We start from the raw sequence: 111,217 nt of genomic DNA, 5'->3' as shown, positions 1-111,217 counted from the left end.
CACGCCGATTTTCGCGCTGGCGAATTGGCTGATGCACCACTGTGCGCAATTGGGCGCCCAGACACCTAGACGGTCGCCAGCGTTCAGGCCCAGCGCCAGCAAGGCCCTGGCATGCAAATCAACCGCGTCGGCCAGTTGCCGCCAGGTGTAGCGCAGCGACTGATGGCGAACCACCAACGCTTCGCCATCGGGATAGCGGGATGCGGTCTCGTCGAAAGCCTGGCCGATGGTCTGCGCCAGCAGGGCCTCGGCCTGGGAGCCACGGGTGTAGCTGAGCTGCGAATGTGAACCGGGTTGATCCATGACGCCCCCTCTTGTCTTTATTAGTGGGTGAAGCGATGTCCCTTGCTGCACAAGCCCTCTTACTCTCGCTCAAGTTGACGTTAACGTAAAGGGTGATTGACAGTCGCCCATCCCAGGCTTACGTTAACGTAAAGGTGAGAGCACTCCCCCGCTCTCCGCACCCTATAAAAAAGCCAAAGGTGTCCCATGAGCTACCCTTCCCTGAATTTTGCCCTCGGCGAAACCATCGACATGCTGCGCGACCAAGTGCAGGCCTTCGTCAGGGCCGAGCTGGCACCGCGAGCGGCGCAGATCGATATCGATAACCTGTTTCCCGCCGACATGTGGCGCAAGTTCGGCGACATGGGTCTGTTGGGCATCACCGTGCCGGAAGCCTACGGTGGCGCCGGCCTGGGTTACCTGGCTCATGTCGTGGCGATGGAAGAGATCAGCCGCGGCTCGGCCTCGGTCGCCCTCTCCTACGGCGCCCACTCCAACCTCTGTGTGAACCAGATCAACCGTAACGGCAATCACGAACAGAAAACCCGCTACCTGCCCAAACTGATCAGCGGCGAACACGTCGGCGCCCTGGCCATGAGCGAACCCAATGCCGGCTCCGACGTGGTGTCCATGAAACTGCGGGCCGACAAACGTGGCGACCGCTATGTGCTCAACGGCAGCAAGACCTGGATCACCAACGGTCCCGATGCCAACACATACGTGATCTACGCCAAGACCGACCTGGAAAAGGGTGCCCACGGCATCACCGCGTTCATCGTCGAGCGCGACTGGAAAGGCTTCAGCCGCAGCAACAAGTTCGACAAGCTCGGCATGCGCGGCTCCAACACGTGCGAGCTTTTTTTCGATGACGTCGAAGTGCCGGAAGAAAACATTCTCGGTGCGCTCAACGGCGGGGTGAAGGTCCTGATGAGCGGCCTCGACTATGAACGCGTGGTGTTGTCCGGCGGCCCCACCGGGATCATGCAGGCGTGCATGGACCTGGTCGTCCCCTACATCCACGACCGCAAGCAGTTCGGCCAGAGCATCGGCGAATTCCAGTTGATCCAGGGCAAGGTGGCCGACATGTACACCCAGCTCAACGCCAGCCGTGCCTACCTCTATGCGGTGGCCCAGGCCTGCGAGCGCGGCGAAACCACTCGCAAGGACGCTGCCGGAGTCATCCTCTATACCGCCGAACGCGCCACGCAAATGGCCCTTGAGGCCATCCAGATCCTGGGCGGCAACGGCTATATCAATGAATTCCCCGCCGGACGCCTGTTGCGTGACGCCAAGCTGTACGAGATCGGCGCCGGCACCAGTGAGATTCGTAGGATGCTGATCGGTCGCGAACTGTTCAACGAAACGAAATGAAATTTCACAAGCTGCAAGCGACAAGCCTTGAGCTGCAAGCGTTCGTGCTCTGGCTTGAAGCTTGAAGCTTGAAGCTGCTACGGAGTAGCCATGATCCTGCATACCCAGCTCAATCCGCGCTCGCCGGAATTCATTGCCAATCGCGACGCCATGCTCGGGCAAGTCGAGGCCCTGCGCGCCGTGCTCGCTCAGGTCCAGCAAGGCGGCGGCGCCAAGGCCCAGGAACGCCATACGTCACGGGGTAAACTGCTGCCTCGCGAACGCATCAATCGGTTGCTGGACCCCGGTTCACCGTTCCTGGAGATCAGCCCGCTCGCCGCCCATGGGGTGTACGGGGAAGATGTGCCCGCCGCCGGTGTGATCGCCGGAATCGGTCGGGTGGAAGGCGTCGAATGCATGATTGTCGCCAACGACGCGACCGTCAAAGGCGGCTCTTATTACCCATTGACAGTCAAGAAACACCTGCGGGCGCAGGCCATCGCCCAGCAGAACCGCCTGCCCTGCATCTACCTGGTGGACTCCGGCGGCGCCAACCTGCCGCGTCAGGACGAAGTGTTTCCGGATCGCGAACATTTCGGACGGATTTTCTTCAACCAGGCCAACATGAGCGCCCAGGGTATCCCGCAGATCGCGGTGGTAATGGGCTCCTGCACCGCCGGGGGAGCCTACGTGCCGGCGATGGCTGACGAGGCGATCATGGTCCGCGAACAGGCGACCATCTTCCTGGCCGGCCCACCGTTGGTAAAAGCCGCCACGGGCGAAGTGGTCAGCGCCGAAGACCTGGGCGGTGCCGACGTGCACTGCAAGGTCTCCGGCGTGGCCGACCATTATGCCGATAACGATGAACACGCCCTGGCACTGGCTCGCCGCAGCGTCGCCAACCTGAACTGGCGCAAGCTGGGCGACATGCACACACACACGTCGATCGCCCCGCTGTATGCCAGCGACGAACTGTACGGGGTGGTGCCGGCCGATGCCAAACAGCCTTTCGATGTCCGGGAAGTCATCGCGCGCCTGGTGGACGGCTCGGTGTTCGACGAGTTCAAGGCGTTGTTCGGTACCACCCTGGTGTGCGGCTTTGCCCATCTGCACGGCTATCCGGTGGCGATCCTGGCCAATAACGGCATCCTGTTTGCCGAGGCCGCGCAAAAAGGCGCCCACTTCATCGAGCTGGCCTGCCAGCGCGGCATTCCCTTGCTGTTCCTGCAGAACATCACCGGCTTCATGGTCGGACAAAAGTACGAAGCCGGCGGCATTGCCAAGCACGGCGCGAAACTGGTCACCGCGGTGGCTTGCGCCCGGGTGCCGAAATTCACCGTGATCATCGGCGGCAGCTTCGGCGCCGGTAACTATGGCATGTGCGGGCGTGCCTACGATCCCCGATTCCTGTGGATGTGGCCGAATGCGCGGATCGGCGTGATGGGGGCCGAGCAGGCAGCCGGTGTGCTGGTGCAGGTCAAGCGGGAGCAGGCCGAGCGCAGCGGCCATCCGTTCAGCGCCGCCCAGGAAGCCGAAATCAAGCAACCGATCCTCGACCAGTACGAAGAACAGGGTCACCCCTATTATTCCAGTGCGCGGCTGTGGGACGACGGTGTCATCGACCCGGCCCAGACCCGCGACGTGCTGGGCCTGGCCTTGTCCGCATCATTGAATGCGCCCATCGAACCGAGCCGCTTCGGCGTGTTCCGGATGTAACCGGGAAAATGTCCATGGATAACTTCAACACCCTCGAACTGCTCACCGACTCGCGCGGCGTCGCCACCTTGTGGCTGAGCCGCGAGTCGAAGAACAACGCATTCAACGCCGAAATGATCCGCGAGCTGATCCTGGCCCTCGACCAGGTCGGCAGCGACCCGGGCCTGCGCTTTTTGCTGATCCGTGGCCGAGGCAAGCACTTCAGCGCCGGCGCCGACCTGGCCTGGATGCAACAGTCGGCCGAGCTCGACTACCACACCAACCTCGACGATGCCCGGGAGCTGTCGGAGTTGATGTACAACCTTGCCAAGTTGAAGATTCCTACGCTGGCGGTCGTCCAGGGCGCGGCGTTCGGCGGTGCCCTGGGCTTGATCAGCGCCTGCGACATGGCCATCGGGGCCGATGACGCGCAGTTCTGCCTGTCGGAAGTGCGCATCGGCCTGGCACCGGCCGTGATCAGCCCGTTCGTGGTGCAAGCCATTGGCGAACGAGCCGCGCGACGCTACGCCCTCACGGCAGAACGCTTCGGCGGACAACGTGCGAAAGAGATAGGCTTGCTATCGGAAAGCTACCCATCCGAGACCCTGGACGAGCAGGTGGACCGCTGGATCGACAACCTGTTGCTCAACAGCCCGGCAGCCATGCGCGCCAGCAAGGAGCTGCTGCGCGAAGTCGGCAACGGGGCCCTCACCCCGGCCTTGCGGCGCTATACCGAAAATGCAATCGCCCGTATCCGCGTCAGCCCCGAAGGCCAGGAAGGTCTGCGGGCCTTTCTGCAAAAGCGCGCGCCAAACTGGCAAGCCGAGCCGAACCCGACCGCCTCGAAACGTAAGGAGCCGCGTCAATGAGCGTCCCAGTCCTCACTACGCTGCTGGTGGCCAATCGCGGGGAAATCGCCTGCCGCGTGATGCGCACCGCCAAGGCCATGGGGCTGACCACCGTGGCCGTCCACAGCGCAACCGATCGCGACGCTCGCCACAGCCGTGAAGCCGACATCCGTGTCGACCTGGGAGGCAGCAAGGCCGCCGACAGCTATCTGCAGATCGACAAATTGATTGCCGCGGCCCAGGCCAGCGGCGCCCAGGCTATTCATCCGGGCTACGGCTTCCTTTCCGAGAACGCAGGGTTCGCCCGGGCCGTGGAAAACGCCGGGCTGATGTTCCTCGGCCCGCCCGCCTCGGCCATCGATGCCATGGGCAGTAAATCCGCGGCCAAGGCCCTGATGGAAACCGCCGGCGTGCCGTTGGTCCCCGGCTACCATGGCGAAGCCCAGGACCTGGAAACCTTTCGCGTGGCCGCCGAACGCATCGGCTACCCGGTGCTGCTCAAGGCCACCGCCGGCGGTGGCGGCAAAGGCATGAAAGTCGTCGAGGACGTCAGCCAACTGGCCGAAGCCCTGGCATCGGCGCAGCGGGAAGCGCAATCGTCCTTCGGCGACTCGCGGATGCTGGTGGAGAAATACCTGCTCAAGCCTCGTCATGTGGAAATCCAGGTATTCGCCGACCGGCATGGTAACTGCCTGTACCTCAATGAACGGGATTGCTCGATCCAGCGCCGACACCAGAAGGTGGTGGAAGAAGCTCCCGCTCCCGGCCTGACCCCGCAACTGCGGCGGGCCATGGGCGAAGCCGCCGTGCGTGCGGCCCAGGCGATCGGCTATGTCGGCGCGGGCACCGTGGAGTTCCTGCTGGATTCGCGGGGCGAGTTTTTCTTCATGGAGATGAACACCCGCCTGCAGGTCGAGCACCCGGTCACCGAAGCGATCACTGGACTGGATCTGGTGGCCTGGCAGATTCGCGTCGCTCAGGGCGAGGCGCTTCCGATCACCCAGGAGCAGGTTCCGTTGCGGGGCCACGCGATCGAAGTACGGCTGTACGCCGAGGATCCGGCCAACGATTTCCTGCCGGCCACCGGGCGCCTGGCCCTTTATCGCGAGTCGAAGGCAGCACCGGGGCGCCGCGTCGACAGTGGCGTAGAGGAAGGCGACGAAATTTCGCCATTCTACGATCCGATGTTGGGCAAGCTGATCGCCTGGGGCGAAGACCGGGAACAGGCGCGGTTGCGGCTCTTGAGCATGCTCGACGAGTTTGCCATCGGTGGCCTGAAGACCAATATCGGTTTCCTGCGGCGCATCCTGGCTCATCCCGCCTTCGCCGCAGCGGAGCTGGATACCGGATTTATCCCACGTTATCAGGCGCAGTTACTGCCGGAACCCGGCGAACTGGATGACGGCTTCTGGCTCGCCGCAGCCCAGGGACTGGCCTTGAGCCTGGTGCCGCGCAGACGATCCGATGACAGCGGCTCGCCCTGGTCCGAGACCACCGGCCTGCGCCTGGGATTGCCAAGGGAAACGACCCTGCATCTGAGCTGCGAAGGCCAGGATCGAGCGATGACGCTGGACGTCCAGGCTGGATCCGTCGAGCTTCGTGGCGAACAACTGATCATCGAGCACGACGGTATGCGCCGCAGTCACCGAGCCATACGCCAAGGTGACAGCCTGTATCTGCAATGGAAAGGCGACCTGCATCGAGTGGACCTGTACGACCCTCTGGCCGCCGCGGAGGCTAGCCACAGCCACCAGGGCGGCCTGACCGCCCCCATGAACGGCAGCATCGTCCGAGTGCTGGTCAGCCCTGGCCAGGCCGTGGAAGCAGGCACGCAACTGGTGGTGCTGGAAGCCATGAAGATGGAACACAGCATTCGTGCGCCAAAGGCCGGTGTGATCAAGGCGTTGTTTTGCCAGGAAGGCGAAATGGTCAGCGAGGGCAACGCGCTGGTGGCGTTCGAGGAATAGGCATCGGCCCATCCAGGGCCGATCCGGTTCAGAATCTGATGGTGGCCTGCACGACCACACCGATGACGCGGCATTGCTCGGTGTACAGGCTTTTCGGGTAGGTTGGGTTGAGGGGGACCAGGTAACGCTGGCCACTCTCTTCGATCAGCTTGCGGAAGGTCGCATCGCTGCAGCCGGGTAACTGGGCGACCACCAGCTTGCCCGGCACCGCTTCGATGGCCGGGTCCACCAGGATCGACATGCCTTCGGGGATGCTCAGTCCGGTCGGCGCGGTCATCGCATCGCCCACCACCACCAGCCAGAATGCGTCCCCTTGGGCGTGGTAATCCGTCAGCTCATAGCGCGCCTGGCCGTAGTCGCCAGGCTCCCCGTCGCGAACTTCGCCCATCTGGTGCCAGTCACTCACCGGGTAGCGGAAGTACGGGTTGTACTTCTGCGCCAGGGCCATGCCTTCCGCGGTCGAGGTGTCCGGTTCGCGGATCACCATCGCCACTTCGAGGAACTCCATGCCCAATTCCTGCAGGACCCGGTTCATGTCTTCGACACTGGGCTGCCGACGCTTGGTCAGCCAATGGCCGACGCCGCCCTGAGACATTCCCAAACGTTCTGCGAGCACCACTTGCGTGACGCGCAGCTCCTTCATCTTGGCCTTGACCAACTCTATCCATTTATCCATGAGCGGCACGATACGTGGATGGCTCCGACCGTCAAAACACATATTGTAGTATTTAAATTGTCGTCACAATTACGATCGGTACTATTCTGGATCGAGGATTCCATTCCCCCAAGGAGAACCTCGATACCATGGACATACCCAGCAAAGACGAACCCGGCCGTCCCCTCGACAGCGCTTTCCCCTCGCTACAGGATTGCCCAGCCGCCCAACGGGCGTTGGACTATTACTTGAAACCAGGTGTTACGCAGACCCAGGAGCATCGCTTCTTCGACGTTAATCGCAATGTCAGCGCGGAGGAAGCCCTGGTACACGCCAGCGACCTGCTGCGCTGTGCAGCGGCCACCGCCCACGAGTCTGCCAACCGGCTGGAAGGATCGAGCCGTGACCTGGCCTTTTCGGTGGTGCATATGATTGATCTGGTCAAGGTAATGCTCGACCGGTCACTGGATGGTTACCCCAGCCGTCAGGCGTCCTGACCGGGATGGCGCCACGAGCGCGGCGACAGGAAAATTTTTTCCAATGAACGCAATAAAATCATTTGACTTGCAAATGATAATGATTATTATTGCATCAGCTGGTCGCGAGATCAGTCGATAGACCAGAAGACCTTGGTCGGACTTCTGGAATATCTCCTCATCAGGCTAATCACGGTTTTTGACCCGGCTTTTTGCCGGGTCTTTTTTTTGCCGATTTTCGGCTTATGGCTTCAGGCTAATGAAGTCTTTTCGGGTGTCGCTGATTCGATGCCGGCGATGATAGCAAATGAATATTGGTTGACAAGCGTCACCCGCCACAGCGGTAAGAACTATCGACAGGCAGCACTTGAGAATCAATTGCAGACTCTCTAAGCTGCTTTTGCGTCCAGGGAGGACGCCCCCTCCTCGCGTGCTGTAAATCGTCCCGATTTTTCCTTTCTTGTGTAAAGTAACGGCCATAAAAATCCTTTCGGGAATCGTGACCGTGGCTAAATCCTCTTTTGATATCACTGCCAATTTCGACAGCGGCAATATCGAGGTCGTGGACATCAGCAACCCGCTGCAGTCGTTGCTGAAAATCAGGCCCGACACCCGCAGCGCTCATTTCCAATGGTTCCACTTCAAGGCCAGCGGTCTGCACGTCGGCCAGGAGTATTCCTTTCGCCTGCTCAACGCCAGTCAATCGTCCTACAACAACGCATGGACGGGTTACCAGGCCGTCGCCTCCTACGATCACGTCAACTGGTTCCGCATCCCGACCCAGTTTGAAGGCGACGCCCTGCGCTTCCACCTGGAAGCCGAGCAATCCCACGCCTGGTTCGCCTATTTCGAGCCCTACAGCCGAGGCCGGCACGACTGGCTGATCGAGCAGGCGCAACACAAGGCCGGAACCGAACTACTGGCTGTCGGCAAGAGCATCGAAGGCCGTGATATCCAGCTGCTGCGCAAGGGCAGCGGGGCCGAAGGCCGTCGCAAGATCTGGATGATCGCCCAGCAGCACCCTGGCGAGCACATGGCCGAATGGTTCATGGAAGGCGTGATCGAACGCCTCCAGGACAAGGACGATGCACAACTGAACCGGCTGTTGGCCAAGGCTGATCTCTACCTGGTCCCGAACATGAACCCGGACGGTGCGTTCCACGGCCATCTGCGGACCAACGCCATGGGCCAGGACCTCAACCGCGCCTGGCAGAACGCCAGCCCGGAAATCAGTCCCGAGGTGTTTTTCGTACAGCAGCAGATGGAAAAATACGGTGTCGATCTGTTTCTCGATGCCCATGGCGATGAGGCCATTCCCCATGTCTTCACCGCCGGCTGCGAAGGTAATCCGGGCTACACGCCACGTATTGCAAGACTCGAAGAGCATTTCCGCAGCCACCTCAAGCACCAGACCAAGGACTTCCAGACCACCCACGGCTATACCCGCGACGAGCCCGGCCAGGCCAACATGACCTTGGCCTGCAATGCGGTGGGGCAGAAATACGACTGCCTTTCCCTGACCCTGGAGATGCCCTTCAAGGACCACGACGACCATCCGAACCCGCACACGGGCTGGTCCGGCAGGCGTTCGATGCAGCTGGGCAAGGATGTCCTGAGCACCATTGCGGACATGGTCGACGAGCTGCGCTGAGGGGCCGCTCCAGCACCTTCGCAATCCACAGGCGCCGTCGAAACCGACGGCGCCCCGGGAAACGGCCTCAGCGCCGGCCGGATCCGCGCAACATGCTGTCCAACACCTCATCCCGACGGACCCAACCGTGAAACAATGCCGCCGCCAGGTGCACCAACACGGTCAGGAACAGCAGGTACGCCAAGTAGCCATGGGCCTTGCGTAACAGCGCAAAGGTCTGCGCATCCGCCGGCAGGATGGACGGCAAGCGCAGCGAGTCGCTGAGCATCACCGGATCCCCCGCCGCCGAGATCATGCCCCAGCCCAGCAACGGCAAGCCCAGCATCAGCGCATACAGCAGCCCATGCGAAGCTCTGGCCGCCAGTGCCTGCCAGCCCGGCAGGTCGGCCGGAAGCGGCGGCTGCCGGGTAGTAAAGCGCACCACCAGGCGCAGGATCACCAGCAGCAGGATCGCGATGCCCAGCGGCTTGTGCAATTGCAAAAGCCACTCATGACGCTCGGACACCGAAGCCACCATGCCCGCGCCAATGAACAGCATGGCAATGACCATCAAGGCCATCAGCCAGTGAAGCAGCCGGGCCAGTGGTGCGAAGTGACGGGGAGCGTTCATGGGCGGTTCTCCTGGGTGGCGGGCAGTTGGCTCACTTCACTGGTGCGTCGCAGGTAGGAACTGGCGTATGCGGCGGACCGCGCCGCCAGCAACGGGTCTTCGGAACCTTCGATGCCACTGGGCAGGATCAGCGGGTCATAGTTGATGTCGCGGCACTCACCGTTGTCTTGCGCCTGGGTGCGCTCCAGCACCAGCGTGCCGGCATTGAGCACCTTGCGGTCCGCGGGCCAGGCCTTGCTGGCGTCGTTGATCGGATCGCCCGGATTGGCCAGGGTGATCTGCAGTTGCCAGCGCAGGGGGCCGTTGGCAAGACGCTTGCTCAGGTCCTGTTCCAGGAAGTCGGCGCCCTGGGGCGGCGTGGCGTCGGCGGCATCCTGGCTCATCGGCACCACGCCCCAGCGCACCGCCTGGCGTTGCCCTGCCGTGTTGACCAGGTAGAACGCATTGATGCCGTTATAGGTTTCGGTGGCGTAGCTGGCCGACGGTCTCGCGGTCTTGATCCATTGCAGGAACGGCACCGCTTCCGGATGCGCGGCGAAAAACGCCGGCACCGCCGCCGGATTGGGTTTTCCCGTAGCCGGATCGGGCGATTGGGCCTGTTGGAACTGGTAGAACGCCTCGGGCGTGCCCACCGGGAATACCGGCATGCTGTTCATGCCGGTGCGCCATTGCTGGCCGTCGGCCTGGGTGAAACGCAACGCCAGGCTGCGGATCGGCACACTGCCGTCCGGTGCGTACGGGTTGCCGCTGGGCAAGGCGAAACGTCCGACGACCGGCGTGCGCGGCTGCGCGAACACCTGGGCACGGGAATAGGCTCGCGCCTCGCCGCTGCTTTCGAAATAGCCCGCGACACAAACCCCTTTGGAGTGGTTGCGACGAAAGCCGGGATGCATACCGTTGTTCTTTTCCAGCACATTGACCAGCGCCTTGGGCGTCAGGCGCTGTGGATCGAGAGCGCCATTGACATAGGCAAACGCACCAGCCAGTGCGGCCACGATAACGGCGATGCCACTCAGGCGCAGTGTCAGGCTGGCGGCACTCAACGGCGGCCGGCTCGATGAGCGGGGGGAGGAAGGGTCAACCATGACGAAGCTCCAGGGCCCAGGGCCATTTGCAGAAGGACCTGTCAGACGAAGACCCGAAAGGTTTATTCCCACGCCTCGTATTTATTTTTCCGGCGCTGGAATAATCTGGTTCACGGGGCGTCTTGCCTGTCTCGGCGCACTGGCTGCCCAACTGAAGCCACACTCCATGAATGAACTCGATGAACAGTTGCGCGTGCTCATCCCCCGGCTACGGCGCTTTGCCGTGTCGCTGACGCGCAACCCCAGCAATGCCGACGACCTGGTGCAGATGTGCCTGGAACGGGCGCTGGCCAAGTGGAACGACAAGCGTGCCGAAGGCGATTTGCGGGCCTGGCTGTTTGCGATCCTGTATCGGCAGTTTGTCGATGCCCATCGCCGGTCCCGGCGCTATGCGCGCATGCTGGAGTTCTTTACCGGACGCGACGACGCCCAGCCTTCGGCCGAGCGCAGCGTGATCGCCCAGTCGTCTCTGCAGGCGTTCGACCAACTCACCACCGAACAACGGGCGCTGCTGCTATGGGTGTCGGTCGAAGGCTTGAGCTACCAGCAAGTCGCCGACATCCTCGGCGTACCAACCGGCACCGTGATGTCACGCCTGTCCCGCGCCCGCCAGGCCCTGCGCCAACTCAGCGATGGCGAAATCACCCGCCCCACCCTGCGGATACTCAAATGATCAGCATGCCCCCCACCGACAACGACCTGCACGCCTATGTCGATCGACAACTGAGCGAGGCCGACCAGCGCCTGATGGAAACGTACCTGGCCCACCACCCCGACGTTGCCACGCGGGTCCGAGCCTGGCAAAGGGACGCGCAACACCTGCGCACGGCCCTGGGCGTTGCCCTGGGACAACCGCCCAATCCGGACCTTGACCCGGCGATGATCCGACAGCGTCTCAAGCAGCGCTCCCGCCGCTACCTGGCCAGCGCAGCGGCCTTGCTGCTGGCTCTGGGCATGGGCGGGGTCACTGGCTGGCAGGCCCGGGAAATGACGCTGCTCAGCACGGCAGCCCCCATGGCCGACGCCATGCAGGCATACCGGTTATTTGCCCAGCAGGGCATTCTTCCGGCCGACTACCAGGCCGGCGACGAGCGTGGCATGCAAGGCTGGCTCGACCGCTACTTCACCCAAGCCAATCCCTTGCCCGACCTGTCCGGCGCCGGCTTCAAGCCAGTCAGCGGGCGCTTGCTCAGCACCGAGCAAGGCGCGGCGGCCATGGTGGTCTATCAAGACCCGAGCGGCCAGAAGATCAGCTTCTACGTACGGCCACCAGGCCCGAGAAACTTCCTGCTGCCCCGCGGCAGTCGTCGCGACGGCGAGCTGCAGGCCGAGTACTGGTCCGGGCCAGGCTACAACTATGCGATGGTCATCCCCAGCGATCTGTCGGCGGCGCAGAAGCTCAGGCAGACCCTGGACTTCTGACGCCTCGACCGGCTCCGAAAGCGTCCACAAAAGGGGATCGTCCAGGATTGCCTACCCTTGCCCGAACACCTGTGAAGGCCTGCGCAACAAAGGGTCGAACGGATTGATCCGCGGACCGATCAAGGCCGCCTCGCGCTTGAGCATTTCCACCACCGTCGGCAGGCGGTCCGGTCCCAGCCGGTCGCTGATCGTCGCCACGCTCAAGGCCGCCACGGCCCGGCCGTCACGATCGAGGATCGGCACGGCCACCCCCGCCATCCCTTGCAATACGCCGGTGTTACGTCCGGCATACCCCAGGGTGCGCACGTTCTCTACCTCCGAGCGCAGGAAGACTTCGTCGTACAGGTGAAAATCCTTCAGCCGCGGCAGGTTATAGCGAATGACCGTGTCGCGTTCTTCGGCCGGCAGGAACGCCAGGATCGCCAGGCTGCCCTGCCCCACCCCAAGCGCCACCCGCCCGCCGATATCACCGGTGAAGGTGCGGATCGGAAACGGCCCTTCACTGCGGTCCAGGCAGATCGCATCGAAACCGCAGCGCGCCAGCAGGAACAACGAGTCCCCCAGTGAGGCCGACAGCCGCAACATCGCCGGCCGCGCCAGCTCGCGCAGGTTGCCGGTGTTGCCGGCGCGGGCGGCCAGGGCGAAGAAGTCCAGGCTCAGGCGGTAACGCTTGCTGCGTGCGTCCTGCTCGACCATGCCCTCGTCCATCAGGCTGCGCAGCAGGCGATGGGTCGTGGGCTGGGACAGACCAACGCGCTGGGCCAGTTGCGTGACCCGCTCGCCACCGTCAGCGGTATCGCCCAGGCTGCGTAACACGGCAAACAGCCTGGAAACCATGCCGACCCCGGCCTCGCCCTTCTCATCATTCCGCTCAGTGGAATTTTTCATTCATATTCTCTGCATTTAATTTATTCACCGAATGAAACTGAAAATAGTCATCGTCTCAGTGAAATAGTCCATTGAGCCCATCCTATTCTTCGGCCTACTCTGCGTCCATAAGGGGCGATTCGAACAACAGCGGCAGCCGACCCAGGTCGAGCGCCAACGCACCCCGCGACACCCTTTCGTATCTGCCCATACAAAAAAGCGCGCTGGTTGGCGACGCATAACAAACCCAGGTGGAACGCAGTCATGGCTTTCGTGCAACTTGAAGACTTGAGTAAACGTTACGGCGACATCGACGCCGTGGTCGCCACCAACCTCTCGGTGGAAAAAGGCGAGTTCGTCTCGCTGCTGGGGCCGTCCGGCTGCGGCAAGACCACCACGCTGCAGATGATCGCCGGCTTCGTCGAGGTCAGCAGCGGCCGCATCCTGCTGGACGGTCGCGACATCACCCACGCCAAGCCGGCAAGCCGGGGCCTGGGGGTGGTGTTCCAGAGTTATGCGCTGTTCCCCCACATGACCGTCCGGGACAATGTCGCCTTCGGCCTGCGCATGCGCAAAATCCCCAACGCCGAGCTGCAGCCACGGGTGGATCGGGTGCTCAAACTGGTGCGCCTGGACCGGCATGCCGAGCGCTACCCGCGCGAACTCTCGGGCGGCCAGCGCCAACGCGTGGCATTGGCCCGGGCGCTGGTGATCGAGCCGCCGGTGCTGTTGCTCGACGAGCCGCTGTCCAACCTCGACGCCAACCTGCGCGAAGAAATGCAATTCGAGATTCGCCGCATCCAGCGGGAGGTCGGCATCACTACCTTGATGGTGACCCACGACCAATCCGAAGCGCTGTCCATCAGCGACCGGGTCGTGGTGATGCAGGCCGGGCGCATCACTCAGATCGACGCGCCGTATACCCTCTACGAACACCCACGCACCACCTTCATTTCCGGCTTCGTCGGCAAGGCCAACCTGTTGCCCGGCGCACGGGACAGCGCCGGTGTCATCCAGGCCTGCCCTCTTGGCAACGGGGACCTGACCCTGAGCCTGCGCCCGGAAAAGATCGACCTGTGCCCGGCAGGTACGGGGCGCCTGCAAGGCACCATCGTCAATCGCTTCTTCCTGGGCAGCCAGTGGCTCTACGGTGTCTCGACCAGCCTGGGCGAGTTGTGCGTGGTGCGCCGCAACGATGGCGGCGCTCCCATCACCGAAGGCACGGTCGTCGGCCTTGACTGGGACCCGGCATTGCTGCGCGTGCTGAGTGTGGACGAGGTGCGGGCATGAAGCGCCTGGACGCCATACGCCGGGGCCGCCAGGGTTACCTGATGTCCGCACCGGCCCTGGCCCTGTACCTGGGCTTGCTGGTCATTCCCCTGGGCCTGACGCTGGTGCTGTCGTTCAATGTCTTCGACTATGGCTCGGGCATCGACAGCAACGCCTACACCTTCGAGCACTACGTCAGCCTGCTGGGCGATCCGTACTTCTACGAGATCTTTCTGCGCACTTTCTGGATCAGCGCCCTGACCACGCTGTTGTGCGTGGCGATCGGCGTGCCCGAGGCGTACATCCTCAGCCGCATGGGCGCCCCATGGCGTTCGATTTTCCTGATCCTGATTCTCACGCCGCTGCTGATTTCGGTGGTGGTGCGCGCCTTCGGCTGGAGCCTGCTGTTGGGCGCCGATGGCCTGGTCAACCAGACATTGCTGGCCCTCGGCGGCTCGCCGATGAAGCTGCTCTACACACCGTTCGCCGTGGTCATCGCCCTGGTCCACGTGATGTTGCCGTTCATGGTCATTCCGGTCTGGACCTCGTTGCAGAAGCTCGATCCGGCGGCGGAACAGGCCGCGCTGTCCCTGGGCGCCAGCCAGTTCACGGTGATACGCAAGGTGGTGCTGCCGCAGATCATGCCCGGCGTGCTTTCCGGCACCCTGATCGTGTTCGGCCTGGCCGCCAGCTCCTTCGCCATCCCCGGCCTGTTGGGCGGACGTCGCCTGAAGATGGTCGCCACGCTGATCTACGACCAGTACCTGTCGGAGCTCAACTGGCCCATGGGCGCCGCCATCGCCATCGCGCTGCTGTTGCTCAACCTGCTGATCATGCTGTCGTGGAATCGCATGATCGAAGGCCGCTACAAGAAGTCATTGGGGTAATTCGTCATGTCCAGGAACGGTCCTTTCGCCCTGTTGTTTCATAGCCTGGTGGTGGTGTTCATGCTGGCGCCGCTGGTGGTGGTCTGCCTGGTTGCCTTCACTCCGGAGAACACCCTGAGCCTGCCGACCACGGAGTTTTCCCTGCGTTGGTTCCGCGCGGTGTTCGAGCGTGCGGATTTCGTCGATGCGTTCTACAACAGCCTGGTGCTGGCGTTCTGCGCAGCCTCGCTGGCGACGTTGATCGCGGTGCCGGCGGCCCTGGCGATAACCCGCCTCGAGTTTCCCGGCCGGGATTTCTTCAACGGTCTGTTCCTGTCGCCCATCATCATCCCCCATCTGGTACTGGGCGTGGCGCTGTTGCGGCTGTTCGCGCTGATGGGCGTGAACGGCAACTTCACCTGGCTGATCTTCGCCCACGTGCTGGTCATCACGCCCTATGTGCTGCGTCTGGTCCTGGCCTCGGCCATCGGCCTGGATCGCAGCGCCGAACAGGCGGCGCAATCGCTGGGAGCCGGGCGGTTCACGCTGTTTCGGCAGATCACCCTGCCGATGATCCTGCCCGGGGTGGCCGGAGGTTGGTTGCTGGCGTTCATCAACAGTTTCGACGAGGTCACGCTGTCGATCTTCGTCACCTCGCCGGCGACACAGACTTTGCCGGTGCGCATGTACGTCTACGCCACCGAGTCCATCGACCCAATGATGGCGGCGGTGTCGGCGCTGGTCATTGCGCTTACCGCGCTGACCATGATTCTGCTCGACCGGGTGTATGGCCTGGACCGGGTCCTGGTAGGCAAACAATGAGGGCGCCATGGCTCTGCTGAAACGACTGGCCGAAGGCGACCGCCCGGCCCTGGACTTTACCCTGGACGGCATGCCGGCGACCGGCCTGCTGGGAGACACCCTGCTGACTGCGGTGCTGACCTGCAGCGACCACTTGCGCGGCAGCGATTTCAGCGCCCAGCCCCGGGCCGGTTTCTGCCTGATGGGCGCATGCCAGGATTGCTGGGTGCGCCTGGGTGACGGCCGCCGCGTGCGGGCCTGCTCCACACTGCTGGAAGCCGGACAGCAGATCACTCGCGAGCCGGGGCGCCAGGTATGAATCCATGTACGTGGCATGGCACTGCCAACTCCCCGAGGTGGTCATGAAACCCATCGCCATCGTCGGCGCCGGCCCGGCCGGGATCCGTGCCGCCCAGACCCTGGTCGCCCATGGCGTCTTTCCGGTCCTGCTGGACGAGGCCGCCCGTGGTGGCGGACAGATCTATCGGCGCCAACCGGCCAATTTCAAACGCTCGCCCGCCGCGCTGTATGGCTTCGAGGCAAACAAGGCCAACGCTCTCCACCAGACCCTCGACGAGCTGCGCGAGCAACTCGACTACCGCCCCGACACCCTGGTGTGGAACGCCGAGGCCGGCCTGCTGGACACCCTGCATGAAGGCCGCGCCGCCCGTCTCGAGTACGCCAGTGTGATCGTCGCGACAGGCGCCACCGACCGGATCCTGCCCGTGCCAGGCTGGACCTTGCCAGGGGTCTACAGCCTGGGCGCGGCCCAGATCGCGTTGAAGTTCCAGGGCTGCGCCATTGGCGAGCGGGTGGTGTTCGCCGGCAGCGGCCCCTTGCTCTATCTGGTGGCTTATCAATACGCCAAGGCCGGTGCCAACGTGGTCGCGGTGCTCGACAGCTCGCCCTTCAGTAGCCAGGCTCGGGCCCTGCCCGGCTTGTTGAAGCAGCCCCTCACCCTCGCCAAGGGCCTCTATTACCGCGGCTGGCTGGCCGCCCACGGCATCGCCGTGCACCAGGGCGCGAGCCTGACGCATATCGAGGGCGAACGACGGGTTCGCTCAGTGCGATGGCGCGACACCCAAGGCGAGCAGTCCATCGCTTGCGATGCGCTGGCTTTCGCCCACGGCTTGCGCAGCGAAACCCAACTGGCCGACCTGCTGGGCTGCCAGTTCACCTGGCAACCCCTCAACCGCGCCTGGCTGCCCCAACGAGACCACGCCGGTCGCAGCAGCGTGCCCGGTGTCTACCTGGCCGGTGACGGCGCCGGCATCATGGGTGCCGATGCCGCGGAAATGGCCGGCGAGCGGGCGGCCCTGGCCGCACTGGAAGATCTCGGTTACCGGGTCGATCCGCAGCGATGCGCTCAGCTGGAACAGACCCTGGAACGCATCGGCCATTTCCGACAAGGCCTGGAACGTGCCTTCGCTTTCCCCGAGAACTGGGCCAAGGATGCTGCCGACGAGCTGATGATATGCCGCTGCGAAGAAGTCAGCGCCGGCGACATCCGCAGCGTGGTGGCTGAAGGTCACTGGGAGATCAACCGGGTCAAGGCCCATTGCCGGGTCGGCATGGGCCGTTGCCAGGGCCGCATGTGCGGTGCCGCCGCGGCGGAAATCATCGCCAGCGCAAGCGCCCGCCCCGTCTGTGGGATCGGTCGCCTGCGGGCGCAGGCACCGATCAAGCCGTTGCCCTTTGGCCTGGAGGTCGAGCCGTGATCGACGTAGACGTGATCATCATCGGCGGCGGTATCGTCGGCGCCTCGGCGGCCTTGTTCCTGAGCAAGGCCGGACGCCGGGTGGCGTTGCTGGAGCGCGATTTCTGCGGCGCTCACTCCAGCGGCGTGAATTATGGCGGCGTGCGGCGCCAGGGGCGGCCACTGTCGCAACTGCCGTTGTCGCAACGGGCCCACGAAATCTGGAGCCAGTTGCCGCAGCTGATCGGCATCGACGGTGAATACCAGCGCAGCGGCCACTTGAAACTGGCCCGCAGCGCCGACGACCTGCGGGCACTGCACGATTATGCCAGCGCCAGCCAGGGCTTCGGCCTCGATCTGCAACTGCTCGATCGCGATGAGCTGCATGCCCGTTTCCCTTGGGTCGGTGCCGTCGCGGTCGGGGCCTCCTTCTGCCCGGAGGATGGTCACGCCAATCCACGGCTGGTGTCCCCCGCCTTCGCCCAGGCCGCTCGCCGGCATGGCGCCCAGGTCCATGAACAATGCGCCGTCGACAGCGTGGAGCACGATGGCCAGCGCTTTACCGTGCGTACCCGGGTGGGCCCGCGGCTCCAGGCTCCCTGGCTGTTGAACTGTGCTGGCGCCTGGGCCAGCCATTTCGCCGCGCAGTTCGGCGAAGCCGTGCCCATGCATGCCGGGCACCCGGCGATGCTGGTCACCGAACCACTGCCCCTGGTGATGGATGCCAGCACTGGGGTGGAAGGCGGCGGGATCTATGCGCGCCAGGTCGCTCGGGGCAATTGCGTGCTGGGCGGCGGCCAGGGTTTCGCCCTGGACGAGGCCCGCGCCCGACCCGGGCAGAACGCGGTGCTCGAAATCCTGCGCCAGGCGGTCGAACTCTACCCGTTCCTGGAGGGTGCCCAGGCCATCCGTACCTGGAGCGGCACCGAAGGTTACCTGCCCGATCGCCAACCGGTGATCGGCCCCAGCAGCACCCAACCCGGCCTGTTGCACGCGTTCGGCTTTGCCGGCGCGGGCTTCCAGATCGGCCCCGCGGTGGGCCAGGCGCTCACCGAAATCATCTGTTGCGGCGCCTCGAACACGTCGCTGGATGCGTTTTCCATCACCCGGTTCCACTCCATCTCCGTTGCTTGATAGAGGAAGGTCGCGCCAATGAATAACGTCAAACGCACTGCACTTCTGGGTATTTCCTGCTTGAGCGCCTTGCTCGGTATCGGCCAGGCACACGCCGAGCCGACGCTCTACCTGGGCATGAACGGCGGAACCATGGAGCGGCTCTACGCCGACAAGGTCCTGCCGGCGTTCGAGAAGGCCAACAACGTCAAGGTCGTGATCGTGCCCGGCACGTCCGCCGACATCCTGGCGAAGGTACAAGCCAGCAAGGACAATCCACAGATGCATGTCATGTTCCTGGATGACGGCATCATGTACCGCGCCATCGCCATGGGCCTGTGCGACAAACTCGAGGACAACCCAACCCTGGCGCAGATTCCGGCCAAGGGGCGCATCAAGGACCAGGCCGTGGCAGTGAGTCTCGGTGTCACGGGACTTGCCTACAACACGCGGTTGTTCAAGGAAAAAGGCTGGGACGCTCCTACATCCTGGATGGACATGGCCGACCCGCGCTTCAAGGACAAGCTGGTGTTCCAGTCGGTGGCCTCATCGACCTTCGGCCTGCACGGCTTCCTGATGTTCAACCGCATCCAGGGCGGCAATGAAACCGACGTGGAACCGGGCTTCAAGGCCTGGCCGGACACTGTCGGGCGCAACGTGCTGGAATACATCCCCAGCTCGGCGAAGATTTCCGAAATGCTGCAAACCGACGAAGCGGCGCTGTTCCCACTGACGCCTACCCAGGTGACTGCCCTCAAGCTCAAGGGCATGCCGGTCGAATACGCACAACCGAAGGAAGGCGCGGTAGTGCTCAACGTGGCCGAATGCGCCATCGCCCGCAACACCCAGCCTGAACTGGCGCAGAAACTCGCCGCCTTCCTGTTGACGCCCGAAGCCCAGGCCATCGCCCTGGAAGAAGGCGACCAGATCCCGTCCAACCCCAACACCCCGACCACCGACAAGACTCGCGGCCAGGTGGAGGCGATGAAGCAATACCTGGAAACCGCCATTGCCGTGGATTGGGACCAGGTCAACGAACAGCGTCCGGCCTGGAATGCGCGGTGGAACCGCAGCATCGAACGCTAGGGCTTGCCTGAAAAGACGCCAGGCGACGACCGTCACCCAGGCGCTTTTTTTGTACAACGCGAGGGGTAAACCGTGGCGCAGCAAGCGCTGTCCTGAAGCCTGGCATAAGGTGTGTCAGACTGTTCGGGTTGTGGCGTTGGGTTGCCTTGCAGCCCCTCGCCACAAGGTTCTGTGTCAGGCCCGATGGCTGCAGACTCCTTTCCTGATCGACAGCGAATTTTCCATGGACACCCTCGCCCAACTCCGCGCCGGCCAACTGTCGGGGACCACCCGATTGAAACTGGCGTGTGGCCTGACGAAATTCCCCCGGGAAATCTTCGAGCTGGCCGACTCCCTAGAAATTCTCGACCTCAGCGGCAATCAGCTCGATACATTGCCCGACGACTTGCATCGGCTGAGCCGATTGCGCGTGCTGTTCTGCTCGGACAACCGCTTCACTGAACTGCCCGAATGCCTGGGCCGCTGCGCCGCCCTGACCATGGTCGGTTTCAAGGCCAACCGCATCGAACGTGTCACGGGGGCAGCCCTGCCGCCGCTGTTGCGCTGGCTGATCCTGACCGACAACCGCATCAGTCGATTGCCGGATGAACTGGGGCGACGCCCCCATCTGCAGAAACTGATGCTGGCCGGCAACCGATTGCAGCAGCTACCGCAAAGCCTGGGGCAATGCCAGCGACTCGAACTGCTGCGCGTCGCCGCCAACCGCCTGGTGGAGTTGCCGCAATGGCTGTCGACATTGCCCAGCCTCAGCTGGCTGGCCTACGCCGGCAATCCGTTGGAGACCCAGGCCAATGCCGCCCCGTTGAACGCCACGCCCGCCATCGACTGGTCGCAACTGGCTCTGCGACAGCGGCTGGGGGAAGGCGCCTCGGGTGTGATCCACCGGGCCCGATGGCAACCGCCGGGCCAGGCGGCCAGGGAGGTTGCGGTGAAACTCTATAAAGGCGAAATGACCAGCGATGGCTCGCCATTGCACGAAATGCACGCCTGCATCACCGCCGGCAGGCATCCGAACCTGATCGAGGTACTGGGTCAGGTGGCCGGTCATCCCCAGGGGCAGGCCGGGCTGGTGATGGCCCTGGTGGAGCCCAGCTATCGCAACCTGGCCGGACTGCCCAGCCTGTCCTCCTGCACTCGCGATGTATATGCCGATGAACTGCGCTTGAGTCTGCCCGTAGCGTTGCGCATCGCCCACGGCATCGCCTCGGTGGGGGCGCATCTCCATTGCCAAGGGCTCACCCATGGTGATCTGTACGGACACAACATTCTATTCAATGACCAAGGCGACTGCCTGTTGGGAGATTTCGGCGCAGCGTCGTTCCACGGCACCCCGGACAGCGCACAGACCCGGGCATTGCAACGTATCGAAGTGCGGGCCTTTGGGATTCTGCTGGGGGAACTGCTGGAGCGGGTCGAACCCGGCGTCGTGGAGCTTGGAACACTGGAAGAATTGAAGGCGCGCTGTTGTCAGCCGCAGGTACTGGCTCGGCCGGGGTTTGATGAGATTGAGGGTTTGCTTAGCGAACTCAAGCGAATTGATCACTCCCATACCCACTGAGCTCACCCATCCTGGTGGCGAGGAGATTTATCCCCGTCGGGGCGCGAAGCGGCCCCGATGCAAACGACCTGACGCACTGCGATGTCGGGTTTTAGGGCTGCTTCGCAGCCCAACGGGGATAAATCCCCTCGCCACGGGGAGCCTGTGTTTCACAACACAGAGGCTGACCTTCGTCTCAGCCGGCCAGACCGACGAACATGTCCTGCACGTCGTCATGGTTGTCGAGGCCCTCCAGGAAGGCTTCGACTTCGGCCATCTGCTCGTCGGTCAGGCCGCTGACCGGGTTCTTGGGCTGGTAGCCCAGCTTGGCGGACAGCACGGTGAAGCCTTGCTCCGGCAACGCCTTCTGTACGGCGTCAAGGTCGGTCGGATCGGTGATGAACAGGGTCGCGCCCTCTTCGCCCGGCTCGAAATCCTGGGCACCGGCCTCGATGGCGGCCATTTCCGGATCGGCGTCCGGGGTGTCCGGCGTGGCCTCGATCATGCCTACATGGTTGAAATCCCATGCCACCGAACCTGAAGCGCCCAGTTGGCCTTTGCGGAAGGCGACGCGGATCTCGGCAACGGTGCGGTTGATGTTGTCGGTCACGCACTCGACGATCAGCGGCACCTGATGCGGCGCGAACCCTTCGTAGGTGACGCGGTGGTATTGCACGGTTTCGCCGAGCTGTCCGGAGCCCTTCTTGATGGCTCGCTCCAGGGTCTCGCGGGGCATGGAGGCCTTCTTGGCCTGTTCGACCACCAGTCGCAGGTGGGCATTGGTGGCGACATCGGCGCCGTTTCGCGCGGCAATACTGATTTCCTTCACGAGTTTGCCGAAGATCTTGCCCTTGGCGTTGGCAGCCGCTTCTTTGTGTTTAACCTTCCACTGTGCGCCCATTACTCACTCTCTTGTCTGACGCGCCGAGACATCTGCCGGCCGGCGCTGTGGCGCAAGTTTATACGGCCTAAACCGGCTGATCGACCAAAAAATGCAGCCGGGGAATCGACATTTCCGCAACGTAGCGTAGGGAATTTCTGAAACTGCGCTTCGCCCCCTCCGTTTTGCCCAAGGGTTTCGTACCCTCGTTGCCTCCTCTTCTCCAAGTAAGCACCGCAATGCGCAACGACACGGAAAGCCCCTTCAGCCTGACGCTCACGCAAAGCGACTTGCGCCTGCAAGTGCTGCGGTTCAGTGGTCGGGAAGCCCTCAACCGGCCGTATCGCTTCGACCTCGAACTGATCGGCCTGGCCCCGCCGATCAGCCCCGACACGCTACTGGGGCAACCGGCCTTCCTGCGCCTGGACGGCTCGTCCGGGGTGCATGGGATCGTGCACGATGTCGGCCTCAGCGCCCCTGCCGCGCACCGTATCGGCTATCGCCTGACGCTGGTTCCTTGTCTCCAGAACCTGGAACAAGGTCCGCAACGACGGGTTTTCCATCGCCTCAGCGTCGTGCAGATCCTGCAGCGCTTGCTGGAAGACCACGCATTGCCCGCCCATGGTTACCGCTTCGAGCTGCCCCATGGGCAGTATCCGTGCCGCCCCTTTTGTATCCAGTACGAGGAAAGCGACCTGGCACTGCTGCAACGGCTGTGCGAGGAAGAAGGCATCCACTACCACTTCGAACACACGCCCTACGGTCACGTCGCAGTATTTGCGGAAGATCCAAAAAGCTTTCCTACGCGATCTGTCGAATTATCCCTGCGTGCCGATGCTGGCGGCCAACAGACCATCGAGCACCTGTACCAGCATCACCGTTCCACACCGTCTGCCCCGACCTACCGTTTCAGCGACCGGGCGACGCCCCACGCCGCCACCGATGCGGCCAATCATGCCTTCGACGCTGTCGATCGCGAGGCGCTGCGGGGCAATCCAGCGCTGGCTCACGCCCACCAGGCCGGGCGCCGGAGCCTGGAGCGGCTGCGCTGCCGGCAGCGGGAGATCCACGGCCATAGCGCCCAACCCGCGCTGCGCAGCGGTCATGTCGTGCAAATCGACGGACACCCGGTCTCCACCTTTAACGATCAATGGCTGATCACCGAAATCGAACATCGCGGACGGCAATCCTCGATTCTCGAGGCGAACCCGTCGGCCGCACCGTCGGTCCGGGACTACCGAAACCGCTTCTCGGCCATCCCCTGGTCTACGGTGTACAGGCCGGCACTCGATCACCCCAGGCCCTGCATTCCCGGTTATCACATTGCGTATGTGCTTGGTCCTTCCGGCCAGCCGGCCCCGTTCGACGAGCATGGCCAGGTCCGGGTCAGCCTCTGGAACCCTCAGCAGGAAGGCATCGCCCTGCCGGTATCGCGGCAGATATTGAACGGCCACAGCGTACTCATCGCCGGCAGCGAAGTGCTGGTGAGCTTTCTCGATGGCGATCCCGACCGACCGGTGCTGTGCCCTGGAGCGATGGACAATGGCGGGCGCGTCGTCGCGCCATCATTGCCATCGTCGGACAACCGGGATTCACGGTTGCTGTTCGACTGGCTGCTCAACCCACCCGACACGACACCGTGATACATGCCCTGGGGTGGGCAAAAATTGACCTGGCACAAGCAAACCCGGCGAAACGGGCTTACAGTAAGCGCAACGCCGCCCAAGACGGCGCTCCCCCCTGATTGCCGGAGAGACTGCAATGCCCTGGAAAAGCTCCGAAAGCCGCTACAGTACCGCCACGGTCACCTTGCACTGGCTGATGCTGGTGTTGCTGGCGGTGGTATATGCCTGTATCGAATTGCGCGGGATCTTCCCCAAGGGCAGTGGCGGTCGAACCCTGATCAAGGAAGCGCACTTCATGCTGGGCCTGACGGTTTTCCTGCTGGTCTGGCTGCGCCTGTTCGCCCGCAGCATCGGCAAGGCACCGGCCATCTTTCCGGCTTCGCCTGCCTGGCAGACCGTCCTGGCGCGGCTGATGCATTGGGCGCTGTACCTGTTCATGATCGCCATGCCGCTACTGGGCTGGCTGATCACCAGCGCCGAGGGACATCAGGTGATGTTCTATGGGTTCGATCTGCCGTTGCTCGTCGACCAGGACAAGGATTTCGCCAAACGCCTCGAGGGCTGGCATGTGCTGGGCGGGACCATCGGCTATTGGTTGATCGGCCTGCACGCCATGGCAGGGCTGTATCACCACTACATCGTGCGCGATAACACACTGCTGCGAATGATGCCCAAGCGCGGCTGACCCACCCTCATTCGAATCCCCGGCGCCCCTGCAGGCCGCCGGTATGGACGAAAACCAGGCGAGTGCCCGGTGCGAACTGCCCGGCTTCGACCCTGGTCTTGAGCATCATCAGTGCCTTGCCGGTGTACAACGGCTCCAGTTCGATTGCCCGGGTGTTCGCGACGAAGGCGCTGAGCTCGGCATCGACCCGGGCGAAACCACCCCGGCTGCCGTCATGCAATTCATAAGGCAGATCGGCGAATCCTGCTTCTTTCAAGAGACTGGACACCTGCAACGCCACGCCGTGGTCCGGCGGCACCGCGAGCACACCATGGACCGTATGTTCCCCCGCCTCGGCCAGGACCAACCCCGCCAATGACGTCCCGGTGCCGCATGCCAGCCACCAACCGTGATAGTCCGCCCACCCCAGCCTTGGCAGTTGCTCACGGACACTGGCCACCCAGGCCATGCAGCCTTGCGCGCCGGGCAATCCTGAACCGCCCTCGGGGACCGGGTATAGCTGCGGATGACGCGCCCGCCACGGCGTCCAGAAATCCACCGCGTGCCGTTCACGGTATCCACCGTAGCCCAGCCAGTGCAGCTCCATGCCGAACGCCATGAGATCAAGCACCGTGGGCGTTTGTCGGGGATGACCGCGCAACAGGCCGACCGTGGGGAAGTCGAAGCGTTTGCCGGCCGCGGCCAGGGCATGCAGATGGTTGGAGTAGGCGCCCCCCAGGCTCATGATGCCCTCGGCACCCACCTCATGGGCCGAGTGCAGATGATGAAGCAGCTTGAACCACTTGTTACCGCTGATCAGCGGATCGATCCGGTCCAGGCGCAGCACCGCCACCTCGACACCGGCACGGGCGAGCCAATCCAGATGAAGGGATTCGAGTCGAGGTCGAGGATGCCAGTCGAGAGCGCCAAGCAGCATTGAAGCAAGCCGGATAGGAACGAACCGGCATCTTAACAGCTCGGTCGTCGATGACCGTCCACTTCCTGATGCCCCTTTTGGGGGCGGGCTTGCCCGTGAAGAAGCCGGCACGTTCAACAGGTCGGCAAACCCATCCACCGCTTTCGCGGGCAAGCCCGTTCGGAGTGAACGGGCGATCTTTTCCTACAGCTGCGCCGCCAGCCGCGAGCCCTGGTTGATTGCCCGTTTGGCATCCAGTTCCGCCGCCACGTCGGCGCCACCGATGAGGTGGACGGTCTGACCCGCCGCTTCCAGGCCTTCCTGCAGTTCGCGCAGCGGGTCCTGGCCGGCACAGATGACAATGTTGTCCACTGCCAGCACCTGGGGCTCGCCAGCGTCACCGATGCGGATGTGCAGGCCTTCGTCGTCGATCTTCAGGTACTGGACACTGTTGAGCATCTGCACCTGCTTGTTCTTCAGGCCGGTGCGGTGAATCCAGCCGGTGGTCTTGCCCAGGCCATCGCCGACCTTGGAGGTCTTGCGCTGCAACAGGAATACTTGCCGCGCCGGCGCATGGGGCTCGGCCTTGATCCCGGCGACGCCGCCCCGTGCCTCGAGACGGCTGTCGATGCCCCACTCCTTCCAGAACGCTTCCCGGTCCTGGCTGGTGGCAACGCCCTGGTGAACCAGAAACTCCGAAACGTCAAAACCGATGCCACCGGCCCCGATGACCGCCACGCTGCGGCCCACCGGCTTGCGCTCCAGGATCACATCCAGGTAGCTCAGGACCTTGGCGTGCTCCACCCCCGGAATCGCCGGCACTCGCGGCGCGATGCCGGTGGCGAGGATGATCTCGTCATAACCACCCGCCACCAGTTGCGCCACATCCACCCGGGTGTTGAGGCACAGTTCGACGTTGGTGGTCTGCAACTTGCGATTGAAATAACGCAGGGTCTCGTAGAACTCTTCCTTGCCCGGGACGCGTTTGGCAATGTTGAACTGCCCACCGATTTCGCTGGCCGAATCGAACAGCGTCACCTGGTGCCCTCGCTCGGCCGCTACGGTGGCCGCAGACAAGCCGGCCGGACCGGCCCCCACCACCGCGATTTTCTTCACCTGGGTCGCCGGCAGGTAGTTGAGCTCGGTTTCATGGCATGCCCGCGGGTTCACCAGGCAACTGGTGAGCTTGCCGCCAAAGGTATGGTCGAGGCAGGCCTGGTTGCAGCCGATGCAGGTGTTGATTTCATCCGCACGGCCGGCGGCGGCCTTGTTGACGAAAGCCGGATCCGCCAGGAATGGTCGCGCCATGGAGACCATGTCGGCGTCGCCTTCGGCCAGGATCCGCTCGGCCACTTCCGGCGTGTTGATACGGTTGGTGGTGATCAGCGGGATGCTCACCGAACCGCGCAGCTTGGCCGTGACCTTGCTGAACGCGGCCCGCGGTACCTTGGTGGCGATGGTGGGGATCCGCGCTTCGTGCCAGCCGATCCCCGTATTGATGATCGTCGCCCCTGCCTGTTCGATGGCCCTGGCCAACTGGACGATTTCCTCCCAGCTGCTACCGCCTTCCACCAAGTCGAGCATCGACAGGCGGAAAATGATGATGAAATCCGGACCTACCGCCTCGCGTACCCGACGCACGATTTCCACGGGCAAGCGCATGCGGTTTTCATAACTGCCACCCCAGCGATCGGTGCGGTGATTGGTGTGGGCCGCCAGGAACTGGTTAATGAAATAACCTTCGGAGCCCATGATTTCGACACCGTCGTATTCCGCCTGGCGGGCCAATACCGAGCAGGTCACGAAATCGCCAATCTGTTTCTCGATGCCCTCTTCGTCCAGCTCCTTGGGCTTGAATGGATTGATCGGCGCCTGGATCGCGCTCGGCGCCACTTGCCGAGGGCTGTAGGCATAGCGGCCGGCATGGAGAATCTGCATGCAGATCTTGCCACCGGCCTCATGCACGGCCCGGGTGACGATGCGGTGCTTGAGGGCTTCCTCCTCGGTGGTCAGCTTGGCCGCCCCCGAGTAAACGCCGCCCTCGTCGTTCGGCGCGATACCACCGGTGACCATCAGTCCCACCCCTCCAAGGGCACGCTCGGCAAAATAGGCCGCCATGCGCTCGAAACCACCGGGCTTTTCTTCAAGGCCGGTATGCATCGACCCCATCAGGGTGCGGTTGCGCAGCGTGGTAAAACCCAAGTCCAGCGGGGCGAGCAGGTGCGGGTAATGAGAGGCGGTCATCGGTCACTCCACAACGGGTAAAATCACAGAAAAAAATGCGGAGACTCTGGTGGCCCCCATCTGTCATGCCCGACAGCCTAAGAGCCACGGCGCAACGGCTCAATGACCGTAACTGACAACTTGATGATCCAAATGTGCAGCACCCCATCCCATCACTTACCACCCGCCGACCCGCTGCCGTAGCGCCCCTTCTCCCCCGAACACCTGCGATCCTGCTTGCGCGAACCTGTTCGCGATGGCCAGGGATCCGTGTCGGTCACCTTGCGCCCTCGCATGGCAGACAGGTGCTCCCCGGATTGCACGCATCCTTTTGCTAATCCCTTGTTTTACCGTACCCTGCCCGTGACACTTCAAGCATCACGAACCGCACAAGGCCGTTGACTGTTCCCCCATGCGCAAACTTTTGTACCTGTTGTTTTCACTGGCCTCGATTGCCGCCCTGGTCACCTACGCGCTGTGGACGGCGGATCGTCCGGCGGGCCATTACCTGTCGGACCTGCGCATCAACCTGGCGGTCGACCAGGGCATCCCCGCCGATCAAGGCAATCTGCTGGGTATCCAGCCCGAGCTCTTCCCCACGGATTACCAGAGCCCCGAGCGACTGCATCGCAAACTCGCGGCCTATCTGCAGGCTGCTCGCGACCAGGGCTTCGTCAACGAAAAAACCATCGTGGTCTTGCCCGAGCACATCGGTACGTGGCTGATGATCAGCGGTGAAAAGGACGAGCTGTATCAGGCTGGGACATTGAAGGAAGCGATGAACTGGCTGGCCGTCAGCAACCCGTTGGCCTTTATCCGGGCCTTGCTCGCTGCCGAGGGCGATAAACGACTGGACGATGCGTACTTGCGCATGAAGGCCCAGGGCATGGCCCATGAGTACCAGGCGCTGTTTGGCGGCCTGGCCAAGGAGTTTGGCGTGACCCTGGTGGCCGGCTCCATCGTACTGCCCGAGCCCAGCGTCAGCGAGGGCGAACTGCGGATAGGTCCGGGCGCGCTGTACAACAGCAGCCTGGTGTTCGGTCGCGATGGCCGACCGCTCGGGCAACCTCAGCGCCAGCAGCATCCTGTATTCGATCAACACGAGGTACTGGGTAGCGAACGCTCCGACACACCTCGCGTCATCGACACCCCGGCCGGACGCCTGGGGGTGCTGATCGGCAGCGACAGTTGGTACCCGGTCTATTATCGACAACTCAACGAACAGGGCGCACAACTGATCGCCGTCCCCGCCTTTGTCCTGGGACGAGACACCTGGAACGAACCCTGGAGCGGCTATAAAGGCCTCTCCACTCCCAGCGAGGTCAGCCTCAAGCCCGGAGAAGTGAGCGAAGGCCAGGCCTGGCATCGCCTGACCCTGACCAGCCAGTTGCCCATCAGCCAGGCCAAGGGCGGCGTCAGCGTGTTCCTGCGGGGGCAGTTCTGGGACAACGGAAGCGCCGGCCAAAGCTTTATCAGCCACGGCGGCCAGCATTTCCCTGACGGCGAAGCCCGTGGCGCGCGCTTGCTGAACCTGTGGTTGTAGCATGAAACCGCAGCCGATGCGCCTGGGGGACCTGTCAGTGGGTTTCGTCCATAGCCTGGCCGATGCGGTCGCCAGCCACGGACAGGATCCCCAGCCCTTGCTGGAACAATATGGCCTCGATGCCGCACGCCTGGCGGAGCCTGGGGCACGGTTGTCGATTCCACGCTACATGCGCCTGGGCCATGCCGCGATCCAGCAGACGGCAGACCCGGCCCTGGGCCTGCGCATGGGGCGCCTCAGCCGCTTGAGCCAGGCTGGCCTGGCCGGTGTCACCGCGGCCCAGGCCCCGACGGTCCGCGAAGCCGCACGCTGCATGGTCCGCTTCGAGCCGCTCTACGGCTCCAACTACCGTGGTCAATCGAGCTTTCATGAAGATGCCCAGGGCGCCTGGGTACGGTTCTATTCCATCAGTCCGTATAACGCCTATAACCGCTTCGTCGTGGACTCGATCATCGCCGGCTGGCTCCAGCAGCTCTCCAGCGTGAGCGGCAACCCGCTGCGAGCCGAGCGCATAGAGATCGAATTCGAAGCGCCGGCCTACCTGGAAGCCTACCGGGCACTCGGTGATTGCCCGATCGTATTCGGGGCCGAACAGAACCAGTTGCGCCTGGGCCTGGAAAGCCTCGCCCAGCGCAACCCACAGCACTGCCCCAGCACCTGGCGGCACCTGCTGCAACTGTGTGAACGGGAACTGGAACAACTCACCCGCACCCGCAGCCTGCGCGAACGCATCATCCAACTGCTGGGGCCGTTGCTCAGCGGTGGCCGTGAACCCGGCCTGGAAGAAGTCGCGGCACGCCTGAAGCTACCGACCTGGACGCTACGCCGAAAACTGGCGGAAGAAGGCACACAATTTCGCGCCATTCTTAACGACACTCGGCGCGACCTGGCCATGACCTACATTCGCGACACTGAACTGGCGTTCGGTGAAATCGCCTATTTGCTGGGGTTTGCCTCAGCCGAAGCATTTCAACGCGCGTTCAAGCGCTGGAATGGCCAGACGCCCGGAGAGTTTCGTCGCAGTCATCGGAACAAATGAGCCTCGAGCCCGCCGCCTGCTGCCTTCCTACAGCTCGGTGGCGTCCTCGGCGGGTTCCGGCGGATCCAGCTCATACGCCTGATATTCCAGCAGCTCTTCCTGATAGTCGTCCATTGCGAGTCCTTCCCCTGTTCGTTGAAACCGATGCCTGATGGCGCTGGTATCAGCATAAAGCTGCTTTATGAATAAAACATGAAGCAAAAGCTTCATGAATTAAACGTAGCACAACGGCAGGAAATTAAAGGGTGATCTGTGGCAAGGTATTTCAACCGCGCCACAAGGCTTCACGAGGCAGGCAGCGGCTGGATGGGTTCAGAGGGAGGCGGCAGGTCACTGGGCGGGGGCGGCGTGATGGGCTCCTGGGTCGGCTCCGGCGCTGTAACGGGCACGGCCTCCCCTGATGGCGCTACTTCACTGGGCGCGATCGGTGCAGGTTCCGCAGGAGGCACCACCGGTTCCGAGGCCGCTGGGAGGATCTGAGCCGGGGCTGGCGCAGCTTCCTGCTGCGTCGGCGCTACGGGCGCCGGGGCTGACGGCTCCGGCATCGGCGCAGGCGTCAACGCGGCAGGCTCGACCCTGGTTTCCGGAACGCCCAGCTCAGCTTTCGGTTTATCGGCACTTTCAGCGCCCTTCTTCGCTTCCGCTGGCAGGAATGCCTCCACCAGCGCAAAGAAACGCTCATAGAACTTGGCCGCCGATACCGTTTCACTGGCGACCTTGACCATCGAATCATCCGACGAACCGATGGGCATCGACACCGACCCCAGCACTCCCACGCCCAGGCTGGCGGAGTTGTTGATCTTCTTCAGCGCGTAACGGTCCTGCAGCGCGTTGGCGAACATGGTCGAACGGTGTCCGGTGCCGCTGTCCTGCGCGCAGACCAGGTTGAAGCTGATCTCCATGTGGGTATCACCGGTCTGCTGGAAGCTCTTGTGGCCGCTGACCAGTTTCGGATCGCTGCTGGTAATGATGTAGCCCTGGCTGAGCAGCGCACGGCGCCCGGCCTCGCAGGTCGCTGCATCGCTCACCTGATAGGTCCGGGAATAGGTACCGGAGTCATCGAAGTTCTCATGCTCGTAAATGGCGGCTTTCTTCGACGAGCAACCGGCTGCGACAGCCAGCATCAGTGCCAGCCCGACGGTGCGCATGTGAAATGATCTGAACATTGAACATCCTGAAGAAAACGGTCCGGGGCGCATTGTGCAACACAACGCTTCCGGTGATGTGGGGATTCGTGTCTCAAAGGGGTTACAAGTCTACCGGGGGATGTTTATCGGAAAAAGACGCAAACCCGGCGGATCGATGAACATCCTGTTAATCGCAACGCGCAGAAACAAAAAACCCCGACTTTCCAGTCGGGGTCTTTGTGAAGCGAACTACCGGAGCATCAGTACCGCTTGATGTCCGCTTCGCTCTCCAGCTGCTTGCGATAAGCCGCGAAGTCCTGCTGGCCAATTCGGGAGGCCAGGTAGCGACGGTATTCGGCTTTCTCTGCGTCGGTCGGCGCCGCAGCCTCGTTCACACCGTTCAGGCGCACGATCATCAGGCTTCCATCAGGCAAGGTGACGCTGGTGAACGTCGGCTTGTCCTTGGATTCCGGCTTGGGCATGCGGAACAGTGCCTGCAGGACGGCTGGATCGATGCCTTCCTGGCTGCGAGTCGCCGCCTCGGTGACTTTCCAGCCCTGGCCATCGACAGGCTTGTCCAGTGCGGTCTTGCCTTCGCGCAGGCTAACGATCAATTCGTCCGCCCGGGTCTTGGCTGCCGCGCTGGCATGCTCCTTCGTCAACTGGGCGCGAATGGCCGTTTCGACGCGCTCCAGGGGAAGCTGCTCGGGCTTGCGGTGTTCCTTGGCGCGCAGCACGACGACGGTTTCCGGGTCCAGTTCGATGGCGGTGCTGTTGGCGCCATCATCGAGTACTTCCGGGCTGAACGCGGCGGTGACAACGGCGCGGTTGGCCGCGATCCCTTCCCCACCTTCGCGACCGAACGGCGCGGACGTATGAACGGTCAGTTTCAGGTCCTGGGCCGGCTGGGCCAGATCGGAGGCTTCGAAAGAGGCATCTTCCAGTTGCTTGGTCGCCTCCACGAAACGCTGCTCCACTTGCTGAGTCTTCAGTTCGCGGGTCAGCTTGTCCTTGAGGCTGGCAAAACTCGGCACCTCAGGCGCCTCGACGCCCAACAGCTTGATCAGGTGGAAACCGAAATCGGTACGCACCGGCGCGGACACCTGATCCTTGTTCAAGGCATACAGGGCCTTTTCGAATTCCGGGTCGTAGACACCCGGACCGGCATAGCCGAGATCACCGCCATTGTTCGCCGAACCCGGATCCTGGGAGAACTCCTTCGCCAGGGCTTCGAACGATTCGCCCTTGGCCAGGCGAGCCTGGATGTCCTCGATCCTGGCCTTGGCCTGTGCCTCGGTGACCTTGTCATTGACCTCGATCAGAATATGCGCCGCCCGACGTTGCTCGGACAGGTTGGCGATTTCCTTCTGGTAAGCCGCCTGCAGGTCTTCATCCTTGACGCTGACCTGATCGAAGAACGAGGCCTTCTTCAGTTCAAGGTAATCGATCACCACCTGATCGGGAGTCATGAACTCCTTGGCGTGCTTGTCGTAATAAGCCTTGACCTCGTCATCGGTCAGCTTCACCGCCGACGCGTCGCTCTTGATGGTGAGGGTGGCGAAATCACGGGTCTGTTTTTCCAGGCGGGCGAATGCCAGCACCTGGGCATCAGTAACAAAGCCACTGCCGGCCAGGCCGGCGCGCAACTGGCCGATCAGCATTTCCTGGGCCAGCATCTGGCGGAACTGCATACGGCTGTAGCCCAGTTGGCGAATCACCTGGTCGAAGCGCTCGGCGCTGAATTTGCCGTCGACCTGGAACTCAGGTGTCTGCAGGATTACCTGGTCCAGCGCGGCTTCGGAGAAAGCGAATTTCGCGTCATGGGCGCCTTGCAGCAGCAGCTTGCGGTCGATCAGCCCCTTGAGGGCCGAGTCGCGCAGCATTTTTTCGTCCAGCAAGGAGGCGTCGAAATCCTTGCCCAGCTGTTGCATGAGCTGGCGACGTTGCATATCGACAGCCTGGCTCAGCTCGTTCTGGCTGATTTTCTCGCCGTTGACCTTGGCCGCTTCATTGCTGTTGCTGGTGGCTTGAAAAATGGCATCGAAACCGGTCAACGCCATCAGTGCGACGATGACTCCGATGATGGTCTTGGCAATCCAGCCCTGTGAATTGTCCCTGATATTCTGCAGCATGCGTCCCCCAGAAACGGTTGAACTTCAAAAATTAGGCAACCGTGGAGCGTGGGTAGAATCCGGATAGAAGAAAGGCGCATCCGAGGATGCGCCTTCTCGTTACTGGCGGAGCGGACCGGGCTCGAACCCGCGAGCCCTGGCACGACAGGCCGTTTGAAAACCGACCGTGTTACCGCTCCGCTGCCAAGCCAGGCATGACCCCGACCCGGATAAACTCAATGAAACCTTAGTTGACGGCGTCTTTCAGTGCTTTACCAGCCTTGAAGCTTGGCTTCTTGGCGGCCTTGATTTGCAGAGCCTGGCCAGTCTGAGGGTTGCGACCGGTACGAGCCGGACGATCAGTGACGGAGAAGGTGCCGAAACCAACCAGAACAACGGAGTCGCCAGCCTTGAGAGCGCCAGTGACGGATTCGATTACAGCGTCCAGCGCACGGCCAGCAGCAGCTTTCGGGATATCAGCGGATGCAGCGATAGCATCAATCAGTTCCGACTTGTTCACTCTAAGTCCCCTTATATCTATTTGAGATGATTCTAAGTTTTTTTGGTGAAAGCAAAAACGAGTGCTGAATGGCCTACAGACACTTAAGAGCCGCTTTATAACAAGGGCTCTAAAAAACTGTCAAGGAAGCCCCCCAGGCAAATGCGTGTTAATGCGTGCTAATTCTTTCCTTAGAGTCAGACTCTCGCTTTTCGTCCTTCGCGACTATCTCCGGAGCCACATCCGGCAAGGGCTCCGGCGCGTATTGCAGCGCAATTTGCAGGACTTCGTCAATCCATTTAACCGGTTTAATCTGAAGATCCTGCTTGATGTTGTCGGGAATTTCCTTGAGATCACGAACATTCTCTTCGGGAATGATCACGATCTTGATCCCACCGCGATGCGCCGCCAGCAGTTTTTCCTTGAGCCCACCAATGGCCAGTACCTGGCCACGCAGGGTGATTTCGCCGGTCATCGCCACATCGGCGCGCACCGGAATGCCGGTCAGGGCCGAAACCAGGGCCGTGCACATGCCTACGCCAGCGCTGGGGCCGTCCTTGGGCGTCGCCCCTTCCGGCATGTGGATATGGGTGTCGCGCTTCTCGTGGAAGTCCACGGGGATGCCCAGGCTACGGGCCCGGCTGCGCACGACGGTCTGGGCCGCGGTGATCGATTCGACCATCACATCGCCCAGGGAACCGGTCTTGATCAGTTGCCCCTTGCCCGGTACGACTGCCGCCTCGATGGTCAGCAATTCGCCACCGACCTGGGTCCACGCCAGCCCGGTCACCTGACCGATCTGATCCTGCTGCTCGGCCAGGCCGTAACGGAACTTGCGTACGCCCAGGAAGTGCTCCAGCAGGTCCGAAGTAACCTTGACCGCGAAGCGTTTTTCCAGCGCATGCTCCTTGACCGCCTTGCGGCAGACCTTGGCGATCTGCCGCTCCAGACCGCGCACGCCCGCTTCGCGAGTGTAGTAACGGATGATGTCGCGGATCGCCTCCTCGTCGAACTCCAGCTCGCCTTTTTTCAGGCCATTGGCCTGGATCTGCTTGGGCGAAAGGTATTTGACGGCGATATTGATCTTCTCGTCCTCGGTGTAGCCCGGCAGACGAATCACCTCCATCCGGTCCAGCAGCGCTGGCGGAATGTTCATGGAGTTGGAGGTGCAGAGGAACATCACATCCGACAGGTCGTAGTCGACCTCAAGGTAGTGATCGTTGAAGTTGTGATTCTGCTCGGGATCGAGGACTTCCAGCAATGCAGAGGCCGGATCGCCCCGCATATCGCTGCCCATCTTGTCGATTTCGTCCAGAAGGAACAGCGGATTGCGCACGCCGACCTTTGTCATCTTTTGAATCAATCTTCCCGGCATCGACCCGATGTAAGTCCGGCGATGCCCGCGGATTTCCGCCTCGTCACGCACGCCACCCAGAGCCATGCGAACGAATTTACGGTTGGTCGCGTGGGCAATCGACTCCGCAAGGGAGGTTTTACCGACCCCGGGAGGACCGACCAGGCAAAGGACCGGGCCACGAATCTTTTTCACGCGTTTCTGTACGGCGAGGTATTCGAGGATGCGCTCCTTGACCTCCTCCAGGCCGTAATGGTCGGCATCGAGGATATCTTCGGCGCGAGCCAGGTCCAGACGCACCTTGCTCTGGGCTTTCCATGGCACCTGGACCAGCCAATCGATATAGGAGCGCACCACGGTGGCCTCGGCGGACATCGGCGACATCTGCTTGAGCTTGTTCAGCTCGGCCTGGGCCTTGGCAAGGGCGTCCTTCGGCAGGCCGGCAGCATCGATTCGCTTTTTCAGCTCTTCGATCTCGTTATGGCCTTCGTCGCCGTCACCCAGCTCCTTCTGAATGGCCTTCATCTGCTCATTCAGGTAGTACTCGCGCTGACTGCGCTCCATCTGCTTCTTGACCCGACCGCGGATGCGTTTTTCGACCTGCAGCAGGTCGATTTCGCCGTCGAGCAATGCCAATACATGCTCGACACGGGCGGACAGGTCGATGATCTCGAGGATTTCCTGCTTCTGCTCGATCTTGAGGGCCATATGCGCGGCCATGGTATCGACCAGGCGCCCAGGTTCATCGATGCTGTTGAGCGACGACAGGACCTCTGCCGGCACCTTCTTGCCCAACTGCACGTACTGCTCGAATTGAGACAGCAGGCTGCGGACAAACACCTCGGACTCACGCTCAGGCACCTCGGCTTCGTCGATCAACGACACTTCGGCACGGCAATGGCCGTTTACTTCGCTGAAGCGCTCGACCGCACCCCGTTGCTCGCCTTCGACCAGAACCTTGACCGTGCCGTCAGGCAGCTTGAGCAGTTGCAGAACCGTTGCAATCGTACCTACGCGATAAAGTGCGTCTTCGCCGGGATCATCGTCAGCAGGATTTCTCTGAGCCAGCAGAAGGATCTGCTTGTCACCCGTCATCGCAGCCTCGAGGGCTTCGATGGACTTCTCGCGCCCCACGAACAGCGGGATAACCATGTGCGGATACACCACGACATCGCGCAATGGCAGGAGAGGCAATTCGATGGTTGTCTTCATGATTTCGCCTCTACGGCGGCACTAAGGCCGGAAACAGATGAATGTAAGCTTGAAACCAAGATGGGGGCAGCCTTGAAAAAAAACAAGCGCTAAGACACGTCTAAATCACGCTAAAAGCAAAGGGGCCCGAAGGCCCCTCCTTTATTCCGGCGACCGGACGCTCAGGCGTCCGGGGCAGCCTTGGCAGCCGGCTCACTGTTTTCGTAGATATACAGCGGCTTGGACTTGCCTTCTATGACGCTTTCATCGATCACGACTTTACTCACATCGGACTGCGAGGGAATCTCGTACATCGTGTCGAGCAATACGCCTTCGAGAATCGAGCGCAACCCACGGGCACCGGTCTTGCGTTCCAGGGCACGTTTGGCAACCGATTTCAGCGCGTCGGAACGGAACTCCAGGTCTACACCCTCCATTTCGAACAGCTTGGCATATTGCTTGGTCAGGGCGTTCTTCGGCTCGGTCAGGATCTGCATCAATGCAGCCTCGTCCAGCTCGTCCAACGTCGCCAGGACCGGCAGGCGACCAACGAACTCCGGGATCAGACCGAACTTGACCAGATCGTCAGGCTCGACTTCACGCAGGGACTCGCCAACCTTCTTGCCCTCTTCCTTGCTGCGGACCTCGGCATTGAAACCGATGCCCCCACGGGTGGAACGGTTCTGGATGACCTTTTCCAGGCCGGAGAACGCGCCGCCGCAGATGAACAGGATGTTACGGGTATCGACCTGCAGGAATTCCTGCTGCGGGTGCTTGCGCCCGCCCTGGGGCGGAACGGAAGCGACCGTGCCTTCGATCAACTTGAGCAAGGCCTGCTGCACGCCCTCGCCGGAAACATCCCGGGTGATGGACGGGTTGTCGGACTTGCGGGAAATCTTGTCGATTTCGTCGATGTAGACGATACCCATCTGGGCTTTTTCCACATCGTAGTCGCACTTTTGCAACAGTTTCTGAATTATGTTCTCGACATCCTCACCCACGTAGCCCGCCTCGGTAAGGGTGGTCGCGTCGGCGATGGTGAAGGGAACGTTCAGCAAACGAGCCAGTGTCTCGGCAAGCAGGGTCTTACCCGAGCCTGTCGGGCCGATCAGCAGGATGTTGCTCTTGCCGAGTTCGACCTCGTCATTCTTTTTGTCACGTTGGTTCAGGCGCTTGTAGTGGTTGTACACCGCTACGGCCAGTACCTTTTTCGCGCGCTCCTGACCAATTACATACTGGTCGAGGATGCCGCTGATTTCTTTGGGCGAAGGCAACTTATGCGCGCTGCTTTCGGCCTGGGCTTCCTGCACCTCCTCGCGGATGATGTCATTGCACAGGTCGACGCACTCGTCGCAAATGAAGACCGAGGGACCGGCAATCAATTTGCGTACTTCATGCTGGCTTTTGCCACAGAAGGAGCAATAAAGCAGTTTGCCGTTGTCCTCGCCGTTGCGGGTGTCAGTCATTCGATCGATCCAAATCCGATAGGCTTGCAACACAAGATGAAGGCAATTGCGGGCTTTTTCAAGCCCGCAGGCGGCCGGTCATCCCAACCACCTGCATTTTGAACGACTCAGGCAGGCATCTGACGCTTGTTGATCACGGAGTCGATCAGGCCGTACTCGGCCGCACGCTCGGCGCTCATGAAGTTGTCACGCTCGGTGTCTCGCTCAATGGTTTCAAGGCTTTGGCCGGTATGATGGGCCAGCAGCGAGTTCAGACGCGAACGGATATGGAGGATTTCCTTGGCATGGATGTCGATGTCCGACGCCTGGCCCTGGAAGCCGCCCAACGGCTGGTGGATCATCATGCGCGAGTTAGGCAGGCAGTGACGCTTGCCCGCTGCGCCGCCGGCGAGCAGGAAAGCACCCATGCTGCAGGCCTGGCCGATGCAGATGGTGGAGACGTCCGGCTTGATGAACTGCATGGTGTCGTAGATCGACATGCCAGCCGTCACCGAACCGCCAGGTGAGTTGATATACAGATGGATATCCTTGTCCGGGTTTTCCGCTTCAAGGAACAGCAGTTGTGCCGCCACGAGGTTGGCCATGTAGTCTTCGACGGGCCCGATCAGGAAAATGACGCGTTCCTTGAGCAGGCGCGAATAGATGTCATAGGCACGTTCGCCACGAGCGGACTGCTCGATAACCATCGGGACCAGGCCGCCTGCGGCCTGGATGTCAGAGCTCTGCTGATAAAAAGAATTGCGGGACATGTCTCGCAGTCACTCCCAAATAGTTATGTCTTGAATACGCATAAGCCAGCGCGAAGGCTGGCTTATGGTGTGTATTTCTTACCGCAGAAAAATCAATCGGCTTGTGCAGCTTCCACCGGCTTGACCGCTTCTTCGTAAGAGACCGCTTTATCGGTCACGCTAGCTTTCTGCAGAACAGTATCCACAACTTGTTCTTCCAGCACAACCGAACGGACTTCGTTCAGCTGCTGCTCGTTCTTGTAGTACCAGGACACGACTTGCTCAGGCTCCTGGTAAGCCGAAGCCATTTCCTGGATCAACTCGCGAACGCGGGCGTCATCAGGCTTGAGTTCGTACTGCTTGACCACTTCGGCTACGATAAGGCCCAGCACGACGCGGCGCTTGGCCTGCTCTTCGAACAGCTCGGCTGGCAGTTGGTCCGGCTTGATGTTGCCACCGAATTGCTGGACGGCCTGCACGCGCAGACGATTCACTTCGTTGTCCAGCAGCGCCTTTGGCACTTCGATCGGATTGGAGGCCAGCAGACCGTCCATGACCTGGTTCTTGATCTTGGACTTGATGGCCTGACGCAGCTCACGCTCCATGTTCTTGCGAACTTCGGCGCGGAAACCGTCGAGGCCGGTTTCCTTGATACCGAACTGGGCGAAGAACTCTTCGTTCAGTTCAGGCAGCTTCGGCTCGGAGACACTGTTGACGGTCACGGTGAACTCGGCGGCCTTGCCGGCCAGGTCCAGGTTCTGGTAGTCCTCAGGGAAGGTCACGTTCAGAACGCGCTCCTCGCCCGCTTTCGCGCCGACCAGGCCATCTTCGAAGCCTGGGATCATGCGACCGGAGCCCAGCACCAGCTGGGTAGCCTTGGCGGAACCGCCGGCGAACACTTCACCGTCGACTTTGCCGACGAAGTCGATGTTCAGCTGGTCTTCGTTCTGCGCAGCACGATCGGTCACTTCGAAACGGGTGTTCTGCTTGCGCAGGATGTCCAGCATCTTGTCCAGGTCGGCGTCCGATACTTCGGCGCTCAGGCGCTCGACAGCGATGGACTCGAAGCCGGCAACGGTGAACTCAGGGAACACTTCGAACGTGGCGACGAACTCCAGGTCCTTGCCTTTTTCCAACACTTTAGGCTCGACGGATGGAGCACCGGCCGGGTTCAGCTTCTGCTCGACAACCGCTTCGTAGAACGAAGACTGGATCACATCGCCCACTGCTTCCTGGCGCGCATCAGCTTCGTAACGCTGACGGATCACGCTCATCGGCACTTTGCCTGGACGGAAACCTGGGATTTTGGCCTTTTGTGCAGTCTGCTGCAGACGCTTGTTGACCTGAGTCTCGATGCGATCAGCAGGCACGATGATGCTCATGCGACGCTCAAGAGCAGAAGTACTTTCAACAGAAACTTGCATGGATATTCCTCGTTGCACAGACGTTGGCCGGGTGTTTCCGACCCCAGAATCAAGGGCATGCATTCTAGTAGGTCAAACTCAAGAAGTCACCCTACTGAAAACAACCGGAAAACAAGCACCGACATTAAGGGGAGACAAACGGTCATGCCTCGCCCGGATTGCAAATTCAGCCAGTCAAGCCAGGAGCTCTGGACCAACGCTTCTATATATAGAAGCGAGCACTCGTCGCTCTTCGGTGCTCAGCCCCGCCGGAAGACCAACGGCATGCCGTGTATCATCACGAAACACAATCACCGCGAACCGCCAGCCGCGCCGAGCGAGACCGGACCGGACATGAACAGCCGATCGCCAGAAACAAAAACGGCGCAGTCCTCTTCAGGTACTGCGCCGTTCTCTGCTAATTGAATAGCGATTTGTATGGTGCGGACGGAGAGACTCGAACTCTCACACCTTGCGGCGCTGGAACCTAAATCCAGTGTGTCTACCAATTCCACCACATCCGCATGTCCAGCGACTTGTATAAACGACCCGGACATCTGGATCAGTTTGAAGCCCCTGGCTTTTAAAGCAAAGGCGCCAGACTGTTAGATCTGGCGCCTTTTAGAATATGGGGTGGACGATGGGGATCGAACCCACGACAACGGGAGTCACAATCCCGTGCTCTACCAACTGAGCTACGCCCACCATATTGCCTTGTTGCGTTACTTGTGCCAAAGCTGCCTAATGGCGCACCCGGCAGGACTCGAACCTGCGACCATCCGCTTAGAAGGCGGATGCTCTATCCAGCTGAGCTACGGGCGCCTTTTTAATCTGTATTCTTTGACGATTACAAACTAAGTGCTTTCAGCTTTGCCGAATTGAAACAACCAACTCCGCTCAACCTACTTAACCAGTGCTAGGCTGTGCCCGACAAGTGCGACGAATGTTATAGACGGCCTGACAGGTCGTCAACTCTTTTCTAAAAAAAATTCATTTAATTAAAGGGGTTAGGGGAATTTGCAGACCAAGCGCCTTTGCCCTCACGCCTCGGCATGCGAGAATGCGCTCTCTTTTTTTCCCCTCTCGATGGTTAACCACGCGCAATGACTGCACAACTTATCGACGGCAAATCGATCGCCGCCAGCCTGCGCCAGCAGATCGCCCAACGCGTTACCGAGCGTCGCCAGCAAGGCCTGCGCACCCCCGGTCTTGCGGTGATCCTGGTCGGCAGCGATCCTGCCTCTCAGGTTTATGTCTCGCACAAGCGTAAAGACTGTGAAGAGGTCGGCTTCCTTTCCCAGGCCTACGACCTGCCTTCCGAAACCACCCAGCAAGCGTTGGCCGATCTGATCGATCGTCTCAACGATGACCCGAACATCGATGGGGTCCTGCTCCAGTTGCCCCTGCCTGAGCACCTCGACGCTTCCAAGCTGCTGGAGCGTATCCGCCCGGACAAGGACGTCGACGGTTTCCACCCTTATAACGTCGGCCGCCTGGCCCAGCGCATCCCGCTGCTGCGGCCCTGCACGCCCAAAGGCATCATGACGCTGCTGGAAAGCACTGGCGTGGATCTCTATGGGCTCGATGCCGTGGTCGTGGGCGCATCCAACATCGTTGGTCGCCCGATGGCCATGGAATTGCTGCTGGCCGGCTGCACGGTCACTGTGACCCACCGCTTCACCAAGGACCTGGCCGGCCACGTCGGACGCGCCGACCTGGTGGTCGTGGCCGCCGGCAAACCCGGCCTGGTGAAGGGCGAGTGGATCAAGGAAGGGGCCATCGTCATCGACGTGGGCATCAATCGCCAGGATGACGGCAAGCTGGTGGGCGACGTGGTCTATGAGACCGCACTGCCGCGCGCCGGCTGGATCACACCGGTGCCTGGCGGAGTGGGCCCGATGACCCGTGCATGCCTGCTGGAAAACACCTTGTACGCGGCGGAAACCCTGCATAGCTGATCGCAGCTTCAGCCGCCTGCCCCCCTGCGGAAGCCAGTGGCGCTTTCGCAGGCGTTTCTGCGCCTGATCGAACGACACGCACGCCCTCCTTCATCGCCACTCGATGACATATTTTTCAGGTTCGCCCCTGCAGGATCGCATCCGATTAAATTTTATTCATTCACTCGCACCCGCGGCGCAGGCATGTAGCGCGGTTGTCACCCATACTCATAAAATGCAGCGCTTTTTTCAAAGCCGTTGCCGAACGGTACCTTACAACTCCATCGAGTCTACTCGCGTGAAAATCCGTCTTTCGATCCTCAGCCTGTTCTTCGCTTTCTCAGGCGCCCTTGCCACCCAGGATGTCCACGCGCAGGAAACCATCGCGACCCCACGCGACACCTCGAAACTGCAAGTCGCGTCGGGCAGCGCGATGCTGTTGGACCTGCAGACGGATAAAGTCGTCTACTCCAGCAACCCGGACGTGGTGGTTCCGATCGCGTCGGTGACCAAATTGATGACTGGCCTGATCGTGCTGGACGCCAAACAGAACCTGGACGAATACATCTCCATCACGATTGCCAACACACCCGAGATGAAAGGTGTGTTTTCCCGGGTCAAGCTCAACAGTGAACTGTCGCGCCGCGACGTGCTGCTGATCGCCTTGATGTCTTCGGAGAACCGCGCCGCCGCCAGCCTCGCCCACCACTACCCGGGCGGTTACGCGGCCTTCATCGCCGCCATGAACGCCAAGGCCAAGGCCCTTGGCATGACCAGCACTCATTATGTCGAGCCCACCGGCCTGTCGATCCATAACGTCTCCACCGCCCGGGACCTGACGAAGCTGTTGATCGCCGCTCGCAAATATCCGCTGCTCAGCGAATTGAGCACCACCAAGGAAAAGACCGTCACCTTCCGCAAGCCGGTCTACAGCCTGGGCTTTCGCAACACCGATCACCTGGTCCACAGGGGCAACTGGGATATTCAGCTGACCAAGACCGGCTTTACCAACCAGGCCGGACATTGCCTGGTGCTGGTGACGAAAATAGGCAATCGCCCGATGGCGCTGGTCATCCTCGATGCCTTCGGCAAATACACGCATTTTGCCGACGCCAGCCGGATTCGCAGCTGGGTCGAAACCGGCAAGAGCACCAGCGCTCCGGCCGTGGCCCTGCAATACAAGGCAGCGAAAAACCTGAAAAGCCGCCAGACCGGGGTGGTGGAAGCCTCCCAATAAGCGTGCGGCAATAAATGAACAGCCCCGGATATCCGGGGCTGTTTGCGTTCAGGGCTTGAGATTGCCCAACGGATCATAGGCCTTGGAAGAAGGCGGATCCTGCTCTTTCCTATCGTCCCGTGGGGCCTTGGCCGGTCCTATCGGGTCGACCTGGGGATCGTCGAGATCCGGCGAATCCGGATCGAATCCCAGGTCGTCTTCGGCGGACGAGTGTTCGGAAGAATGGGGCCCTGTGGGGGTTTTCGACTGTGCCATACGTGCCTCCTCGAATCAGGGCCCGAACGTCGGAACCCTGACGATAAGAGCCCCAGGCAGCTCAGGTCGTGCCCGGCAGGTGACGAACGGGGCAGGCACTCAATGGGCCGCACCCAGGGCCTTGCTGGCCCGAGCCGCCGCTTGCTCCTGCCCTGCCCCGGCCAGCTCGTCGGCAGCCTTCAGCCAGCGCCGCGAGTCGACGTTGGCCGGCAGTTGCGTCGGTCGCTGGAGCAATACGGCCCAGCCACCGGCGTCCTTCAGGGCAGACTCGAACCCACTGAAACTCATCGACAGCCGGCGGTTCATGCCCGAACGCAGCAAGACCGTCTGCTTCTGCCGGTTGTAGCCGGCAAGGATTGCGTACCGAGGCCCGGACCAGAATGCGGAGCCTTCGGTGTAACGCAGCAATACGGGGTTGCCCGCCGCAACCTGCTCCAGCAGTGCGTCCAGGCGACTGTCGAGCGGGTACACCACCAGCCCGTACTCACGCGCCAACGTCTGCATGCTCTGCTGCAGATGGGCTTCGCCGCCCGGCAAATGCAGCGGTTTCTCCAGCAGCCCTGGCGTGATCACCGTGCCTTGCAGGGTCAGCAGGCCCGCCAGGGACTGCGGCGCGCCCAGGTAAAGCTCGCCGCGATAGAACGGCACGCTATTGAGCTCGACCCGTTCGGGCAGGCGCTGGATCTGGGGCGACACCCCACCGGCGCAACCCGCCAGGGCCACCAGACAGGCAACGGCAGATACCAATGATCGGATAGAGGGAATGACCGACGACATGATGACTCTCTTGTTCAGGCACCCGGCATCCGGGCCAGGCTTGGGGCGTCGATCATAAGATGCCCGCGCCTCCCTGGTATAGCCTTTAACCGCAGTCTGGTCGCCGCAATAGAACGATCCGGTCCGACGCCAAGGGATGCGTTCGACTGCTTGCAATACTTGAACAGCTAAACTGTCCATTGAACAGAGTGCGTTGCCCCGATCCGGGGTTGAGGAGGCCCTATGAGCCTGACGACCACCATTGTGATGCTTGTATTCGGCTGGCTGAGCGTAGCGACGGCCATGCTGTGGGGGGTCCTGCGGATCACCCGCCGTCATCATCACGCACCGCCACAAACGGAAAAAACCGCGAAACCCGCCAGGCGCCACGTCGCCGCACACTGACCGATCACTATCCAGCATGAAAAAAACCGCCCGGGCATGGACCCGGGCGGCTTGTTCATGACCTCGTGGAATCAGGCGTTTTCGGCTTCGACCGAAGCCTTTTGCCGGGCACGGCGGGCCATCATGTTCAGCACTTCAATCGCAGCCGAGAACGCCATGGCCGCGTAGATGTAGCCCTTGGGCACGTGGGCCCCGAAGCCTTCGGCGATCAGCGTCATACCAATCATGATCAGGAAGCCCAGGGCCAGCATGACCACCGTCGGGTTGTCATTGATGAACTTGGCCAGCGGCTCCGCAGCCAGCAGCATCACCAGCACCGACACGACCACTGCAATGATCATGATCGGCAAGTGCTCGGTCATGCCCACGGCCGTGATGATGCTGTCGATGGAAAACACCAGGTCCAGCATCAGGATCTGACCGATCGCGGCAGCAAATCCGAGGGTCACGCCAGAGGTGGCCGACTTGGGATCATCCGGCGCAGGGTCCATGCTGTGGTGAATCTCGGTGGTGGCTTTCCACAGCAGGAACAGACCGCCGGCAATCAGGATCATGTCCTTCCAGGAGAAGGCCTGGCCAAGGATCTCGATGACCGGTTCCGTGAGCTGCACGATGAACGCGATGGTACTCAACAGACCCAGACGCAGGAGCAACGCCATGCCGATACCGATCCGCCGAGCCTTGGCGCGATGCTGTTCGGGCAGCTTGTTGGTCAGGATCGAAATGAAGATCAGGTTATCGATGCCCAGCACGATTTCCATGACGACCAGGGTCGCCAGGGCGATCCAGGCTGTAGGGCTGGCGACGAGTTGTAAAAGATAATCCATGGGTCAGTCCTGACTCGATATGACGGGTTAGATGGCTTGGGTGGAAGATTTGGGTTCAGCTGCCGATTCGTCAGCCTCGTCCGCCGGTTCTTTCTTTGGACTGATCAGGCCGCCCGTGGCCTCGTTCAGCGCCTGCTCGGCGGCCTTGTGGGTGTCGTCGATGGCCTTTTTGGCGGTTTCCACTGCCTGTTCCTTCAACTGCTCGGCCAGATGCTGGGCGCTTTTTTCGGCCTGCTCGCAGCCTGCCAGCGTCAGCGAAGACATCGCAAACAGGGCTACAAGCCCCAAGGATCTGAATGTCATTGGATAAAGTGCCTCTCAGAGTAGAGGGAGCACGAAGATGCCCCACCGATGGAGCAGCATTCTAGAGAGACCGATAGTTCAGGGAAATTCGTATTTTCAGCGGTTATACTTCGGTTTTTCCGAATCGGTGCTTCCATGCTCAATTACCGGCAACTGCATTACTTCTGGGTCGTGGCCAAGACAGGCAGCATCGTACGGGCCTGCGAACAACTGAACCTGACTCCACAGACCATCAGCGGGCAGATCTCCCTGTTCGAGCAGACGTACCACATCAAGCTGTTTCGCCGCGTAGGACGCCAGCTGGAACTGACACAAGCCGGTCGCCAGGCGCTGCCCTATGCCGAACAGATGTTCCAGTTGGGAGGCGAGCTGGAGCTCATGCTGCGGGCCCAGCCCAACGAACAACAGGCGCTGTTCCGGGTCGGGGTGGCGGATGTGGTGCCCAAGTCCATTGTCTATCGGCTGTTGGCACCGACCATGGAGTTGAGCGTGCCCCTGCGCATCACTTGTCGCGAAGACAAACTCGAACGGTTGCTGGCGGACCTGGCGATCCAGCGTCTGGACATGGTGATTTCCGACAGCCCGATGCCGACCCACCTGGACATCAAGGGTTACAGTCAGAAACTGGGGGAATGCGGCATCAGCTTCTTTGCCACCACCGCCCTGGCCGAACAGTACGGGCAGGACTTCCCTCGCGGCCTGCAAGACGCCCCCTTGCTGATTCCCGGTCCGGAAACCGTGGTGCGCAGCCGCCTGCAACGCTGGTTCGCCGAGCAGCAGATCCAGCCACGTATCGTCGGCGAATTCGACGACAGCGCGCTGATGCAAGCCTTCGGTCAGTCAGGCAGCGGGATCTTCATCGGCCCGAGCGTGATCGCCGAAGAGGTGATATGCCAGTACGGCGTGCGGGAGATCGGCCGGACCGATGCCGTGAGTGAATCGTTCTATGCCATTTCCGTGGAACGCAAGGTCAGTCATCCGGGCATTGTCGCAATTGCCGAAGGGGCTCGGCGCGAACTGTTTGGCCCTGACTGAACGTCATCAGCAACAAGGCCAGCAGGATCGAGACCAGTATGAACCCGGCCGCCGCGAACCCGACACTGCCCAGGCCCAAGGTATCGATGACGCGTCCACCCACCATCGCCCCCAGGCCGATCCCCAGGTTGGCACCGGCAATGTTCAGCGACGCGGCAAAGGCCGGCGCCTGGGGGGCGGCCTTCATCAGACGCACATGACTGACCAGGAACAGGGCGGCCTGGGTCACGCCCCAGATGCCCATCGCCGCCGCCAGCCCCAGGGTGGAATGAATGCTCGGCACCAATGCCACCATGCCGCCGATCATGAACAGACAGAAGACCATCGAGGCGATCAGCGGATGCCGGTCCACCGCGCGGCCTCCCAGGGAGTTGCCCAACAGCCCCACGGCCCCGAAGCCCATCAGGCACCAACCCACCAGCGTGCCGTCGAAACCGGCGAGACGTTCGAGAATGTCGGCCAGGTAGGTATAGGCCGTGAACATGCCGCTGAACACCAGGATCGACAGCAGGACATGCCCCTGCATCAACGGGCTGCGCAGGATCTTGAACTGCGAGCGGAAGCTCACCTGATGCAGGTGCAGGCTGGTTTTCGGCAGATAGACGAACAGCAGCAACGCCTTGGCAAAGGCGATGACCGCCAGGATCGCGAAAGCACTGCGCCAGCCGAACATGTCGGAAATCAGTGTGCCCACTGGAATCCCGAATACCGTGGCGCAGACGATGCCGAATCCGATCCGGGCTATGGCGCGCCCGGCATGTTGCGGCCCGACGATATCCACGGCCGTTTCGCTGGCCAGTGCCCAGAACACCGGCAAGCCCAGGGCCGGGACCAGCCGGGCGATCGCCATGACCCAGATATCGGGGGCAACGGCCGCCAGTGTGTTGGCCAGTCCGAACATCAGCAGTACGCTAATGAACAGCTTGCGCCGTTCGAAACGGGCGAACCAGGCAGTCAGGAACGGCCCGAACGCCGCCACCGTAAATGCGAAGAGCGTCACCAGCAGCCCGGCCTGGGGAATGCTGACATGCAGGTCGCGGGCAATGGACGGCAGGAGGCCGACAATGATGAACTCCGTGGTCAGCACGGTGAAACCGGCGGCCGACAACAGGAAAATGGGTAACAGCATGCATAACTCCAGCAAAACGACGACACCAGCGTTGGCCCAGGGGCCCGCTGGCGGAATAGAAAGATGAGAAGCCCAAAGCCTAACAGAATGTCCGCGACAGACAAATTCACTTGAACACCGGGTGACGGATCGTCACAGGTCCGTCAGATTTCTTCCCGGGCTGTGCTAAAGTCCGCGCCCTCAAATACGTAACACTCTTCCGGCTCCGCTCATGTGGCCTGCCCGCCTGTTGCCCTGATCGTCGCCCGTTGCTCACAAAAAAAATATCTGGATGGTCGTCATGACTGCTTTATCCCCTTCCCTGTTGCAACGCTTCAAACGCACCGGCCTGGTGACGCAAATCGTCATCGGCCTGATCCTGGGTATCGCCCTGGCCTGGCTGGCGCCGGACGTGGCGAAGTCCACGGCCTTCATCGGCAAGGTCTTCGTGTCCGCGCTCAAGGCCGTGGCGCCAATCCTGGTGTTCGTGCTGGTCATGGCCTCGATCGCCAACCACAAGCACGGCCAGGAAACCCATATCCGGCCGATCCTGTTCCTGTACCTGCTGGGCACCTTCGCCGCGGCCGTGGTCGCGGTGGTAGCCAGTACGCTGTTTCCGTCCAGCCTGGTACTGTCCACCCAGGACGTCGCCGTTACCGCTCCCGGTGGTATCAGCGAAGTGCTGCAGAGCCTGCTGCTCAGCGTGGTGGACAACCCTGTCCGGGCGCTGATGGACGGCAACTTCATCGGCATCCTGGCCTGGGCCATCGGCATGGGGATCGCCATCCGTCATGCCGGCCAGACCACCCGCACCGTACTGGAGGACCTCTCCAACGGCGTGACGGTGATCGTACGCCTGGTGATCAGCTTCGCGCCGCTGGGGATTTTCGGCCTGGTCGCCTCGACCCTGGCGACCTCCGGCTTCAGCGCCCTGCTCGGCTATCTCCATCTGCTGACGGTCCTCATCGGCTGCATGCTGTTCGTCGCGCTGGTGGTCAACCCGCTCATCGTGTTCTGGAAACTGCGTCGCAACCCCTACCCGCTGGTGTTCACCTGCCTGCGCGAGAGTGGCATCACCGCATTCTTCACCCGCAGCTCGGCGGCAAACATCCCGGTCAACCTGGAACTGAGCAAGCGCCTGGGCCTGCACGAGGACACCTACTCGGTATCGATTCCCCTGGGTGCAACCATCAACATGGCGGGCGCCGCCATCACCATCACCGTGCTGACCCTGGCGGCCGTACACACCCTGGGCATCGTGGTGGACGTGCCGACCGCCGTGCTGCTGAGCGTGGTGGCGGCCATCTGCGCCTGCGGTGCGTCCGGCGTGGCCGGCGGATCGCTGTTGCTGATTCCCCTGGCATGCAGCCTGTTCGGCATTCCCAGCGAAATCGCCATGCAGGTCGTGGCCGTCGGTTTCATCATCGGCGTCCTGCAGGATTCGGCGGAAACCGCATTGAACTCGTCTACGGATGTGCTGTTCACGGCGGCGGCTTGCCTGGGTGAAGAAAAGAAGCTCGCACGCACGGCCTGATGCATTGGAAGAATCCCAGCCTGGGCCGTGGATGAACCTGCCCCTTCGCGGGCATGGTCACGCCCATGAAGCTAGACAGGGCCCCCCAGGCCCGGCCCACACCCATCGAAAGTCATGAAAAAGCCCGGGACGGCCCACACCGTCCCGGGCTTTTTCATGCTGCCAGGGCTTAGAACGCGCCCATATAGTCGCGCTTGCCGATTTCCACACCGTTGTGACGCAGCAGTGCGTAAGTGGTGGTGACGTGGAAGAAGAACTGCGGCAGGCCGTAGGTCAGCAGGTAGTTCTGGCCGGTGAAGCGCTTTTCCTTCGGCGTACCCGGACGGGTGACGATCTCGATATTTTCCTTGCCGTCGATCTGCTCGGGGCGGATGCCGTCGATGAAAGCCAGCACCTTGGCGATCAGGGCCTGCAGTTCGGCGAAGGTGGTTTCGCTGTCGTCATATTTCGGCACTTCGATTTCAGCCAGCCGCGCGGAGACGCCCTTGGCGAAATCCACCGCGATCTGCACCTGACGCACCAGCGGGAACATGTCCGGGTACAGCCGGGCCTGCAGGAATGCGTTCGGCTCGATGTTTTTCGCGCTGGCATGGGCTTCGGCCTTGCTCAGGACGTCACTCATGGCGTTGAGCATCTGCTTGAAAACCGGGATGGAAGCGGCGTACAGGGAAATAGTCATGGGGATCTCATGCAGGTGATGGAAAAAAGAGTCTTATCAAGCGTCGGCGATTATAGACACGCTGTCGCGCAGCTTGTCTTTTATTGCGCAAGGATTAGGCTAGGCGGCTTCACAGCATAGGGGACGCGCGATGAGCATCGAAGAACAGGATCAGGCCGAAGCAGCACGGCTCAACAGCACGGAAATCCGCATCCTCGGGGCCCTGATCGAAAAGCAGGCCACCAATCCCGAAACCTACCCACTGACCCTCAACGCCCTGGTTTTGGCCTGCAACCAGAAAACCAGCCGCGAACCGGTGATGAACCTCACCCCAGGCCAGGTTGGCCAGAGCCTGCGGGCGCTGGAGGGCCAGGGTTTCACCCGGCTCGTGATGGGCAGCCGCGCCGACCGTTGGGAACATCGGGTCGAAAAGGCCCTGGAGCTGGTGCCGGCCCAGGTGGTCCTGATGGGGTTGCTGTTCCTGCGCGGTCCGCAAACCGTCAACGAACTGTTGACCCGCAGCGGCCGGATGCACGATTTCGAAGACGCCGAACAAGTGCTGCATCAGCTGGAGCGCCTCATCGCCCGCGGCCTGGCCCTGCTGGTGCCGCGCCAGGCCGGCCAGCGGGAAGATCGATACGTCCATGCCTTGGGCGATCCGGCGGACATCGAGGCGATTCTCGCCGCCCGCCAGCACCCGGTGGAGCGCGGGACGGGCAGCGGCGTGTCGCTGGAACGCATCGAAGAGCTCGAAGCCCGCATCGCGGCGCTGGAAGAGCGGCTGGCCCGGCTGGAATAACCAGGCAAGGCCCGCGTCTAGACCGCGCGGGCGAAGGCCACGGCTTTTTCGAACTGTTCCAGGCTCGGCCGTACACCGGTGTACAGCACGAACTGCTCCAGGGCCTGGATCGCAACCACTTCCAGCCCGGTGATGACGCGCTTGCCTTCGGTTCGAGCGCGCACGATCAACGGTGTTTCCGATGGGATCGCCACCACATCGAACACCGTCTCGGCTGCCGCGATGGCGTCGGCCGAAAACGCCAGCTGATCGGCTTCCGGCCCGCCGCTCATGCCTATCGGCGTGACGTTGATCAGCATCTGCGGCCGCTGCTCGCCCAGCTCCGCTTGCCACTCGTAGCCCAGGGACGCGGCCAGCGCCCGGCCAGCGGTTTCATTGCGGGCAACGATCAGCCCCTTGCGGTAACCGCCATCGCGTAACGCGCTGGCCACGGCCTTGGCCATGCCGCCGCTGCCGCGCAGGGCAAAGGTCGATTCCTTGGGCACGGCATGGGTTTGCAGCAACTGGGCGACGGCGATGTAGTCGGTGTTGTAGGCCTTCAGGTGCCCATCGGTATTGACGATGGTATTGATGGACTGGATCGCGGCGGCGGAAGCATCCAGCTCGTCGACCAGAGCGATGCAGGCCTCCTTGAAGGGCATCGACACCCCGCATCCCCGGATGCCCAGGGCGCGGATCCCACGGACAGCACCTGGCAGGTCCTGGCTGCTGAAAGCCTTGTAGTAGAAATTCAGGCCCAACTGCTCATACAAATGATTATGAAAGCGCAGACCGAAGTTACCGGGGCGCCCCGAGAGGGACATGCACAGCTGGGTGTTCTTGTCGTGATGAAATTGCATGCGTGTTCCTTGCGTTCACTTTCGGACAAACGGATGACCGTCTCGTTGGACCTTACACAATATTTACCCAACGGCGTTGCAGATCCTGGGAAAATCGTTGTCAGAGCAAGTATCCCGGCGACCCTCATCGGGTTTGTTCCAGACCACAGCCGCCGGGGTTGAAACGAGGAACCGACATGAATCGAAAACTCCCCATCATCGCCCTGCTCGTGGGGGCACTCGCGGTCACCGGCCAGGCATCCGCCCATGGTCGCGGTGGTTGGGAGGGGCCCGCAGTGTTCGGCGCAATCGTCGGGTCGGCCATCGTCGGCTCGGCGCTCATCAACCGCGACCGTCCGGTGTATGTGCAGCAGCCGGTCTATGTCCAGCCGCAGCCGGTCTACGTACAGCAGCCACCACCGGTCTATTACCAGCCACAGCCGGTGTATATAGAGCGGCCCATCTATTATCGTCCGGCACCGGTGTATTACGGGCCACCACGGGGCTATTACTACGGCCCACCCCGGGGCCACTACGGTCGCTGGTAACCTGGACCCGGCATAAAAAAACAGCCTGTGACTGGCCAATCACAGGCTGTTTTTTCATGAGCGCTACATCACCCCGTCAGACGTGCTCGCGGCTTTCAAGCCGCACCGGGGCATGCTCTGCCGTCGAATGAGCAGGCTCCGCCACCACGGGGATCTCATTGCCGTCGCAGTCATGCAGCTTGCCATCGCTGAAATAATCGCCTTCGCGCAACGCCGCGAGATCCTGGTAGCGCAACACCCGCTCGGTCCCGGCGGCGAAGACCGACTGCTGGTCGGAATTGCCCGTGGTGAAGTGGTTGAAGGCCAGGTTCAAGACGATCGCCATGATCGCCGAAGAGCTGATGCCCGAATGGAAAATGGTCGCGAACCAGCTGGGGAAATGATCGTAGAAGTTCGGTGCGGCGATGGGAATCATGCCGAAGCCGATGGAGGTGGCGACGATGATCAGGTTGACGTTGTTGCGGTAATCGACTTTCGACAGGGTGCGAATGCCGCTGGCGGCAACGGTACCGAACAAGACGATGCCAGCACCGCCCAGTACCGAGGTCGGAACCGCCGCGATCACCCGCCCCATGAACGGCAGCAGGCCGAGCACCACCAGGAATACCCCGCCGGTGGCCACGACGAAGCGGCTCTTGATCCCGGTCACCGCCACCAGCCCGACGTTCTGGGCAAAGGCGCTCTGGGTAAAGGACCCGAAGATCGGGGCGATCATGCTCGACAGCATGTCGGCCCGCAGGCCATTGCCCAGGCGCCGGGAGTCTACCTTGGTGTCGATGATCTCCCCCACCGCCAGGATGTCGGCAGAGGTCTCCACCAGGGTCACCATGATCACGATGCACATGGACAGGATCGCCGCGATGTGGAACGTGGGCATGCCAAAATGAAACGGTGCGGGGAAGCCGAACATCGGCCCTTCGCTGACGGAAGAAAAATCCGCCATGCCCAGGAACACCGCGATCACGGTGCCGACCACCATGGCCAGCAGGATCGACAGCCGGGAAATGGTCGCGCTGCCCATCTTGCTGAGTAACAGCACCAGCACCAGCGTGACGGCAGCCAGCCCGATGTTCGCCATGCTGCCAAAATCGGCGGCATGGCTGTTGCCCCCCATGGCCCAACGTGCCGCCACCGGCATCAGCGTCAGGCCGATGGTGGTGATCACGATGCCTGTAACCAACGGTGGAAAGAACCGGGTGATGCGTGAAAACACCGGGGTGATCAGCAAACCGATCAAGGATGCGGCGATGACCGCCCCCAGGATGGCCTGGAAACCACCCTCCCCGCCGGTCCCGACAATCGCCACCATGGTCGCGACGCCGGAGAAGGATACGCCTTGCACCAAGGGTAACTGGCACCCGAAGAACGGCAGGCCCAGGGTCTGCAGCAAGGTAGCCAGCCCCCCTGCGAACAGCGACGCCGCAATCAACAGGCCGATGTCCGCCGACGACAGGCCGGCTGCCTGGCCAATGATCAAAGGCACCGCAACGATACCGCCGTACATGGTCAACACATGTTGCAGGCCGTAAGCCATATTCGCGCCGACACCAAGGTTTTCGTCCTCGGGCCGTGGGAGTGAAACATGGGGCGTTTTCATGGTTCGGGGGTTCCCTGTTTTTTGTTATGGGCACACTGTATTCAAAAATCAGGACAAATGTCCAGATAGTTGTATACAACTTTCAGCCCACATCATGACCAAAGGGTCATCACCTCATCCGTGACCCCATTGCCTCCAGGCTCTGCCTGAAAAGCCTCGATACTCGTTCAGGCGGCGGTGAAGACCGGCTCGTGCGCGAGTCGATCGCAATGCTCATTTACTCCAGTAAAAACGAGCGCGACTCCGGCCGTTCCTCGCCGGTTTTCGCCTTGCATGACCTTTGCCTCAAGTCTTTTCAAACAGAGCCTAGAGCAGCCCCTTCACCGCGGGCCGCAGCACTTCTCGCGGCGGAACGCGCAGGCTGAATTCCTCCTCCAGCAGCTCGATCAGTTCATCGGCGTGCGCGATGATCCGTCGCTCGCTCTCTTGTCCCAGCCGGTGCACGGCATAGCTGTTGCCGTTGAGGGTCTTGCGCATGCCGTCTCCCGTGCGGGCCACCATCAGCCGGCCCATGAACGGAGACTCAGGGTGACTGCAGACGTACCAGTTGCCCACGGCGTAGTCGATGTCCTCCTGGCGTTGCAGGTCGAACAGGTACATCGGCCGCCATTCGCCCGCGACGTTGGCTTGCAGCAGGTAGCCGTCCTCATGCACCTCGATGCGGTACGGTTCGTGGGGCGTGGCCTGCACGTCCCGGCTATCGAGCAACAACGGGGCGGTGGGCACCATGCCGCCGAACCCCACATCGGTGATATAGCGCACGCCATCGATGACCACCAAGGTAATGCGGTGGGTACGCGCTGGCCACGCTCCTTGTGAGGCGTTCATCAGAACCCTGCCGGTGATGCCACGAACGTCGAAGCCCAGCTCCAGCAGGAGCGCCATGAACAAGTGATTGAGCTCATAGCAGTAGCCACCGCGACCTTGCTCGAAGACTTTTCGCTCGATCGATTCAAGGTCGATATGCACCGGTTGACGCAGCAGCGTGGAAAGCGTTTCGAAAGGGAACTCGGCGGTGTGGCGCCATTGCAGCTGACGCAATGTCTCGAGGGTCGGTGCGGGTGGGGCGTCGAAGCCCAAGCGATGGAGATAACGGCCCGTATCGCTCAGTCGTGCGGTGTCCATGAGAGTGTCCTTATCCGGTCCGGCGCAGGGCTTGCAGCAAGCTCACTGCAGTTGGCAGCAGGTATAAGGCATTACTTGTGCACCGACAACACCCCGGCCCGCAGGGTTTCGCCCTTCAGCGTCGTTTTCGTGAGGCGAGCCGGATCCAGGTGGGGGCATGATCGCTGGGATGAGGCTGGTTCCTGACCCAGGCGTCTACCCCTGCCTCGCTCAGATAAGGACTGGCCGCCGGGTTGAGCAACAGGTGGTCGATACGCAGCCCGGAGTTCTTCTGCCAGTGCTGACGGAAATAGTCCCAGAAGGTGTAGATCCTCTCCTGCGGATACAGATGGCGCAACGCATCCGTCCAGCCCTGGTCCAGCAGCCGCTGGTAGCACTCCCGGCTTTCAGGCTGCAGCAACGCATCCTTGAGCCAGGAGCGTGGGTTGTAGATGTCCATGTCGGTGGGCACTACGTTGTAGTCCCCCGCCAGCACCACCGGGTGATCGCTGGCCTGCAGGTCCTGGGCGTAGTCGATCAGCCGGTTGAACCACTCCAGCTTGTAATCGAACTTGGGGCCTGGCTGTGGATTGCCGTTGGGCAGGTACAGGCACCCCACCAGGACACCATGCACGGCCGCCTCCAGGTAGCGGCTGTGGCTGTCGGCATCACCGCCGGGCAAGCCCCGGCGGCTCTCCAGGGGTTGCGCATCGCGGGCCAGGATCGCGACACCGTTCCACGACGCCTGGCCATGCCAGATCGATCCATACCCCACCGACTCCAGTTCCGCCGCCGGAAAATCCTTGTCGGCCGCCTTGAGCTCCTGCAGACAGACGATATCGGGGCTCTCCCGCTCCAGCCATTGCAGCAGGTTGGGCAACCGGGCCCGGATGCCATTGATGTTGAAGGTCGCGATCCGCAGGTTTTTCATGGGCCAGAACTCGAATGCCAGGACACTCATGTGTGACCGACAACAAACCGCAGTGGTTGCAACGATGTTCAGGATCCGGTTCTCGACGAGGGCCGAGCACTTTGCAGCAGGTGCGTGAAAGCCGCCTTGTCGATGGGTCGACTGAGGAAATAGCCCTGGACCTCGTGGCATTGGTCCGTTCCCAGCGAACCGAGCTGATCCAGGGTTTCCACCCCTTCGGCCGTGACGGTCAGGCCCATGGCCTTGCCCAGGTTGATGATCGCCTGCACCACCGCGCGGTCGTTGCTGCTGTTGCTCATGGACGCGATGAAACGCTTGTCGATCTTGATGCCATCGAACGGATAGGTGCGCAGGTAGCCGAGTGAAGAATAGCCGGTACCGAAATCGTCCATGTTCAGGCGCACGCCCAGCTCCTTGAGGGCATTCATGACCTGGAGGGCACCGTCCACATCGTTGAGCATCACGTTCTCGGTGATTTCCAGTTCCAGGCGGCTGGCCGGGAAATGGGTTTCGATCAGCACCTGGCGCACATCCTCCACCACATCGCTGCGTTCGAACTGCGCGGGAGAGAGATTGACCGAGACCATCAGGTCCCCCGGCCAGGTCAGCGCGGTTTCGCAAGCCTCGCGCAGCACCCAGCGCGAAAGCGGAACGATGAGATCGGTCTGTTCGGCCATTGGAATGAAGGCATCCGGCCCCAGCAAGCCCTGGCTTGGATGCTGCCAGCGCACCAGGGCCTCGACGGCGACGATCTCGCGACCGTCGACCTTGTAGCGAGGCTGGAAATGCAGGACGAACTCGTTTCTCTTCAAGGCCTGGCGCAGGTCGTTTTCCAGCTGGCGTCGATGCTGGATCTGGTCATTCATGTGCGGGGCAAAGTAGCACCAGGTCTTCTTGCCTTCGGACTTGGCCTGGTACAAGGCGATATCGGCACAACGGATCAACTCACCGGGCACGTAGCCCTGGCGACGGCTCACCGCAATGCCGATGCTGGCGCCGATGTGCAGGGCATGAGTCTCATAGTGGATCGGTTGCTGCAGGCTGTCGATCAGCCGAGCGCAGAACCGATCGATCTCGGTGGTGTTCTCCATGCCGCTGAGAACCACGACGAACTCATCGCCCCCCAACCGCGCCACCAGGTCCTGCTCACGGGTACTGTCGCGCAACCGCTGGGCCACCTCCAGCAGCACCGCGTCGCCGGCCGGATGGCCGAGGGAATCGTTGATCGGCTTGAAGTTGTCCAGATCCACCATCAGCAGGGTCAAGGGTGCGGAATGCTCCTTGGCCAGCAGGGCGTCGTCCAGGTGCCGCGCCAGCTTGTTGCGGTTCGGCAGGCCAGTCAGCGCATCGTGCAATGACAAGTGCTGGACCTGGGCGTGGGCGGCCACCTCGTCGGTGATGTCGCTGGCGGTGCCGCGATACCCCACCACCTCGCCCTTGTCCTGGATCGGCCGCGCCGAAACCCGACAAAAGCGCAATTGCCCGGAGTGATCGCGGTAGGAGCAACGCAGGTTGCTGGCATTGTGTTCCTCCGTCAGGTTGCCCAGCCACAAGGCAATCGGTGTCGTGTCGCAGAACAACAACTGTTCGATGTCCTGCCCCAGCCATTGCCGGTCGGAAAACCCGGTAACGGTACTGAAGCGTCCCGACAGGTAGGTGATGCGACGCTGGCCGTCGATTTCCCAGATCCAGTCGGAAGCCGCCTCGGCCACGGCCCGGAACCGCTCTTCGCTGGCTTCAAGGGCCTGGGCCGATCTCTCCAGGCGATCATGGCTGGCGTCCACATGCCGTGCGGTACGCATGGCGTAGCGGAAAAACCAGGCGGTGAGCAACGCCAGGATCAACAGTGCCGCGCCCAGCGGGGGTACCAGCGACCAGAGCAACTGCCGGCCCGGTCGTTCGAGCCGAGACACCAGGCTGTAGCCGGTACTGTCCAGCGGTACCGCCGGCTGGCCTGGCTCCAGCGTCGTATCCTGCTTGAGATTCAAATCGATCAAGCCGTAGCTCTGGCCCAGCTTGCGCAGCTTGACGGGTGTCAGCTGATCGACAAACAGCAGGATCGACGTGCCCTTGGGATCGATCCGGGGGCGCTCGTCATTGGGCAGGATCACCGCAGCGGTGACGATGGCCGGCCAGCCCTCGAACAAGGTATAGCGGATCCGGGGCGTCGACAGATCGGACTGGTCCTGAAGTTGGTTCATCAGTTCCTGCAACGGCATGTCCATGAAGGCTGACACGTCGGCCTGGACAGGCTGTCCCCGTATCAAGGCGTACTTGGTGCGCTCACGGTCGATGACGAACACGCCTTCGTATTCGTCGTTGGTGAACAGCGTCTTGCCCATGTTCTGTTCGGCGTAGGCCCAGTTCACATCGACCTCGCCATTGAGATGTTCGTATCCCGTGGTCCAGAAGGCGTAGCTGGTGATGTAGTTTTTCGAGGCGGTGATGCGATTTTCCACCGCGCGCTCGGTGTAGAAATGTGTCTTGCGCACATCCTCGGCATCCAGGTCGCTGGCGATGTCGAGCAGCGCCGCGACGGTCAACAGCACGCCGACGACGAACAGCCCCGCAACGGCGGCCACCAGGCGACGGGTAATGGGGGTATGGCGCATGACGTTTGAAGGCGTATCGGCAGAAGTGTCCATTCACCTGCTCCTGTACATCGACCCTGACTTCGATGTGCAGTTGACCGTCTTCAGCGGTCGATGACTCCAACGAACCTCAACGGTCGGATCGCTCCAGCACACCGCGCCCATCTTCCGTCGACCACACCGCCACGCGATTGCGGCCGCTGTGCTTGGCCTGGTAAAGCGCGGCATCGGCCCTCTGGATGAAGACTTCGGTACTGTCCAGGCTGCTGGGCACGAAGGCATAGCAGCCCAGGCTCACCGTCAGGTAGCCGGTCGGGGAGCCGGAATGGGTGATGTGTTTCTCGATCAGGCTGCTGCGGATCTGCTCGGCCAGCGTCACGGCGCCCTGCAGGTTGGTGTCGGGCAGCAACACGGCGAACTCCTCCCCTCCGTAACGCACCGCCAGGTCGGCCTTGCGATGGCAGCAGCTCTTGAGGACCTTCGCCACTTCGGCCAGGCAATGGTCCCCGGCCACGTGCCCGTAGGTATCGTTGTAGCGCTTGAAGAAGTCGATATCGAGCAGGATCAGGCTCAACGAACTGCGCTGGCGTGCGCCCCGGCCAAATTCGATGTCAAGGGCCCGCTCGAACAATCGCCGGTTCGCCAGCCCGGTCAGGCTGTCGTGGGTGGCGATCAATCGCAAGGTTTCCTGGGCCTTGCGCAGGTCGGCCTCGATCCGCTCGTTGTTACGCACCTGGCGTACGAATACCCAGCCGAACAGGCAGATACCGGTAACCACCAGGGCCACGATGAGGCTGGATTGAAAGGCCTTGGCATACCAGCCCGCCAGGATCGACTGCTTGGACATCGCGACCGTGACCATCAGCGGATAGGCCTGCAGGTGTTGGTGGTCATAGAGCCGGACGACGCCGTCGGTGGTGGAGCGGATCATCGCGCTGTGAGGCTGCGTACCAGCCAGGTCATGCCGGAACAGACGCTCCTGGGCCAGGGAGCGCCCGATCATCGTCTCGTCGAAAGGCCGGCGGGCCAGCAGGGTTCCATCGGACAAGGTCAGGACCATCTCGCTCTTGTCGTCGAGACTGAAACTTTTGAAGAACCTGTCGAAGTACGACATCTTGATGCCGGCCATGAGCACGCCCTGGAAGTTGCCGTCCTCATCATTCAGGCGCCGCGAAATGGGGATGATCCAGTCGCCGTTTTGCCGGCTGCGGATCGCCGGTCCGATATGGGCGATCAAGGAGGCGTTCTGCTGATGGAAGACGAAGTACTCCCGGTCCGCCACGCCGCTGCCTTTCTTCAGATTGTCGAAGGAGGTGACGACCCACTGCCCGTCCTTGTCGAACAGGAAAAGGCCATGCAACTGCTCCAGCGATTGCACACGCCGAGCGAGTATTTTCTGCAGGCGCGGTTGCAGCGAAGGTCCGAAACCATCGACCTGAATCCAGTCCGTCAGGCTGTCCAGCACCAGGTCGGCCTGACGGAACGTGTCCTGGGCCTGCTGGGCCATGGCCCAGGTCAGGTTGGCCGAAGCGATTCTCGCCGACTCCAGGTCGTGCCGGCGAGACTGCTCCAGTTGCAGGTACAGCAAACCGCACAGGCACAGGCAGACCGCTGCAATAAAGGCCACCGCCGCCTTGAGCAGCGGCAGGCGCTTCAGTGCACCGCCAGGGGTGTGGAGCGGATCATGGATGGGGATAGGCAAGCGAATTCCTGGGGAGGGCAAAACATGAGCGAATCGCTCAAAGCCCCCAATATCCGTGAGCTTAGCCTACCGCCTGTGGGGCGGCAATTTGCCTTAGCGATGAAGGCGATAGATGGCGGGGTTGGATCCAAAAAGCAGGCTCGCAGCACCGATGCGAGCTTGCTTGCGATAGCATCGGACCTGCCCGAATCGCTACCTTCTGACCTGTCGCCTTCGCGGACAAGCCCGCCTCTACAACGGCTGAGGCGGGCCGGCCTCAGGCCGTTTCCGCTGCAATCAGCGTACTGGCGGCACGCGGATTTCTCCGCCCCGGCATTGCGTCCGCACGCCCTTGCCGCATGCACTGAAGCCCAGGTCCTTGTCCATGCACACTCGCACTTCCGACAATTGCGGCCCGCTGCAAATCACGGCGATCCCCTTGTCCGGCATACCGGGATTGCTCTGCCGGAACAGTCGGGCAATCTCCTCGGCCTCGAAATAGTAGGACGAGCTCAGTGGCTGCAACTGTGGCGGAATCTTCACCGCCCCCAGAGCCTTGTCGGAAGCCTCCAGGTAGCCCATCGCGCCGAGGCCGCTGCAAGTGCCGTGCTTGGACCATTCATGCTCCATCAGTTTCGGCGTGGGGAACAAGGTCAGGCCCTTGTCCCGCTCGGCTGCCGTCAATGGCACCCGCGGCGCGCAAGACTGTGGCCAGCCGCCCTTGGCGTATTGCGGCCAGAGCCCATGGAGCACGAAACCGTAGCCCTTGCCGGAGCATTGCGAATCGCTCGGGTGTGTGAGGCAGAAAGTCGGCGACCAGGACAGTGCCAGCACGTAATAATCGAATACGCCCGCGACGGATTCCGCCCGAGCATTGCGCGACTCCCGGGCATTGCCCGTGTGGATGCAGCCCAGTGTAAAGGCGAGCAGCACCGCGATTGCAAAACGTTGTTTCATTGACCCACTCCTTGGGTAGCGATGGAAATAATCATGACGACGACTCGGCCGGCGATTGTGCCAGGGTTGTGTTTCAACCCCATGAAAGGACGAGTTTTTTACAGGTAAACCTTGCCCGGGGCTATTCAAATTGCATGGCGCCCCCTAACGTAGACCGTCCCCGGCCTCAAGCACCCATCGCCCATGAACATCCAGCCCCCAATCGCCGACGCCCCTTCGGCTGTCAGCCTGCGCGAAGCCTTCTGGTTCTGGCTCAAGTTGGGCTTCATCAGTTTCGGCGGACCGGCGGGACAGATTTCGATCATGCATCAGGAACTGGTGGAGCGTCGCCGCTGGATTTCCGAGCGGCGTTTCCTGCATGCCCTGAACTATTGCATGCTGCTGCCGGGCCCCGAGGCGCAGCAATTGGCGACCTACCTGGGCTGGCTGATGCACCGGACCTGGGGTGGGGTCATCGCCGGGGCGCTGTTCGTATTGCCTTCGCTGTTCATCCTCATCACGTTGTCCTGGCTGTATGTCGCCTTTGGCGAAGTACCGGTGGTGGCGGGCATTTTCTATGGCATCAAGCCGGCCGTGACGGCGATCGTCGTGCATGCAGCCCACCGTATAGGCTCCCGCGCCCTCAGGAACAACTGGCTGTGGGCAATCGCCGCTGCGTCGTTCACCGCGATATTTGCCTGCAACCTGCCCTTCCCGCTGATTGTGCTGGGGGCGGCTGTGATCGGTTACCTGGGAGGCCGTTGGGCACCGGAAAAATTCAGCCTGGGGGGACACGATACCGGGCATCGCTCCTTCGGCAGCGCCTTGATCGACGACGATACCCCTCCCCCGGAGCATGCCCGGTTCAGCGTCGGCAGGCTCACCCGGCTGGTCATCGTCGGCGCGCTACTCTGGACGTTACCCATGGGCCTGTTGACCCTGGCGTTCGGCTGGGGAGGCACGCTTACGCAAATGGCCTGGTTCTTCACCAAGGCTGCCTTGCTGACCTTCGGTGGCGCCTATGCGGTCTTGCCCTACGTCTACCAGGGCGCAGTCGCACACTTCGGCTGGTTGACACCGGCCCAGATGATCGACGGCCTGGCCCTGGGGGAAACCACGCCCGGCCCCTTGATCATGGTGGTGGCGTTCGTCGGTTTCGTCGGCGGCTACGTCACGCAGGTGTTCGGCCCCGAACAGGCTTTCCTCGCTGGCGCCGTCGCGGCCACGCTGGTGACCTGGTTCACCTTCCTGCCCTCGTTCCTGTTCATCCTGGCCGGCGGCCCATTGGTGGAGTCGACCCACAACACCCTGAAATTCACCGCACCGCTGACGGCCATCACCGCGGCGGTGGTCGGCGTGATCCTCAATCTGGCCTGCTTCTTCGGCTACCACGTTCTGTGGCCCAACGGCTTTGCCGGCGCACTGGACTGGCCGTCGGCAATCATTGCAATCCTTGCCACGATCGCTCTGTTCAGGTACCGACGTGGCGTGATTCAGGTCTTGCTGGCGTGCGGGCTGGCCGGGTTGGCGGTGCATCTGTTGCGTCAGTGACTGCAAGCGAAGCCTGGATGCCTGCGGGCAAAAAATTGAACACCCTTTTCCGTTGGTCACCTAATGAAGTTCATGGCCCTGCCACGCCCTCGCGCAACAACGGCAAGGGCTCGAACCAGAACAGCAATGACGCAGTCGCTCGCTGCCTGATTGCCTGGCCCAGGTGACCGATCCATGGAATCAAACGCTCTCGACATCCTCACCACCACCCAATTGCTGGGGATCTCCATCGCCAACTGGCTGCTCGCATCGGGCGTGATGACGGTGAGTTTTATCGTCGCCCGGGCAGGCATCGGCTTCCTGCTGCGCAAGGTAGAGGTCCTGGCACAGAAGCCCAACGCCCACGTCAGTCACATCGCCGTCGAGGTATTGTCCAGCACCAGCAATACGCTGTTGTTGCTGGCTTCGATCCTCATCGGTGTCGGTGTGCTGGACCTGCCCGAGCGTTGGCTGGGCCGCGTCAGCAGCCTCTGGTTCGTGGTGGCCGCCCTGCAGGTCGGCCTGTGGGCCAACCGGGCGATCGCCCTCACGCTCCTGCATTATTTCGCTCGCCACAGCCACAGCGACATTCATCAGAAAAGCGCCTTGGCAACCCTGAGCCTGTGGGGCGCCAAGGTGTTCCTCTGGGCCGTGGTGCTGCTGGCCATGCTCTCCAACCTGGGTGTGAACATCACCGCGTTCGTCGCCAGCCTCGGGGTCGGGGGAATCGCGGTGGCCCTGGCTGTGCAGAACATCCTCGGAGACCTGTTCGCCTCGCTGTCCATCGCCGTGGACAAGCCTTTCGAGGTCGGCGACTTCATCGTCGTGGGCTCCCTGGCCGGTACGGTGGAACATGTCGGCCTGAAAACCACACGGATCCGCAGCCTGAGCGGCGAACAGATCGTGATGGCCAACGCCCAGATGATCAGCATCACCATCCAGAACTACAAGCGTCTGCAGGAACGACGCATCGTCTTCGAGTTCGCCCTGCCCCACGAATGCTCGATCGAACAGATCAAGCAGGTGCCGGCCATTGTCGAGCGCATCATCAGGGCCCAGGAAAAGACCCGCTTCGACCGCTCCCACTTTCGCGGTTTTGGCGAAAGTGCGCTGGAGTTCGAGACGGTCTATATCGTGCTGGACCCCAGCTACAACATCTACATGGATATCCAGCAGGCAATCAACCTCGGCATGATGCAAGCATTCGCCGAAATCGGCGTACGCCTGGCCACACCGGCGCGCACCGTCCACGTGGCCTCGTTGCCGGACATGCCGCAGCGCTCCACAGACACCGGACACGACACCTCGATGCAGAACTCGCCAGCGTATGGCGCGCGGCATTGACCAGACAACGTCGCTTCATGACCCAACGCAATGAGCCCCCTTGCCCTTGAGCTAAGCTTTTTGCATCACAACGACAGGGAATCGACATGAACAAGGCAGACGCGCTCGCGGCGAAATTGCGGCACACCCGGCAAACCCGCGCCGACACCGACAACTGCGCCGACCTGGCCATCGAACACTGGCCCGCCCAGGTCTACGAGTTGTACCGCCAGATCGAAACCTGGCTGGCGCCGGTCTGCGAGGCCGGCCTGAACATCCGGCGCAACCCCACCCATGTATTTGAAAGCCACTCCAGCGGTTCGACCTACCATTACGCCATCGACCAGTTGGTGATGGAAGGCAACCACCATCGTATCGAGCTCGACCCGATCGCCCGCTTCTCTTCCAGGGGCGAAGGCTGTATCGAGGTTCACATGAAAGGTCAGACCCACTGCATCCTTCGTACTGTCGGCGAGCACGGTGAATCGCTCTGGCATCTTCAGGCTGCGCAGCCGCCAGCGCAGTCGCGCCCCGAGCTGTTGACGCTGGATGAGGACCGCCTGCTCACGTTGGTGGAGCAAGGCTTGGGGCTTTGATGCAAGCCGGGCGCTTCGACGCAGGCAGCAACCGCCCCGAGGTCACGGCTCGCTTCTGCCAGAAAGGCCCAAGGCATTGTCGATAGCGCCTTGGGCCTCACGGTGCCTTCTGGACGTTGCTCAATTCACCACACCGTAATCGGCCGCGTTCGAAGCGCCTGAAGACGCCCGAACCGTCGCTCGTGCGGCCATCAGGGTGAGCATGGCGGCAACCACCAGCACCGCCGCGCTGGTCTCGAAGGTGGCCTGGTAGCCGCTCAGGTCAAACAGGACACCGCCCACCGTCGCGCCCGCCGCAATGGCGAGCTGAACGATCGCCACCATCAGACCACCACCGGCCTCGGCTTCTTCAGGCAACGCCCTGGATAACCAGGTCCACCATCCAACGGGCGCGGCAGTCGCGATCAGACCCCAGAGCGCCAGCAGGACAGTCGTGATCAACACCGACTTACCGAACCCTACGAGCGCAATGGCAATGACCGCCATCACCAGGGGGATGATCACCAGGGTGCGAAACACTCCGTTGCGCAGTAATGCGCCAATCAGGAAGGTGCCGAGCAATCCGGCCAGGCCGATCACCAGCAACATGAACGAAAGCATGGAGACACTCACCTGGGTCACCGATTCAAGGAAAGGTCGCAGATAGGTGAACAACATGAACTGCCCCATGAAGAATGTGCTGACGGCCAGCATGCCCAACGCAATCGGAGGACGGGTCATCAGCGCGAGGACATTGCCCGAGCCCTGCTTCGTCCGGGTCTGCATGGACGGCAGTCGCAGCACAAGCCAGACCAGCGCCACCAGCGCCACCGGCACGATGCAGAAGAAGGCTGCGCGCCAGCCGATGATCGCACCCAGGAAACTGCCCAACGGCGCTGCCACGACGGTCGCCAAGGCGTTGCCGCCGTTGACGAGGGCCAAGGCTCGCGGGACCTGGTCCTGCGGCACGAGTCGCATGGCCGTGGCCGCCGACAGCGACCAGAAGCCGCCGATTGCCACGCCGATCAGCGCACGGCCTGCCATGAACGTCAGATAGCTGGGCGCCAGTGCCACCACGGTCCCGGAAACGATCATCAGGAGGGTCAGCGCCAGCAGCAGCCTCTTGCGATCGACCCGGGCGGCGATGGACGCAATGAACAGGCTGGTGATCAAGGCAAAGGCGCCGGACACGGCAATGCCCTGCCCGGCCTGCCCCTCGCTGACCTGAAGGTCCGCCGCGATCGGCGTCAGCAGGCTGACCGGCAGAAACTCGGAAGCAACGAGGGCGAACGCGGCCAGCGACATGGCGAATACCGCGCTCCAGGCGGGTGGGGTTTGGGTTTTCATCCAATAGCGATCAGTCATCGGGGCTACGTTTACTCCGTCGGCAAGGGGCATGTCATCGATTTGCAAGCGATAGTTTCAGCGCCAGACCCTGATGTCCGGTAATGCATTCCGGTTGAATGCTTGCCTGATCCTGTGAGGCGGTCGGTGCACCATGGGCAGCGCCTGCCGGACGGGTTAATGTTCGCTGCATCACTGTCAACCCGAGATGACTGCAACCCGACATGGCAACCCAGCGCAGCTCCTTGCAAGCAGCACTCGCCGACCTCATCGGCGCACGGACGCCCCACACCGGCGACTTCCAGACGCCCATCGCCGGCCTGGGCTTGTTTCGACGTGAAGCCCCGGCGCCGCCGGCCATTTGCATGATCGAGCCGAGCATCGTGCTGGTGGCCCAAGGCGTGAAGCAGATCTGGATCGGCGGCCAGGCCTATGGCTACGACAATACGCGCCTGCTCATGACCTCCCTGGACCTGCCCGCCAACTCGGAAGTGCTCCAGGCGAGCCCGGAACAGCCCTGCCTGGGCCTGCTCATGAAGCTCGACTTGCGCCTGGTGGCCGACCTGATTGCCCAGGACAGCATGGCACCGTCCCGTGACAGGCCCTCCGGGATTGGCGCGAGCATTGGCCAGGCGACGCCGGATTTTCTCGCACCGTTCGTACGCCTGCTGGCCCTGCTGGACGAACCCGAAGCGATCCCGGTGCTGGCGCCGCTGATCCAGCGCGAGATCCACTACCGACTGTTGATCAGCGACCAGGCGGCCCGGCTGCGCCAGATTGCGTCCGTCGACAGCCAGGGCTACCGCATCGCCAAGGCCATCGACTGGCTGAAGTTGAACTACACCGACCCTATCCGCGTGGAAGACCTTGCGGCGAGGGTGCAGATGAGCCCACCGACTTTCCACCATCATTTCCGCCAGCTCACCGCGATGAGCCCGCTTCAATACCAGAAATGGCTGCGATTGAACGAAGCCAAGCGCCTGATGCTCGACGAAAACATGGACGTGGCCAGCGCGGCCTCGAAAGTGGGCTATGAAAGCCCCTCTCAGTTCAGCCGCGAATATGGTCGCCTGTTCGGCCTGCCGCCCAAGCGGGACATCGCGGCGTCGCGGGAGGCCGGTCGCGATATCAGCGTGGTCTGACAGCCAGAACCTGCCAGGGCATCAGCTCTTGTCGCGGTAATACTCCGCCATATGCTCGACGAACGCCCGGACCTTGGCCGGCAGGTGACGAGCATGAGGATAGAGCGCATAACAATGCCTCGACCCCAGGGTGTAGTCCGGCAGGATCCGCACCAACCTCCCCGCCAGCAGGTCGTCCTGTACCGTCGCCAGGGTAAACGCTGCGATGCCTGTACCAGCCAGGGCGCCGGCGTGCAGAGCGGTGATGGTGTCCGAATGAAAGAAACTGGCGCAATCCCAACTGAACGACTCCCCTTCTTCGTTCACCAGCGACCAGCGGGTCGCCGACGCGTAGGTCAGGAGCCGATGTGCGTCCAGTTCAACCACGCTCCGAGGCAGGCCATGCTCGAACACGTAAGCCGGCGCCGCGACCAGCACTTGCGGCGACACGCCGAGCAAGCGGGCGACCAGGCTGCTGTCGGCCAGCGGACCGCAGATGCGCAACGCCACATCGAAACCGTCGGCCACCAGGTCGACCAGCGGGTCGGAGCAGGACAGATCAATCCGGATGTCTGGATAGCGCTGTTGGAAAGCCGGCAGCCAGCGGCCCAGTTCCAAGGTACCCAGGGTCAGCGGGACGCTGATCCGAAGCAACCCGGAGGGACGTTCATGTTCCTGCGTCACGGCTTGGGACGCCGCGTCGACGCGATCCAGAATGTCCACGCAAGCGGCGTAATAGCGCTCCCCGGCTGCGGTGAGGCTCATGCGCCGGGTGTTGCGATTGAGCAGACGCACGCCCAGCGCGGATTCCAGCTGCTGCAAATGCCGCGAGACGGAAGAGTGGGTTGTATCGAGCCGCTCGGCCGCCGCCGAAAACCCTTGGGCCTCCACGATGCAGCGGAACACGCGCATGGCGAGCATCTGGTTCATGGCGTCAGCGCACCGGTAGTTTGAGGATCCGGGCAGTGGTCATGACATCGCCGAAAGTGTCCTCGACTTCGGCCAGCGCGGCTTTGTGCAACGCATCCTTGTCGATGGAGTCACCGTTGGTTCGGGTAATGGCACGGGTGGCCGATGCGTCGGACGCGACCAGCACGTTGTAACCCAGTGGCGCGGCGTCACGGGCGGCGCCGGCGACACAGGCGTGGGTCATGAGGCCGGAGATGATCAGGTTTTCGATACCGGCGCGCTTCAAGCGCTTGTCCAGGTCGGTACTGCCAAAGACGCTAACAGTGGTTTTCTGCAATACCTCATCCCTGGCCCTGGGCTGCATCTGCGGATGGAACTTCACGCCTTCACCCCCCTGGGCAAACACTGCCGATCCTGAGGGTGCAATGTGTTGAATGTGATAGACCGGCATTTTGTGCTCGTCGGCGAATGCAATCAGCTCACGGGCCTTGTCCAGCGCCGCTACGCCATCGGGAATCGGCATCTTGCCAGTGAAGTATTCGTTCTGGAAATCGATGATCAGTAACGCGGTCTTACCGGCGGGCAATTGGCTCACCGCCTGGGCACCCGACATGGCGCGGATGGTTGGATTGCTTTCAGCCAATGCCCCGGCACTGGCGATAATGCCGGAAAATGCACAGGCGGTGAGAAAACGGCGAGTAAAACGTTGCATGGAGAATTCCTTCTGGACAATGGACGAAGGAATGCTAGGGGGACCGGCGGAAATGGAACACAGCGCGGCCGAGACAGGACATGTTTGATTCTTGCACAAATGACGGCGCCCGATGGAATTTCGTCAAGTGGCTGGCCTGAGGACCTGGGCATCCACGACGATCCGCTTGCCAGCCTTTTCCCCCACCTCCAGCGCCTGTCCATCCCGCTGTTTGCCCTGGCGCGCCTGCCCCACCAACCGGGGGATCAAGTCGCCCTCTGGCAGGTGCTGCCAGAACCGCCCGGGCATATGCTGGCGCAACGCCTGGGGATTGAGCCTCGCCGGGTTGAAAATGTGCCGGTAGTAGGTGCGCCACAGTTCCGCGCCGGGGTCTTGGGCATGCTGCGCCCACTGCCGCCACTGTTCAGGGCAATGACGCTGGTAGTCCAGCTTGTGACCATCGTAGCGGATGCCGTCGCGGGGCGTTGCGATCAACCAGCGTTGGCGTCCCAGTCGCTCGGCAAAATGACCGCTCGCGCTTTCAAGGATGTCATGGGCCGGCTCGTGGAAGGACACCAGGTCCAGTTGCAACTGACCGGCGACTTCCTGTGGCAACGGTATGAAGCGCACGAAGGCGTGCAGATGATGGGCCTCGCGGCTGACCTGCTTGATCCGTCGCTGCAGCTCGCTTCCCAGGCGGTCACCGGCGAGCATCGCGGTGCGGTCGCCATGAGCCACCCGCCAGAGCACTTCATACAGCAGGTTCCAGCGTTGCTCGCCCCGATAACGACTGGCCTGTTCGAGCAATGGCAACAAAGTGGCCGGTACCCGTGTGCGAAACGGCCCCGGGTCTCGTGGCAATGGCGCCGGCACGGCGAGCAGGTCAACCATGGGCCCCTGGGCCCAGGTTACCTCGACCGGGTCGATACCGTGACCCAGCAGCGTTCGCGCCTGTTCCCGCCAGAGGGAGAAACTGTCGTCACAATCCAGCGCAATCATCCCCACAACCCCATCTGCACGGCTCGCTGGGGATCACGCAGACGTGCCCTCAACAAGCCGCTGCGCACCTGCGCATCGGCCGGCCGATAATCACTGGTGACGATGAACGGTCGCGCCTTCTCCAGTACACAACGCAACTGCACCAGGTCGTCATAACGAACGCGACGCTCCCTGCGCAGCGCAACCAGACGCTGCACGCTACGCAGGCCAATACCGGGAATTCGCGCCAGCAGGGCCGGCTCGGCACGGTTGAGATCCAGCGGGAAGACCTCACGATTGGCCAACGCCCAGGCCAGCTTGGGGTCGATATCCAAGTCCAGGTTGCCGGTCTGCCGCAACAACTCGCCGGCCTTGTAGCCATAGCCGCGCATGAGGAAATCAGCCTGGTAGAGACGATGCTCGCGCAACAGCGGAGGCGCCGCCAGGGGTACGCTGGCAGGGCTGTCAGGAATCGGGCTGAACGCCGAATAGTAGACCCGCCGCAGGCCATACCCCTGATAGAGCGACTCGGCATTGCTGAGGATGGCATGGTCATCGGTGGCATCAGCCCCGACGATCACTTGGGTACTCTGCCCGGCGGGAGCGAACCGGGGCGCCCGCGCTTCGCCAGCCACCGCTTGCTGTCCCTCCTGGATGGTGCCCATGGCCTGGCGGATCGTCGACAACTGCTTCTCCGGCGCCAGGCGCCTGAGACTCACCTCGGTGGACAGTTCGATGTTCACGCTCAGCCGGTCGGCCAGCCGCCCGGCCTCTTCGATCAACAGAGGATCGGCATCGGGAATGGTCTTGAGATGGATATACCCGCGAAACTGATGCTCCTCGCGCAGCAGCCGCGCCACCCGGATCAACTGCTCCATGGTGTAGTCGGCCGAACGAATGATACCGGAGCTCAGGAACAGGCCACTGATGCAGTTGCGACGATAGAAATCCAGCGTCAGGCGCACCACCTCCTCCGGCGTGAAGCGCGCCCGCGGTACATTGCTGGAACGACGGTTGACGCAGTATTGGCAGTCATACAGGCAGAAATTGGTCAGCAGCACCTTGAGCAATGAGACGCAACGCCCATCAGGCGTGTAGCTGTGACAGATCCCCATACCGTCCGTGGCCCCTAGCCCATCGCGGCCTCGCGAACTGCGCTTGGGGGCTCCGCTACTGGCGCAGGAGGCGTCGTACTTGGCGGCATCGGCAAGAATGCCGAGCTTGGCGATCAGTTGCATGGAAGCGATTCTCGATACTGGACATAAATACAGTATTTTGAGTCGCACGGCGATGCAAGCCCCGTCGGTCCACTCATCGCGCCAGAGGCTTTGGGGCCAGGCCGCGAGATGGGCTATAATCGGCTCACCCACGCAATCCGAGGTCCAGCCCATGGGCACTATCAGCCTTGAAGCCAAAAAGGCCTATGCAGCCAGAACCCGTAGATCCAACTATGCGGCCAGCCTGCGCCTGGAAGGCTTCAAAGTGGACTTCGCCGACGGCAACCTCAAGATGCCGACCCGCGAAGAAATCCTCAAGACCTTCACCAAGCCCAGAACCTGATGCTGGACAAATATGGCGTCGGTGAAGACGCCTACTGCTATCCCGGCTCCACTGTCCTTCGAAACAAACTCGACATTCGCGACGACGCCACCCTGAGCGAAGCCGAGCAGCAACTCACGGCCATCGCGGCGGACAGCGTCGAATTCAACCCTCCTCCCTACGACCTCGTTTACCTCCAGAACATCCATCGACGACTGTTCTCGGACTTGTATGAATGGGCCGGAGAATTGCGAACCGTCGGGATGGCCAAGCGAGATACGCGCTTCTGCCAACCACAGTTCATGGAAAAGGAAGCCGGCAAGATCTTCAGCCACATGGCCGCCGCCCACTGGTTCGAAGGCCTGCCCCGGGCAGACCTGATCATTGCCGTGGCCGACGCCTATTCCGATATCAACGTCGTACATCCTTTTCGCGAAGGCAACGGACGAGCCCAGCGCATTCTCTTCGAACACCTCATCATGAACGCCGGATTCGAGATCAGCTGGTGGGGGATCGAGAAGGAAGAATGGATCGTTGCGAACATCTCGGCCTACAACTGCGTGCCGGGCCCGATGCAGCAGGTATTCGAGAAGTGTATCGGGCCGGCCATCCAGGCCTGACGATGGGTTAGTCGGAAGGCGGTGATGGCTTCAAGGGATGAACGCCTACCGGCATCCCCGATACAACCCTGATAAACTTCGCCATTCGCCTCGTTGACTCAGATTGCCAATGTCCCTACAAACCGCTCCGCTCTCCCGTCGTTTTTCTGTTGCCCCCATGATGGATTGGAACGTCTAATCCTGGAGGCCGCGTAATACGGAGCTTTCAGCTACGCCAAAAAAACCTCGTACCATTTTCGTACCACCACTTCCCCGAATAGCCCTCTTTGGCAAGCAGTGCCATGGGCTTGGTCGCGCTGTAGTGCTTGTCGCTCCAATCCCAACACCTCCCACAAACGCAACGACTGACGCCGCACGAGAGTGCGTGCGAGTGAATGCACACATGCGAACTGCGCAATTCTGTACGCAGCTTCGGCAGATACCCCGCCCTAGGCCTATCCGGCGTTTTTATGTTGACCCACGGGAAAGAGGTTAGGAGGGTTAGTTTTTTCCCGCAACCCTGAAAGCCTTGTCCGGTAAGGCTTTGCGAAGGAATGCCAAGGTTAGCTTCTGGTTAGTTTTGGTAATTTCCTAACCTTTATTGATGTTAAATAATCAATCTATAAATTCCTTTAAAAACAGTTACTTATAAAATACTAACCTTTGACCTAACCTAACCTAACCCATCAAAGTTAGGTCTCAAGCCCAGCAAATACGGGCGCTCCAGCTCATCACACCCCACTCAAAAAAAACCTAACCCTTTTCCCGAGGCACCTCCGGAATTCGTCCGCCTGTGCTCGCGTGTGAGCATTGCGAAAAAGCGCCCTCCTTCGCAGGGTTTCGCAGGTATTCGATTGCCTGGATACGCTCTGACAGCCCCCGGCTGGCCTGATCGGGATGAAGGTGCAGAAGTGCAGAAAAAAAGACCTATTTAGACCGGAGGCGCGGTGGGGGGACGACGGCGCGCGCCAGGCTTGAAGCACGCCACAGCCCGCCGACCGCGCACCATTTCGGGGCAAAAAAAAGCCGCCTCGGCGGGCGGCTCATGGGGTCAGCAGGTCATCGACAGGACACCTGCCACAGCTGGTCCAGCCTGGTCGTGTAGCTCTGGCTCATCATCTCCCGACGCATGCGCCAGTCTGGGTTGACGGGCACGCTGGCTGATCGGAGTGTCCCTCTACCCCATCGCCCGTTGACCTGGTCCAGCACCGCCATCAACTTCGTGGCGTCGGCTGGTTGGGAGGTGGCAAACAGGTCGTCGGTGTACTCCCCCTGCTGACAGAGGTTCATCAACAGCACCTCAGCCTTGCTGTACTTGAAGCCCGGCCGAAACACGCGGTCGAGCGCGTCCACCGCTGCCTTGGTCAGCAGCCGCACATCATCAGTGGGGTACGGCATGTCGATCAGCACACCATTGGCGTACTTCGCCTCCTCCGGGTTGAACATGCCGGTGCGGATGCTGACGCGGATCTTCTTGCACAGCGACTGCTGCGCCCTGAGCTTTTCCGAAGCACGCATCATATAGGTAGCCACCGCTTCCTTGATGGGTGCCAGGTCCGTGAGCCGCTTCCCGAACATCCGACTACAGCAAATTTCCTGCTTCGGAGGGTCCGGTTCATCCAGCTCCAGGCACGGCGTGCCGGCCAGCTCCCGGGCGGTCTTCTCGATCACCACGCTGAACTTCTTGCGTAGCGTCCACGGGTCGGCCTTCGCCAGGTCCATCGCGGTCTTGATCCCCATGGCTTCCAGGTGAAGTTTCATCTTGCGACCGACGCCCCAGACCTCGGACACGTCGGTGTTGCGCAAAACCCAGTCACGCTTGAACGGGTCGCAGATATCGACCACGCCGCCGGTCTCCACTTGGAGCCGTTTGGCGGTGTGGTTTGCCAGCTTTGCCAGGGTTTTGGTGTGGGCGATCCCCACCCCGACCGGGATGCCGGTGCAGCGCAGCACTTGGCTGCGGATCTTCCGCCCGAGGGCATCCCGGCCGTCGATGCCAGTCATGTCGGCAAAGGCTTCGTCGATGCTGTAGACCTCAACGGCAGGCACCATTGATTCAATTAGTGTCATGACCCGCTCACTCATGTCGCCGTAGAGCGCGTAATTCGACGAGAACGGGACGATGCCGTGCTTATGCAGCTTGTGCTTGATCTGAAAGTACGGCTCGCCCATCTTCACGTAGGGCTTGGCGTCGTAACTGCGGGCGATTACACAGCCGTCGTTGTTGCTCAGCACCACGATGGGCACGCGGGCCAGGTCGGGGCGAAACACGCGCTCGCAACTCGCGTAGAAGCTGTTGCAGTCGATCAGGGCGAAAACTGGCAGGGGTTTAGACATGGCTGCGCACGCTGCATGTGATGACGCCCCAGATAACCAGTTCGTCGCCCTCAAGCACGTACCTCGGTGGATACTTTGGGTTCTCCGAAAGGAGAATCACCTCCCTGCCGCGAATGCAAAGCCGCTTGCATACGGGCTCGTTGTTCAGCAGCGCTACGACGATGTGACCGTGCGCCGGCTCCAAAGCGCGGTCCACCACCGCGAGATCGCCTTCAAAAATACCGGCGCCTTGCATGCTCTCCCCAGCGATTGAGACCAGGTAGACATGCGGGGCGCGAATGTTCAGAACCTCATCCAATGAGATGTGCGCTTCGATGTGGTCCGCCGCCGGAGATGGAAACCCGGCAGGCACTCGAAACGAACACAAGGGCAGCTTCAAGCCACCCTCGGCAATAGGGCCTAGAATTGAAAAGCTCATGACGCACGTTCCAAAATACTGTACGAACATACAGTTAACTTTGTACAAGGTTGGCGGTCAATTTTGTATAGGAAAAATCTGACAGGCGGGACAACCAATGTGCGGGAGATTCGTGCAATACGAGGGGATGGCGGTGTTTATGGAGGAGCTAGGGCCGCAGCTCCCGCTATTCAGCGGTTTCGATGCAGTGCCGATCAACCGGTACAACATCGCCCCGACGACACGCGTGCAAATCCTGCACACCAGCAATGCCGGCCTTCACATCACCCCTATCAGGTGGGGCTGGTCGCCATTTTGGGCGAAGGGAAAACGCCCCGACCCCATCAATGCAAGGGTTGAAACCGTCACGACGGGGAAGTTCTTCAAACAGTTGTGGCCGAACGGACGTGCTCTGGTTCCAAGCGAGGGCTGGTATGAGTGGGTCAAAGACCCCAATGACCCGAAGAAAAAACAGCCCTATTTCATTCGCCTGAAATCCCAGAAGCCTATGTTCTTCGGAGCCCTTGCACAGGCTCAACCTGGGCTTGAGGGCCAAGAAAGCGATGGTTTTGTCATCATTACCGCTGCCAGCGATCAGGGTATGGTGGATATTCATGATCGAAAGCCATTAGTGCTGGCACCGGGCTTGGCTCGCGAGTGGTTAGACCCCGATTTGAAGCCCGAGCGGGCACAGGAAATTGCGAGGGAGCACTGCCGCCCCGTTGAAGATTTCGAGTGGTTTCCCGTGGGCGAGTCGGTGGGAAATGTTAGGAGTCAGGGGGCAGACCTAATAAGCCAAACCACAGCTTGTGCACACCACGGGCAAATGTCTTAGGCTTGGCTCAGCTATCGGAGAAGGCTATGGTGTGATGGTGCGAAAACGCACCACCTTAAGGAGAGATAGGATGCAACGAGATCCGGAACTGATCCGACTCCTGATGCTAAAGCTGGAAGCTTTGCCGAAACCCGCAATGGCGATTGCCATGATCAACTGTCGAGAGCATCTGGCGGTTGATGGCTACACATCCGATCAGATTATCTATCACGTTGACCAAATATTGATGAACGAATGGATCGACACCGCTGGGGGGCGGGGCATGAATCCTAATGCTCAATTCTCATTTAGGGCGCTGACGCCAGCGGGTCACGATTTCATTGACTCAGTAAGGGACGAGGTCATTTGGAAATTGACTAAAGATGGCGTGTCCGCTGCTGGCGGCTTCACGTTAGATACCTTATCAGCTCTTGGAAAAGCGTTTATTAAAAAACAATTGGAAAAGCTCACCGGATTGGAAATTCCCTGACGGTAGTTAGCGCCCCCTTCGATTTCGTCTTTCCAAATGCGAGCCCAGCGATGACACCAATCAGGCCCAAAGAAATAATAACAACAAAGACACCAAGTAAGATCATTGAATAATGGCCACTTTATATAACGACTCTGAGGATCAAAAAAGGGTTACCTTTGCTTGGTGGAATACGAGCCTGGCGCCATCTGGCGACAGCAGAAATTGTGAAGAGCTTAGACAAAATGCAATAGAGGTCATTGCTTATTTATTCAAAGTAGCCAAGGTGGATTTTTTGGCACTTGGAGAAACCTCCATTGAAGACCTTGATTTCCTCAAAAAACTAGAAATATTTGAAGGATTAGAATTTCGATACGGAATTTCAAAGGCCGGAAAATCAAAGTTCGACATATGCTACATATCAAACCCCAACAAAATAACAATCTTAAATAGCGAGAATATCACCTATCTAAAAGGAAACAGCACGCTTAAAATCGCCCAAAGAGTTGACATCCTAGAAAATTATAGCGAGACCGTTTTCAATCTTTTTGCTTCACACTGGCCTAGCCGTCTTTGGTGTGATAAAGACCATCCAGACAGGCATACGCTCGGAATTAATCTTCGTCTAGAGGTGGACAAAATTCTTAACGAAAGCCCGAACCCGCCACATATAATATTGCTTGGCGACTACAATGACGAACCATTCGACATTTCGTTAAGCCACCACCTGATGGCAACACGGGACATAGATTTAGTTAACAAACGCAAGCACCTTTTCTACAACCCGTACTGGAGTCAAATGGGGCAAGACAAGGGCGAGAATAAGAAAAGGGGCGGCAGCTATTTTTATAAAAGCGGTAAAACTACTCAATGGCATACTTTTGACCAAATCATTTACTCTCATGCTTTTGTTTCAGCAAAAAAATGGAGGCTTGCCCAAGACAACGCTCATATCATTGACGTTCCAGGTTTAGCCGAACTAGTGATAAGCAAAAAGTCCAAATTCGACCATATACCTGTATGTGGCATTATTGAGAAGGTTAACTAAAATGGCAAATTTTAAAAACTCATTTGACCTAGGTTTAAAGGCAGCTGCCGATACCGCTGAAAAAATCTCGGAAATAAATTCAGTTTTTGAGGAAATGAATGCTCAAATCATGGAAGCGAGTGGCGGAAAAATTGCGATTTCTCGCGAGACCCGGTTTGACACCACTATGGAAACACTGCTTGGCTTGGGTATATTTTCACAGAAAAAACTCATTGAAAAAAGCACAACCACTACTTACATTGTTGCAGCGAACCCGCTTTCCACAAAAACAAAAAGAGCCGACATCGGACAAATAGAAATTAATAAGAACGGTTACCCATGCGAGATAAAATTTGGAAATGATAGATTTGTTTGTGACGATAAGCAGGCATTGGAACGAATCTTATCTATGATGCTTGCAGATGCAGACGTAGGAAAAGAGTTTACAAGGCTAATCAATCAGCCCACCGAAGACGTTCCGGAGTAACTCGGCTTACAATAAAATTTAAATGGCACTGAACTCAGTGCCATTAGGCTGTGAAGAGAATCAGGTCAACGACTCATACTTTAGCCCAGCAAAACTCAGAACCGCCTCTCCCACCCTCTCGTTGATTTGCATCATCCTAGCCTGAATAGGCTCAAGTTCATTTGCAGCGTATATCAGCGCGGCTTCTCTAATTGAACCAAAACCTCCGGCATTCTGAGGGACGATGCCCATTAATTGCGGCGGAATGCGCAGGCTCGCCAGCACGTCATCACGGGTCTGATTCTTGATCGAGTTGAATTCGTCTTTGGCCGCTACCTCGCTGACAGGGATTAGCTGAATCCCATCCTTCTTGCCCGTGGGCGAGTAGACAAACAGGTTTCGAAAATTCCCCGGCCCCTTCGAATCCTTCAAAGCCTTGCGCAATGCATCGATGTCCGCCTCGGTCTGGGCCGCGTCGGTCATGTACAGGATAAAGCCGGCGTGACTGCCGTTCTCGTAATACTTGCGCCGGAACAGCGTCGCCGACTCGTTGAGAAGCGCCGACTGCAACGCACTGATCCACTCCGGCAGCCCATAAATCTCCTGGTGCAAATCCGCTTCGCGCAGATGAAAAATGCTCCCCGGCTCAAACACGTGCTCGTTCTTCCACCCCTGCACCTGGTAGAACTGCCCCTCCGGTCCCACCCGCATGTACTTCGCCAGCGACGGCACCAGTTGCCTGGTGCTGCCCAGCACCGAACGGCGCTTTTCCAGATAGCCATTGCCCAGGCACAGAAAATCCAGGGCGAACTGTTCGAACGCCGCCCGGGACAGCATCGGATGCGGGATAAAGGTCTTGCTCAACAGGTTGCGCTTGAACATCAACCCCGAATGCAGATGCACGCTCGCTCCCACGGACCGAGCCAAACCGTTAAGCGACAACGGCGGCTCATACCACCGCCCGTTGAACCAGCACTCCAGGTAGTCGAACACTTCCCGACCACCCAGCACCGGCGTCGGGTCACCGAAGCTGAACACCTGGGTACCCGCACCGGCGGCGTCGAGGGTGGCCGGCAGTAGCTCTTGGCTGGCGAGTTGTTCGGTCATGTGAAAATCTCCATTCGCCCGGTATTGGCAGCGGTCTGCCCTTCGAGCGGTTCGTTCTGCAATGCGTGGAAGAGCGCCCAGGCCAGGTCGGCATGGCCGGTGTTGTCGTTGCGGCCGGCGGTGTAGGTGAACTGGCGACCGCCTGCGGTGATGGTTTTGCGAATCGCCATGAGCGACTGGGCCATGTCGGTCCAGCCGGCGTCGAACTCCAGCCGGCCCTTGTGGATCACGTCGTAGGCCTTCAGCACTAGGCGGGTTTTCACCTCGGGCGAGTAGCTGAAGGTGGTCACAGCCGGGAAGAACTGGCGCACCAGCTGGGCAACGCCACTGCCCAGGCCGGTGACATCGATACCGATGTAGGTGACCCAATAGCGGTCGCACACGCCCTTGATGGCGGCGGCTTGGGCGGCGAAGTCCATGCCGCGAAATTGGTGGCGCTCGAGCACGCGAAACTTGCCACCCGGCACCAGGGGCGGCGCGACCACCACCAGGCCGGAACAATCGCCCGTCTCGGCCGGGTCATAGCCGACCCATACCTGACGGTCGCCGAACGGGCGCATGGCGAAAGGTTTGTAGTCCTCGGCCCACTCCACCCAGCTATCGACCATGCAGGACTGCAACACCGACAGCGGGAAGATGCTCGCGCCGTCATCAACGAACTCGCACATCAGCAGGTTGGCGAAGGCCTCGGGGCTGTACTCCCGGCGCAACTCTTCGATGTCGAACAGATCGCACCCGCCCCGCTCGGCGTCGAGGATCGTGACGATCTGTCGCCAGAGCCGATCCTCACAGAACCGGCCCTGCTGGAGTGCGCCGTGGGTCACGTCCACTTTGGTGTGCTGCGCGGCCGGCTTGCCCTTGTTGAATCGTTCCCCCGTCCAGAAGGTGTACGCCTCGTGAGCCATGCTCGACGGCGTGGAGAAATAGGTTTTGCGCCACTTCTTGTGCATCGCCATGCCCGAGGCGACCTTGTTCAACTCCTCGAACTTGAACGTCCAGAAGAATTCGTCGAAGTAGAAATTGCCGTGATAGCCCTGGGCGGTGCGGGCGTTGGTCCCGAGGAAAAACAGTTCGGCGCCGTTGGGCAGCACAATCGGGTCACCGGTCAGCTCGACGCCGATGACTTCCCGGGCGAAGGCCTGGATGTAGCCACGGAACAGGTAGGCCTGGTTCTTCGATGCAGACAGGAAAATCTGGTTGCGGCCGGTGTCCAGGGCATCGATAAACGCCTCGCGGGCGAAGTAGTACGTGGCGCCGATCTGCCGGCTCTTGAGAATGACGCGGGTGCGCTGGTTGCCGGCCCGGTACCAGTCTTTTTGGTAGTCGAAACAGCCGTCGATGAACGCCTCGCGCAGCAGCTCGATCTGGTCTTCGCTGATGTCGTTCTTCGGTGACTTTTTCTTCGGCCCCTCGTTGCGCTTGGCGAGGTTCGGGTTGAGGTCGGTTTCGGTGCCGCCGCCCTGGAAACGCTGAATGCGGGCCTGGCGCTCAAGCTGCCGATGCAGCAGATCGATCTCCTTGAAATCGCCGCCGGTCTTGTTGTCCTTGAGGATCAACTGCACCAAACGCGCTTCCAGGGCGCCGCCGATGCGCTCCACGTTGTCGGCCCGGTCCCACTCGTCGCGGGCCTTCCAGCTGTGTAGCGTTTTTTCTTTTTCGCCCGTAGCCTCGGCAATCTCGCAGATGCGCCAACCCATCCAGTACAGGAACTTGGATTGGCGTCGCGGATCGATAGGCAGCAGGGTGGTCGTCGTCATGGCCGAGATGCTGCCGCCCACGGCGACGACTCAATAGCGCCGCCCCTTGTACCCTCCCCGTCTACAGTCCCGTCTCGTTGCCGCCGCTCGCGCCCGTGACGACCATGCCCCTCATTGCAACGCACTGCTCAACCCAGCAGGCGCCCCACGCACTGAGGATTCCCGGCATGAAGAAGTTTCGCAGCAACTGGTTCCGCGTCGCCGTCGAGGGCGCCACTTCGGACAAGCGCACCATCAAACGCAGCTGGCTGGAACAGGCCGCCAAGAACTTCAACCCGTCCACCTACGGCGCCCGTATCTGGCTGGAACATTTCCGCAGCCTGCTGCCCGACAGCCCGTTCAAAGCCTATGGCGACGTGCTGGCAGTGAAAACCGAAGAGGTAGACATCAACGGCCAGAAAAAACTGGCCCTGTTCGCCCAGGTTGAGCCCACCCCCGAGCTGATCGCCATGAACAAGGCGAAACAGAAGATTTACACCTCCATCGAAATCGACGACAGCTTTGCCGATACCGGCGAGGCCTACATCGTCGGCCTGGCCGTGACCGACTCGCCTGCCAGCTTGGGCACCGACGTCCTGGCGTTCTCGGCCCAGAAACCCGACGCCAGTCCGTTCAAGGACCGCCACTACTCGGCGACCTCGATGTTTACCGAGGCGCTGGAAACCGAGTTGAAGTTCGAGGAAATCGAAGAGAAGCCAAGCATCGGCGCCCAGCTGTTCAGCAAGGTGCAAGCGCTGCTGACCGGCAAACAGGCCAAGGACGACACCGAGTTTGCCCAGATTGGCGAAGCGGTCGAAGCCATCGCCGAACACGTTAAGGATCTGCCCGACCAACTGGCTGCTGAAAAGCAATTTTCGGCGGGGCTGAAAACCCGGCTCGACCAGGTCAGCACGGAACTCACAGAGCTGAAAACCAAGCTCTCCACCACCCAGGACCACAGTCAGAAACCACGTCCGCCTGTAACCGGCGGCAATGACCTGGTCGTGACCGACTGCTGACAGTCAGCCCAACCACAGCCCCCGAATCATGAAGGACGATCAACATGCGTAACGACACCCGAGTACTGTTCAACGCCTACCTGCAACAACTGGCGCAATTGCATGGGGTGACTGACGTCACCACCAAATTCACCGCCGACCCAAGCGTCGCCCAGACCTTGGAAACCCGTATTCAGGAATCCAGCACCTTCCTCAGCGCCATCAACGTCTATGGCGTACAGGAACAATCGGGTGAGAAAATTGGCATCGGAATCGACGGCACCATTGCCAGCACCACCGACACCACCGTCAAAGACCGCGAGCCCCGTGACCCGAGCGGCCTGGACGACCGTGGGTACACCTGCACCCAAACCAACTTCGACACCGGCCTGCGCTATCAGAAGCTGGACCAGTGGGCCAAGTTCAAGGACTTCCAAGCACGCATCCGCGACGCCATCATCAAAGCCCAGGCCCTCAACAGGATCATGATTGGCTGGAACGGCATCAGCCGTGCCGCGACATCCAACCCGGTCACCAACCCGCTGTTGCAGGATGTCAACATCGGCTGGCTTCAGAAAATGCGCCTGGAGAACCCTGCCCGGGTTCTGGATGAGGTGGTGGACGGTAGCGGCAAAATCGAAATCGGCGCCGGCAAGGATTTCGAAAACATCGACGCCTTGGTCGTCAGCATGGTCAACGAGTTCATCGAGCCTTGGTATCAGGAGGACACCGAACTGGTAGTCATCTGCGGTCGCCAACTGCTGGCCGACAAGTACTTCCCGATCATCAACAAGGTCCAGGCGCCTACCGAAATGCTGGCGGCCGACATCGTCACCAGTCAAAAACGGCTCGGCAACCTGCCAGCGGTACGCGTGCCGCACTTCCCGGCCAACGGCCTGCTGGTGACCCGGCTGGATAACCTGTCGCTGTACTGGCAGGAAGGTACCCGCCGCCGCACCGTTGTGGACAACGCCAAGCGCGACCGCATCGAGAACTACGAATCGGTGAACGAAAGCTACGTCATCGAAGACCTGGGCTGCGCGGCCATGGCCGAAAACATCACCCTGAACTGAGGCGGCCATCATGACCAACCCCTGCCGCCGCCACTTTGAACGTGTCACTGCCGCCATTGAGGCGGCAGCGACCGAACCCACCCAAACCATGGCCGGCGCTACAGCCTACGAACACCAGCTCAACCAACTGCTGCAAGACCGCCTGCGCCTGAAACAAGTCCAGTCCAACCAAGGCAAGGCCGAACTGAAGCGCCAGTTGCTGCCGAGTTATGAATCCTATGTGCAAGGTGTGCTGGAAGGCGGCCAGGGCGCGCAGGACGAGGTACTGACCACCGTCATGGTCTGGCGCTTCGATGCCGGCGACTTCACCGGTGGCCTCGACATCGCGACCTACGTGCTGGAACACAAGATGGTCATGCCCGACCGCTTCGCCCGCACCTTGGGCTGCCTGGTCGCCGAGGAAGTCGCGACGGCAGCCTTCAAGGCTCAGAAGGTTGGCGAACCGTTCGACCTGGCAATCCTGCACCGCACCGCCGAACTCACCGACGCCGAAGACATGCCCGACCAGGCCCGCGCCAAGCTGTTTCTCGCCATGGGCCGCGCCACGCTGGAAGGCATCACCGAAGAAACCCCGGGCCAACCCGGCCAGCTCCAGGCCGGTGTAGATCTGCTGAAAAAAGCCATCGCTCTGCACGACGCCTGCGGTGGCAAGAAAGATCTGGAGCGGGCCGAACGCCTGCTCAACAAACTTGCCGGCCCTGCCGGCTAACCGAGCGTCCCCACGCACCCCGCCGGCTCGGGGCGGATCGGCCAGGCCGCTCCTCCTGAACGTGAAGCCCCGACCACCGGCGACATATTTTTGAGTGCTGTTCCATGAGCGGATTTGTAGCCAGCGGCCCCGTCGCCAGCGGCCATATCAACACCGACGCCTTCTGGCCCTCGATCGATCTGGATCAGTTGCGCGCCACGCTGAGGATCGACGCCAGCGTCACCGCCCCGCGCCTTGAAACCGCCGCCGTTGCAGCCGCCATCAGCGTTAACCGCGAACTGAGCGGATGGCGCGTCACCCAGCAAGCCGCAGGCTATGCCGAACTGGCAGACGTTCCCGGCGAAAAAATCAACGACGTGCCCGTCCTGGTGCACCTCTACCGCCGCGCCATCGAAGCCGCCACCGGCGCCGAGGTGTGTGAGCGCTATCGCTCCTACGACAGCACCAACAGCGGCAACCAGAACGCCGAAGACCTCACGCCCAACATCGACGACTACCGCCGCGATTTGCGCTGGGCCGTGCGTGACTTCCTCGGCATCAACCGCACCACAGTGGAGCTGATCTGATGCCTGTCACCGTCCGCGCCTTTCAAAATGACACCGTTGACGCCCTGTGCTGGCGTCACTACGGCCGCACCGCCGGGGTGACTGAAGCGGTACTCGAAGCCAACCCCGGTCTGGCCGACTACGGGCCGATCCTGCCCCAAGGCCTGGCTGTGCAAATGCCAGAAGCTCAGACGGCAGCCCCACAGCGGCAGATGGTGAACCTATGGGACTGACCATCCTGCAGCGAGCCCACGAACCCACCAACCCTGGATTACGGAATGAAGCGCATGCCTGAACGTCCCGACACCTGGGCCTGGCTCGCCGCCTGGCTCGAACAGAACTGGCCTGCCCTTTATGCGGGGATCCTGGCTCTGACCATCGCCGCCCTACGGATCATGTACGGCGGCGGCACCTTGCGGCGGATGGCTGTCGAGGCCCCCCTTTGCGGTGCCCTGGCACTGGCCGCCAGTCATGGCCTGGCGCTACTCGGTATCCCCGCCTCAACCGCACCGTTCTTCGGTGGGGTAATCGGTTTGCTTGGGGTCGAGGGGACTCGCGCCGCTGCCAAGAAATTTTTCACCCGCAAGGTAGAACAGCTATGACGACGCTTCGCCACGGTGACCGCTCGCAAGCGGTGCGCATCCTGCAAAAGAACCTGAACGACCACAGCGCCAGGCTGGTGGTGGACGGCGAGTATGGCGATTCCACCGAGGCCGCCGTGCGGGCGTATCAGTTGAAAGTCGGTTTGGTCGCCGATGGCGTTGCCGGCGAAAAGACCCAGGCCAGCCTGGCCGGCGGTGACTGTCAGCTCCTGTTGAAAAACGTAGATCTGGTAAAGGCCGCGCGGATCCTCGACGTACCGCTGGCAAGCGTCTATGCCGTCAACGAGGTTGAATCCAAGGGCAAGGGCTTCCTGGCGAATGGTAAGCCGGTGATTCTATTCGAGCGGCACATCATGTACCGCCAGCTCGCGACGCCGCGCCACGAAGGCGACAACCCCGACGAACTCAAGCGCCACGCCGACCAGTTGGCCGCCGCCAATCCGGCCATCGTCAACCCGAAGTCCGGCGGCTATGCCGGCGGCACTGCTGAGCATCAACGCCTGGGCCATGCGCGCCTGATCGACGACACCGCCGCGCTGGAATCCGCTTCCTGGGGCGCGTTCCAGATCATGGGCTTTCACTGGCAGCGTCTGGGCTATGCCAGCGTGCAAGCGCTGGTCGAGGACATGAGTGCAGGCGAATCTCAGCAGTTCGCCGCCTTCGTGCGTTTCATCCAGACCGACTCGGCGCTGCAAAAGGCCTTGAAAGGCCGTAAATGGGCCGAATTCGCCAAGCTCTACAACGGCCCGGATTACCAGCGGAATCTGTACGACATCAAGCTCCAGCGCGCCTATGAGCGGCACGCTGAGTGCGGATGCGGCCAGGCGGTGGCGGCATGATCGATCTGGAGGCGGTGCGCAAACTGGACGTCCAAGACGGCAACCTGTTGGTGGTGCCGGAAAATACCGAGCAAGCCGATATGGAGCTGCTGTGCGAAGCCCTTGCCTACATGACACCCGGTTGCCGGGTAGTCATCGTGCGAGGTCCGGTGGAGCTGATGGACGTCGGCGACATGAACAAACTGGGCTGGTACCGCGCATGAGTACCCTGCGCCAGGCGCTGTACGGCATCGCCTTGCTGGGCGCCCTGGCACTGCTCATCTGGGGCCAGGAACAACGCATCACCGTGGCCGAGAAGAACACCGAACTGGCGGGGAAGGACATCAAAATCGCCCGCGATGAAGCTGACAGGCTACGCGCCAATCTCAGCACCCTGCAAAACACCCTGAACGACGAGCGCATCGCCCAGGCTGCCCTGCGAACCCAACAGGATCAGCTGCGCCAGGGCCTGGCAAAGCGCGAGCAAACCATCGAGGCGCTGAAACGTGAAAACGAAGACCTTCGCAACTGGGCTGACCAGCCTTTGCCTGAGCTTGCTCGCCGGCTGCGCGAGCGCCCCGCCCTCACCGGCGCCGACGCTTATCGTCAGTGGTTGTCCGGCCGTGGTGCCCTGCACCCTGCCGGCGACAAGCCCACTCAATAACGGCGATCAGCTCACCGACCAGGACCGCATCGAAGCCGCATGGGCTGAATGCGCGGGCCAGGTAGACATGGTATTCAACCATCAACAGGCGGCCCCATGAACAAACCCGAAAACCTGCGCGCCCATCTGCTGAGCACAGTGGCCGAACTCAAGCACAACCCCGACCGGCTGCTGATCTTCATCGACAACGGCAAAATCCGCTGCACCGCGGCTGCCTCGCTGTCGTTCGAATACAGCTTTGATTTACAGGTCATCCTCACTGAGTTCGCCGGTCACCCCGACAGCGTCATGTTGCCACTGCTGGGCTGGTTGAGCGTGAACCAGTCCGAGCTGTTGGAGAACCTGAACAAATCCGCCGAGGGCATTCAGTTCGAGGCAGACATCCTGGACAACAGCAAGGTGGACCTGAGCCTGACACTGCCGCTGACCGAGCGTGTGGTTGTGGGGAAAGACGCCGACGGCAATACCACCATCCACCATCCTGGTGAACCTAAGCAGGTGGCCGCATTCCTTGACCCGGCGTGGATACCTGGTGCCCAAGGCACCGGCAGTGAATGGGTCGTGTCGAAGTGACCAACCGATTGGAAACACTGGAGGATTGGGCGGCCGGTCTTCTGGGGCAAATTGAACCGGCATCACGCAACAAACTCGCCCGCAGCATCGGCCAGGCCCTGCGGCGCAGCCAGCAACAGCGGATCATCGCCCAGCGCAACCCGGACGGCAGCAAATACGCGCCGCGAAAGCAGCGCAACCTGCGGGGGAAACAAGGACGGGTGAAGCGAAAGGTGCAGATGTTTCAGAAGCTGCGCACGGCAAGTCTTTTGAAGGTTCAGGGCGATGGAAATGCTATCAGCGTAGGGTTTACGGGACGAATCGCACGAATTGCCCGCGTCCACCAGTACGGACTGAAAGATCGCGCTGAACGTGGGGCGCCTGATGTGAAATATGAGCAGAGGGAGGTACTTGGCTTTACCGATGCAGAACTAGAGCTCATTCGGGACCAGATGCTCGCTTACCTCACCAACGTCACGAAGCTGTGATTTTCGATAGGTTTCCATTCCAACTCGATAAGAGGTAAAAGCTTAATTCAGAAGCTAAAAATAGGGATGCCCCATAGGAGCCGCTGCTTCATGACTGAAACTTTTAAAGCACATTGCCCTCGTTGTGACGGTGAAAGGACCTGCTTTATCCGGGGGGCTTTTGATCAGTCATGGACGTGGGAAGAAGGTCCCCACTACCATCACGGGCAAAACGACTACAAAATAGCTCAGTGCTGCGGATGTGAAGAAGTGTTTTTCCTTAAAAGCAGTTGGGACTCGGAAGAATGGGACATTGAGTATGACCCAGCAACTAGACAAGAAATGCTTGTTAACCCTACCACTACCATCACCTATCCTGCACCGGAGAAGAAAAGCGCTAAACCGGATTGGGTTTGGGACATTTCGAAGATTGATCCACAACTTCACCAGATTCTGGACGAAATGTACCTAGCGTATGAGCACGGTTCGTTAATCCTGGCCTCTGTTGGTTTGAGGACAGCGTTCGACCGCACCACTGAAGTGCTTAAAATCGACCCAGAATTGACGTTGAAAGAAAAGGTAACGCTACTACTCAATGAGGGATACATAGGCGAGACCGAATCTAAAACACTTGGGGTAGTTACGGATGCGGGTAGCGCAGCCGCACACCGTGCATGGACTCCTACGCACAATGAATTTCATACATTGCTAACTACACTCGAACATTTCATTCAGCGCACGGTAGTTAGTGGCAAATCGGCTTTGGATATCGCAGATAGCATCCCCAAGCGACCTGCGAAAAAACCGAAGCCCCAGCCAAAACCCAACGAGCGTCCCTAGGTTTGTAGGGCCTCACTACACAACTCTTCGAAGCTGCACTCCCGCACGCGTGGCGCCACCATCGGCGCCATGAACGACTTAGCCACCCTCGCCCGCCTGATAGAAAACCTCATCCGCTTCGGCACCATCGCTGCCGTCCAGATGCAGCCCCCGCGTGTGCAGGTCAAAACCGGAACGCTGACCACTGCCTGGCTGCCGTGGATCGCCCTGCGGGCCGGCGCCGACCGAGAGTGGAACCCACCGACCGTCAATGAGCAGGTTCTGCTGTTCAGCCCCTCGGGCCAACTCGGCAACGGTGTCGCCTTGACCGGGCTTTTCAGCGACCAGATCCCCGCCAACGGCGACCGCGAGGGCCTACACCGAGTCACCTACCGCGACGGCACGGTGATCGAGTACGACAGCGTCGCTCACCACCTCAACGCCACGCTCACCGATGGCGGCACCACCAACCTGGTCAGCACTGGCGGTATCAACATCGTCGGCAACATCACGCACCAGGGCGATTACACCCAGACCGGCAACCAGAACGTCACCGGTAAGGTCACCGTCTCGGTAGATGTGGTGGCCGCCGGCATCAGCCTGGTGAAGCACCTGCACGGTGACGTCATGCCTGGCAGCGGCAAGACGGGGAAACCGGAATGAATCGACACACCGGCGCCGCCATCACCACCGTGGAGAGCATCGCCCAATCCATGAGCGACGTCCTCAGCACGCGCATAGGTACCCGGGTGATGCGGCGCGAATACGGCAGCCTGTTGCCCGAGCTGGTGGACCACCCTTTCAACGATGTCACCCGCTTGCAGGTGTACGCGGCCACCGTCATGGCGCTGATGCGCTGGGAGCCGCGTATCAGCCTAAGCCGCGTGCAGTTCCAGGGCGCCACGCTGCAAGGTCAATCCTCGTTGGATATCGAGGGCAGCATCGTCGATAGCAACGAGCCGTTGAGTCTGAGCGTACCGCTGAACTTGGGGGGTAGCGCATGAACTCATTTGTCGCGATTGACTTGGGCCAGCTCCCCGCGCCCGAGGTCGTTGAGCAGGTCGATTACGAGCAGATCCTCGCCGAGCGCAAGGCCTACGCCATCGGCCTCTGGCCGGTCGAGGAACAAGCCGAGATCGCCGCACGGCTTGAGCTGGAATCTGAGCCCTTGACCAAACTGCTCCAGGAGAACGCCTACCGCGAGACGGTATGGCGCCAACGCGTCAATGAGGCGTCCGTCGCCAACATGCTTGCCCTGGCAAAGGGCAGCGATCTGGAGAACCTGGCCGGTAACTTCAACGTCAAGCGCCTGGTCATCCAGGCCGCCAAGCCCTCGGCCGTGCCGCCGGTTCCGTTGCTTATGGAAAGCGACGACAGCCTGCGGGAGCGGGCTCAAATGGCATGGGAAGGCCTCAGCACCGCCGGCCCGCGTAACAGTTACATCTTTCATGCGCGCTCTGCTGACGGCCAGGTGGCCGACGCCACTGCCGAGAGTCCCGCCCCGGCCGAGGCGGTGGTGACTGTGCAATCGATCCTGGGTGACGGCACCGCCTCGCCCACGCTGCTGGCAAAGGTCAATGCCTACCTCAGCGACGACGACCGCCGCCCTGTCGCGGATCGGCTCACCGTGCAAAGCGCCCAGGTCATCAACTACCAGGTCAAGGCCAAGCTGTTTCTTTCGACGTCCGGCCCTGAGAGCGAGTTGATTCTCGCGGCGGCCAATGCGCAGTTGCTGGCTTTCGTGCACCAACGGCGCCGCCTGGGCTTGGAGGTTTCGGAATCCATTATCCACGCCTCGCTGCACGTCGAGGGTGTGCGCAAGGTCGTGCTGGAGAACTGGGCAGACATCGTTGCCACGAAGTACCAGGCCCCGTATTGCACGGCCGTCGATTTGGCGTTGGGGGCCGAATGATGGCAGACGCGCCCCTTCTTCCAAGCAATTCGACGCCATTGGAGCGTCAAGCGGCGCAGGCGCTGGCCCAGATCCAGCGTGTGCCGATTCCGTTGCGCACGCTGTACAACCCCGACCTATGCCCACTGCCCCTTTTGCCCTATCTGGCCTGGGCCTTCTCCGTGGATCGCTGGGACAGCAAATGGACCGAAGCGGCCAAGCGCGCCGCCATCCGTAGCGCGTACTACATCCACTCGCGCAAAGGCACCATCGGGTCACTGCGCCGAGTGGTTGAACCGCTCGGCTATCTGATTGAAATCATCGAATGGTGGCAGACCGTTCCGGTCGGCCCTCGGGCCACCTTCAGGCTCAAGGTCGGCGTACTGGACACCGGTATCACCGAAGAGATGTACCAGGAACTCACCTGGCTGATCGACGATGCCAGACCCCTAACACGCCATCTCACCGGGCTCGCCATCAGCCTGGAAACCACCGGTTCAGTTCATATCGGCGCCTGCATCACCGAAGGCGACGAGATTGATATCTATCCACCCACACAGCGAGACATCGAGGTCACGGGCTATATCCACCAGGGCGGCCGTGAACACCAGATCGACACCATGGACATCTACCCATGACAGACCAAAACAGCCAGTTTTTCGCCATCCTCACCGCCGTCGGCAAGGCCAAACAGGCCAACGCGGACGCCCTGGGCATCCCATGGACATTCGCGCAGATGGGCGTCGGCGATGCCAACGGCACAGAGCCTATGCCCAACGAGCAGCAGACACAATTGATCAACGAGCGCCGACGTGCCCCGCTGAATCAGCTCAAGGTTGACCCAGCCAACCCGAACATCATCATTGCCGAACAGGTCATCCCCGAAAACGTCGGCGGCTGGTGGATTCGTGAGGTGGGCCTGTACGACGCCGCCGGTGATCTGGTGGCCGTGGCTAACTGCGCGCCGAGCTTCAAGCCGTTATTGACCCAGGGTTCAGGCCGCACACAAGTCGTGCGGATGAACCTGATCGTCAGCAACACGGCGAATGTCGAATTGAAGATTGATCCCTCAGTTGTTTTGGCGACACGTCAGTACGTTGATTCCAAGATTCTTGAGGAACTGTACAAGCTCGACAGCAAGCAATCGGTGCGAGTGGCCACCACGGCGAACATCGCATTGACCGGGTTGCAGATTGTTGATGGCGTAACATTGCTTGCAGGGGACCGGGTTTTGGTGAAGAACCAGACGGCCGCCAAGGACAATGGTATCTACGTCGCTGGCAGCGCGGCGTGGCAGCGTGCTCCGGATGCTGACAGTAACGCCGAAGTGACGTCAGCAATGATTTTGTCAGTCGAGCAAGGCGCAACATTGGCCGACACCCGATGGCAGTTGGTCACAGATGGGACAATTGTCCTGGGAACCACAGCGCTAGCGTTTCAAAACATCACCCAGGGCTTTGCGCCCATCAACTCGCCTGCACTGATTAACCCTACGGCAAATACGCCGCCGCTGTTCGACAATACGAAGTCAGTCGCGACGACTGAATACGTCATGCGCTCCATGGGCAATTATCGTGGCTTCACCAGTTTGACGTCGGCGACCACTTTGACAGCGGCGGCGGTTGGGACGCTGGTTTCAACCATCGGGGCGTTTACTCTGACATTACCAGCCGCAAGCAGCTTGCCATCCGGCGGTTCGATTCACTTTCGCAACATTGGCGGCGGCATTGTGACTGTGGCCTGTGTGGGCGCTGATTTGATCAACGCAGGCAATTTCAACCAGCCCAACAACATTGCCCTTCAACCGGGTTCAACCCTGGTGCTGACCAGCAATGGCGCGACTGCTTGGTGGGCTGCGGGATCGGCACAACTCCAGTACTCCAAGGTTTTTGGAGATACCCCCACGCAATTTGACAACAGCAAGCTATTGGCAACCGCCGAGTTTGTGCAACGTGAAAAGGGCAGTTATGCCAACAGCGCGGGGATTGCGGGAGGCAATGTCATCTTAACGGCGGCGCACGTCGGCACACGAATCGAGATGTCCGCAAACGGTACGCTGACATTGCCGAAGGCAAATACGCTGCCCAAGGGGTCGTCAATTCTGATTACGACTTCAAGCGCAGTCGATGCGGCCAGGTTGGCGCTGTTGGCTGGTGACTCACTGGCTATCAATAACGTTTCCGTCGCGACGCCTTACACCATGTCCATGGGGTCGGACATCTTGCTGGTGGCGGACGGTGAAAAGTGGCGGGCCCACGCCAGCCTTGAGTGTCTACGATCGTCTCCAATGTTTGCGGCTATTTTTGGCGCTAACGGCCACCAAGTTTTGCCCAGTGGCTGGATATTTAAAATAGGGCATGCATCAACGGATACCGCGTCAGGAACAGTGCCAGTAACGTTCCCCGTCGCATTTCCTACAGCCTGTATGTATGTGGGAGCTATGTATGCTGGGGCTAGCGCGGCGCCTAATCCAAGTCTTTGTCAGTGCTCACAGCCGACCCGTACAGGTTTTACGGGCTTCATAACCAACGTGACTGGCAACAATTCCGCTGTGACTGTTGGTGGTTACAACTGGCTAGCCATCGGCTATTGAGGGTATCTATGTTCGCTAAATGGGTTGAAGAAGATGGTCGATTTGCCTTCGAATTGACTGATAACGGAGGCATTGAAATATCTGATGAGGATCACGCAGCACTTTTTGAGCCGCGCCAGGTGGTCAAGATCATTGGCCGGGGGGTTGATGGCCGACCGGAGTTGCAGGATCCGCCACAGCCGACGGCAGATGAACTCGCCGCCATTGAGCGGGCCTGGCGAGATAATCAGCTTTCACTTACTGACGGCGTTGTAACGCGTCACCGTGACGAGCTGGAAGATGGTTCAGAGACCACGCTGACAGCAACCCAATACACTGAGCTGCAAACGTATCGGCGTTTACTGCGCGGATGGCCTGAATCGGGGGAGTTTCCGCTAAAGGAACATCGACCGGTAGCTCCGGCCTGGCTGGAGATACAGGTCCAATAAAACCCTCAATCAGGAAGTATTGGTTTTCTGCGTCCTGTACCTCTACCGCTTACAAGCTCGTGCGCTCGCCCAACCGGCGCGCGCGCGGCAGCCTGTGCACTGTCATCCCAATCACTGCGCAGGCAAACCCATGGCCGATTATCTCCACGGCGTGCGGGTCATCGAACTCAACGACGGCACCCGCCCCATTCGCACCATCCCCACCGCTGTTATCGGCATGGTCTGCACGGCCGACGACGCTGATGCCACCGTTTTCCCATTCGACACACCGGTCCTGCTGACCAACGTTCAAACCGCCATCGGCAAGGCCGGCACCACAGGCACCCTGGCGAAGAGCCTTCAGGCCATCGCCGACCAGACTAAGCCCTACACCATCGTCGTGCGGGTGAAGGAAGGCGAGACCGAGGCGGAAACCACCAGCGCCCTGATCGGCACCACCACGGCCGAGGGTAAGTACACCGGTTTGAAGGCCCTGCTCGCCGCCAAGGCCCGCGTCGGCATGGTGCCGCGCATCCTCGGTGTGCCAGGCCTCGACAGCCTGCCGGTCGCCACCGCCCTGGTCACCATCGCGCAGCAGTTGCGCGGCTTCGCTTACGTGAGCGCCTGGGGCTGCAAAACCAAGGAAGAGGTGGTCGCCTACCGTGACAACTTCGGCGCCCGCGAAGCAATGGTCATCTGGCCGGAGTTCCAGAACTGGAGCACCGTCACCAACGCGACGGTCACAGCCTCGGCCGTGGCCCGGGCATTGGGTCTGCGCGCCAAGATCGATCAGGACGTGGGCTGGCACAAGACGCTGTCCAACGTCGCGGTCAACGGCGTCACCGGCATCAGCGCCGACGTGTTCTGGGATCTGCAAAACCCCGCCACGGACGCCAACTACCTCAACAGCAACGAGGTCACCACACTCATCAATGAAGGCGGCTTTCGCTTCTGGGGCAGCCGCACCACCAGCGAAGACCCGCTGTTCGCCTTCGAGAACTACACCCGTACCGCGCAGATCCTGGCCGACACCATGGCCGAGGCGCACATGTGGGCTGTGGACAAGCCGCTGCATGCGTCCCTGGTGCGCGACATCATCGAAGGGGTAAACGCGAAGTTCCGCGAGATGGTCGCGGCGGGTTACCTGATCGGCGGCCAGTGCTGGTACCCGGAGGACGCCAACGACAAGGACACGCTCAAGGCCGGCAAGTTGTTCCTGGATTACGACTACACGCCGGTGCCACCGCTGGAAGATCTCACGCTACGGCAGCGCATTACCGACCGCTACCTGATCGACTTCGCCAGCAAGATCAACAGCTAAACCGGGCCTCCCCGCAAGGGGAGCTGACCCTGTGCCCGAGCAACGGAGAACCCCGCCATGGCTATGCCCCGCAAACTCAAGAACCTCAACCTGTTCAACGACGCCAACAGCTATCTCGGCGTGGTCAAGAGCGCCACCCTGCCCCCGCTCGGCCGCAAGATGGAAGGCTATCGCGGCGGCGGCATGAACGGCCCAGTCAAGGCCGATCTCGGCTTCTCGGATGATGGCATTCAGTTCGAATGGAAGACCGGCGGCCTGGATCTGATCGCCCTCAAACAGTTCGGCGCCGTCAACGCCTCGGGCGTCGCGTTGCGCTTCACCGGCTCTTTCCAGCAGGACGATACCGCCGAGATCAGCGCCGTGGAGGTGGTGATGCGCGGCCGGCACGAGACCATCGAAATGGGTGATGCGCAGCCGGGTGAAGACACTGAGCACAGCATCACCACCACCTGCACCTACTACAAACTGATCGTCGATAACGAAGAAATCATCGAAATCGACCTGCTCAATTTCATCGAAATCGTCGATGGCGTGGACATGCTGGCAGAGCAGCGCAAAGCCCTCGGCATCTGACCACTCTCGCCCTGAACCAGGGCGGTTAACCCTGCAATCTGGAGCCACATATGAAACCTGAAGACACCCTTGAAGCCCTGCCGCCCGTTGACGACAACACCGTCACCCTGGACACCCCAATCACCCGAGGGAAGACCGTCATCGACAGCATCACCCTGCGCAAACCGCAATCCGGAGAACTGCGCGGCGTGCACCTGGTTGATCTGCTGAACATGGACGTGGCCACCCTCATCAAGATTCTGCCGCGCATCAGCGCACCAGGCATCACCGCGCCTGAAGCCGCCAGCATGGACCCGGCCGACCTGCTCGCCTGTGGCAGCAAGATCTCTGGTTTTTTGTTGCAGAAGTCGGTGAAGACGGACGCGTCCCTCGTTGCGTAGAAGACGCCATGGCCGATCTGGCCGTGGTTTTCCATTGGGCACCGGCTGACATGGACCAGCTGGGCCTGCAAGAGCTGATGGAGTGGCGCGAGCGCGCCCGGGTACGGAGTTCCACCGATGGCGAATGACTTAAAACTTCAGGTGTTGCTCAACGCCATCGACAAGGCGAGCGGCCCCCTGAAGGCCATCAACAACGGCAGCATCGGTGCCGCCCGCGCCCTCAAGGAAGCCCGCGACCGTCTCAAGGAACTCAACACCCAACAGAAGGATGTCAGCGCCTGGCGCACCCAGCGCGCTGCCGCCGAGCAAACCGAGCAAGCCCTCGTCGCCGCCCGCGACAAAGTACGGGCGCTTTCCCAGCAGTTCGCGGCCACCGGTGCGCCGACCAAGGCGATGACCAAGGACTTTCGGGCAGCCGTTCGCGAAGCGCAGAAACTCAAGGAACAACATCAACAACAGGGCGAACAGCTCCAGGCCCTGCGCAGCAAACTTCAAGGCGCCGGCATCAGCACCAAGAACCTCAGCAGTCACGAACGCCAGCTGCGCGAGCAAATCAGCGCCACCAACGCCAGCATCAGCGAACAGGGCAAACGCCTGGTCGCGTTGAATGCTCAGCAAAAGCGCCTTGCCATCGAGCGCGCCAAGCTGGAGAAAACCCAGAACCTCGCCGGCAACATGGCAATGAACGGAGCCGCCGGCCTGGGTGTGGGATATGCCGCGAGTCGGCCGGTGGCTAATGCCATCGGTGCCTTTGCGCCGAACGAAGACTCGGCCACGCAACTCAAGGTTTCGATGATGGACGACACCGGCAAGGTGTCTGAAGACTTCCAGAAAATCACCGACCTGGCGACCAAGCTGGGCGACCGCCTACCTGGTACCACGGCCGACTTTCAAGAAATGATGACCATGCTGCGGCGCCAAGGCCTCAGCGCCAAGAGCATTCTCGGTGGCACCGGCGAAGCGGCCGCGTACCTGGGCGTTCAGTTGCAGATGCCCGTAACAGCCGCGGCTGAATTTGCCGCAAAGATGCAAGACGCCACCCGAACGTCCGAAAAGGACATGATGGGGCTGATGGACATCATCCAGCGTGGGTTCTACTCCGGCGTAGACCCGACCAACATGCTCCAGGGTTTCAGCAAGATCGCACCGGTCATGGACACCATCAAGAAATCGGGCATCGACGCTGCTGCCGAGCTGGCCCCGCTGCTGATCATGATGGACCAGGCGGGCATGGAAGGCGGTGCCGCAGGTAACGCCTACCGGAAGATCTTCCAGGCTGGCCTGGACAAGGACGGGATCAAGGACGTCAACAAGATCATGGAGCTGGAAGGCAAAAACATCCGCTTCAAGTTCACCGACGACAAAGGCAACTTCGCCGGCCTGGAAAACCTATTCGCCCAGGTTGAAAAACTGAAGTCCCTGAACGACGAGGACCGCACGTCCACGATTAAGCTGCTGTTCGGCGACGACTCCGAAACCATGACCACCTTGAACACCATGATGAACAAGGGGATCGCGGGCTATCGGGAGGTGCAACAGAAACTGCAAAACCAAGCCGATTTGCGCAAGCGGGTGAACGAACAGCTCGCCACCCTCACCAACGTCATGGAGGCCGCAGAGGGCAGCTTCACTAACGCCCTGGCCGAGTTTGGCGCCGCTGTTGCGCCCGAACTGAAACAAATCATCAGCACCCTCGGGGAGGTTGCCAACAGCATCGGCGCCTGGGCTCGGGAGAACCCACGATTGGCCGGCGGCCTGGTCAAGGTCGTAGCGGCTGTGGCCGGCCTGGCCTTCGTGTTTGGTGGCCTGGCTTTGACGATGGCGAGCCTTCTCGGCCCATTCGCCATGGTGCGGTACGGCATGGGCATGTTTGGCATTCGCTTGGGCATTGTTAAGGCCCAGTTGATCGGCACGCGCATCGCAGCAGCAGGCGCCGGTGCCAACATCGGCAGGCTTGGAAAAGTCTGGCGGTCCCTGGTAGCAACTCGCTCGGCGGGTGGTTTGCTCAGTGCGTTACCCGCTTTCGTCAGCAGCGCCCGCCTGGCTGCCGCCAGCGTGCTGCCGATGCTCGGCGGCGCGATCAGTGCGGTCGGTACCGCCATCATGGCGACGCCCATCGGCTGGCTGCTGGCGGCCATTGCTGCTCTGGTTGCTGCTGGCGTGCTGGTCTACAAATATTGGAACCCGATCAAGGGCTTCTTCCTCGGCTTCTGGCAAGGCCTGGTCGGGGCCTTGCAACCGGTACTCGATAGTTTCGCCGGGCTCGGCCAATCGCTGCTGAACCTGGGCCAGGCCGTCATGACGCTGCCAGGTGTCGGCGCGGCCATGGAGCTTCTGGGCAGCATCGCACGCCCCCTGTTCAGTCTGATATCAGATGGCGTCAGCAGCCTGATCACCTGGTTCGGCCAGCTACTTGCGCCCGTCGAAGACGTCGGTGGCGCCGCTCAGTCAATGGGCGAACGCTTCGGTGCCGTCATCGGCAATATGCTGAGCCTTTTGTTAGGCCTGCCTGCACAGTTCGCTGAACTGGGTACGCAGATGATTCAAGGCCTGGCAAATGGCATCACCAACAGCCTGACCGTAGCCAAGGAGGCCATCACCGGGGCAGGCGATGCGGTGATTGGTTGGTTCAAGGAAAAGCTCGACATCCACAGCCCCTCCCGTGTGTTCGCAGAGCTGGGCGGCTTCACCATGGCCGGCCTGGCCCAGGGGCTTGAGGGCAGTCAAAACGGGCCGCTGAGCGCCATGACCAGCCTGAGCAAACAACTCACGGCAGCCGGCACACTGGCCCTCGGCGCAACCGCCATGCCGCTGGCCGCCATGCCGTTGCCGCAATTCCCGGTCGGGGCGGCCGCTGCCTCTTCGTTGTCGATCGATGATCGGGCGCCCATCAGCCCTACCCCGGCGCCGGTTCATGACAGCCACGACACCTACGAAATCAACATCCACACCACGCCAGGCATGGACGCCCAGGCGATCAGCCGCGCCGTACGAGCCGAGCTGGCGCGCATCGCCAGCGAAAAGGCCGCCCGCCAGCGCAGCAAACTGTCAGATCTGGAGTAACCCACCATGATGCTTGCCTTGGGCATGTTCGTGTTCAGCCTGTCCACCGCCGCTTATCAGGAGCTGCAACGCCAAACCGAATGGCGACATGCGAGCAACAGCCGCGTCGGCGCCGCTCCGGCTCGGCAGTTTGTTGGGCGCGGTGACGACACCATCACCCTGCCCGGCGTCATCCTGCCAGAGCTGGCCGGCAGCGCCTTGAGCCTCGACGCCCTCCGCCTGATGGCAAACACCGGCAGGGCATGGCCGATGGTCGAAGGCAGCGGCCGGATCTACGGCCTGTGGATTATCGATGGCCTGAGCGAAACCAAAACGCTGTTCTTCCGTGACGGCACGCCTCGGCGTATTGAATTCACGATCAACCTCAAGCGCATCGATGACGACCGGATCGATCTGCTCGGCGCCGGTACCAGCGCAGGTGTCAACATCTTGAGGGCGCTGCTTTGATTGAGGCAGCCCTGTCCAAGGTGACCGGCTACGTCGAAGGCCTGGCCGAGCGCTACCGCCGCGACGCGGCCTACCCGGTACCGGCGTTTCGTATCACGGTCGATGGCAACGACATCGCCCAGTTGATCAGCCCCCGGCTGATGAGCCTGGAGCTGACCGACAATCGCGGGATCGAGGCCGACCAGCTCAGCATCACCCTCAGCGACCACGACGGGCTGCTGGCGATCCCGCCCAAAGGCGCGATCATCCGACTGTGGCTGGGTTGGAGCGATACAGGCCTGGTGGACAAAGGCACCTACACCGTCGATGAAACCGAACACAGCGGCGCGCCGGACGTATTGAGCATCCGCGCCCGCTCGGCGGACCTTCGCAAAGGCCTGAAGACCAAGCGCGAGCGCAGCTGGAGCAACACCACCCTCGGCGATGTTCTGGGCGATATCGCCCTGGGCAACGGCCTCACCGCCACCATCGCCGGCGCCCTGGACGGATTGCCCATTCTTCAGCTGGACCAGGCCAACGAATCCGACGCCAACCTGATCAGCCGCGTCGGGGAAGAGTTCGACGCGGTGGTCACCGTCAAGGCCGGCTGCCTGCTGTGCCTGCCGGCGGGCGGCGGCAAGACGGCCACCGGCGCCGAGCTGCCGCATATCACCCTCACCCGCGTCGATGGCGACCAACACCGCTATCTGCAAGCTGACCGCGACAGCTACGACGGTGTCCGCGCCTATTTCTACGACGTGAACAGTGCGAAGAAACAGGAGGCCATCGCCGGCGGTGGTGAAAACCTCAAAGACCTACGCCACACCTTCAGCGACCGCCAGTCCGCCCTGCGCGCTGCCCGGGCGGAATTCAACCGCCTGCAACGTGGCAGCGCGACGCTCAGCTATACCCTCGCCCGGGGTCGTCCTGACCTCATTCCCGAACTGACCTACACGCTCCAGGGCGTGAAGCCAGAGATTGACGAGATCATCTGGTACGGCGGCAACGTGCAGCACACCCTCAGCCCGGATAACGGATACACCGTCAGCCTGGAGCTGGAAAGCAAGCTGCCCGAGGATACGGTTGAGGGGCTGGCTGAGGAAAATCAAGGGAATTACACAGGGATCATCGCGTACTACCGCGACAAGAAAACCGGGAAGGAGAAGACGGTGACTGCGGGGGATCAGAGCAAGCCGAAGCGGTTGCGGTGGCTGTATGCTTCAGAGAAGACGGCGAAGCGGGCAGTTGATCGAGAGTGGAATCGTATGCGAGGGTAGCGATTCGATATCACTCTGCTATCTTCTGATGCAGAATTCAAGAGAATTACCCCTATGACAGATCATTCAGTAGAAGAATTAGACAACAAGCTATCTGCATTAGATAACTTAATGCCAAAACTCGACCCAATTGGAAACGCTTTTTGGAAGACCACCGCAACCTTCCAAACATTATTAGAAGCTACAACTTCCACATCAACCACTGTCAAAACAAATAGCACCGTAAGACGTTTTACCCCTACAGGCCTATTCTATCTTGACTCTATAGACTTCTATGCAGAAAACAACGAAAAGCTATCTTCAAATTTAACCGTAACCATCAAACCAATTGGAGCTCCGCCCTACAAACTAAGACTTTCCCTTGTAGACAAATCAGTATTTGCGTATGGATACGTAAGAAAATTTTGTGAATGGTTTGAAATATCAACCGATTCGATTATATACAAACCCACACTTAAAAAAATCTCAGTTTTTGGATGCGATTCCACTCTACTCTCCGAATACGCCAACGACATCCAACAATTACTAGACTTAAAAAGGAGCATAAGCGCGTTCAAAGAAACAGCCAAATCAGAATATCAGGACATACTTTCCGAGACAGAAAAACTAACAGAGGAATCGCTCAACCTCACCAACTCCATAAGCCTAACAAAAGAAGAACTGGCTAATCTCGACGCAGAACAACTCCTAATTAAATCCGCACTTGAAAATAGCAACAAAGAACTTACAAGACTCAACCTATCCGTTCTAAATGCGGAAAACAATCTTACCAACGCAACCAACAACACAGCCCAACTAAAAGAAAGCGCAGAGAACTTAAACAAACAGATTTCAAACTTAAACGCTGACCTAGCAAAACTAACAAACGATAAAAACCTAATATCCGATGAGTATGGCCCCTACGTGAAAGAGGGTAACACCCAAGCTAAAATTTATTTATCCCTAATAACGCTCCCGCTATTAGCTATTATTTTTTCTGTTTATCAAGTTTACGTTGGGGCCAGTAACCTCCTAACCGCACAATACACTTCCTTCATTGATGTTTTAGCCGCTTTCATTTTAAGAATTCCATTTGCAGCAATTTTCGCACTGGCAATTATTTATAGCTGGAAGCTCGCACTAGCAATGATTCAAAAAGTTTTCAAGATTCATAGCGACCGGTTAACACTTGCTAAGCTTTTGGTAGTAGCTAGGGAAACCGTGCACTCTTCCGCTAAAAATCTAGACATAACAGACCACGAAAAATTTCAGGAACAAACCGCCCTTAAAATTGAGGTATTAAAAAGCCATATGGCTCGTGATCTCAATGAAGGCTTTTCTTACAAACCCGTACCTAAACAGAAACAACCCGTAAAAGAAGCTTCAGCGGAGGCTTCGCCAGAAGCAGTTAATGATGAGTTTGTACCACGGGATGTAAAGGGCCCTGCTTAACACGACGAGTCAGCATAGTCGTAAGAAAACCCGGCTCATGGCCGGGTTAATTTTATTTGGGGGTAAGCAGTACATTGAGAAAGCGAATTAAGTCCTTCTGACTAACCTCGTCGAGAAGTCTGAAAAGCTGAACAAACGTCCGTTCACGCTCATTCAGTTCAGACCATTCAATTACTTCAGACTGATCGACATCTACCTTTTTCATTACCGACATGTGTCACTCCATTCAACACGTTCGGGCGCCCGATACCTACATCGGTACCAACCAAGGCGCCCGGGGAGTGAGCAATTTTCAGCATGTTTGGTTGTGTCATCAGCCTACGGGAAAAAATTTTCATTACAAATTACGCACCGCCGCAGAGCGCCTGGGCACGTTGGACGATATTGCTGTAGTCCATCTTGATGGATGGCATCGTAGGATTGGGTTTGGTGATGTCCTGGCCGTCCGACCAACCGCGATCTTTTGCCTGACTCCGTGCACTCCCGCTCAATGCGTAGACGGTCCCATCCGACGTCCGGGCCAACGCCTTAGGCGACGGTCCAAAGCACAACAGGTCAACGCTATCGACCGTAAACGGCCAAGCGTCTCCATAGTCTTTGCTCGAAACCTTCTGGGTCTTTTCCTTGGCACCGCAGACACCCGAAGCGAGTATTGCCAGCACCGCTACTGATAACGTCATCCTTTTCATGTCCCAACTCCTTATTTTTTCAATGTAAAAGCCCTGAGAAGGCGCATCACCGCGCCCTTGTCCTCATCGTCCAGGCTGCGCACGTGCATCACGATTTCTAAGTCATCGTCGGACAGCTGATCTTCACCCACAGATGAGCGCTGGCCGGTCACCACGTAAAGGACGTCTACCCCTTGTTCAGCAACTGCTGCCAGGTAACTGGCATCCGGGCTGCGCTCGCCCTTCTCATAGTTGTACTGACTGTTTTTTGAGGCGCCAGCCTTCGCCGCGAACTCGGTCTGATTGAAGCCCAAGCGCTCGCGCTCTTGTTTTAGGCGATCACCAATTCCCACAAACGTCTCCACGACGAATTGACATTCCCACAATCATGGGAAATACTTCGCCTGTCATCACACGAAATCACACGAAACGAGACTATGCCGAACGCATACCCCACGGAGCAAGCTTGCCGAAAGGCACGTGAGCGCCTCGCGCATCAAGGCCTCTCTGCCAAAGACTGGGCCGACCAGCACAACTTGACCCCGTCCACGGTGTACGCCGTGTTGAACGGACAGAAGAAATGTCTGCGGGGCGAGTCCCACCGCGCTGCGGTGTTGCTCGGTATCAAAGACGGCGTCGTCACAAATTAGACCCGTTGGCTCAGGTAGGAAACCAGAAGATGAAACGCTCAGTTCTAGCCAACCGCAAAGACGTAGTCAGCGCCGTCATTGCCGCTTACCCCGGGGGCCGGCATTACGCCGCAGCTGACCTTGGGATGCCGATCAAGAAGTTTGATAACCAGGCCTATGAGAACGCTGGGAGCCGGCCACTGAGCGATGAACATATCCATCGCCTCGAGCAAGTTGCGGGTACGTCATATCTCGCGGATTACATTACCGGCATGTATGGCGGCATGTTTGTGCCCGTCGCGGTGCCTGGAACGCTGGATAACGTCGAGCTGTACAACCGCTCCGTAAGAGCTGCCGCCAAGCGTGGGTTGGTTGACCAGATCATTGCCCAGGCCCTGGACGACGGTGTCATTGAGCAGGGTGAGGCCGAAGTCATTGTTTCCGCCCTGATGAAGTACATGTCAGCCCGCTACGCCGAAGTGCTGGCGACCATTCAACTGCACGGTCGGGGGTTCGCTGAGTGAGCACCTACAAACTTGTCTGCCCTCACTGCCTCGGCCGCATGCGTATCCGCACCAGCGAAGGCACGCACATCTTCCTGCGGGTGGCCTACCTCCAATGCACCAACGAGGCCTGCGGCTGGTCGGTGCGGGCTGAGTTCGAAATGACTCATGAAATGAGCCCCAGCGGTATGGCTAACCCCTCCGTCAAGTTGCCCATCGCCGACATTGCCCTGCGCCGTGCTGCGATGAAGTCCGCCAATGATCAACCCGACCTGCTCGACCAAATGGAAATGGAGTGTGCGCAATGAACCATGAAGAGCTTGACCACGACTACCGCAGCAGCATGCAACGGGCGGCGTTTGCCTACTTGCAACGGCACGAAGCGCAGCACCTGGTGGAATCAGATCTGTTGTACGAAAACTGCGTTCGGCACATGACCACCGCGCTGGAAGTGCCGGTGTTCATGGCACAGAAGCTGGTGCACAACGCTTGGACTGAATTGCAAGTCATCAACCAGCGCAAGTGGATCGGCGTGGACTGGGGCAACAGCCCAGGCAGCACGGTCGTCCACCTGATCGATACCCGGGCCGACCTTCGGTATCCGGTTCCGGCAAGGCTGCTGCCGCAAACCCTGCTCGCCCAGCGCGATGACGCGCTGAAGCAACACCCTCAGTAATCCCCGTTTAAACAACCTGCCCTGCCCCGCTTCCCGTGGGTTTGGGTGAGCTTTGCCCGAAATCCGAGGTGGACCATGCAAATCGACGTCGCCATCACCGCAAAACTGCCCCGCGAAGAGGCCGAGGCGCTGCTCCAAGCACTACGGAGTCAGTACGCCCAGCAGTTCAACGAGCATTGGTACGACGACCGTTTTCGCCGGATCCCCGAGGGTTTGCGGCATGGCTCGTTGCTAGCGGCCTTCCCGGTGATGGCCGCGCAAAAACGCCTGATTGGCGCCCTTAAATACAGTCTCGGCGAAGTGAAGTAAGACCCGATGAATAAGCGACTCGACATTTCCCATGGCTCAAAAACTTATGTACGTAAGCCCATGGAACACAAGCTGCGCGCTGATGTGCTTCAGCGCCTTGAGTCCGATTACGGCCTGCAACACATGGTCGGTACGAATTACATGCGCAAGGGCACTTGCCCTCAGTGCAACCAGAAGCGCTTGTTTTCTCGCCATGATGAACCCTGGTTTATTCGCTGCGGCCGTGAGGACAAGTGCCGATACCAGGCCCCAGTCAAGGAGCTTTACCCCGACCTTTTTGACGACTGGAGCAAGCGAGCGCCAGCCACCAACGATGAGCCAACAGCTACCGCAAAGGCATACCTCACCTTTGCTCGCGGCTTTCGGCTGGAACTGATTGAGGGCTGGTACACCCAGGAAAGTTATTTTGACCGCGACCTGAATATTGGCTCGGCCACGGTGAGATTCCCCCTGGAGCATGGTGGGTACTGGGAGCGCTTGATCGATCAGCCCTCACGCTTCGGCAAGAAGAAGGCTCGCTTCCAACCCAAGCAAAGCTACAAGGGCTACTGGTGGTGTCCACCTTGTATCGATGTACTCCAGGTTGATGAACTGTGGATCGTCGAGGGCATTTTCGATGCCATCGCGCTCATTCATAACGGCATTTCCGCTGTTGCAGCGTTGTCCTCCAACGCTTTTCCTGAGGAATCGTTGAAGGCCTTGATAGCGGACTGTGGGGGGAAGCCGCCGAAGTTGGTCTGGGCCCTGGATAACGAGCCTGGCGCGCAGAAGTACACTAAATCGTGGGTCAGGCAGGCTCGCGAGCTGGGCTTCGTCTGCGAGGCCGCGCAGATCCCACAACCAGATGCTCGAAAGGTCGATTGGAACGATCTGCATCAACGCTGGGCGTTTCTGGACGGTGACGAGGCACGTGCCCAGCGGATCGACAAAGACCTCAAAGAAGCCAAGCACCAGGGCGCGCTGCTGATCGCCGAGAGCGCCACCGATAAAGCATTGCTCATGTACCAGTGGCGGGAACGGGAGGAGTTTCACTTCTGTTTCGACTCCCGCTTGTACTGGTGGAAGTTGGATATTTCCAAGTTCAACAGCGCCAAACAGGCGCTCGATGACAGCGACAAAAAAGAAGACCAACTACTCAACGAAAAGGCCATTCGCGAAAAGGCACTGCGCATGTCTGGCTGCGTGGTCGAGATCGCGAATTGCTACCCCAAGGCACTGTATTTCCAGCGCAACGAGATAACCGACGAGTCCTGGTATTTCTTCCGCGTCGATTTCCCACACGACGGCGGCTCCGTGAAAAACACCTTCACCGGCGGCCAGGTCGCTGCTGCCAGTGAGTTCAAGAAAAGGCTTCTTGGCATGGGCGCCGGGGCGGTATTCACCGGCAGTGGACAGCAGCTGGACAAGATCATGAAAGACCAACTGTTTGGCATTAAAACCGTCCAGACCATCGACTACGTCGGCTACAGCCGGGAATACGGCTGCTACGTGTTCAACGATGTGGCCGTTCGCGAAGGGCAACTGATCACAATCAACGAAGAAGAGTTTTTCGAGATGGGCAAGCTGAAACTCAAGAGCTTGCAGAAAGGAGTCAAGATCCAACTCACCAAGGACGCGAAGAACTATGACCCGCGCTGGCTGGATCTGCTCTGGCAATGCTTCGGTACCCAGGGCATCGTCGCTCTGACGTTTTGGTTCGGCTCGCTGTTCGCCGAGCAAATTCGTCATCGCTACCAGTCGTTCCCCTTCCTTGAGGCCACCGGTGAAGCCGGTGCCGGTAAGACAACCTTGCTGACGTTGTTATGGAGGCTACTCGGCCGTGATGGGTATGAGGGCTTCGACCCGTCCAAATCCACCAAGGCCGGCCGCAGCCGCTTGATGGGCCAGGTGTCTGGCATGCCTATCGTGTTGCTGGAATCCGACCGTAGTGGTGAGGACAAGGCACACGCCAAAACTTTCGAATGGGATGAGCTGAAGGATTATTACGGCGGCGGCACGCTGGCGACTAAAGGGGTTAAAACCGCCGGCAACGAAACGTATGAGCCGCCATTCCGGGGAACCATTGCCATCAGCCAGAACGCGCCGGTGGTGGCCTCTGAAGCGATCATGACCCGCATCGTCAAACTGCACTTCGTGCGGCCGAACGTGACCCCAGAGAGCCGCGCAGCTGCGGACTCACTCAACGCCTTGGAAGGCGCAACGCTGAGTAACTTCGTGTTGCAGGCCGTGCGCAAAGAAGCCGAGGTGATGGATCTGTTTGCACAGTGCCTGCCCGGCTACGAAGCGAAACTGCGCTGCCTGCACTCGCACTGCTTCGCTTGCGACACTCCTTTCAAAGACGAACAAAGCGACTGCGTACATTGCGGCAACAAGCTGCGCGGCTATATCCGTGTCGAGCGGATCAACAAGAACCACGCCCAATTGCTCGCGTTGCTCGACTGCCTGCGGATGGTGGTTTCGCTCACCGATGCGCAGATCAGCAACACCCGCACCCAGATTATTCGCATGGCGATAGAGCGCCAGGCCTCCATCAGTTCCGATCATCCGGTCGTGGCCGAATTTTGGGAGGTGTACGAGTACCTGGAAGGCCTCGACGCCGATGGGCCCGTGGTCAACCACAGCAAGAAAGACAACATCATCGCCATCAACCTCAACGACTTCGTGAAGTGCGCCGCAGAGCATCGCCAGAAAATTGCCGATGTCAGCGAGCTGCGCGAGCGGCTGAAGGACTCCCGCTCTCGAAAGCTGATCGACATCAACAAAGCGACGGATAGCGCGGTGCGGGCTCACCAGGCCAAGCACAGCAACGCGGTCATCACCAAGCAGCCCATCGTGAAGTGCTGGCACTTCCAGGCCTAATCAATCGACAGCAACACACACCAGGCGCGGCAACGCCTGCCACTCAAGGAGAAGCATCATGCACAACAGAACGCTCAAAGATGCCTTTGACGAGTTGTTCCAGTACCAGGCCGAGCGTCCGGCCATCCGCAAAGCCGGCGTCCAGGCGCTGGTTCGCTTGCTGCCGGTCGCGCAACGCAACACCGGGCAAAGCGGGGTAATCGGGCGTTTTCTGCTCGGGTTGTACAACGGCCCGGCACATCCGTTTGACCTGACCGAGCTGCGCCGTCTCGACGCTGGCCTGTTCGACGACTGCATTGCAGTCCTGCGGCTAGATAACAGCCCCGAGCAAGAGGTTCACACCTATTTCCCCGACGGTGATGAGATCTGGCAGGACCTGCGTAGGGTCTGGGCATGAAGTGGGCACCGAAACGCAACCGAGACGGGCAAGTGCAACAGAACTGTTGGATTACCGATAGCGGCTACACCGTGGCCGAGTGCCGGTTGCCTGAAGCGCGATACCCGATCACTCGCCCAGGCGGCGAACTGCCTTTCGCGTACGCGAAGGACCGGGACGAAGTCATAGCGATCATTAAGCAAGACCAGGCCAGAACGGCCTGAAAAGACGGTGCCGGGGAGCGGCAACTCCCCGACACCTACCACCAAAGGAGAAGCACCATGCAAGTGAATCAAACCCAAGGTAGCGCCGCAGAGGCTACCACAACCCCGTTGGCTATCGGCGACACGGTCAGCTACGTGGCAATCAGTGGCGGCGGTCGTAGCTATCGCTTCAGTGCTCGCAAAGCTGTGATTGAAGAGATCAACGGCGACGTAGCCACATTGCGTAGCGCCAATGGACGCACCACCACCCAGCCGCTGAGCAAGTTGACACCGGACGGCCAGCCCAACGGCCTGACGCGCATGCTCATGGGAGGGCAGTAATTATGTCTGTCAGCCCAGCAAGGACACGGCCAGCCATGGCAAGTCAACGCCTCGACCTGCCCAGCCGCTGCGATATCTGTGGCAAAGCGCGCTCCACTCGCAAGCACCAGGCCTGTAGTCGGATTCGCCAGAAGCGCAAAAAGCTGGAGTGGGCAGCTTTCATGGCAGAGCGGGAAGCAATGAAACAAAACCAAACGCGTCGCTACGCACGCTGACAATCAAAAAGCGGAACGCGGGGAGCGGCAACTCCCCCACCGCTTACCAGGAGAAGCACCATGCAAGCACAAATGCCCCGTGGAGGCGATGCGAAGGTCCAGGCCAAGCTACGCAAGCTGATGGCCCTTGCAGAGCGTGGCGAAGGCGGTGAGAAGGATAATGCGCAACGCATGCTGGATAATTTGTTAGCGCGTCACGGCTTAACCCTCGAGGACTTAAACGAGGAGTGCCGAGAAATCCGCTGGTTTCCGATTGTGACTGTGTACGACCGAAAGCTCGCGGCGCAGATCATGTCCAAGGTCTGCGACACATGCACTCCCAGCCTGTATACCAGCAAGAGCCGACCAAAGAAGGTCGGTGTGGAAGTTACACCGGCTGAGGCAATTGAGTTCGAGCTTCACTTCGACACTTTGAGGAACGCGCTGGCCGCGCACTTCGACGAGGCCTTCTCCGCATTTATACAGGCCAATCGATTATTTCCCGCCAGCCCATCAGGCAGTAGGGACATGGAGCTGAGCGAAAGCGACATGCGGGTCGTCGCCATGGCTTCAGCGATAAAACCAACATCTGTCCGCCCCCGCCTGGAACGGAAGGGGAACATATGACGGTTCTCTTGCTTTTGTACTTATGCAGCGACGCAACTCGTACTGACTGCCAGGTTCTGCCTGCGCAAAGCTGGCATGGGCCGGATGCCTATGAGCAATGCGTTGGCGCGTTGTCAGGGCTCACCCAGGCACTGAGCGCAACGAATCGGAATAGGCACAGGTTCATTTGCGAGATTCAGGCGGATGAGGCGCAACCTGCAGGACGTGCCGCCCGGCCGACGCTCATTCATCAATCGTTTCGGATGTGAGGGACATCATGAACACAGCCTTTATCCTGATGGCCCAGTACGACGGCCAAGCGATTATCTCGCTGGAGCAGGTTTGCCGGGACTACTTCACGCACCTGACGCCAGACATGTTTCAACGAAAGGTGATGAGCGGACAGATCAAAATTCCTATCACTCGCCTGGAACGCAGCCAGAAGTCGGCCAAGGGGATCCATATCACCGACTTGGCCGCGTATCTCGATCAACAGCGCGCAGCCGCGGTTAAGGAGAACAACCAGCTTAACGGGTTAAAACACGCCGTTTGAGCCACTTCATTGATGCGGCGCCCAGTTGGACGGGCGCCCTCAATATCTCTTCGTACCATTCCCACCCCACATAGCGATCCCCCTTGCCACGTAGGTGGGTGTAGCGCCTCAGCGAATTCCAGTCCCTATGTCCTGAAACGCTCGCCACTCGGGGGATATCCCAGTCCATTTCGAACAGACGGCTTACACCCTCGTGCCGGAGGTCATGGAAGTGCAGATTCTGGATATTCAGGATCTTGCAGGCCTTCGCCCAGGATGAGGAGATTGATTCAGGGCTATAGGGGAAAATATCTTCGCCGGCACGGGGCATGGTCTTGAGGATCCTCCAGGCCTCGTCTGGCAGGTAGCACCACACGTCGTTACCGATCTTCTGGCCCGGGTTCTTCATGTCGCGTACCAGCACCCGCTGGCCGGGCTCGTCGAGATCGTCCCAGCGAATCCGGGTGATTTCGTCGAGGCGACGCGTCGAAAACAGGGCGAAGCCCACCACTTTCATCATGTTGATGATGCTTCGACGCCTGGCCTGCATGTCCTGGTAATGCTTCATGAGCGCCCCCAGCTCGTCCAACGTAGGGCGCCGGTCACGCTCGCGGCTTTTCAAGTTGTAGCCGAGCTTGCGCAGTACGCGCCGTGCGCCCCCCATCGCCAGAGGATCAAGCTGGTAACCCCAAGCGTCCTTGCCGATGGAAAGCACCGCGCCGAGGTGGGCCAGGTCGTTGCCAGCGGTCTGCGGCTGGACGCCTCCCCCCTCGGGGCTCATCCGCCATAACGCGTAATCGACCAGGCATTGGGTGTTGACCTGGGTATCGTCCAGCTTACCCATGTACGTTTCGCCAATAGCCGTGAGGGTTGCTCGTTTCGTCTTGCCCAGCGGCCGGGCTTTCTCGACCTCAATCAGGTACTGGTCAATCATTTCTTTGAGCGTTACGCCTTTGCGGCTCGCTCGCTCAATGGCACCAGGTTCATCGAGTTCGGATTCACGCTTGCGCGCCCAGGCCTGCGCCGCCTGTTTTCGGGCGAAGGTCTGGCTCTCTTGATAGACTTGCACTCCGTCGCGCTTGATGCGGATCTGAGCCGTGTAGCTAACAGACCCATCCGCCAGTTTTCTTGCCCTGATAGTTGCCATGTCAAAAGTGGTACGCGTCAGTTTTGGAGTGGTACATCGTACCACCGAGCCCTAAAAAACGCCTGAAAACGCCCGAAATCACGCCCAGAACACGTTGAGTAAAATGCTAGATAAACAGAGCCTTAGCCCAGTAAATACGCGGCCTACGCTGTCTCGGCGCTTCAGTGTTGCACCCATGATGGACTGGACAGACGCCCACTGCCGCTTCTTCCTGCGCATCCTCTCGAAACACGCCTTGCTCTACACCGAGATGGTCACCACCGGGGCGTTGCTCAACGGCGATCATGAGCGTTTCCTGCGTCACCACGAAGCCGAGCATCCCCTGGCGCTGCAACTGGGTGGCAGTGTCCCGGTTGATCTGGCGGCCTGCGCGCGTATGGCCGAGGCCCATGGTTATGACGAGGTGAACCTCAACGTCGGCTGCCCCAGCGACCGGGTGCAGAACAATATGATCGGTGCGTGCCTGATGGGGCATCCGGGGCTGGTGGCCGATTGCGTGAAGGCGATGCGTGATGGGGTGTCGATTCCGGTGACGGTCAAGCATCGCATCGGAATCAATGGGCGCGACAGCTACGAGCAGCTATGCGAGTTCGTCGGGACGGTGCGCGAGGCGGGTTGCAGGAGTTTCACCGTACATGCGCGTATCGCGATTCTGGAGGGGCTATCCCCCAAGGAGAATCGCGACATTCCGCCCTTGCGCTATGACGTGGCGGCTCGGTTGAAGGCAGACTTTCCGGACCTGGAGATCGTGCTCAACGGCGGCATCAAGACGCTGGAGGCCTGCCATGAGCATCTGCAGACGTTCAACGGGGTGATGCTGGGGCGCGAGGCCTATCACAACCCTTATCTGCTGGCCGAGGTGGACCAACAGCTGTTCGGCAGCATGGAACCAGTCATCACCCGGGCCGAGGCCCTGGCGCGGTTGCGACCTTACATTGCCGATCATCTGGCCGCAGGCGGGGCGATGCATCACATCACTCGCCACGTACTGGGGCTGGGCACCGGGTTTCCGGGCGCGCGGCGGTTTCGGCAGTTGTTGTCGGTGGATATCCACAAGGCCAAGGATCCGCTGGCATTGCTGGATCAGGCCGCTCAGTTGCTGGAAGGGCGTTGATCGTCACTGGGTTTGAACCTGCGTGGTGTTTTGGCATCGTATTTACGGATACTCGCCCCGCCCATTCAAACAGCCGTTTTCAGGTTGTTGCCGCCGGGGCTGTCGATACCTCTTCACGCCCTTGAGTGGCTGTCAGCCCTCGGGTAATGTCAACAGACCCATAGGACAGAGCACGCTCATGACTTCCAAGCTGGAACAACTCAAGCAATTCACTACCGTCGTGGCCGATACCGGCGATTTCGAAGCTATTGCCCGCATCAAACCCGTGGACGCCACCACCAACCCTTCCCTGTTGCTCAAGGCTTCGGCGATGCACGGTTATGCCGAGCTGCTGAACGCCTGCGTGGCGGACTGCAAGGGTGATGTCGGCCTGGCCAGCGACC

Annotated in this window: 116 protein-coding genes, 3 tRNA genes and 1 pseudogene (2 of these 120 cut by a window edge); 76 read left to right on the top strand and 44 right to left on the bottom strand. The window is 60.6% G+C overall.

Features of this window, described 5'->3' with window-relative positions; genetic code table 11:
* Window positions 1-303: the 5' end (the start) of an AMP-binding protein gene (locus AC1M7R_RS21210; protein ID WP_165887619.1), read on the bottom strand. 1,395 nt of this gene lie to the left of the window's left edge; the window shows 303 of its 1,698 coding nt (coding positions 1-303); its start codon is at window positions 301-303; its stop codon lies beyond the left edge, outside the window.
* 186 nt (window positions 304-489) lie between these two features.
* On the opposite strand from AC1M7R_RS21210, the gene AC1M7R_RS21205 reads away from it, so the two are divergent.
* From AC1M7R_RS21205 to AC1M7R_RS21190, 4 genes are all read left to right on the top strand, one after another.
* Window positions 490-1,653, top strand: coding sequence for an isovaleryl-CoA dehydrogenase (locus AC1M7R_RS21205; protein WP_072388829.1), 1,164 nt, complete (start codon window positions 490-492; stop codon window positions 1,651-1,653).
* 90 nt (window positions 1,654-1,743) lie between these two features.
* A complete protein-coding gene (locus tag AC1M7R_RS21200) occupies window positions 1,744-3,348 on the top strand; it encodes a carboxyl transferase domain-containing protein (protein WP_072388831.1) in 1,605 nt (534 codons plus the stop codon).
* A gap of 14 nt (window positions 3,349-3,362) precedes the next feature.
* Window positions 3,363-4,196, top strand: a complete 834-nt coding sequence (locus tag AC1M7R_RS21195) for a gamma-carboxygeranoyl-CoA hydratase (RefSeq protein WP_072430400.1) — start codon at window positions 3,363-3,365, stop codon at window positions 4,194-4,196.
* Window positions 4,193-6,142, top strand: a complete 1,950-nt coding sequence (locus AC1M7R_RS21190) for an acetyl/propionyl/methylcrotonyl-CoA carboxylase subunit alpha (RefSeq protein WP_490609897.1) — start codon at window positions 4,193-4,195, stop codon at window positions 6,140-6,142. Before AC1M7R_RS21195 ends, AC1M7R_RS21190 begins: the two co-directional genes overlap by 4 nt.
* Before the next feature lie 28 nt (window positions 6,143-6,170).
* On the opposite strand, the gene AC1M7R_RS21185 is transcribed toward AC1M7R_RS21190, so the two are convergent.
* Window positions 6,171-6,818: a LexA family protein gene (locus AC1M7R_RS21185; RefSeq protein WP_072430398.1), complete on the bottom strand. Its 648-nt coding sequence runs from the start codon at window positions 6,816-6,818 to the stop codon at window positions 6,171-6,173.
* 128 nt (window positions 6,819-6,946) lie between these two features.
* On the opposite strand from AC1M7R_RS21185, the gene AC1M7R_RS21180 reads away from it, so the two are divergent.
* Together AC1M7R_RS21180 and AC1M7R_RS21175 are read left to right on the top strand one after the other, a co-directional pair.
* Window positions 6,947-7,294, top strand: a complete 348-nt coding sequence (locus AC1M7R_RS21180; RefSeq protein WP_072388839.1) for a DUF6124 family protein — start codon at window positions 6,947-6,949, stop codon at window positions 7,292-7,294.
* A gap of 478 nt (window positions 7,295-7,772) precedes the next feature.
* Complete coding sequence (locus tag AC1M7R_RS21175; protein ID WP_490609896.1) at window positions 7,773-8,924, top strand: M14 family metallopeptidase; 1,152 nt, start codon at window positions 7,773-7,775, stop codon at window positions 8,922-8,924.
* A 67-nt stretch (window positions 8,925-8,991) separates the two neighbouring features.
* Here AC1M7R_RS21175 and AC1M7R_RS21170 read toward each other — a convergent pair whose 3' ends face one another.
* Window positions 8,992-9,534: a cytochrome b gene (locus AC1M7R_RS21170; protein WP_072388845.1), complete on the bottom strand. Its 543-nt coding sequence runs from the start codon at window positions 9,532-9,534 to the stop codon at window positions 8,992-8,994.
* A complete protein-coding gene (locus AC1M7R_RS21165) occupies window positions 9,531-10,619 on the bottom strand; it encodes a catalase family peroxidase (protein WP_072388847.1) in 1,089 nt (362 codons plus the stop codon). Before AC1M7R_RS21165 ends, AC1M7R_RS21170 begins: the two co-directional genes overlap by 4 nt.
* Before the next feature lie 166 nt (window positions 10,620-10,785).
* Between AC1M7R_RS21165 and AC1M7R_RS21160 the strand changes: the two genes are divergently transcribed.
* Both AC1M7R_RS21160 and AC1M7R_RS21155 read left to right on the top strand, forming a co-directional pair.
* The gene (locus AC1M7R_RS21160; RefSeq protein ID WP_072430395.1) at window positions 10,786-11,292 is read left to right on the top strand and encodes a sigma-70 family RNA polymerase sigma factor; all 507 of its coding nucleotides are present in this window, start codon (window positions 10,786-10,788) and stop codon (window positions 11,290-11,292) included.
* A complete protein-coding gene (locus AC1M7R_RS21155) occupies window positions 11,289-12,041 on the top strand; it encodes an anti-sigma factor family protein (RefSeq protein ID WP_490609895.1) in 753 nt (250 codons plus the stop codon). Before AC1M7R_RS21160 ends, AC1M7R_RS21155 begins: the two co-directional genes overlap by 4 nt.
* A gap of 51 nt (window positions 12,042-12,092) precedes the next feature.
* On the opposite strand, the gene AC1M7R_RS21150 is transcribed toward AC1M7R_RS21155, so the two are convergent.
* A complete protein-coding gene (locus AC1M7R_RS21150; RefSeq protein ID WP_072430393.1) occupies window positions 12,093-12,929 on the bottom strand; it encodes an IclR family transcriptional regulator in 837 nt (278 codons plus the stop codon).
* 243 nt (window positions 12,930-13,172) lie between these two features.
* Here AC1M7R_RS21150 and AC1M7R_RS21145 point away from each other — a divergent pair, with 243 nt between their 5' ends.
* From AC1M7R_RS21145 to AC1M7R_RS21110, 8 genes are all read left to right on the top strand, one after another.
* Window positions 13,173-14,198: an ABC transporter ATP-binding protein gene (locus tag AC1M7R_RS21145; RefSeq protein ID WP_072430392.1), complete on the top strand. Its 1,026-nt coding sequence runs from the start codon at window positions 13,173-13,175 to the stop codon at window positions 14,196-14,198.
* Window positions 14,195-15,064 carry an ABC transporter permease gene (locus tag AC1M7R_RS21140; RefSeq protein ID WP_072388858.1) on the top strand — a complete coding sequence of 290 codons (870 nt, stop codon included), beginning with the start codon at window positions 14,195-14,197 and terminating at the stop codon, window positions 15,062-15,064. The genes AC1M7R_RS21145 and AC1M7R_RS21140 overlap by 4 nt, the downstream gene beginning before the upstream one ends.
* A gap of 6 nt (window positions 15,065-15,070) precedes the next feature.
* The gene (locus tag AC1M7R_RS21135; RefSeq protein WP_072388860.1) at window positions 15,071-15,865 is read left to right on the top strand and encodes an ABC transporter permease; all 795 of its coding nucleotides are present in this window, start codon (window positions 15,071-15,073) and stop codon (window positions 15,863-15,865) included.
* 7 nt (window positions 15,866-15,872) lie between these two features.
* Entirely contained in the window at window positions 15,873-16,163 is a 291-nt protein-coding gene (locus tag AC1M7R_RS21130; RefSeq protein ID WP_072430391.1) for a (2Fe-2S)-binding protein, read from the top strand.
* A 43-nt stretch (window positions 16,164-16,206) separates the two neighbouring features.
* Window positions 16,207-17,562 carry an FAD/NAD(P)-dependent oxidoreductase gene (locus AC1M7R_RS21125; protein ID WP_072388863.1) on the top strand — a complete coding sequence of 452 codons (1,356 nt, stop codon included), beginning with the start codon at window positions 16,207-16,209 and terminating at the stop codon, window positions 17,560-17,562.
* A complete protein-coding gene (locus AC1M7R_RS21120) occupies window positions 17,559-18,674 on the top strand; it encodes an NAD(P)/FAD-dependent oxidoreductase (protein ID WP_103894026.1) in 1,116 nt (371 codons plus the stop codon). The genes AC1M7R_RS21125 and AC1M7R_RS21120 overlap by 4 nt, the downstream gene beginning before the upstream one ends.
* An 18-nt stretch (window positions 18,675-18,692) precedes the next feature.
* Window positions 18,693-19,739, top strand: a complete 1,047-nt coding sequence (locus AC1M7R_RS21115; RefSeq protein WP_072430388.1) for an ABC transporter substrate-binding protein — start codon at window positions 18,693-18,695, stop codon at window positions 19,737-19,739.
* Between the two features lie 223 nt (window positions 19,740-19,962).
* A complete protein-coding gene (locus tag AC1M7R_RS21110) occupies window positions 19,963-21,297 on the top strand; it encodes a leucine-rich repeat-containing protein kinase family protein (RefSeq protein ID WP_490609894.1) in 1,335 nt (444 codons plus the stop codon).
* A 175-nt stretch (window positions 21,298-21,472) separates the two neighbouring features.
* Here AC1M7R_RS21110 and AC1M7R_RS21105 read toward each other — a convergent pair whose 3' ends face one another.
* Complete coding sequence (locus tag AC1M7R_RS21105) at window positions 21,473-22,177, bottom strand: YebC/PmpR family DNA-binding transcriptional regulator (RefSeq protein WP_072388869.1); 705 nt, start codon at window positions 22,175-22,177, stop codon at window positions 21,473-21,475.
* Between the two features lie 218 nt (window positions 22,178-22,395).
* Here AC1M7R_RS21105 and AC1M7R_RS21100 point away from each other — a divergent pair, with 218 nt between their 5' ends.
* Window positions 22,396-23,799, top strand: a complete 1,404-nt coding sequence (locus AC1M7R_RS21100) for a type VI secretion system Vgr family protein (protein WP_072430386.1) — start codon at window positions 22,396-22,398, stop codon at window positions 23,797-23,799.
* 118 nt (window positions 23,800-23,917) lie between these two features.
* Window positions 23,918-24,466: a cytochrome b gene (locus AC1M7R_RS21095; protein ID WP_490609893.1), complete on the top strand. Its 549-nt coding sequence runs from the start codon at window positions 23,918-23,920 to the stop codon at window positions 24,464-24,466.
* A gap of 7 nt (window positions 24,467-24,473) precedes the next feature.
* Here the strand turns inward: AC1M7R_RS21095 and AC1M7R_RS21090 are convergent, their stop codons facing one another.
* Window positions 24,474-25,382: a 1-aminocyclopropane-1-carboxylate deaminase/D-cysteine desulfhydrase gene (locus tag AC1M7R_RS21090; protein WP_490609892.1), complete on the bottom strand. Its 909-nt coding sequence runs from the start codon at window positions 25,380-25,382 to the stop codon at window positions 24,474-24,476.
* A 183-nt stretch (window positions 25,383-25,565) separates the two neighbouring features.
* On the bottom strand, window positions 25,566-27,605 hold the full coding sequence (locus tag AC1M7R_RS21085; protein WP_072458038.1) for an oxidoreductase: 2,040 nt from the start codon (window positions 27,603-27,605) through the stop codon (window positions 25,566-25,568).
* 391 nt (window positions 27,606-27,996) lie between these two features.
* Here AC1M7R_RS21085 and AC1M7R_RS21080 point away from each other — a divergent pair, with 391 nt between their 5' ends.
* Window positions 27,997-29,127, top strand: a complete 1,131-nt coding sequence (locus AC1M7R_RS21080) for a carbon-nitrogen hydrolase family protein (RefSeq protein WP_072388879.1) — start codon at window positions 27,997-27,999, stop codon at window positions 29,125-29,127.
* 1 nt (window position 29,128) lies between these two features.
* Window positions 29,129-30,166 (top strand): AraC family transcriptional regulator, encoded by a 1,038-nt coding sequence (locus tag AC1M7R_RS21075; protein ID WP_072388881.1) that lies wholly within the window; start codon window positions 29,129-29,131, stop codon window positions 30,164-30,166.
* A gap of 27 nt (window positions 30,167-30,193) precedes the next feature.
* Here AC1M7R_RS21075 and AC1M7R_RS21070 read toward each other — a convergent pair whose 3' ends face one another.
* From AC1M7R_RS21070 to AC1M7R_RS21020, 11 genes are all read right to left on the bottom strand, one after another.
* On the bottom strand, window positions 30,194-30,376 hold the full coding sequence (locus AC1M7R_RS21070) for a hypothetical protein (RefSeq protein WP_143147027.1): 183 nt from the start codon (window positions 30,374-30,376) through the stop codon (window positions 30,194-30,196).
* A 74-nt stretch (window positions 30,377-30,450) separates the two neighbouring features.
* The gene (locus AC1M7R_RS21065) at window positions 30,451-31,332 is read right to left on the bottom strand and encodes a DUF2242 domain-containing protein (RefSeq protein WP_123596018.1); all 882 of its coding nucleotides are present in this window, start codon (window positions 31,330-31,332) and stop codon (window positions 30,451-30,453) included.
* A gap of 221 nt (window positions 31,333-31,553) precedes the next feature.
* Window positions 31,554-33,425 carry a SurA N-terminal domain-containing protein gene (locus AC1M7R_RS21060; protein WP_072430381.1) on the bottom strand — a complete coding sequence of 624 codons (1,872 nt, stop codon included), beginning with the start codon at window positions 33,423-33,425 and terminating at the stop codon, window positions 31,554-31,556.
* Window positions 33,426-33,651: 226 nt separating this feature from the next.
* Window positions 33,652-33,924, bottom strand: coding sequence for an HU family DNA-binding protein (locus tag AC1M7R_RS21055; RefSeq protein WP_072388887.1), 273 nt, complete (start codon window positions 33,922-33,924; stop codon window positions 33,652-33,654).
* Between the two features lie 148 nt (window positions 33,925-34,072).
* Entirely contained in the window at window positions 34,073-36,469 is a 2,397-nt protein-coding gene (gene lon, locus AC1M7R_RS21050; protein WP_072388888.1) for an endopeptidase La, read from the bottom strand.
* Between the two features lie 161 nt (window positions 36,470-36,630).
* Entirely contained in the window at window positions 36,631-37,914 is a 1,284-nt protein-coding gene (gene clpX / locus AC1M7R_RS21045) for an ATP-dependent Clp protease ATP-binding subunit ClpX (RefSeq protein WP_030140022.1), read from the bottom strand.
* A 107-nt stretch (window positions 37,915-38,021) separates the two neighbouring features.
* Window positions 38,022-38,663 carry an ATP-dependent Clp endopeptidase proteolytic subunit ClpP gene (clpP, locus tag AC1M7R_RS21040; protein WP_003183177.1) on the bottom strand — a complete coding sequence of 214 codons (642 nt, stop codon included), beginning with the start codon at window positions 38,661-38,663 and terminating at the stop codon, window positions 38,022-38,024.
* A 92-nt stretch (window positions 38,664-38,755) separates the two neighbouring features.
* Window positions 38,756-40,066, bottom strand: a complete 1,311-nt coding sequence (tig, locus tag AC1M7R_RS21035) for a trigger factor (RefSeq protein ID WP_072388890.1) — start codon at window positions 40,064-40,066, stop codon at window positions 38,756-38,758.
* A 418-nt stretch (window positions 40,067-40,484) separates the two neighbouring features.
* A tRNA-Leu gene (locus AC1M7R_RS21030) sits at window positions 40,485-40,569 on the bottom strand.
* A gap of 105 nt (window positions 40,570-40,674) precedes the next feature.
* Window positions 40,675-40,750 (bottom strand) — tRNA-His (locus AC1M7R_RS21025).
* 40 nt (window positions 40,751-40,790) lie between these two features.
* Window positions 40,791-40,867: transfer RNA gene (locus AC1M7R_RS21020), tRNA-Arg, on the bottom strand.
* Window positions 40,868-41,148: 281 nt separating this feature from the next.
* On the opposite strand from AC1M7R_RS21020, the gene folD reads away from it, so the two are divergent.
* On the top strand, window positions 41,149-42,003 hold the full coding sequence (gene folD, locus AC1M7R_RS21015; protein WP_039589132.1) for a bifunctional methylenetetrahydrofolate dehydrogenase/methenyltetrahydrofolate cyclohydrolase FolD: 855 nt from the start codon (window positions 41,149-41,151) through the stop codon (window positions 42,001-42,003).
* A 277-nt stretch (window positions 42,004-42,280) separates the two neighbouring features.
* Window positions 42,281-43,219, top strand: coding sequence for a D-alanyl-D-alanine endopeptidase (gene pbpG, locus AC1M7R_RS21010; protein ID WP_072430379.1), 939 nt, complete (start codon window positions 42,281-42,283; stop codon window positions 43,217-43,219).
* A gap of 48 nt (window positions 43,220-43,267) precedes the next feature.
* Here the strand turns inward: pbpG and AC1M7R_RS21005 are convergent, their stop codons facing one another.
* Entirely contained in the window at window positions 43,268-43,474 is a 207-nt protein-coding gene (locus tag AC1M7R_RS21005) for a DUF6021 family protein (protein ID WP_072430378.1), read from the bottom strand.
* A 99-nt stretch (window positions 43,475-43,573) separates the two neighbouring features.
* Complete coding sequence (locus AC1M7R_RS21000) at window positions 43,574-44,251, bottom strand: peptidase C39 family protein (protein WP_490609891.1); 678 nt, start codon at window positions 44,249-44,251, stop codon at window positions 43,574-43,576.
* 222 nt (window positions 44,252-44,473) lie between these two features.
* On the opposite strand from AC1M7R_RS21000, the gene AC1M7R_RS20995 reads away from it, so the two are divergent.
* Window positions 44,474-44,635, top strand: coding sequence for a hypothetical protein (locus AC1M7R_RS20995; RefSeq protein WP_165887621.1), 162 nt, complete (start codon window positions 44,474-44,476; stop codon window positions 44,633-44,635).
* 71 nt (window positions 44,636-44,706) lie between these two features.
* Here the strand turns inward: AC1M7R_RS20995 and AC1M7R_RS20990 are convergent, their stop codons facing one another.
* Together AC1M7R_RS20990 and AC1M7R_RS20985 are read right to left on the bottom strand one after the other, a co-directional pair.
* Window positions 44,707-45,462: a TerC family protein gene (locus tag AC1M7R_RS20990; protein ID WP_072388901.1), complete on the bottom strand. Its 756-nt coding sequence runs from the start codon at window positions 45,460-45,462 to the stop codon at window positions 44,707-44,709.
* 27 nt (window positions 45,463-45,489) lie between these two features.
* Entirely contained in the window at window positions 45,490-45,765 is a 276-nt protein-coding gene (locus AC1M7R_RS20985) for a hypothetical protein (RefSeq protein ID WP_072388903.1), read from the bottom strand.
* A gap of 135 nt (window positions 45,766-45,900) precedes the next feature.
* On the opposite strand from AC1M7R_RS20985, the gene nhaR reads away from it, so the two are divergent.
* Window positions 45,901-46,800, top strand: a complete 900-nt coding sequence (gene nhaR / locus AC1M7R_RS20980; protein WP_337349322.1) for a transcriptional activator NhaR — start codon at window positions 45,901-45,903, stop codon at window positions 46,798-46,800.
* Here the strand turns inward: nhaR and AC1M7R_RS20975 are convergent.
* Window positions 46,736-47,929, bottom strand: a complete 1,194-nt coding sequence (locus AC1M7R_RS20975) for an MFS transporter (protein ID WP_231991092.1) — start codon at window positions 47,927-47,929, stop codon at window positions 46,736-46,738. The two genes, nhaR and AC1M7R_RS20975, sit on opposite strands and share 65 nt — an antisense overlap.
* 280 nt (window positions 47,930-48,209) lie before the next feature.
* Here AC1M7R_RS20975 and sstT point away from each other — a divergent pair, with 280 nt between their 5' ends.
* Window positions 48,210-49,442: a serine/threonine transporter SstT gene (gene sstT / locus AC1M7R_RS20970; RefSeq protein ID WP_072388907.1), complete on the top strand. Its 1,233-nt coding sequence runs from the start codon at window positions 48,210-48,212 to the stop codon at window positions 49,440-49,442.
* A 169-nt stretch (window positions 49,443-49,611) separates the two neighbouring features.
* Here the strand turns inward: sstT and AC1M7R_RS20965 are convergent, their stop codons facing one another.
* The gene (locus AC1M7R_RS20965) at window positions 49,612-50,121 is read right to left on the bottom strand and encodes a DUF1993 domain-containing protein (RefSeq protein ID WP_072388909.1); all 510 of its coding nucleotides are present in this window, start codon (window positions 50,119-50,121) and stop codon (window positions 49,612-49,614) included.
* A 130-nt stretch (window positions 50,122-50,251) separates the two neighbouring features.
* Here AC1M7R_RS20965 and AC1M7R_RS20960 point away from each other — a divergent pair, with 130 nt between their 5' ends.
* On the top strand, window positions 50,252-50,899 hold the full coding sequence (locus AC1M7R_RS20960) for a YceH family protein (RefSeq protein ID WP_072388911.1): 648 nt from the start codon (window positions 50,252-50,254) through the stop codon (window positions 50,897-50,899).
* A gap of 17 nt (window positions 50,900-50,916) precedes the next feature.
* On the opposite strand, the gene AC1M7R_RS20955 is transcribed toward AC1M7R_RS20960, so the two are convergent.
* A complete protein-coding gene (locus AC1M7R_RS20955; protein ID WP_072388913.1) occupies window positions 50,917-51,738 on the bottom strand; it encodes a shikimate 5-dehydrogenase in 822 nt (273 codons plus the stop codon).
* 176 nt (window positions 51,739-51,914) lie between these two features.
* Here AC1M7R_RS20955 and AC1M7R_RS20950 point away from each other — a divergent pair, with 176 nt between their 5' ends.
* Window positions 51,915-52,265 (top strand): hypothetical protein, encoded by a 351-nt coding sequence (locus AC1M7R_RS20950; RefSeq protein WP_072388915.1) that lies wholly within the window; start codon window positions 51,915-51,917, stop codon window positions 52,263-52,265.
* 76 nt (window positions 52,266-52,341) lie between these two features.
* Here the strand turns inward: AC1M7R_RS20950 and AC1M7R_RS20945 are convergent, their stop codons facing one another.
* The 6 genes from AC1M7R_RS20945 to AC1M7R_RS20920 all read right to left on the bottom strand — a co-directional run bounded on the left by AC1M7R_RS20945 (window position 52,342) and on the right by AC1M7R_RS20920 (window position 61,126).
* Entirely contained in the window at window positions 52,342-53,862 is a 1,521-nt protein-coding gene (locus tag AC1M7R_RS20945) for a nucleobase:cation symporter-2 family protein (RefSeq protein ID WP_072388917.1), read from the bottom strand.
* A 306-nt stretch (window positions 53,863-54,168) separates the two neighbouring features.
* A complete protein-coding gene (locus AC1M7R_RS20940) occupies window positions 54,169-54,987 on the bottom strand; it encodes an arylamine N-acetyltransferase family protein (protein WP_072430376.1) in 819 nt (272 codons plus the stop codon).
* A gap of 115 nt (window positions 54,988-55,102) precedes the next feature.
* Window positions 55,103-55,897, bottom strand: a complete 795-nt coding sequence (gene xth / locus AC1M7R_RS20935) for an exodeoxyribonuclease III (protein ID WP_490610493.1) — start codon at window positions 55,895-55,897, stop codon at window positions 55,103-55,105.
* A 68-nt stretch (window positions 55,898-55,965) separates the two neighbouring features.
* On the bottom strand, window positions 55,966-58,542 hold the full coding sequence (locus AC1M7R_RS20930; protein ID WP_072430374.1) for a bifunctional diguanylate cyclase/phosphodiesterase: 2,577 nt from the start codon (window positions 58,540-58,542) through the stop codon (window positions 55,966-55,968).
* A gap of 76 nt (window positions 58,543-58,618) precedes the next feature.
* Entirely contained in the window at window positions 58,619-60,190 is a 1,572-nt protein-coding gene (locus AC1M7R_RS20925; RefSeq protein ID WP_072388925.1) for a sensor domain-containing diguanylate cyclase, read from the bottom strand.
* A 276-nt stretch (window positions 60,191-60,466) separates the two neighbouring features.
* Window positions 60,467-61,126 carry a ribonuclease T2 family protein gene (locus AC1M7R_RS20920; protein WP_072430373.1) on the bottom strand — a complete coding sequence of 220 codons (660 nt, stop codon included), beginning with the start codon at window positions 61,124-61,126 and terminating at the stop codon, window positions 60,467-60,469.
* 183 nt (window positions 61,127-61,309) lie between these two features.
* Between AC1M7R_RS20920 and chrA the strand changes: the two genes are divergently transcribed.
* From chrA to AC1M7R_RS20905, 3 genes are all read left to right on the top strand, one after another.
* Entirely contained in the window at window positions 61,310-62,656 is a 1,347-nt protein-coding gene (gene chrA, locus AC1M7R_RS20915) for a chromate efflux transporter (RefSeq protein ID WP_072430372.1), read from the top strand.
* Window positions 62,657-62,830: 174 nt separating this feature from the next.
* Entirely contained in the window at window positions 62,831-63,979 is a 1,149-nt protein-coding gene (locus AC1M7R_RS20910; protein WP_072388931.1) for a mechanosensitive ion channel family protein, read from the top strand.
* A gap of 86 nt (window positions 63,980-64,065) precedes the next feature.
* Window positions 64,066-64,554, top strand: a complete 489-nt coding sequence (locus AC1M7R_RS20905) for a hypothetical protein (RefSeq protein WP_490609890.1) — start codon at window positions 64,066-64,068, stop codon at window positions 64,552-64,554.
* A 120-nt stretch (window positions 64,555-64,674) separates the two neighbouring features.
* Here the strand turns inward: AC1M7R_RS20905 and AC1M7R_RS20900 are convergent, their stop codons facing one another.
* On the bottom strand, window positions 64,675-65,898 hold the full coding sequence (locus AC1M7R_RS20900) for an MFS transporter (RefSeq protein ID WP_256327591.1): 1,224 nt from the start codon (window positions 65,896-65,898) through the stop codon (window positions 64,675-64,677).
* Window positions 65,899-66,101: 203 nt separating this feature from the next.
* On the opposite strand from AC1M7R_RS20900, the gene AC1M7R_RS20895 reads away from it, so the two are divergent.
* Window positions 66,102-67,019, top strand: a complete 918-nt coding sequence (locus AC1M7R_RS20895; RefSeq protein ID WP_490609889.1) for an AraC family transcriptional regulator — start codon at window positions 66,102-66,104, stop codon at window positions 67,017-67,019.
* A gap of 21 nt (window positions 67,020-67,040) precedes the next feature.
* On the opposite strand, the gene AC1M7R_RS20890 is transcribed toward AC1M7R_RS20895, so the two are convergent.
* The 4 genes from AC1M7R_RS20890 to AC1M7R_RS20875 all read right to left on the bottom strand — a co-directional run bounded on the left by AC1M7R_RS20890 (window position 67,041) and on the right by AC1M7R_RS20875 (window position 70,814).
* The gene (locus AC1M7R_RS20890; protein ID WP_072388939.1) at window positions 67,041-67,928 is read right to left on the bottom strand and encodes a LysR family transcriptional regulator; all 888 of its coding nucleotides are present in this window, start codon (window positions 67,926-67,928) and stop codon (window positions 67,041-67,043) included.
* 4 nt (window positions 67,929-67,932) lie between these two features.
* On the bottom strand, window positions 67,933-68,619 hold the full coding sequence (locus tag AC1M7R_RS20885) for a cysteine hydrolase family protein (RefSeq protein ID WP_072430368.1): 687 nt from the start codon (window positions 68,617-68,619) through the stop codon (window positions 67,933-67,935).
* A gap of 123 nt (window positions 68,620-68,742) precedes the next feature.
* Entirely contained in the window at window positions 68,743-69,603 is an 861-nt protein-coding gene (locus tag AC1M7R_RS20880) for a TIGR03915 family putative DNA repair protein (RefSeq protein ID WP_072430367.1), read from the bottom strand.
* Window positions 69,594-70,814, bottom strand: a complete 1,221-nt coding sequence (locus AC1M7R_RS20875) for a putative DNA modification/repair radical SAM protein (protein WP_072430366.1) — start codon at window positions 70,812-70,814, stop codon at window positions 69,594-69,596. The genes AC1M7R_RS20880 and AC1M7R_RS20875 overlap by 10 nt, the downstream gene beginning before the upstream one ends.
* A 151-nt stretch (window positions 70,815-70,965) precedes the next feature.
* Between AC1M7R_RS20875 and AC1M7R_RS20870 the strand changes: the two genes are divergently transcribed.
* Window positions 70,966-71,136, top strand: a complete 171-nt coding sequence (locus AC1M7R_RS20870) for a YhfG family protein (RefSeq protein WP_092179576.1) — start codon at window positions 70,966-70,968, stop codon at window positions 71,134-71,136.
* A complete protein-coding gene (locus AC1M7R_RS20865; RefSeq protein WP_072430365.1) occupies window positions 71,136-71,735 on the top strand; it encodes a putative adenosine monophosphate-protein transferase Fic in 600 nt (199 codons plus the stop codon). Before AC1M7R_RS20870 ends, AC1M7R_RS20865 begins: the two co-directional genes overlap by 1 nt.
* A 1,038-nt stretch (window positions 71,736-72,773) precedes the next feature.
* Here the strand turns inward: AC1M7R_RS20865 and umuC are convergent.
* Together umuC and AC1M7R_RS20855 are read right to left on the bottom strand one after the other, a co-directional pair.
* On the bottom strand, window positions 72,774-74,051 hold the full coding sequence (umuC, locus tag AC1M7R_RS20860) for a translesion error-prone DNA polymerase V subunit UmuC (RefSeq protein ID WP_490609888.1): 1,278 nt from the start codon (window positions 74,049-74,051) through the stop codon (window positions 72,774-72,776).
* Window positions 74,044-74,469 (bottom strand): LexA family protein, encoded by a 426-nt coding sequence (locus AC1M7R_RS20855; protein WP_014338712.1) that lies wholly within the window; start codon window positions 74,467-74,469, stop codon window positions 74,044-74,046. Before AC1M7R_RS20855 ends, umuC begins: the two co-directional genes overlap by 8 nt.
* A 97-nt stretch (window positions 74,470-74,566) precedes the next feature.
* Here AC1M7R_RS20855 and AC1M7R_RS20850 point away from each other — a divergent pair, with 97 nt between their 5' ends.
* From AC1M7R_RS20850 to AC1M7R_RS20835, 4 genes are all read left to right on the top strand, one after another.
* The gene (locus AC1M7R_RS20850; protein ID WP_490609887.1) at window positions 74,567-75,283 is read left to right on the top strand and encodes an SOS response-associated peptidase family protein; all 717 of its coding nucleotides are present in this window, start codon (window positions 74,567-74,569) and stop codon (window positions 75,281-75,283) included.
* A 70-nt stretch (window positions 75,284-75,353) separates the two neighbouring features.
* Complete coding sequence (locus AC1M7R_RS20845; RefSeq protein ID WP_490609886.1) at window positions 75,354-75,752, top strand: DUF2513 domain-containing protein; 399 nt, start codon at window positions 75,354-75,356, stop codon at window positions 75,750-75,752.
* Between the two features lie 112 nt (window positions 75,753-75,864).
* Window positions 75,865-76,779 (top strand): endonuclease/exonuclease/phosphatase family protein, encoded by a 915-nt coding sequence (locus AC1M7R_RS20840; protein ID WP_490609885.1) that lies wholly within the window; start codon window positions 75,865-75,867, stop codon window positions 76,777-76,779.
* 1 nt (window position 76,780) lies between these two features.
* Entirely contained in the window at window positions 76,781-77,245 is a 465-nt protein-coding gene (locus tag AC1M7R_RS20835; RefSeq protein ID WP_490609884.1) for a hypothetical protein, read from the top strand.
* 60 nt (window positions 77,246-77,305) lie between these two features.
* On the opposite strand, the gene AC1M7R_RS20830 is transcribed toward AC1M7R_RS20835, so the two are convergent.
* Together AC1M7R_RS20830 and AC1M7R_RS20825 are read right to left on the bottom strand one after the other, a co-directional pair.
* On the bottom strand, window positions 77,306-78,331 hold the full coding sequence (locus AC1M7R_RS20830) for a phage portal protein (protein ID WP_490609883.1): 1,026 nt from the start codon (window positions 78,329-78,331) through the stop codon (window positions 77,306-77,308).
* Window positions 78,328-80,088 carry a terminase ATPase subunit family protein gene (locus AC1M7R_RS20825; protein WP_003199774.1) on the bottom strand — a complete coding sequence of 587 codons (1,761 nt, stop codon included), beginning with the start codon at window positions 80,086-80,088 and terminating at the stop codon, window positions 78,328-78,330. The genes AC1M7R_RS20830 and AC1M7R_RS20825 overlap by 4 nt, the downstream gene beginning before the upstream one ends.
* Window positions 80,089-80,255: 167 nt before the next feature.
* On the opposite strand from AC1M7R_RS20825, the gene AC1M7R_RS20820 reads away from it, so the two are divergent.
* The 27 genes and pseudogenes from AC1M7R_RS20820 to AC1M7R_RS20690 all read left to right on the top strand — a co-directional run bounded on the left by AC1M7R_RS20820 (window position 80,256) and on the right by AC1M7R_RS20690 (window position 100,676).
* Window positions 80,256-81,086 (top strand): GPO family capsid scaffolding protein, encoded by an 831-nt coding sequence (locus tag AC1M7R_RS20820; protein WP_003199772.1) that lies wholly within the window; start codon window positions 80,256-80,258, stop codon window positions 81,084-81,086.
* A gap of 44 nt (window positions 81,087-81,130) precedes the next feature.
* A complete protein-coding gene (locus tag AC1M7R_RS20815) occupies window positions 81,131-82,138 on the top strand; it encodes a phage major capsid protein, P2 family (protein WP_003199771.1) in 1,008 nt (335 codons plus the stop codon).
* A 10-nt stretch (window positions 82,139-82,148) separates the two neighbouring features.
* Window positions 82,149-82,847: a phage terminase small subunit gene (locus tag AC1M7R_RS20810; protein ID WP_307571327.1), complete on the top strand. Its 699-nt coding sequence runs from the start codon at window positions 82,149-82,151 to the stop codon at window positions 82,845-82,847.
* A 104-nt stretch (window positions 82,848-82,951) separates the two neighbouring features.
* Entirely contained in the window at window positions 82,952-83,413 is a 462-nt protein-coding gene (locus AC1M7R_RS20805) for a head completion/stabilization protein (protein ID WP_490609882.1), read from the top strand.
* Entirely contained in the window at window positions 83,413-83,625 is a 213-nt protein-coding gene (locus AC1M7R_RS20800) for a tail protein X (protein WP_003199765.1), read from the top strand. Before AC1M7R_RS20805 ends, AC1M7R_RS20800 begins: the two co-directional genes overlap by 1 nt.
* Window positions 83,626-83,670: 45 nt before the next feature.
* Window positions 83,671-83,994: a phage holin, lambda family gene (locus AC1M7R_RS20795; protein ID WP_003183304.1), complete on the top strand. Its 324-nt coding sequence runs from the start codon at window positions 83,671-83,673 to the stop codon at window positions 83,992-83,994.
* A complete protein-coding gene (locus tag AC1M7R_RS20790) occupies window positions 83,991-84,833 on the top strand; it encodes an N-acetylmuramidase domain-containing protein (protein WP_490609881.1) in 843 nt (280 codons plus the stop codon). The genes AC1M7R_RS20795 and AC1M7R_RS20790 overlap by 4 nt, the downstream gene beginning before the upstream one ends.
* On the top strand, window positions 84,830-85,036 hold the full coding sequence (locus AC1M7R_RS20785; protein WP_047230279.1) for a hypothetical protein: 207 nt from the start codon (window positions 84,830-84,832) through the stop codon (window positions 85,034-85,036). The genes AC1M7R_RS20790 and AC1M7R_RS20785 overlap by 4 nt, the downstream gene beginning before the upstream one ends.
* A complete protein-coding gene (lysB, locus tag AC1M7R_RS20780) occupies window positions 85,033-85,476 on the top strand; it encodes an Rz-like lysis system protein LysB (protein WP_339490604.1) in 444 nt (147 codons plus the stop codon). The genes AC1M7R_RS20785 and lysB overlap by 4 nt, the downstream gene beginning before the upstream one ends.
* Window positions 85,388-85,576, top strand: a pseudogene (gene lysC / locus AC1M7R_RS20775) (Rz1-like lysis system protein LysC); the annotation flags it as partial. The gene lysB and the pseudogene lysC, both read left to right, overlap by 89 nt.
* Window positions 85,573-86,049, top strand: coding sequence for a phage tail protein (locus tag AC1M7R_RS20770; RefSeq protein WP_490609880.1), 477 nt, complete (start codon window positions 85,573-85,575; stop codon window positions 86,047-86,049). The pseudogene lysC and the gene AC1M7R_RS20770, both read left to right, overlap by 4 nt.
* Window positions 86,046-86,516: a phage virion morphogenesis protein gene (locus AC1M7R_RS20765; RefSeq protein ID WP_490610492.1), complete on the top strand. Its 471-nt coding sequence runs from the start codon at window positions 86,046-86,048 to the stop codon at window positions 86,514-86,516. Before AC1M7R_RS20770 ends, AC1M7R_RS20765 begins: the two co-directional genes overlap by 4 nt.
* A 90-nt stretch (window positions 86,517-86,606) precedes the next feature.
* Complete coding sequence (locus tag AC1M7R_RS20760) at window positions 86,607-87,335, top strand: DUF4145 domain-containing protein (RefSeq protein ID WP_490609879.1); 729 nt, start codon at window positions 86,607-86,609, stop codon at window positions 87,333-87,335.
* 69 nt (window positions 87,336-87,404) lie between these two features.
* On the top strand, window positions 87,405-87,977 hold the full coding sequence (locus AC1M7R_RS20755; protein ID WP_490609878.1) for a phage baseplate assembly protein V: 573 nt from the start codon (window positions 87,405-87,407) through the stop codon (window positions 87,975-87,977).
* Window positions 87,974-88,318: a GPW/gp25 family protein gene (locus tag AC1M7R_RS20750; protein WP_490609877.1), complete on the top strand. Its 345-nt coding sequence runs from the start codon at window positions 87,974-87,976 to the stop codon at window positions 88,316-88,318. Before AC1M7R_RS20755 ends, AC1M7R_RS20750 begins: the two co-directional genes overlap by 4 nt.
* Window positions 88,315-89,226, top strand: a complete 912-nt coding sequence (locus AC1M7R_RS20745; RefSeq protein ID WP_490609876.1) for a baseplate J/gp47 family protein — start codon at window positions 88,315-88,317, stop codon at window positions 89,224-89,226. Before AC1M7R_RS20750 ends, AC1M7R_RS20745 begins: the two co-directional genes overlap by 4 nt.
* Entirely contained in the window at window positions 89,226-89,843 is a 618-nt protein-coding gene (locus tag AC1M7R_RS20740; RefSeq protein ID WP_208667021.1) for a phage tail protein I, read from the top strand. Before AC1M7R_RS20745 ends, AC1M7R_RS20740 begins: the two co-directional genes overlap by 1 nt.
* Window positions 89,840-91,798: a phage tail protein gene (locus AC1M7R_RS20735; protein ID WP_490609875.1), complete on the top strand. Its 1,959-nt coding sequence runs from the start codon at window positions 89,840-89,842 to the stop codon at window positions 91,796-91,798. The genes AC1M7R_RS20740 and AC1M7R_RS20735 overlap by 4 nt, the downstream gene beginning before the upstream one ends.
* Before the next feature lie 8 nt (window positions 91,799-91,806).
* A complete protein-coding gene (locus AC1M7R_RS20730) occupies window positions 91,807-92,226 on the top strand; it encodes a phage tail protein (protein WP_490609874.1) in 420 nt (139 codons plus the stop codon).
* A 130-nt stretch (window positions 92,227-92,356) separates the two neighbouring features.
* On the top strand, window positions 92,357-93,526 hold the full coding sequence (locus tag AC1M7R_RS20725; RefSeq protein ID WP_490609873.1) for a phage tail sheath protein: 1,170 nt from the start codon (window positions 92,357-92,359) through the stop codon (window positions 93,524-93,526).
* A gap of 57 nt (window positions 93,527-93,583) precedes the next feature.
* Complete coding sequence (locus AC1M7R_RS20720; protein WP_003199739.1) at window positions 93,584-94,099, top strand: phage major tail tube protein; 516 nt, start codon at window positions 93,584-93,586, stop codon at window positions 94,097-94,099.
* A 50-nt stretch (window positions 94,100-94,149) separates the two neighbouring features.
* Complete coding sequence (locus AC1M7R_RS20715; protein WP_490609872.1) at window positions 94,150-94,479, top strand: phage tail assembly protein; 330 nt, start codon at window positions 94,150-94,152, stop codon at window positions 94,477-94,479.
* Between the two features lie 8 nt (window positions 94,480-94,487).
* Complete coding sequence (locus AC1M7R_RS20710) at window positions 94,488-94,607, top strand: GpE family phage tail protein (protein ID WP_003183333.1); 120 nt, start codon at window positions 94,488-94,490, stop codon at window positions 94,605-94,607.
* Complete coding sequence (locus tag AC1M7R_RS20705; RefSeq protein ID WP_490609871.1) at window positions 94,597-97,542, top strand: phage tail tape measure protein; 2,946 nt, start codon at window positions 94,597-94,599, stop codon at window positions 97,540-97,542. The genes AC1M7R_RS20710 and AC1M7R_RS20705 overlap by 11 nt, the downstream gene beginning before the upstream one ends.
* A gap of 6 nt (window positions 97,543-97,548) precedes the next feature.
* Window positions 97,549-97,989 (top strand): phage tail protein, encoded by a 441-nt coding sequence (locus tag AC1M7R_RS20700; protein WP_145132730.1) that lies wholly within the window; start codon window positions 97,549-97,551, stop codon window positions 97,987-97,989.
* The gene (locus AC1M7R_RS20695) at window positions 97,986-99,245 is read left to right on the top strand and encodes a phage late control D family protein (protein ID WP_490609870.1); all 1,260 of its coding nucleotides are present in this window, start codon (window positions 97,986-97,988) and stop codon (window positions 99,243-99,245) included. Before AC1M7R_RS20700 ends, AC1M7R_RS20695 begins: the two co-directional genes overlap by 4 nt.
* 54 nt (window positions 99,246-99,299) lie before the next feature.
* Complete coding sequence (locus AC1M7R_RS20690; protein ID WP_003199728.1) at window positions 99,300-100,676, top strand: hypothetical protein; 1,377 nt, start codon at window positions 99,300-99,302, stop codon at window positions 100,674-100,676.
* Between the two features lie 344 nt (window positions 100,677-101,020).
* Here AC1M7R_RS20690 and AC1M7R_RS20685 read toward each other — a convergent pair whose 3' ends face one another.
* Together AC1M7R_RS20685 and AC1M7R_RS20680 are read right to left on the bottom strand one after the other, a co-directional pair.
* Window positions 101,021-101,365, bottom strand: coding sequence for a DUF2511 domain-containing protein (locus tag AC1M7R_RS20685; RefSeq protein WP_003199726.1), 345 nt, complete (start codon window positions 101,363-101,365; stop codon window positions 101,021-101,023).
* Between the two features lie 11 nt (window positions 101,366-101,376).
* On the bottom strand, window positions 101,377-101,697 hold the full coding sequence (locus AC1M7R_RS20680) for a helix-turn-helix domain-containing protein (protein WP_003199725.1): 321 nt from the start codon (window positions 101,695-101,697) through the stop codon (window positions 101,377-101,379).
* An 84-nt stretch (window positions 101,698-101,781) separates the two neighbouring features.
* On the opposite strand from AC1M7R_RS20680, the gene AC1M7R_RS20675 reads away from it, so the two are divergent.
* From AC1M7R_RS20675 to AC1M7R_RS20630, 10 genes are all read left to right on the top strand, one after another.
* Window positions 101,782-101,994 (top strand): DNA-binding protein, encoded by a 213-nt coding sequence (locus AC1M7R_RS20675; RefSeq protein WP_027912655.1) that lies wholly within the window; start codon window positions 101,782-101,784, stop codon window positions 101,992-101,994.
* Between the two features lie 29 nt (window positions 101,995-102,023).
* Complete coding sequence (locus AC1M7R_RS20670; protein WP_490609869.1) at window positions 102,024-102,497, top strand: YmfL family putative regulatory protein; 474 nt, start codon at window positions 102,024-102,026, stop codon at window positions 102,495-102,497.
* The gene (locus tag AC1M7R_RS20665; protein ID WP_003183346.1) at window positions 102,494-102,784 is read left to right on the top strand and encodes an Ogr/Delta-like zinc finger protein; all 291 of its coding nucleotides are present in this window, start codon (window positions 102,494-102,496) and stop codon (window positions 102,782-102,784) included. Before AC1M7R_RS20670 ends, AC1M7R_RS20665 begins: the two co-directional genes overlap by 4 nt.
* A complete protein-coding gene (locus AC1M7R_RS20660; RefSeq protein WP_025569534.1) occupies window positions 102,781-103,152 on the top strand; it encodes a hypothetical protein in 372 nt (123 codons plus the stop codon). The genes AC1M7R_RS20665 and AC1M7R_RS20660 overlap by 4 nt, the downstream gene beginning before the upstream one ends.
* A 75-nt stretch (window positions 103,153-103,227) precedes the next feature.
* A complete protein-coding gene (locus AC1M7R_RS20655; protein ID WP_305389114.1) occupies window positions 103,228-103,461 on the top strand; it encodes a hypothetical protein in 234 nt (77 codons plus the stop codon).
* Between the two features lie 6 nt (window positions 103,462-103,467).
* Window positions 103,468-106,320: a toprim domain-containing protein gene (locus AC1M7R_RS20650; protein ID WP_490609868.1), complete on the top strand. Its 2,853-nt coding sequence runs from the start codon at window positions 103,468-103,470 to the stop codon at window positions 106,318-106,320.
* 58 nt (window positions 106,321-106,378) lie between these two features.
* Window positions 106,379-106,717, top strand: coding sequence for a DUF7673 family protein (locus AC1M7R_RS20645; protein ID WP_490609867.1), 339 nt, complete (start codon window positions 106,379-106,381; stop codon window positions 106,715-106,717).
* Window positions 106,718-106,977: 260 nt separating this feature from the next.
* Entirely contained in the window at window positions 106,978-107,241 is a 264-nt protein-coding gene (locus AC1M7R_RS20640; protein ID WP_305483096.1) for a hypothetical protein, read from the top strand.
* Between the two features lie 275 nt (window positions 107,242-107,516).
* Window positions 107,517-108,062: a DUF2786 domain-containing protein gene (locus AC1M7R_RS20635; protein WP_490609866.1), complete on the top strand. Its 546-nt coding sequence runs from the start codon at window positions 107,517-107,519 to the stop codon at window positions 108,060-108,062.
* A 256-nt stretch (window positions 108,063-108,318) separates the two neighbouring features.
* On the top strand, window positions 108,319-108,594 hold the full coding sequence (locus AC1M7R_RS20630; RefSeq protein ID WP_122567964.1) for a pyocin activator PrtN family protein: 276 nt from the start codon (window positions 108,319-108,321) through the stop codon (window positions 108,592-108,594).
* On the opposite strand, the gene AC1M7R_RS20625 is transcribed toward AC1M7R_RS20630, so the two are convergent.
* A complete protein-coding gene (locus AC1M7R_RS20625; protein ID WP_490609865.1) occupies window positions 108,569-109,720 on the bottom strand; it encodes a tyrosine-type recombinase/integrase in 1,152 nt (383 codons plus the stop codon). The two genes, AC1M7R_RS20630 and AC1M7R_RS20625, sit on opposite strands and share 26 nt — an antisense overlap.
* A gap of 103 nt (window positions 109,721-109,823) precedes the next feature.
* Between AC1M7R_RS20625 and dusA the strand changes: the two genes are divergently transcribed.
* Both dusA and tal read left to right on the top strand, forming a co-directional pair.
* Entirely contained in the window at window positions 109,824-110,834 is a 1,011-nt protein-coding gene (gene dusA, locus AC1M7R_RS20620; protein ID WP_490609864.1) for a tRNA dihydrouridine(20/20a) synthase DusA, read from the top strand.
* A gap of 178 nt (window positions 110,835-111,012) precedes the next feature.
* Window positions 111,013-111,217: the 5' portion of a transaldolase gene (gene tal, locus AC1M7R_RS20615; RefSeq protein ID WP_072388951.1), read on the top strand. It continues 722 nt past the right edge of the window; 205 of the gene's 927 nt are visible here — the first part of the coding sequence; its start codon is at window positions 111,013-111,015; its stop codon lies off the right edge, out of view.

This window comes from Pseudomonas sp. MS01C9, from assembly GCF_058202755.1.
This window is presented reverse-complemented; position numbering and strand designations above follow the sequence as displayed.

Coding starts and splice junctions, on each gene's coding strand:
- AC1M7R_RS20625 (WP_490609865.1), bottom strand. CDS start 109,720: ATGGCAACTATCAGGGCAAGAAAACTGGCGGATGGGTCTGTTAGCTAC.
- AC1M7R_RS20955 (WP_072388913.1), bottom strand. CDS start 51,738: ATGCAATTTCATCACGACAAGAACACCCAGCTGTGCATGTCCCTCTCG.
- AC1M7R_RS21005 (WP_072430378.1), bottom strand. CDS start 43,474: ATGGCACAGTCGAAAACCCCCACAGGGCCCCATTCTTCCGAACACTCG.
- AC1M7R_RS20725 (WP_490609873.1), top strand. CDS start 92,357: ATGGCCGATTATCTCCACGGCGTGCGGGTCATCGAACTCAACGACGGC.
- AC1M7R_RS20770 (WP_490609880.1), top strand. CDS start 85,573: ATGAACAAACCCGAAAACCTGCGCGCCCATCTGCTGAGCACAGTGGCC.
- AC1M7R_RS21170 (WP_072388845.1), bottom strand. CDS start 9,534: ATGAACGCTCCCCGTCACTTCGCACCACTGGCCCGGCTGCTTCACTGG.
- AC1M7R_RS20940 (WP_072430376.1), bottom strand. CDS start 54,987: ATGGACACCGCACGACTGAGCGATACGGGCCGTTATCTCCATCGCTTG.
- AC1M7R_RS21125 (WP_072388863.1), top strand. CDS start 16,207: ATGAAACCCATCGCCATCGTCGGCGCCGGCCCGGCCGGGATCCGTGCC.
- AC1M7R_RS20865 (WP_072430365.1), top strand. CDS start 71,136: ATGCTGGACAAATATGGCGTCGGTGAAGACGCCTACTGCTATCCCGGC.
- AC1M7R_RS20650 (WP_490609868.1), top strand. CDS start 103,468: ATGAATAAGCGACTCGACATTTCCCATGGCTCAAAAACTTATGTACGT.
- chrA (WP_072430372.1), top strand. CDS start 61,310: ATGAACATCCAGCCCCCAATCGCCGACGCCCCTTCGGCTGTCAGCCTG.
- AC1M7R_RS20835 (WP_490609884.1), top strand. CDS start 76,781: ATGGCAAATTTTAAAAACTCATTTGACCTAGGTTTAAAGGCAGCTGCC.
- dusA (WP_490609864.1), top strand. CDS start 109,824: ATGCTAGATAAACAGAGCCTTAGCCCAGTAAATACGCGGCCTACGCTG.
- umuC (WP_490609888.1), bottom strand. CDS start 74,051: ATGTCTAAACCCCTGCCAGTTTTCGCCCTGATCGACTGCAACAGCTTC.
- AC1M7R_RS20800 (WP_003199765.1), top strand. CDS start 83,413: ATGCCTGTCACCGTCCGCGCCTTTCAAAATGACACCGTTGACGCCCTG.
- AC1M7R_RS20885 (WP_072430368.1), bottom strand. CDS start 68,619: ATGCAACGTTTTACTCGCCGTTTTCTCACCGCCTGTGCATTTTCCGGC.
- AC1M7R_RS20965 (WP_072388909.1), bottom strand. CDS start 50,121: ATGACTATTTCCCTGTACGCCGCTTCCATCCCGGTTTTCAAGCAGATG.
- AC1M7R_RS21180 (WP_072388839.1), top strand. CDS start 6,947: ATGGACATACCCAGCAAAGACGAACCCGGCCGTCCCCTCGACAGCGCT.
- AC1M7R_RS21065 (WP_123596018.1), bottom strand. CDS start 31,332: ATGTTCAGATCATTTCACATGCGCACCGTCGGGCTGGCACTGATGCTG.
- AC1M7R_RS20875 (WP_072430366.1), bottom strand. CDS start 70,814: ATGCAACTGATCGCCAAGCTCGGCATTCTTGCCGATGCCGCCAAGTAC.
- AC1M7R_RS20995 (WP_165887621.1), top strand. CDS start 44,474: ATGAGCCTGACGACCACCATTGTGATGCTTGTATTCGGCTGGCTGAGC.
- folD (WP_039589132.1), top strand. CDS start 41,149: ATGACTGCACAACTTATCGACGGCAAATCGATCGCCGCCAGCCTGCGC.
- AC1M7R_RS21085 (WP_072458038.1), bottom strand. CDS start 27,605: ATGACCGCCTCTCATTACCCGCACCTGCTCGCCCCGCTGGACTTGGGT.
- AC1M7R_RS21105 (WP_072388869.1), bottom strand. CDS start 22,177: ATGGGCGCACAGTGGAAGGTTAAACACAAAGAAGCGGCTGCCAACGCC.
- AC1M7R_RS20710 (WP_003183333.1), top strand. CDS start 94,488: ATGGCCGATCTGGCCGTGGTTTTCCATTGGGCACCGGCTGACATGGAC.
- AC1M7R_RS20890 (WP_072388939.1), bottom strand. CDS start 67,928: ATGAACCAGATGCTCGCCATGCGCGTGTTCCGCTGCATCGTGGAGGCC.
- AC1M7R_RS21190 (WP_490609897.1), top strand. CDS start 4,193: ATGAGCGTCCCAGTCCTCACTACGCTGCTGGTGGCCAATCGCGGGGAA.
- AC1M7R_RS20715 (WP_490609872.1), top strand. CDS start 94,150: ATGAAACCTGAAGACACCCTTGAAGCCCTGCCGCCCGTTGACGACAAC.
- AC1M7R_RS20690 (WP_003199728.1), top strand. CDS start 99,300: ATGACAGATCATTCAGTAGAAGAATTAGACAACAAGCTATCTGCATTA.
- AC1M7R_RS20645 (WP_490609867.1), top strand. CDS start 106,379: ATGCACAACAGAACGCTCAAAGATGCCTTTGACGAGTTGTTCCAGTAC.
- AC1M7R_RS20745 (WP_490609876.1), top strand. CDS start 88,315: ATGAACTCATTTGTCGCGATTGACTTGGGCCAGCTCCCCGCGCCCGAG.
- lon (WP_072388888.1), bottom strand. CDS start 36,469: ATGAAGACAACCATCGAATTGCCTCTCCTGCCATTGCGCGATGTCGTG.
- AC1M7R_RS20930 (WP_072430374.1), bottom strand. CDS start 58,542: ATGGACACTTCTGCCGATACGCCTTCAAACGTCATGCGCCATACCCCC.
- AC1M7R_RS20900 (WP_256327591.1), bottom strand. CDS start 65,898: ATGACTGATCGCTATTGGATGAAAACCCAAACCCCACCCGCCTGGAGC.
- AC1M7R_RS21195 (WP_072430400.1), top strand. CDS start 3,363: ATGGATAACTTCAACACCCTCGAACTGCTCACCGACTCGCGCGGCGTC.
- AC1M7R_RS21145 (WP_072430392.1), top strand. CDS start 13,173: ATGGCTTTCGTGCAACTTGAAGACTTGAGTAAACGTTACGGCGACATC.
- AC1M7R_RS21165 (WP_072388847.1), bottom strand. CDS start 10,619: ATGGTTGACCCTTCCTCCCCCCGCTCATCGAGCCGGCCGCCGTTGAGT.
- AC1M7R_RS20735 (WP_490609875.1), top strand. CDS start 89,840: ATGACAGACCAAAACAGCCAGTTTTTCGCCATCCTCACCGCCGTCGGC.
- AC1M7R_RS20705 (WP_490609871.1), top strand. CDS start 94,597: ATGGCGAATGACTTAAAACTTCAGGTGTTGCTCAACGCCATCGACAAG.
- AC1M7R_RS20985 (WP_072388903.1), bottom strand. CDS start 45,765: ATGACATTCAGATCCTTGGGGCTTGTAGCCCTGTTTGCGATGTCTTCG.
- AC1M7R_RS20840 (WP_490609885.1), top strand. CDS start 75,865: ATGGCCACTTTATATAACGACTCTGAGGATCAAAAAAGGGTTACCTTT.
- AC1M7R_RS21110 (WP_490609894.1), top strand. CDS start 19,963: ATGGACACCCTCGCCCAACTCCGCGCCGGCCAACTGTCGGGGACCACC.
- AC1M7R_RS21060 (WP_072430381.1), bottom strand. CDS start 33,425: ATGCTGCAGAATATCAGGGACAATTCACAGGGCTGGATTGCCAAGACC.
- AC1M7R_RS20740 (WP_208667021.1), top strand. CDS start 89,226: ATGGCAGACGCGCCCCTTCTTCCAAGCAATTCGACGCCATTGGAGCGT.
- AC1M7R_RS20685 (WP_003199726.1), bottom strand. CDS start 101,365: ATGAAAAGGATGACGTTATCAGTAGCGGTGCTGGCAATACTCGCTTCG.
- AC1M7R_RS20990 (WP_072388901.1), bottom strand. CDS start 45,462: ATGGATTATCTTTTACAACTCGTCGCCAGCCCTACAGCCTGGATCGCC.
- AC1M7R_RS20850 (WP_490609887.1), top strand. CDS start 74,567: ATGTGCGGGAGATTCGTGCAATACGAGGGGATGGCGGTGTTTATGGAG.
- AC1M7R_RS20720 (WP_003199739.1), top strand. CDS start 93,584: ATGGCTATGCCCCGCAAACTCAAGAACCTCAACCTGTTCAACGACGCC.
- AC1M7R_RS21185 (WP_072430398.1), bottom strand. CDS start 6,818: ATGGATAAATGGATAGAGTTGGTCAAGGCCAAGATGAAGGAGCTGCGC.
- AC1M7R_RS21205 (WP_072388829.1), top strand. CDS start 490: ATGAGCTACCCTTCCCTGAATTTTGCCCTCGGCGAAACCATCGACATG.
- AC1M7R_RS20855 (WP_014338712.1), bottom strand. CDS start 74,469: ATGAGCTTTTCAATTCTAGGCCCTATTGCCGAGGGTGGCTTGAAGCTG.
- AC1M7R_RS20675 (WP_027912655.1), top strand. CDS start 101,782: ATGCCGAACGCATACCCCACGGAGCAAGCTTGCCGAAAGGCACGTGAG.
- AC1M7R_RS20910 (WP_072388931.1), top strand. CDS start 62,831: ATGGAATCAAACGCTCTCGACATCCTCACCACCACCCAATTGCTGGGG.
- AC1M7R_RS20920 (WP_072430373.1), bottom strand. CDS start 61,126: ATGAAACAACGTTTTGCAATCGCGGTGCTGCTCGCCTTTACACTGGGC.
- AC1M7R_RS20635 (WP_490609866.1), top strand. CDS start 107,517: ATGCAAGCACAAATGCCCCGTGGAGGCGATGCGAAGGTCCAGGCCAAG.
- AC1M7R_RS21100 (WP_072430386.1), top strand. CDS start 22,396: ATGCGCAACGACACGGAAAGCCCCTTCAGCCTGACGCTCACGCAAAGC.
- tig (WP_072388890.1), bottom strand. CDS start 40,066: ATGCAAGTTTCTGTTGAAAGTACTTCTGCTCTTGAGCGTCGCATGAGC.
- AC1M7R_RS20830 (WP_490609883.1), bottom strand. CDS start 78,331: ATGACCGAACAACTCGCCAGCCAAGAGCTACTGCCGGCCACCCTCGAC.
- AC1M7R_RS20950 (WP_072388915.1), top strand. CDS start 51,915: ATGAATCGAAAACTCCCCATCATCGCCCTGCTCGTGGGGGCACTCGCG.
- AC1M7R_RS20660 (WP_025569534.1), top strand. CDS start 102,781: ATGAACCATGAAGAGCTTGACCACGACTACCGCAGCAGCATGCAACGG.
- AC1M7R_RS20750 (WP_490609877.1), top strand. CDS start 87,974: ATGAATCGACACACCGGCGCCGCCATCACCACCGTGGAGAGCATCGCC.
- AC1M7R_RS21135 (WP_072388860.1), top strand. CDS start 15,071: ATGTCCAGGAACGGTCCTTTCGCCCTGTTGTTTCATAGCCTGGTGGTG.
- AC1M7R_RS21150 (WP_072430393.1), bottom strand. CDS start 12,929: ATGAAAAATTCCACTGAGCGGAATGATGAGAAGGGCGAGGCCGGGGTC.
- AC1M7R_RS21075 (WP_072388881.1), top strand. CDS start 29,129: ATGAAACCGCAGCCGATGCGCCTGGGGGACCTGTCAGTGGGTTTCGTC.
- AC1M7R_RS20825 (WP_003199774.1), bottom strand. CDS start 80,088: ATGACGACGACCACCCTGCTGCCTATCGATCCGCGACGCCAATCCAAG.
- AC1M7R_RS21080 (WP_072388879.1), top strand. CDS start 27,997: ATGCGCAAACTTTTGTACCTGTTGTTTTCACTGGCCTCGATTGCCGCC.
- AC1M7R_RS20785 (WP_047230279.1), top strand. CDS start 84,830: ATGATCGATCTGGAGGCGGTGCGCAAACTGGACGTCCAAGACGGCAAC.
- AC1M7R_RS20730 (WP_490609874.1), top strand. CDS start 91,807: ATGTTCGCTAAATGGGTTGAAGAAGATGGTCGATTTGCCTTCGAATTG.
- AC1M7R_RS21095 (WP_490609893.1), top strand. CDS start 23,918: ATGCCCTGGAAAAGCTCCGAAAGCCGCTACAGTACCGCCACGGTCACC.
- AC1M7R_RS20820 (WP_003199772.1), top strand. CDS start 80,256: ATGAAGAAGTTTCGCAGCAACTGGTTCCGCGTCGCCGTCGAGGGCGCC.
- AC1M7R_RS20810 (WP_307571327.1), top strand. CDS start 82,149: ATGACCAACCCCTGCCGCCGCCACTTTGAACGTGTCACTGCCGCCATT.
- AC1M7R_RS21200 (WP_072388831.1), top strand. CDS start 1,744: ATGATCCTGCATACCCAGCTCAATCCGCGCTCGCCGGAATTCATTGCC.
- AC1M7R_RS21070 (WP_143147027.1), bottom strand. CDS start 30,376: ATGAAGCTTTTGCTTCATGTTTTATTCATAAAGCAGCTTTATGCTGAT.
- AC1M7R_RS20790 (WP_490609881.1), top strand. CDS start 83,991: ATGACGACGCTTCGCCACGGTGACCGCTCGCAAGCGGTGCGCATCCTG.
- nhaR (WP_337349322.1), top strand. CDS start 45,901: ATGCTCAATTACCGGCAACTGCATTACTTCTGGGTCGTGGCCAAGACA.
- AC1M7R_RS20845 (WP_490609886.1), top strand. CDS start 75,354: ATGCAACGAGATCCGGAACTGATCCGACTCCTGATGCTAAAGCTGGAA.
- xth (WP_490610493.1), bottom strand. CDS start 55,897: ATGAAAAACCTGCGGATCGCGACCTTCAACATCAATGGCATCCGGGCC.
- AC1M7R_RS21090 (WP_490609892.1), bottom strand. CDS start 25,382: ATGCTGCTTGGCGCTCTCGACTGGCATCCTCGACCTCGACTCGAATCC.
- AC1M7R_RS20655 (WP_305389114.1), top strand. CDS start 103,228: ATGCAAATCGACGTCGCCATCACCGCAAAACTGCCCCGCGAAGAGGCC.
- AC1M7R_RS20805 (WP_490609882.1), top strand. CDS start 82,952: ATGAGCGGATTTGTAGCCAGCGGCCCCGTCGCCAGCGGCCATATCAAC.
- clpP (WP_003183177.1), bottom strand. CDS start 38,663: ATGTCCCGCAATTCTTTTTATCAGCAGAGCTCTGACATCCAGGCCGCA.
- AC1M7R_RS20945 (WP_072388917.1), bottom strand. CDS start 53,862: ATGAAAACGCCCCATGTTTCACTCCCACGGCCCGAGGACGAAAACCTT.
- AC1M7R_RS20700 (WP_145132730.1), top strand. CDS start 97,549: ATGATGCTTGCCTTGGGCATGTTCGTGTTCAGCCTGTCCACCGCCGCT.
- sstT (WP_072388907.1), top strand. CDS start 48,210: ATGACTGCTTTATCCCCTTCCCTGTTGCAACGCTTCAAACGCACCGGC.
- AC1M7R_RS20755 (WP_490609878.1), top strand. CDS start 87,405: ATGAACGACTTAGCCACCCTCGCCCGCCTGATAGAAAACCTCATCCGC.
- AC1M7R_RS21140 (WP_072388858.1), top strand. CDS start 14,195: ATGAAGCGCCTGGACGCCATACGCCGGGGCCGCCAGGGTTACCTGATG.
- AC1M7R_RS20960 (WP_072388911.1), top strand. CDS start 50,252: ATGAGCATCGAAGAACAGGATCAGGCCGAAGCAGCACGGCTCAACAGC.
- AC1M7R_RS20640 (WP_305483096.1), top strand. CDS start 106,978: ATGCAAGTGAATCAAACCCAAGGTAGCGCCGCAGAGGCTACCACAACC.
- AC1M7R_RS20815 (WP_003199771.1), top strand. CDS start 81,131: ATGCGTAACGACACCCGAGTACTGTTCAACGCCTACCTGCAACAACTG.
- lysB (WP_339490604.1), top strand. CDS start 85,033: ATGAGTACCCTGCGCCAGGCGCTGTACGGCATCGCCTTGCTGGGCGCC.
- clpX (WP_030140022.1), bottom strand. CDS start 37,914: ATGACTGACACCCGCAACGGCGAGGACAACGGCAAACTGCTTTATTGC.
- AC1M7R_RS21155 (WP_490609895.1), top strand. CDS start 11,289: ATGATCAGCATGCCCCCCACCGACAACGACCTGCACGCCTATGTCGAT.
- AC1M7R_RS20760 (WP_490609879.1), top strand. CDS start 86,607: ATGACTGAAACTTTTAAAGCACATTGCCCTCGTTGTGACGGTGAAAGG.
- AC1M7R_RS20630 (WP_122567964.1), top strand. CDS start 108,319: ATGAACACAGCCTTTATCCTGATGGCCCAGTACGACGGCCAAGCGATT.
- AC1M7R_RS21000 (WP_490609891.1), bottom strand. CDS start 44,251: ATGTCGTCGGTCATTCCCTCTATCCGATCATTGGTATCTGCCGTTGCC.
- AC1M7R_RS21160 (WP_072430395.1), top strand. CDS start 10,786: ATGAATGAACTCGATGAACAGTTGCGCGTGCTCATCCCCCGGCTACGG.
- AC1M7R_RS20670 (WP_490609869.1), top strand. CDS start 102,024: ATGAAACGCTCAGTTCTAGCCAACCGCAAAGACGTAGTCAGCGCCGTC.
- AC1M7R_RS20905 (WP_490609890.1), top strand. CDS start 64,066: ATGAACAAGGCAGACGCGCTCGCGGCGAAATTGCGGCACACCCGGCAA.
- AC1M7R_RS20975 (WP_231991092.1), bottom strand. CDS start 47,929: ATGCTGTTACCCATTTTCCTGTTGTCGGCCGCCGGTTTCACCGTGCTG.
- AC1M7R_RS21130 (WP_072430391.1), top strand. CDS start 15,873: ATGGCTCTGCTGAAACGACTGGCCGAAGGCGACCGCCCGGCCCTGGAC.
- AC1M7R_RS21115 (WP_072430388.1), top strand. CDS start 18,693: ATGAATAACGTCAAACGCACTGCACTTCTGGGTATTTCCTGCTTGAGC.
- AC1M7R_RS20795 (WP_003183304.1), top strand. CDS start 83,671: ATGAAGCGCATGCCTGAACGTCCCGACACCTGGGCCTGGCTCGCCGCC.
- AC1M7R_RS20895 (WP_490609889.1), top strand. CDS start 66,102: ATGGCAACCCAGCGCAGCTCCTTGCAAGCAGCACTCGCCGACCTCATC.
- AC1M7R_RS20870 (WP_092179576.1), top strand. CDS start 70,966: ATGGGCACTATCAGCCTTGAAGCCAAAAAGGCCTATGCAGCCAGAACC.